The sequence below is a fragment of the Phycicoccus sp. Soil802 genome (genome assembly GCF_001429605.1).
Classification (GTDB): domain Bacteria; phylum Actinomycetota; class Actinomycetes; order Actinomycetales; family Dermatophilaceae; genus Pedococcus.
This window is the reverse complement of record NZ_LMSS01000001.1, coordinates 452711-566370: the sequence shown is the minus strand read 5'-3', so window position 1 is coordinate 566370 and position 113660 is coordinate 452711. Positions and strand designations below refer to the sequence as shown.

At 71.3% G+C, this 113660-nt stretch carries 108 protein-coding genes, 1 tRNA gene and 1 riboswitch (2 of these 110 running past the window's edge); of the genes, 57 read left to right on the top strand and 52 right to left on the bottom strand.

Going from position 1 to position 113660, the window contains the following annotated elements; translation table 11 throughout:
- Nucleotides 1-2934 carry the 5' portion of a methionine synthase gene (gene metH / locus ASG91_RS02635; protein WP_235545367.1) on the bottom strand. The gene continues 789 nt to the left of window position 1, outside the view, so only the first 2934 of its 3723 coding nucleotides appear in the window; its start codon is at nt 2932-2934; its stop codon lies beyond the left edge, outside the window.
- A gap of 134 nt (nt 2935-3068) precedes the next feature.
- On the opposite strand from metH, the gene ASG91_RS02630 reads away from it, so the two are divergent.
- From ASG91_RS02630 to ASG91_RS02615, 4 genes are all read left to right on the top strand, one after another.
- Nucleotides 3069-4169: a site-2 protease family protein gene (locus ASG91_RS02630; protein ID WP_157605949.1), complete on the top strand. Its 1101-nt coding sequence runs from the start codon at nt 3069-3071 to the stop codon at nt 4167-4169.
- Nucleotides 4170-4180: 11 nt separating this feature from the next.
- Nucleotides 4181-5230, top strand: a complete 1050-nt coding sequence (locus tag ASG91_RS02625; protein ID WP_056921023.1) for a tRNA (adenine-N1)-methyltransferase — start codon at nt 4181-4183, stop codon at nt 5228-5230.
- A gap of 83 nt (nt 5231-5313) precedes the next feature.
- On the top strand, nt 5314-7053 hold the full coding sequence (arc, locus tag ASG91_RS02620) for a proteasome ATPase (RefSeq protein ID WP_056921022.1): 1740 nt from the start codon (nt 5314-5316) through the stop codon (nt 7051-7053).
- A 30-nt stretch (nt 7054-7083) separates the two neighbouring features.
- The gene (locus ASG91_RS02615; RefSeq protein WP_235545347.1) at nt 7084-7932 is read left to right on the top strand and encodes a sterol desaturase family protein; all 849 of its coding nucleotides are present in this window, start codon (nt 7084-7086) and stop codon (nt 7930-7932) included.
- Between the two features lies 1 nt (nt 7933).
- Here the strand turns inward: ASG91_RS02615 and ASG91_RS02610 are convergent, their stop codons facing one another.
- From ASG91_RS02610 to ASG91_RS02600, 3 genes are all read right to left on the bottom strand, one after another.
- Nucleotides 7934-8353 (bottom strand): DUF3054 domain-containing protein, encoded by a 420-nt coding sequence (locus ASG91_RS02610; RefSeq protein WP_056921021.1) that lies wholly within the window; start codon nt 8351-8353, stop codon nt 7934-7936.
- Nucleotides 8346-9335, bottom strand: coding sequence for a ribose-phosphate pyrophosphokinase (locus ASG91_RS02605; RefSeq protein ID WP_056921020.1), 990 nt, complete (start codon nt 9333-9335; stop codon nt 8346-8348). Before ASG91_RS02605 ends, ASG91_RS02610 begins: the two co-directional genes overlap by 8 nt.
- 66 nt (nt 9336-9401) lie before the next feature.
- Nucleotides 9402-10412 carry an alpha/beta hydrolase gene (locus ASG91_RS02600; protein ID WP_056921019.1) on the bottom strand — a complete coding sequence of 337 codons (1011 nt, stop codon included), beginning with the start codon at nt 10410-10412 and terminating at the stop codon, nt 9402-9404.
- Between the two features lie 48 nt (nt 10413-10460).
- On the opposite strand from ASG91_RS02600, the gene dop reads away from it, so the two are divergent.
- Genes dop through prcA form a run of 4 tightly spaced genes read left to right on the top strand, consistent with a single transcriptional unit; the run spans nt 10461 to nt 13896 of the window.
- On the top strand, nt 10461-11978 hold the full coding sequence (gene dop / locus ASG91_RS02595; RefSeq protein ID WP_056921018.1) for a depupylase/deamidase Dop: 1518 nt from the start codon (nt 10461-10463) through the stop codon (nt 11976-11978).
- Between the two features lie 36 nt (nt 11979-12014).
- Complete coding sequence (locus ASG91_RS02590; protein ID WP_056914404.1) at nt 12015-12221, top strand: ubiquitin-like protein Pup; 207 nt, start codon at nt 12015-12017, stop codon at nt 12219-12221.
- The gene (prcB, locus tag ASG91_RS02585; protein WP_056921017.1) at nt 12218-13045 is read left to right on the top strand and encodes a proteasome subunit beta; all 828 of its coding nucleotides are present in this window, start codon (nt 12218-12220) and stop codon (nt 13043-13045) included. The genes ASG91_RS02590 and prcB overlap by 4 nt, the downstream gene beginning before the upstream one ends.
- On the top strand, nt 13042-13896 hold the full coding sequence (gene prcA / locus ASG91_RS02580) for a proteasome subunit alpha (protein ID WP_056921016.1): 855 nt from the start codon (nt 13042-13044) through the stop codon (nt 13894-13896). The genes prcB and prcA overlap by 4 nt, the downstream gene beginning before the upstream one ends.
- Here the strand turns inward: prcA and ASG91_RS02575 are convergent.
- From ASG91_RS02575 to ASG91_RS02555, 5 genes are all read right to left on the bottom strand, one after another.
- Nucleotides 13885-14610, bottom strand: a complete 726-nt coding sequence (locus ASG91_RS02575) for a dienelactone hydrolase family protein (RefSeq protein WP_056921015.1) — start codon at nt 14608-14610, stop codon at nt 13885-13887. The genes prcA and ASG91_RS02575 overlap by 12 nt on opposite strands.
- A 25-nt stretch (nt 14611-14635) precedes the next feature.
- Nucleotides 14636-15271, bottom strand: coding sequence for a peroxiredoxin (locus ASG91_RS02570; protein ID WP_056921014.1), 636 nt, complete (start codon nt 15269-15271; stop codon nt 14636-14638).
- Nucleotides 15272-15401: 130 nt separating this feature from the next.
- Entirely contained in the window at nt 15402-16394 is a 993-nt protein-coding gene (locus tag ASG91_RS02565) for an NAD-dependent epimerase/dehydratase family protein (protein WP_056921013.1), read from the bottom strand.
- 6 nt (nt 16395-16400) lie between these two features.
- Nucleotides 16401-17558, bottom strand: a complete 1158-nt coding sequence (locus tag ASG91_RS02560; RefSeq protein WP_056921012.1) for a hypothetical protein — start codon at nt 17556-17558, stop codon at nt 16401-16403.
- Nucleotides 17551-19050 (bottom strand): hypothetical protein, encoded by a 1500-nt coding sequence (locus tag ASG91_RS02555; protein ID WP_157605946.1) that lies wholly within the window; start codon nt 19048-19050, stop codon nt 17551-17553. Before ASG91_RS02555 ends, ASG91_RS02560 begins: the two co-directional genes overlap by 8 nt.
- A 57-nt stretch (nt 19051-19107) precedes the next feature.
- Between ASG91_RS02555 and pafA the strand changes: the two genes are divergently transcribed.
- From pafA to ASG91_RS02540, 3 genes are all read left to right on the top strand, one after another.
- Nucleotides 19108-20475: a Pup--protein ligase gene (pafA, locus tag ASG91_RS02550; protein ID WP_056921010.1), complete on the top strand. Its 1368-nt coding sequence runs from the start codon at nt 19108-19110 to the stop codon at nt 20473-20475.
- A 111-nt stretch (nt 20476-20586) separates the two neighbouring features.
- Complete coding sequence (locus ASG91_RS02545) at nt 20587-21534, top strand: FKBP-type peptidyl-prolyl cis-trans isomerase (protein ID WP_056921009.1); 948 nt, start codon at nt 20587-20589, stop codon at nt 21532-21534.
- A 64-nt stretch (nt 21535-21598) separates the two neighbouring features.
- A complete protein-coding gene (locus ASG91_RS02540) occupies nt 21599-21985 on the top strand; it encodes an FKBP-type peptidyl-prolyl cis-trans isomerase (protein WP_056921008.1) in 387 nt (128 codons plus the stop codon).
- 24 nt (nt 21986-22009) lie between these two features.
- On the opposite strand, the gene ASG91_RS02535 is transcribed toward ASG91_RS02540, so the two are convergent.
- The gene (locus ASG91_RS02535; RefSeq protein WP_056921007.1) at nt 22010-23116 is read right to left on the bottom strand and encodes a DUF3866 family protein; all 1107 of its coding nucleotides are present in this window, start codon (nt 23114-23116) and stop codon (nt 22010-22012) included.
- Between the two features lie 52 nt (nt 23117-23168).
- On the opposite strand from ASG91_RS02535, the gene ASG91_RS02530 reads away from it, so the two are divergent.
- The 7 genes from ASG91_RS02530 to ASG91_RS02500 all read left to right on the top strand — a co-directional run bounded on the left by ASG91_RS02530 (nt 23169) and on the right by ASG91_RS02500 (nt 30394).
- Nucleotides 23169-24158, top strand: coding sequence for a YafY family protein (locus tag ASG91_RS02530; RefSeq protein WP_056921006.1), 990 nt, complete (start codon nt 23169-23171; stop codon nt 24156-24158).
- The gene (locus ASG91_RS02525) at nt 24155-25138 is read left to right on the top strand and encodes a YafY family protein (RefSeq protein ID WP_235545345.1); all 984 of its coding nucleotides are present in this window, start codon (nt 24155-24157) and stop codon (nt 25136-25138) included. Before ASG91_RS02530 ends, ASG91_RS02525 begins: the two co-directional genes overlap by 4 nt.
- A 9-nt stretch (nt 25139-25147) precedes the next feature.
- A complete protein-coding gene (locus tag ASG91_RS02520) occupies nt 25148-25459 on the top strand; it encodes a hypothetical protein (protein WP_056921005.1) in 312 nt (103 codons plus the stop codon).
- A gap of 67 nt (nt 25460-25526) precedes the next feature.
- On the top strand, nt 25527-25814 hold the full coding sequence (tatA, locus tag ASG91_RS02515) for a Sec-independent protein translocase subunit TatA (protein WP_056921004.1): 288 nt from the start codon (nt 25527-25529) through the stop codon (nt 25812-25814).
- 65 nt (nt 25815-25879) lie between these two features.
- Nucleotides 25880-26650 carry a twin-arginine translocase subunit TatC gene (tatC, locus tag ASG91_RS02510; protein ID WP_056921244.1) on the top strand — a complete coding sequence of 257 codons (771 nt, stop codon included), beginning with the start codon at nt 25880-25882 and terminating at the stop codon, nt 26648-26650.
- Nucleotides 26647-27546: a YegS/Rv2252/BmrU family lipid kinase gene (locus tag ASG91_RS02505; protein ID WP_056921003.1), complete on the top strand. Its 900-nt coding sequence runs from the start codon at nt 26647-26649 to the stop codon at nt 27544-27546. Before tatC ends, ASG91_RS02505 begins: the two co-directional genes overlap by 4 nt.
- 10 nt (nt 27547-27556) lie before the next feature.
- Complete coding sequence (locus tag ASG91_RS02500; RefSeq protein ID WP_056921002.1) at nt 27557-30394, top strand: RNA helicase; 2838 nt, start codon at nt 27557-27559, stop codon at nt 30392-30394.
- Nucleotides 30395-30545: 151 nt separating this feature from the next.
- On the opposite strand, the gene ASG91_RS02495 is transcribed toward ASG91_RS02500, so the two are convergent.
- The gene (locus ASG91_RS02495) at nt 30546-31541 is read right to left on the bottom strand and encodes a 5'-3' exonuclease (RefSeq protein WP_056921243.1); all 996 of its coding nucleotides are present in this window, start codon (nt 31539-31541) and stop codon (nt 30546-30548) included.
- Nucleotides 31542-31589: 48 nt separating this feature from the next.
- On the opposite strand from ASG91_RS02495, the gene ASG91_RS02490 reads away from it, so the two are divergent.
- A complete protein-coding gene (locus ASG91_RS02490) occupies nt 31590-32012 on the top strand; it encodes an Lrp/AsnC family transcriptional regulator (RefSeq protein ID WP_056921001.1) in 423 nt (140 codons plus the stop codon).
- Between the two features lie 5 nt (nt 32013-32017).
- On the opposite strand, the gene ybaK is transcribed toward ASG91_RS02490, so the two are convergent.
- From ybaK to ASG91_RS02475, 3 genes are all read right to left on the bottom strand, one after another.
- A complete protein-coding gene (gene ybaK / locus ASG91_RS02485) occupies nt 32018-32491 on the bottom strand; it encodes a Cys-tRNA(Pro) deacylase (RefSeq protein WP_235545343.1) in 474 nt (157 codons plus the stop codon).
- 2 nt (nt 32492-32493) lie between these two features.
- Complete coding sequence (locus ASG91_RS02480; protein WP_056920999.1) at nt 32494-33105, bottom strand: biotin transporter BioY; 612 nt, start codon at nt 33103-33105, stop codon at nt 32494-32496.
- A 98-nt stretch (nt 33106-33203) separates the two neighbouring features.
- Complete coding sequence (locus tag ASG91_RS02475) at nt 33204-34649, bottom strand: KamA family radical SAM protein (RefSeq protein ID WP_056920998.1); 1446 nt, start codon at nt 34647-34649, stop codon at nt 33204-33206.
- A gap of 86 nt (nt 34650-34735) precedes the next feature.
- Between ASG91_RS02475 and ASG91_RS02470 the strand changes: the two genes are divergently transcribed.
- From ASG91_RS02470 to ASG91_RS02420, 11 genes are all read left to right on the top strand, one after another.
- The gene (locus ASG91_RS02470; protein ID WP_235545333.1) at nt 34736-35806 is read left to right on the top strand and encodes an L-erythro-3,5-diaminohexanoate dehydrogenase; all 1071 of its coding nucleotides are present in this window, start codon (nt 34736-34738) and stop codon (nt 35804-35806) included.
- Between the two features lie 50 nt (nt 35807-35856).
- Nucleotides 35857-38304: a phosphoketolase gene (locus tag ASG91_RS02465; protein ID WP_056920996.1), complete on the top strand. Its 2448-nt coding sequence runs from the start codon at nt 35857-35859 to the stop codon at nt 38302-38304.
- A gap of 10 nt (nt 38305-38314) precedes the next feature.
- Nucleotides 38315-40375, top strand: coding sequence for a phosphate acetyltransferase (gene pta / locus ASG91_RS02460; protein WP_235545331.1), 2061 nt, complete (start codon nt 38315-38317; stop codon nt 40373-40375).
- Nucleotides 40375-41577: an acetate/propionate family kinase gene (locus tag ASG91_RS02455; RefSeq protein ID WP_056920995.1), complete on the top strand. Its 1203-nt coding sequence runs from the start codon at nt 40375-40377 to the stop codon at nt 41575-41577. Before pta ends, ASG91_RS02455 begins: the two co-directional genes overlap by 1 nt.
- Before the next feature lie 10 nt (nt 41578-41587).
- A complete protein-coding gene (locus ASG91_RS02450; protein ID WP_371262020.1) occupies nt 41588-43219 on the top strand; it encodes an amidohydrolase in 1632 nt (543 codons plus the stop codon).
- Between the two features lie 58 nt (nt 43220-43277).
- Nucleotides 43278-44867: a lysine 5,6-aminomutase subunit alpha gene (locus ASG91_RS02445; RefSeq protein ID WP_235545329.1), complete on the top strand. Its 1590-nt coding sequence runs from the start codon at nt 43278-43280 to the stop codon at nt 44865-44867.
- Nucleotides 44864-45715 carry an OAM dimerization domain-containing protein gene (locus tag ASG91_RS02440; RefSeq protein ID WP_082593841.1) on the top strand — a complete coding sequence of 284 codons (852 nt, stop codon included), beginning with the start codon at nt 44864-44866 and terminating at the stop codon, nt 45713-45715. Before ASG91_RS02445 ends, ASG91_RS02440 begins: the two co-directional genes overlap by 4 nt.
- Nucleotides 45715-46125: a hotdog domain-containing protein gene (locus tag ASG91_RS02435; RefSeq protein ID WP_056920992.1), complete on the top strand. Its 411-nt coding sequence runs from the start codon at nt 45715-45717 to the stop codon at nt 46123-46125. Before ASG91_RS02440 ends, ASG91_RS02435 begins: the two co-directional genes overlap by 1 nt.
- A gap of 417 nt (nt 46126-46542) precedes the next feature.
- Nucleotides 46543-48198 (top strand): apolipoprotein N-acyltransferase, encoded by a 1656-nt coding sequence (gene lnt / locus ASG91_RS02430; protein WP_235545327.1) that lies wholly within the window; start codon nt 46543-46545, stop codon nt 48196-48198.
- Nucleotides 48191-48958, top strand: coding sequence for a polyprenol monophosphomannose synthase (locus tag ASG91_RS02425; RefSeq protein WP_056920991.1), 768 nt, complete (start codon nt 48191-48193; stop codon nt 48956-48958). Before lnt ends, ASG91_RS02425 begins: the two co-directional genes overlap by 8 nt.
- A complete protein-coding gene (locus ASG91_RS02420) occupies nt 48943-49440 on the top strand; it encodes an FxsA family protein (RefSeq protein WP_056920990.1) in 498 nt (165 codons plus the stop codon). Before ASG91_RS02425 ends, ASG91_RS02420 begins: the two co-directional genes overlap by 16 nt.
- 83 nt (nt 49441-49523) lie before the next feature.
- On the opposite strand, the gene ASG91_RS02415 is transcribed toward ASG91_RS02420, so the two are convergent.
- The 4 genes from ASG91_RS02415 to ASG91_RS02400 all read right to left on the bottom strand — a co-directional run bounded on the left by ASG91_RS02415 (nt 49524) and on the right by ASG91_RS02400 (nt 53648).
- Entirely contained in the window at nt 49524-49883 is a 360-nt protein-coding gene (locus ASG91_RS02415; RefSeq protein ID WP_056920989.1) for an RNA polymerase-binding protein RbpA, read from the bottom strand.
- Between the two features lie 169 nt (nt 49884-50052).
- The gene (locus ASG91_RS02410; RefSeq protein WP_056920988.1) at nt 50053-51615 is read right to left on the bottom strand and encodes an MFS transporter; all 1563 of its coding nucleotides are present in this window, start codon (nt 51613-51615) and stop codon (nt 50053-50055) included.
- Between the two features lie 81 nt (nt 51616-51696).
- Nucleotides 51697-52884 (bottom strand): D-alanyl-D-alanine carboxypeptidase family protein, encoded by a 1188-nt coding sequence (locus ASG91_RS02405; RefSeq protein WP_056920987.1) that lies wholly within the window; start codon nt 52882-52884, stop codon nt 51697-51699.
- Between the two features lie 251 nt (nt 52885-53135).
- On the bottom strand, nt 53136-53648 hold the full coding sequence (locus ASG91_RS02400) for a GNAT family N-acetyltransferase (protein WP_056920986.1): 513 nt from the start codon (nt 53646-53648) through the stop codon (nt 53136-53138).
- A gap of 152 nt (nt 53649-53800) precedes the next feature.
- Here ASG91_RS02400 and ASG91_RS02395 point away from each other — a divergent pair, with 152 nt between their 5' ends.
- The 3 genes from ASG91_RS02395 (at nt 53801) to ASG91_RS20035 (ending at nt 57052) form a co-directional block, all read left to right on the top strand.
- Nucleotides 53801-55453 carry an HAD family acid phosphatase gene (locus ASG91_RS02395; protein ID WP_056920985.1) on the top strand — a complete coding sequence of 551 codons (1653 nt, stop codon included), beginning with the start codon at nt 53801-53803 and terminating at the stop codon, nt 55451-55453.
- Nucleotides 55454-55467: 14 nt separating this feature from the next.
- Entirely contained in the window at nt 55468-56568 is a 1101-nt protein-coding gene (gene cax, locus ASG91_RS02390; protein WP_082593838.1) for a calcium/proton exchanger, read from the top strand.
- Between the two features lie 124 nt (nt 56569-56692).
- Nucleotides 56693-57052 (top strand): single-stranded DNA-binding protein, encoded by a 360-nt coding sequence (locus ASG91_RS20035; protein WP_082593837.1) that lies wholly within the window; start codon nt 56693-56695, stop codon nt 57050-57052.
- On the opposite strand, the gene ASG91_RS02385 is transcribed toward ASG91_RS20035, so the two are convergent.
- Nucleotides 56970-57509 carry a hypothetical protein gene (locus ASG91_RS02385; protein WP_235545326.1) on the bottom strand — a complete coding sequence of 180 codons (540 nt, stop codon included), beginning with the start codon at nt 57507-57509 and terminating at the stop codon, nt 56970-56972. The two genes, ASG91_RS20035 and ASG91_RS02385, sit on opposite strands and share 83 nt — an antisense overlap.
- Nucleotides 57510-57543: 34 nt before the next feature.
- On the opposite strand from ASG91_RS02385, the gene ASG91_RS02380 reads away from it, so the two are divergent.
- Both ASG91_RS02380 and ASG91_RS02375 read left to right on the top strand, forming a co-directional pair.
- Nucleotides 57544-58005 (top strand): helix-turn-helix transcriptional regulator, encoded by a 462-nt coding sequence (locus tag ASG91_RS02380; RefSeq protein ID WP_056920983.1) that lies wholly within the window; start codon nt 57544-57546, stop codon nt 58003-58005.
- A 5-nt stretch (nt 58006-58010) separates the two neighbouring features.
- A complete protein-coding gene (locus ASG91_RS02375; protein ID WP_056921238.1) occupies nt 58011-58421 on the top strand; it encodes a VOC family protein in 411 nt (136 codons plus the stop codon).
- Between the two features lie 157 nt (nt 58422-58578).
- On the opposite strand, the gene ASG91_RS02370 is transcribed toward ASG91_RS02375, so the two are convergent.
- Nucleotides 58579-60045: an MFS transporter gene (locus tag ASG91_RS02370; protein WP_056920982.1), complete on the bottom strand. Its 1467-nt coding sequence runs from the start codon at nt 60043-60045 to the stop codon at nt 58579-58581.
- A 147-nt stretch (nt 60046-60192) separates the two neighbouring features.
- On the opposite strand from ASG91_RS02370, the gene ASG91_RS02365 reads away from it, so the two are divergent.
- On the top strand, nt 60193-60792 hold the full coding sequence (locus tag ASG91_RS02365; protein WP_162257491.1) for a TetR/AcrR family transcriptional regulator: 600 nt from the start codon (nt 60193-60195) through the stop codon (nt 60790-60792).
- A 2-nt stretch (nt 60793-60794) separates the two neighbouring features.
- Entirely contained in the window at nt 60795-61640 is an 846-nt protein-coding gene (locus ASG91_RS02360; RefSeq protein ID WP_056920980.1) for an aldo/keto reductase, read from the top strand.
- A 3-nt stretch (nt 61641-61643) separates the two neighbouring features.
- On the opposite strand, the gene ASG91_RS02355 is transcribed toward ASG91_RS02360, so the two are convergent.
- Nucleotides 61644-62264: an L-threonylcarbamoyladenylate synthase gene (locus ASG91_RS02355; protein ID WP_056920979.1), complete on the bottom strand. Its 621-nt coding sequence runs from the start codon at nt 62262-62264 to the stop codon at nt 61644-61646.
- Between the two features lie 104 nt (nt 62265-62368).
- Between ASG91_RS02355 and tdh the strand changes: the two genes are divergently transcribed.
- Genes tdh through ASG91_RS02340 form a run of 3 tightly spaced genes read left to right on the top strand, consistent with a single transcriptional unit; the run spans nt 62369 to nt 65191 of the window.
- A complete protein-coding gene (tdh, locus tag ASG91_RS02350) occupies nt 62369-63406 on the top strand; it encodes an L-threonine 3-dehydrogenase (protein ID WP_056921237.1) in 1038 nt (345 codons plus the stop codon).
- A 3-nt stretch (nt 63407-63409) separates the two neighbouring features.
- Nucleotides 63410-64618, top strand: coding sequence for a glycine C-acetyltransferase (locus ASG91_RS02345; RefSeq protein WP_056920978.1), 1209 nt, complete (start codon nt 63410-63412; stop codon nt 64616-64618).
- A gap of 9 nt (nt 64619-64627) precedes the next feature.
- Nucleotides 64628-65191, top strand: a complete 564-nt coding sequence (locus ASG91_RS02340; protein ID WP_056920977.1) for a dihydrofolate reductase family protein — start codon at nt 64628-64630, stop codon at nt 65189-65191.
- Here ASG91_RS02340 and ASG91_RS02335 read toward each other — a convergent pair.
- Genes ASG91_RS02335 through ASG91_RS02325 form a run of 3 tightly spaced genes read right to left on the bottom strand, consistent with a single transcriptional unit; the run spans nt 65188 to nt 67021 of the window.
- Nucleotides 65188-65637, bottom strand: a complete 450-nt coding sequence (locus tag ASG91_RS02335; protein ID WP_056920976.1) for an OsmC family protein — start codon at nt 65635-65637, stop codon at nt 65188-65190. The two genes, ASG91_RS02340 and ASG91_RS02335, sit on opposite strands and share 4 nt — an antisense overlap.
- Entirely contained in the window at nt 65637-66176 is a 540-nt protein-coding gene (locus tag ASG91_RS02330; protein ID WP_056920975.1) for a DUF1697 domain-containing protein, read from the bottom strand. The genes ASG91_RS02335 and ASG91_RS02330 overlap by 1 nt, the downstream gene beginning before the upstream one ends.
- Complete coding sequence (locus ASG91_RS02325; protein ID WP_056920974.1) at nt 66176-67021, bottom strand: PhzF family phenazine biosynthesis protein; 846 nt, start codon at nt 67019-67021, stop codon at nt 66176-66178. The genes ASG91_RS02330 and ASG91_RS02325 overlap by 1 nt, the downstream gene beginning before the upstream one ends.
- A 25-nt stretch (nt 67022-67046) precedes the next feature.
- Here ASG91_RS02325 and ASG91_RS02320 point away from each other — a divergent pair, with 25 nt between their 5' ends.
- A complete protein-coding gene (locus ASG91_RS02320) occupies nt 67047-67667 on the top strand; it encodes a histidine phosphatase family protein (RefSeq protein ID WP_235545325.1) in 621 nt (206 codons plus the stop codon).
- An 11-nt stretch (nt 67668-67678) separates the two neighbouring features.
- Here the strand turns inward: ASG91_RS02320 and ASG91_RS02315 are convergent, their stop codons facing one another.
- Entirely contained in the window at nt 67679-69160 is a 1482-nt protein-coding gene (locus ASG91_RS02315; RefSeq protein WP_056920972.1) for a CdaR family transcriptional regulator, read from the bottom strand.
- 101 nt (nt 69161-69261) lie between these two features.
- Between ASG91_RS02315 and ASG91_RS02310 the strand changes: the two genes are divergently transcribed.
- The 7 genes from ASG91_RS02310 to ASG91_RS02280 all read left to right on the top strand — a co-directional run bounded on the left by ASG91_RS02310 (nt 69262) and on the right by ASG91_RS02280 (nt 77178).
- Nucleotides 69262-70335 (top strand): DUF917 domain-containing protein, encoded by a 1074-nt coding sequence (locus tag ASG91_RS02310; protein WP_200961204.1) that lies wholly within the window; start codon nt 69262-69264, stop codon nt 70333-70335.
- Nucleotides 70319-71881 carry a hydantoinase/oxoprolinase N-terminal domain-containing protein gene (locus tag ASG91_RS02305; protein ID WP_056920971.1) on the top strand — a complete coding sequence of 521 codons (1563 nt, stop codon included), beginning with the start codon at nt 70319-70321 and terminating at the stop codon, nt 71879-71881. The genes ASG91_RS02310 and ASG91_RS02305 overlap by 17 nt, the downstream gene beginning before the upstream one ends.
- 77 nt (nt 71882-71958) lie before the next feature.
- Nucleotides 71959-73536 (top strand): ABC transporter substrate-binding protein, encoded by a 1578-nt coding sequence (locus ASG91_RS02300; RefSeq protein ID WP_056920970.1) that lies wholly within the window; start codon nt 71959-71961, stop codon nt 73534-73536.
- Nucleotides 73537-73551: 15 nt separating this feature from the next.
- Entirely contained in the window at nt 73552-74565 is a 1014-nt protein-coding gene (locus tag ASG91_RS02295) for an ABC transporter permease (RefSeq protein WP_056920969.1), read from the top strand.
- Complete coding sequence (locus tag ASG91_RS02290; RefSeq protein ID WP_056920968.1) at nt 74562-75443, top strand: ABC transporter permease; 882 nt, start codon at nt 74562-74564, stop codon at nt 75441-75443. The genes ASG91_RS02295 and ASG91_RS02290 overlap by 4 nt, the downstream gene beginning before the upstream one ends.
- Entirely contained in the window at nt 75440-76213 is a 774-nt protein-coding gene (locus ASG91_RS02285; RefSeq protein ID WP_056920967.1) for an ABC transporter ATP-binding protein, read from the top strand. Before ASG91_RS02290 ends, ASG91_RS02285 begins: the two co-directional genes overlap by 4 nt.
- Nucleotides 76210-77178 carry an ABC transporter ATP-binding protein gene (locus tag ASG91_RS02280; RefSeq protein WP_056920966.1) on the top strand — a complete coding sequence of 323 codons (969 nt, stop codon included), beginning with the start codon at nt 76210-76212 and terminating at the stop codon, nt 77176-77178. The genes ASG91_RS02285 and ASG91_RS02280 overlap by 4 nt, the downstream gene beginning before the upstream one ends.
- Here the strand turns inward: ASG91_RS02280 and ASG91_RS02275 are convergent.
- The 3 genes from ASG91_RS02275 to ASG91_RS02265 all read right to left on the bottom strand — a co-directional run bounded on the left by ASG91_RS02275 (nt 77175) and on the right by ASG91_RS02265 (nt 79963).
- Nucleotides 77175-77816: an RES family NAD+ phosphorylase gene (locus ASG91_RS02275; RefSeq protein ID WP_162257490.1), complete on the bottom strand. Its 642-nt coding sequence runs from the start codon at nt 77814-77816 to the stop codon at nt 77175-77177. The genes ASG91_RS02280 and ASG91_RS02275 overlap by 4 nt on opposite strands.
- Nucleotides 77813-78358: a hypothetical protein gene (locus tag ASG91_RS20850; protein WP_056920964.1), complete on the bottom strand. Its 546-nt coding sequence runs from the start codon at nt 78356-78358 to the stop codon at nt 77813-77815. The genes ASG91_RS02275 and ASG91_RS20850 overlap by 4 nt, the downstream gene beginning before the upstream one ends.
- Nucleotides 78359-78481: 123 nt before the next feature.
- Nucleotides 78482-79963: a glutamate-cysteine ligase family protein gene (locus ASG91_RS02265; RefSeq protein WP_056920963.1), complete on the bottom strand. Its 1482-nt coding sequence runs from the start codon at nt 79961-79963 to the stop codon at nt 78482-78484.
- A gap of 136 nt (nt 79964-80099) precedes the next feature.
- Between ASG91_RS02265 and ASG91_RS02260 the strand changes: the two genes are divergently transcribed.
- Complete coding sequence (locus tag ASG91_RS02260; protein WP_056920962.1) at nt 80100-81284, top strand: exonuclease SbcCD subunit D; 1185 nt, start codon at nt 80100-80102, stop codon at nt 81282-81284.
- On the top strand, nt 81281-84382 hold the full coding sequence (locus ASG91_RS02255) for an AAA family ATPase (RefSeq protein WP_056920961.1): 3102 nt from the start codon (nt 81281-81283) through the stop codon (nt 84380-84382). The genes ASG91_RS02260 and ASG91_RS02255 overlap by 4 nt, the downstream gene beginning before the upstream one ends.
- A gap of 2 nt (nt 84383-84384) precedes the next feature.
- On the opposite strand, the gene gcvP is transcribed toward ASG91_RS02255, so the two are convergent.
- The 10 genes from gcvP to ASG91_RS02205 form a co-directional block, all read right to left on the bottom strand.
- Entirely contained in the window at nt 84385-87267 is a 2883-nt protein-coding gene (gene gcvP / locus ASG91_RS02250) for an aminomethyl-transferring glycine dehydrogenase (protein ID WP_056920960.1), read from the bottom strand.
- A gap of 72 nt (nt 87268-87339) precedes the next feature.
- Nucleotides 87340-87447, bottom strand: a riboswitch (glycine riboswitch).
- Nucleotides 87448-87524: 77 nt separating this feature from the next.
- On the bottom strand, nt 87525-88115 hold the full coding sequence (locus ASG91_RS02245) for a MerR family transcriptional regulator (RefSeq protein ID WP_157605939.1): 591 nt from the start codon (nt 88113-88115) through the stop codon (nt 87525-87527).
- A gap of 214 nt (nt 88116-88329) precedes the next feature.
- Entirely contained in the window at nt 88330-88827 is a 498-nt protein-coding gene (locus ASG91_RS02240; protein WP_056921235.1) for a bifunctional nuclease family protein, read from the bottom strand.
- A 19-nt stretch (nt 88828-88846) separates the two neighbouring features.
- A complete protein-coding gene (locus ASG91_RS02235) occupies nt 88847-89575 on the bottom strand; it encodes a MerR family transcriptional regulator (protein WP_235545324.1) in 729 nt (242 codons plus the stop codon).
- Between the two features lie 14 nt (nt 89576-89589).
- A complete protein-coding gene (locus ASG91_RS02230) occupies nt 89590-90045 on the bottom strand; it encodes an FHA domain-containing protein (RefSeq protein WP_056920957.1) in 456 nt (151 codons plus the stop codon).
- 108 nt (nt 90046-90153) lie between these two features.
- Nucleotides 90154-90543, bottom strand: coding sequence for a glycine cleavage system protein GcvH (gene gcvH, locus ASG91_RS02225; protein WP_056920956.1), 390 nt, complete (start codon nt 90541-90543; stop codon nt 90154-90156).
- 72 nt (nt 90544-90615) lie between these two features.
- Nucleotides 90616-91365 (bottom strand): DUF881 domain-containing protein, encoded by a 750-nt coding sequence (locus tag ASG91_RS02220; RefSeq protein ID WP_056920955.1) that lies wholly within the window; start codon nt 91363-91365, stop codon nt 90616-90618.
- A 25-nt stretch (nt 91366-91390) separates the two neighbouring features.
- Nucleotides 91391-91723 (bottom strand): small basic family protein, encoded by a 333-nt coding sequence (locus ASG91_RS02215; RefSeq protein ID WP_056920954.1) that lies wholly within the window; start codon nt 91721-91723, stop codon nt 91391-91393.
- Entirely contained in the window at nt 91720-92703 is a 984-nt protein-coding gene (locus ASG91_RS02210) for a DUF881 domain-containing protein (RefSeq protein WP_056920953.1), read from the bottom strand. Before ASG91_RS02210 ends, ASG91_RS02215 begins: the two co-directional genes overlap by 4 nt.
- The gene (locus tag ASG91_RS02205) at nt 92700-93314 is read right to left on the bottom strand and encodes a CDP-alcohol phosphatidyltransferase family protein (protein WP_056920952.1); all 615 of its coding nucleotides are present in this window, start codon (nt 93312-93314) and stop codon (nt 92700-92702) included. Before ASG91_RS02205 ends, ASG91_RS02210 begins: the two co-directional genes overlap by 4 nt.
- A gap of 41 nt (nt 93315-93355) precedes the next feature.
- Here ASG91_RS02205 and ASG91_RS02200 point away from each other — a divergent pair, with 41 nt between their 5' ends.
- Entirely contained in the window at nt 93356-94498 is a 1143-nt protein-coding gene (locus ASG91_RS02200; protein WP_056920951.1) for a MalY/PatB family protein, read from the top strand.
- On the opposite strand, the gene ASG91_RS02195 is transcribed toward ASG91_RS02200, so the two are convergent.
- Complete coding sequence (locus ASG91_RS02195) at nt 94495-94944, bottom strand: YdeI/OmpD-associated family protein (protein WP_056920950.1); 450 nt, start codon at nt 94942-94944, stop codon at nt 94495-94497. The genes ASG91_RS02200 and ASG91_RS02195 overlap by 4 nt on opposite strands.
- A 34-nt stretch (nt 94945-94978) precedes the next feature.
- Between ASG91_RS02195 and ASG91_RS02190 the strand changes: the two genes are divergently transcribed.
- Together ASG91_RS02190 and ASG91_RS02185 are read left to right on the top strand one after the other, a co-directional pair.
- Nucleotides 94979-95623, top strand: a complete 645-nt coding sequence (locus tag ASG91_RS02190) for a DUF2461 domain-containing protein (RefSeq protein ID WP_056920949.1) — start codon at nt 94979-94981, stop codon at nt 95621-95623.
- Between the two features lie 9 nt (nt 95624-95632).
- Complete coding sequence (locus ASG91_RS02185; RefSeq protein WP_056920948.1) at nt 95633-96394, top strand: class I SAM-dependent methyltransferase; 762 nt, start codon at nt 95633-95635, stop codon at nt 96392-96394.
- A 135-nt stretch (nt 96395-96529) separates the two neighbouring features.
- Here ASG91_RS02185 and ASG91_RS02180 read toward each other — a convergent pair.
- The 9 genes from ASG91_RS02180 to xerD all read right to left on the bottom strand — a co-directional run bounded on the left by ASG91_RS02180 (nt 96530) and on the right by xerD (nt 104859).
- A tRNA-Pro gene (locus tag ASG91_RS02180) sits at nt 96530-96603 on the bottom strand.
- Nucleotides 96604-96705: 102 nt separating this feature from the next.
- Complete coding sequence (gene der / locus ASG91_RS02175; protein WP_056920947.1) at nt 96706-98163, bottom strand: ribosome biogenesis GTPase Der; 1458 nt, start codon at nt 98161-98163, stop codon at nt 96706-96708.
- A 285-nt stretch (nt 98164-98448) separates the two neighbouring features.
- Nucleotides 98449-99153: a (d)CMP kinase gene (gene cmk, locus ASG91_RS02165; protein WP_056920945.1), complete on the bottom strand. Its 705-nt coding sequence runs from the start codon at nt 99151-99153 to the stop codon at nt 98449-98451.
- A gap of 28 nt (nt 99154-99181) precedes the next feature.
- Complete coding sequence (locus ASG91_RS02160; protein ID WP_056920944.1) at nt 99182-100264, bottom strand: prephenate dehydrogenase; 1083 nt, start codon at nt 100262-100264, stop codon at nt 99182-99184.
- Between the two features lie 36 nt (nt 100265-100300).
- The gene (locus ASG91_RS02155) at nt 100301-101263 is read right to left on the bottom strand and encodes a pseudouridine synthase (protein WP_056920943.1); all 963 of its coding nucleotides are present in this window, start codon (nt 101261-101263) and stop codon (nt 100301-100303) included.
- Nucleotides 101260-101904, bottom strand: coding sequence for an SMC-Scp complex subunit ScpB (gene scpB / locus ASG91_RS02150; RefSeq protein WP_056920942.1), 645 nt, complete (start codon nt 101902-101904; stop codon nt 101260-101262). Before scpB ends, ASG91_RS02155 begins: the two co-directional genes overlap by 4 nt.
- Nucleotides 101897-102805, bottom strand: a complete 909-nt coding sequence (locus ASG91_RS02145; RefSeq protein ID WP_056921234.1) for a ScpA family protein — start codon at nt 102803-102805, stop codon at nt 101897-101899. The genes scpB and ASG91_RS02145 overlap by 8 nt, the downstream gene beginning before the upstream one ends.
- Before the next feature lie 70 nt (nt 102806-102875).
- Nucleotides 102876-103691, bottom strand: coding sequence for a ParA family protein (locus tag ASG91_RS02140; protein WP_056921233.1), 816 nt, complete (start codon nt 103689-103691; stop codon nt 102876-102878).
- A 217-nt stretch (nt 103692-103908) separates the two neighbouring features.
- Nucleotides 103909-104859 (bottom strand): site-specific tyrosine recombinase XerD, encoded by a 951-nt coding sequence (xerD, locus tag ASG91_RS02135; protein WP_056920941.1) that lies wholly within the window; start codon nt 104857-104859, stop codon nt 103909-103911.
- Here xerD and ASG91_RS02130 point away from each other — a divergent pair.
- Complete coding sequence (locus tag ASG91_RS02130) at nt 104858-105481, top strand: hypothetical protein (RefSeq protein WP_056920940.1); 624 nt, start codon at nt 104858-104860, stop codon at nt 105479-105481. The genes xerD and ASG91_RS02130 overlap by 2 nt on opposite strands.
- On the opposite strand, the gene ASG91_RS02125 is transcribed toward ASG91_RS02130, so the two are convergent.
- The 3 genes from ASG91_RS02125 to ASG91_RS02115 are packed head-to-tail and all read right to left on the bottom strand — an operon-like array spanning nt 105461 to nt 108780.
- Nucleotides 105461-106708 carry a 4-alpha-glucanotransferase gene (locus ASG91_RS02125; RefSeq protein WP_056920939.1) on the bottom strand — a complete coding sequence of 416 codons (1248 nt, stop codon included), beginning with the start codon at nt 106706-106708 and terminating at the stop codon, nt 105461-105463. The genes ASG91_RS02130 and ASG91_RS02125 overlap by 21 nt on opposite strands.
- Before the next feature lie 6 nt (nt 106709-106714).
- Complete coding sequence (hisS, locus tag ASG91_RS02120; RefSeq protein ID WP_056920938.1) at nt 106715-108082, bottom strand: histidine--tRNA ligase; 1368 nt, start codon at nt 108080-108082, stop codon at nt 106715-106717.
- Complete coding sequence (locus ASG91_RS02115; protein WP_056920937.1) at nt 108079-108780, bottom strand: MBL fold metallo-hydrolase; 702 nt, start codon at nt 108778-108780, stop codon at nt 108079-108081. Before ASG91_RS02115 ends, hisS begins: the two co-directional genes overlap by 4 nt.
- Before the next feature lie 63 nt (nt 108781-108843).
- Here ASG91_RS02115 and ASG91_RS02110 point away from each other — a divergent pair, with 63 nt between their 5' ends.
- The 3 genes from ASG91_RS02110 to ASG91_RS02100 are packed head-to-tail and all read left to right on the top strand — an operon-like array spanning nt 108844 to nt 113509.
- Complete coding sequence (locus tag ASG91_RS02110) at nt 108844-110910, top strand: penicillin acylase family protein (RefSeq protein ID WP_056920936.1); 2067 nt, start codon at nt 108844-108846, stop codon at nt 110908-110910.
- 5 nt (nt 110911-110915) lie between these two features.
- Nucleotides 110916-111728 carry a peptidylprolyl isomerase gene (locus ASG91_RS02105; protein ID WP_056920935.1) on the top strand — a complete coding sequence of 271 codons (813 nt, stop codon included), beginning with the start codon at nt 110916-110918 and terminating at the stop codon, nt 111726-111728.
- A gap of 2 nt (nt 111729-111730) precedes the next feature.
- Nucleotides 111731-113509, top strand: a complete 1779-nt coding sequence (locus tag ASG91_RS02100; protein ID WP_235545323.1) for a DUF349 domain-containing protein — start codon at nt 111731-111733, stop codon at nt 113507-113509.
- Nucleotides 113510-113554: 45 nt separating this feature from the next.
- Here ASG91_RS02100 and ASG91_RS02095 read toward each other — a convergent pair whose 3' ends face one another.
- Nucleotides 113555-113660 carry the end of a bifunctional (p)ppGpp synthetase/guanosine-3',5'-bis(diphosphate) 3'-pyrophosphohydrolase gene (locus ASG91_RS02095; RefSeq protein WP_056920934.1) on the bottom strand. Its footprint extends 2204 nt past the window's final position, so the window shows 106 of its 2310 coding nt (coding positions 2205-2310); the start codon falls outside the window, past its right edge; it ends in the stop codon at nt 113555-113557.

Sequence of the window (113660 nt, the reverse complement as noted above, 5' to 3'; positions counted from 1 at the left end):
CGGGTTGTTGAGGATGTCCGGGAACCGACCCTTCATCTCCCAGGCCAGGAAGAAGGGACCCCAGTCGATGTAGTCGCGCAGCTCGGCGATCGGGTAGTCCTTGAAGGTGCGCACGAACTGCGTCAGGGTGCGGCGGTCGGTGCCCGACTGGCGCCTGAGCAGCTCCTTCTCCTGCGCGGCTACGAGGTGCGGCACGGGCGGGCGGTAGCCGCTCCAGTCGATCGGCGTGGCCATCTCGCGGGCCTTCTCGATCGACACCAACGGTCGCTCGGTGGTCTTGGCCGCGTGCCGCGCGCGCAGCGAGTCGAAGTCGGCCTTGACCTCGGCCATCAGCTTGGGGCGCAGCTCGTCGGACAGCAGCTGGGCGACCACCGGCACGGAGCGCGAGGCGTCCTTCACCCACACGACCGGGCCGTGGTACTTCTGGTCGACCTTGACGGCGGTGTGGGCCCTTGAGGTGGTGGCGCCGCCGATGAGCAGGGGCAGGTCGAAGCCCTGGCGCTCCATCTCGGTGGCGAAGTTCACCATCTCGTCGAGGCTCGGGGTGATCAGCCCGGACAGCCCGATGACGTCGGCCTTCTCGGCCCTGGCGGCGTCGAGGATCTTCTGCGCCGGCACCATCACCCCGAGGTCGACGACGTCGTAGTTGTTGCACTGGAGGACGACGCCGACGATGTTCTTGCCGATGTCGTGCACGTCGCCCTTGACGGTGGCCATGACGACCTTGCCCTTGGCCCGGTTCTCGGCGACCTCGGCCTCGGTCTTCTCGGCCTCGATGAAGGGGATCAGGTAGGCGACGGCCTTCTTCATGACCCGCGCCGACTTCACCACCTGCGGGAGGAACATCTTGCCGGCGCCGAAGAGGTCGCCGACGACGTTCATGCCGTCCATCAGCGGGCCCTCGATGACCTCGATCGGGCGACCGCCCCGCGCCGAGATCTCCTGGCGGAGCTCCTCGGTGTCGGTCTCGGCGTGCTCGTCCAGACCCTTGACCAGCGCGTAGGTGATGCGTTCGCCGACCGGCAGGGAGCGCCACTCCTCGGCGATCGCCTCCTGCTTGGTGTCGCCGGTGTTGAACGAGTCGGCGATCTCGAGCAGCCGCTCGGTGGAGTCGGGTCGCCGGTTGAGCACGACGTCCTCGATGCGTTCGCGCAGCTCGGGGTCGACCTGGTCGTAGACGACCAGGGCGCCGGCGTTGACGATGCCCATGTCCATCCCGGCCTGGATGGCGTGGTAGAGGAACACGGCGTGGATCGCCTCGCGGACGGCGTTGTTGCCGCGGAACGAGAACGAGACGTTGGAGACGCCTCCAGAGACGAGGGCACCCGGCAGGTTCTCCTTGATCCAGCGGGTCGCGTCGATGAAGTCGGTGCCGTAGGCCGCGTGCTCCTCGATGCCCGTCGCCACCGCGAAGATGTTGGGGTCGAAGATGATGTCCTCGGCCGGGAACCCGACCTCCTGGGTGAGGATGTCGTAGGCCCGCTGGCAGATCTCCTTGCGCCGCTGGAGCGAGTCGGCCTGGCCGTCCTCGTCGAAGGCCATCACGACGACCGCGGCGCCGTACTTGCGGCAGAGCCGGGCGTGCTCGATGAACGGCTCGACGCCCTCCTTCATCGAGATGGAGTTGACGATCGACTTGCCCTGGACGCACTTGAGCCCGGCCTCGATGACGTCCCACTTCGAGGAGTCGACCATCAGGGGGACCCGCGAGATGTCGGGCTCCGTGGCGACCAGCTTGACGAAGCGGTCCATCGCGGCGACGCCGTCGATCATCCCCTCGTCCATGTTGATGTCGATGACCTGCGCGCCCGACTCGACCTGCTGGCGCGCGACGTTGAGCGCGGTGCCGTAGTCCTCGGCCTGGATGAGCTTGCGGAACCGCGCCGACCCGGTGATGTTGGTCCGCTCGCCGACGTTGACGAACAACGACTCCTCGGTGACGGTCAGCGGCTCCAGGCCGGAGAGCCGCAGCGCCGGGGCCACCTCGGCCGGCACGCGGGGCTTCTGGCCCGCGGCGGCCTTGGCGATCGCCGCGATGTGGTCGGGCGTGGTGCCGCAGCAGCCTCCGAGCAGGTTGACCAGCCCGGATTCCGCGAACTCGCCCACGACACCCGCCATCGCGTCCGGGGTCTCGTCGTACTCACCGAACGCGTTGGGCAGGCCGGCGTTGGGGTAGCACGAGACGAAGGTGTCGGCCACGCGGGCCAGCTCCGCGGCATACGGACGCATCTCGGCGGCGCCGAGGGCGCAGTTGAGGCCCACGGCGAGGGGCCGGGCGTGCCGCACCGAGTTCCAGAACGCCTCGGTGACCTGACCAGAGAGGGTGCGCCCCGACGCGTCGGTGATGGTGCCCGAGATGATCACGGGCCAGCGGCGCTCGTGCTCCTCGAACAGGGTCTCGAGGGCGAAGATCGCGGCCTTGGCGTTGAGCGTGTCGAAGATCGTCTCGACGATGAGCAGGTCGGCGCCCCCGTCGACGAGGCCACGGGCCTGCTCGACGTAGGCCTCGACCAGCTCGTCGAAGGTGACGTTGCGCTTGCCGGGGTCGTTGACGTCGGGCGAGATCGAGGCGGTGCGGTTGGTCGGGCCGAGGGCGCCGAGCACCCACCGCGGCCGGTCCGGGGTCTGCTCGGTCATCGCGTCGCAGGCCTGGCGGGCCAGCCGCGCGGACTCGAGGTTGAACTCGTAGGCGAGGTCCTCCATGCCGTAGTCGGCGAGGGAGATCCGCTGCGCGTTGAACGTGTTGGTCTCGATCAGGTCGGCGCCCGCTTCGAGGTATGCCGTGTGGATGCCGCGGATGATCTCCGGCTGGGTGAGGCTCAGCAGGTCGTTGTTGCCCTTGAGGTCGCTCTCCCAGTCGGCGAACCGCTCGCCCCGGTAGTCGTCCTCGCCCAGCCCCTCACGCTGGATCATCGTGCCCATGGCGCCGTCCATCACGAGGATCCGCTCGGTCAGAGCGGTCTTCAGCTGGTCGGTGGCGTCGGGCTGCAGCGTGGGGGAGTCGGGCACCGCACAAGTATGGCCTAGTGGCGCCCGGAGGGTCGTGGCCGGTCACGTAGGGTCTGCGCATGACGACGCGGGCTCCTGAGCACCAACCGGAGGAGTCCGGCCACGGGGTGCGCATCGCCCGGGTGGGCGGGGTGCCCGTCTACCTGGCCCCCAGCTGGTTCCTCATCGCCGCCGTGATCGTGGCGATCGTGGCCCCTCCCTACTTCCCGGAGCGGCCCGGCGCCGGGATCGCCATCGGCGTCACCCAGGCGCTCCTGCTGCTCGTCAGCGTGCTGGTCCACGAGGCCGCCCACGCCGTGACCGCGCGGGCGTTCAGGATGCCGGTGATCCGCATCGTCGCCAACGTGTGGGGTGGCCACACGTCGTTCGAGGCCGGACGCAGCACCCCCGGGCGGCTGGCGGCGATCGCGGCTGCCGGCCCCGCGGCGAACGCCGCACTGGCCGTGGCGGCCTGGCTGTTCCTGCTGGGCGCGTCCGGTCACCTCACGAGCGCGCTGCTGTCGGGCCTCGTGATCATCAACGGCTCCCTCGCGGTGCTGAACTTCCTCCCGGGCCTGCCGCTGGACGGCGGCCAGGTCGTCGAGAGCCTGGTCTGGAAGGCCACCGGCAACCGCAACCGGGGCTCCGTCGTCGCCGGGTGGTGCGGGCGGGTCCTGACCGTGCTCCTGGTGCTCTGGTTCTGCGTCCGGCCGCTCGCCCAGGGGCAGCAGCTCGGGTTCGACACCATCTGGGTGCTGCTCATCGGGTCGGTGCTGTGGACCGGCGCAACGCAGTCGATCCGCCGCGGCCAGGCGCTGTCGACGATCCAACGCGTCCGGCTGGGGTCGGTGGCCAAGCCGCTGACCGTGCTTCCCGGCGCGACGCCGGTCCAGGTGGCCATCGACCTCGAGACCCACGTCGTCACCCTGGACGACCGCGGCGTGCCCTGCCTCATGCTCCTCGACACCGGGCAGGAGCTTCCTGCGTGGGCGCCGCTGAGCTCGGTCGTCACCCGGCTGCCGGACCAGAACGTCGTCGAGGCGTCGCCGGACGACGACGTCGAGGCGGTCGTGGTCGCCATGCAGGAGACCGGTGTCGGCACCGTGGTCCTGACGAATGGGGGGCGGGCCTACGCCTTCGTCGACGGTCCGGCGCTCAGCGCGGCCTTCGGCCACAACTAGACTCGCCGGTCATGAGCGACGCCCCCGACCTGAGCCCTGACGACAGCCCTGTCACCGCCGTCGGAGCCGACCTGCGGCGGGGACCGTTCGCCGTCGGGGAGCGGGTCCAGCTGACCGATCCCAAGGGTCGCCTGCACACGATCAGCCTCGAGGCCGGGCGCGAGTTCCACACCCACCGTGGGCGGCTCGCCCACGACGACCTCATCGGGGCACCGGACGGGTCGGTGGTGAAGAACACTGCTGGGGTCGAGTACCTCGCACTGCGGCCGTTGCTGTCCGACTACGTCATGTCGATGCCCCGCGGTGCGGCGGTCGTCTACCCCAAGGACGCCGGCCAGATCATCACCATGGCCGACGTCTTCCCGGGCGCGCGGGTGGTGGAGGCCGGCGTGGGCTCGGGCGCCCTGTCGATGTCGCTGCTGCGCGCGGTGGGGGAGCACGGCCACGTGCACTCGTTCGAGCGCCGCGAGGACTTCGCCGCCATCGCCAAGGGCAACGCCCGCACCTTCTTCGGACAGGACCACCCGGCCTGGCAGGTGACCGTCGGCGACCTCGTCGAGTCGCTGCCCACGGCCGAGCAGCCCGGGTCGGTCGACCGCGTCGTGCTCGACATGCTGGCCCCCTGGGAGTGCCTCGACGTCGTGGCCGACGCCCTCGCTCCCGGTGGCGTCATCATCTGCTACGTCGCCACCGCCACCCAGCTCTCGCGGGTGGCCGAGGCGCTGCGCGACCACGGCGGCTACACCGAGCCGGAGGCCTGGGAGTCGATGGTCCGGGGCTGGCACCTGGAGGGTCTGGCGGTCCGGCCGCAGCACCGCATGCACGGGCACACCGGGTTCCTCATCACCAGCCGCCGGCTGGCTCCCGGCGTCACCCCTCCGCTGCGCAAGCGCCGCCCGGCGAAGGGCTCCACCGACGAGGAGGGCGCTCTCGAGAGCGGCCTGGCCTTCGGGGCCGAGAGCGACTTCACTGCCGAGGAGATGGGCGAGCGCGTCCCATCAGACAAGAAGATCCGTCGGCTTCGCCGTTCTGTGACGCAAACCTCCCCGACAGCGGAGTAGATCGGGGTTAGGTTGGGTCATCGGCCGGGCAGTCGACGGTCGGTAGCAGTCGTTAGCCACTCTGAGGTCTTGAGGGAGCCGACATGACCGATCACGCCACCCCGGGTGACCACTCCGAGGAGCGCCGCCAGGCAGAGCTCCTCGCCGAGGAGGTCGCCGCCCTGCGCCAGCGCCTCGCCGACGCCCCCGTCCGGTCGCGCGAGCTCGAGACCAAGGTGCTCCAGCTCCAGTCCAACCTGGCCACCGTCTCGTCACAGAACGAGCGGCTCGTGCGCACCCTCAAGGAGGCCCGCGAGCAGATCGTCACCCTGAAGTCCGAGGTCGACCGGCTGGCCCAGCCGCCGGCCGCCTACGGCGTGATCCTCGAGTCCTACGACGACGCCACCGTCGACATCCTCACCGGCGGACGCAAGATGCACGTGGCCGTCAGCCCGGCCGTCGACCCCGCCGAGCTGTCCAGCGGGCGCGAGGTGCGGCTCAACGAGGCGATGAACGTCGTGGCGACCTGCGGCTACGAGCGCATCGGCGAGGTGGTGATGATCAAGGAGCTGCTCGGCGAGGGCCGGGTGCTCGTGGTCGCGCACGCCGACGAGGAGCGCGTCGTGCGGATGGCCGAGTCGCTCGAGGGCGAGCCGATCCGCGTGGGCGACGCCCTCATGCTCGAGTCGCGCTCGGGGTTCGTCTACGAGCGGATCCCCAAGGCCGAGGTCTCCGAGCTCGTCCTCGAAGAGGTCCCCGACATCGACTACGAGGACATCGGCGGGCTGGCCGGCCAGATCGAGGCGATCCGCGACGCCGTGGAGCTGCCCTACCTGCACCCCGACCTGTTCACCGAGCACAAGCTCAAGCCGCCCAAGGGTGTGCTGCTCTACGGCCCGCCCGGATGTGGCAAGACGCTGATCGCCAAGGCCGTGGCCGCGTCGCTGGCCAGGAAGGTCGCCGAGAAGGAGGGCAAGCCGGTCGGCAAGTCGTTCTTCCTCAACATCAAGGGCCCCGAGCTGCTCAACAAGTACGTCGGCGAGACCGAGCGGCACATCCGGCTGATCTTCCAGCGGGCCCGTGAGAAGGCGTCCGACGGCACGCCCGTGGTGGTGTTCTTCGACGAGATGGACAGCCTGTTCCGCACCCGCGGCTCGGGCGTCTCCAGCGACGTCGAGACCACCATCGTGCCCCAGCTGCTGTCCGAGATCGACGGCGTCGAACGGCTCGAGAACGTCATCGTGATCGGCGCGTCCAACCGCGAGGACATGATCGACCCGGCGATCCTGCGCCCGGGCCGACTCGACGTGAAGATCAAGATCGAGCGCCCCGACGCCGAGAGCGCCCGCGACATCTTCACCAAGTACCTCGTCGCCGACCTGCCTCTGCACGAGCACGACCTGGCCGAGCACGGCGGGTCGCCGCAGGCCACCGTCGACGCCATGATCACCGCGACGGTCGAGCGGATGTACTCCGAGATCGAGGAGAACCGCTTCCTCGAGGTGACCTACGGCAACGGCGACAAGGAGGTCCTCTACTTCAAGGACTTCAACAGCGGCGCCATGATCCAGAACATCGTCGACCGGGCCAAGAAGATGGCGATCAAGGACTTCCTCACCATCGGGGCCAAGGGCATCCGGGTCGACCACCTGCTGGCCTCCTGTGTCGACGAGTTCAAGGAGAACGAGGACCTCCCCAACACCACCAACCCGGACGACTGGGCCCGCATCTCCGGCAAGAAGGGCGAGCGGATCGTCTACATCCGCACGCTGGTCACCGGCAAGAGCGGCACCGAGCCGGGCCGGTCGATCGACAACGTCGCGAACACGGGGCAGTACTTGTAGCGCTAACTTACTCTCGGTAAGGTAGCGGGCGTGGACCACCTGATGCGCGACCCTGCGCTCCTGGCCGTGCCGTTCTTCGTCCTGTTCATCGCGCTGGAGCTGGTGGCCCTGCGCGTGCTGGAGACAGATGAGGGCGCGCCCCTGGCCGGCTACACCCGTCAGGACTCGGCGGCCAGCCTGTCGATGGGGGTGGGCTCCGTCGTGGTGAACCTCGGGGCCCGAGCGCTGGCGCTGCTCGGCTACGCCGCGCTGTATGCCGTGACGCCCCTTCGCCTCGACCCGCACGACTGGTGGACGTGGGTGATCGCGCTGCTCCTCGTCGACCTGCTCTGGTACGCCTACCACCGCAGCAGCCACCGGATCCGGCTGCTGTGGGCGATGCACCAGGCCCACCACAGCAGCGTGCACTTCAACTACACGACGGCGCTGCGGCAGAAGTGGAACCCTTGGGGTGAGCTGCTCTTCTGGGTGCCCCTGCCCCTGGTCGGCCTGCCGCCGTGGATGATCTTCTTCGTCTTCTCCCTCAACCTGACCTACCAGTTCTGGGTGCACACCGAGACGATCCCCAAGCTCTGGCGACCGGTCGAGCTGGTCTTCAACACGCCGTCCCACCACCGCGTGCACCACGCCAGCGACGCCGAGTACCTCGACCGCAACTACGGCGGCATCCTGATCGTCTGGGACCGGCTGTTCGGCACCTTCCGCGAGGAGCAGCAGCGGCCGACCTACGGCCTGACCCATCCCGTGACGACCTTCAACCCGTTCCGGTTGCAGTACGCCGAGTTCGCCCTCATGGTCCGACAGGTCCGACATGCGCGGCACTGGCGGGACCGGCTCGGCTACCTCTTCGCGCCACCCGGCTGGTCACCCGAGCCCTGACTCAGCGGCGGGACGCCGCCCGGTCGGCCCAGCGGGCCAGACCCGTACCCGCGAAGCGCAGCACCTCGACGGCGCAGCGCCAGCCGACGAGGAACAGCCCCAGCACGACCAGGGTGACCACCCCGAAGCTCCAGGCGAAGCCGCCACCGGTGGCGACGCGGAGCACCAGGCCCAGCACCGCGGTCACCAGCCACACGGTCGCCGAGCCGGGTATCCGCACCGGCCAGCCCAAGCGACGGTGGGCCACCAGCCAGCCGACCAGCAGGGCCACCGCGAAGGGCCAGGCGACGCTGAGGACGCCGGCGACCGAGGCGCCTTCCTCGTGGCTGAGACGTCCGATCGTCGCGAAGAGCAGCACGAAGGCGAGGTCGACCACGAGGGCGACGATGACGACGGGTCGCGGTCCGGTCGGCTCAGACATGGACCTTGTCGAACAGGCTGGCCTGGGGCGGGGCATGGGTCGGGTCGACGCCGTCGAACAGGCTGCTCACCGACTCGCCCGCGTGGATCCGCTTGATCGCCTCGGCGAAGAGCTGCGCCACCGACCGGACCCGCAGCTCGGGCCAGTGTCCCGGCGCCGGCACGGTGTCGGTCGTGATGACCTCGCCGATCATCGGGTGGTCCCGGAGCCGTTCGACGGCCTTGCCGGCGAAGAGCCCGTGCGTGCACGCGACGTCGGCGCGGGTGCAGCCGAGGTCGGCGAGCCGGTCGAGCAGCTCGACGATCGACCCGCCGGTGGCGATCTCGTCGTCGAGGATGATGGCGCGCTTGCCGGTCACGTCACCGACGATCGAGTCGATGATGACCTGGTCGTCGGCCAGTCGCTGCTTCGAGCCGGCGGCCACGGGCAGACCCAGCAGCCGGGCGAACTGGGTGGCGGTCTTGGCGTTGCCCAGGTCGGGGGAGACCACCACCGAGTTCTGGAGGTCACCGCCGCGGAAGTGGTCGGCCAGCACGCCGATCGCGGTCAGGTGGTCGACCGGCACCGAGAAGAACCCGTGGACCTGCGGGGCGTGCAGGGTCATGGTCAGCACCCGGTCCACCCCGGCTGCCACGAGCATGTCGGCGACCAGCCGGCCACCCAGCGAGATCCGCGAGGCGTCCTTCTTGTCGGAGCGGGCATAGGCGTAGTGGGGGATGACCGCGGTGATCTGGGCGGCCGAGGCACCCCGCGCCGCGTCGATCATGAGGAGCAGCTCCATCAGGTGCTCCTGGGTCGGGGGCACGAGGGGCTGCACGATGTAGACGTCGCGCTGGCGGCAGTTCGCCAGCAGCTGGGCCTGCAGGCAGTCGTTGCTGAAGCGTTTGATCTCGGCGGGGGACAGGTCCACCCCGAGCGCCTCACAGATGCGACGGGCCAGGGCGCGGTGCGCGCTCCCGCTGAAGACCACGATGTCCCGCAATGGCACTCCTGGTGGGTGGGTGGCCGGACTGGTTGGTTGCTCACCGACCGAACGTCTGGGACGAGCCTAACCCGCCGGCCCGCGCTCTGGCGCGCCGGCGGCATACAGGTGCCTGCGGAGCTCGCCGACGAGCTCGGCGCGGTGCTGGGCCGAGGTGGGGACCATCCCGGGGATCGACACGAACCCGTGCGGCACCCGGACGTAGTTGGTCAGCCGGACCGGCACCCCCGCGACCTCCAGGGCCTCGGCGTAGCGGACCCCGTCATCACGGAGCGGGTCGAGGTCGGCGGTCTGGACCAGCGCCGGCGGCAGACCCGCGAGGTCGCCGAACAGCGGCGACAGGAGGGGGTCCCGCCAGTCCGACCCGGTCGGCGCGTAGAGCTCGCGGAAGGCCACGATGCTGGCCCGGGTGAGCAGGGGCGCGTCGGCGTTCGCGGCGATGGACGGCGACGCCAGGGTCATGTCGGTCGCGGGGTACAGCAGCGCTTGGTGCACCACCGGAGAGTCGCCGCGGTCGCGCAGCAGCTGGGCAGCCACGGCGGAGAGGTTGCCGCCGGCGCTGTCGCCGCAGAGCGCGATCCTGCGGGTGTCGGCGCGCAGCTCGGCACCGTGGTCGGCCACCCACGCGATGGCATCGGTCACGTCGAAGGCCGCGGTGGGTCCCCGGTGCTCCGGTGCGAGCCGGTAGTCAACGCTCACCACCACGGCCCGCACGCGGGCCGCCAGCAGCGTGCAGAGCGGGTCGTACATCACCACGTTGCCCCGCACGAAGCCACCGCCATGGACGAAGACCACGACCGGCACGTCCACGTCGGTGTCGCGGACGCCTCGGGGACGGTAGATCCGCAACGGGAGCTCGTAGCCGTCGCGGGTCTGCGCGGTGCCGTAGGTGATGCCGACCGACCGGTCGACCCGACCCGTCACCCACGAGAACGGCGGGCGGTCCGGAGTGACCGTCCCGCGGTCGGCCTGGATCTCCTCGAGGGACTGCCGCTCGATCGGCTTGCGCAGCCCGTGGTCCAGGACGGCGCTGATCAGGGCGGTCCGTGGATAGAGGGCGAAGGGGGAGTACCGCATGGTCTGTCACTCTCTCACCTAGGGTGAGCCCATGAGCGCGGGAGTGGCATGACCGTCCGCAGGGTGATGGGCATCGAGACCGAGTACGGCATCTCTGTGCCGGGCGACCCCGCAGCCAACCCCATGATCCTGTCGGGACAGGTGGTCAACGCCTATGCGTCGGCGCAGGGCATCCGGGCCGCCCACGCCTCCTGGGACTACGCCGACGAGGCGCCCCTGCGCGACGCCCGCGGGTTTGAGATGGGCCGCAGCCTCGCCGACCCGAGCCAGCTGACCGACGAGGAGGACCCGACCCTCGCCAACGTCGTCCTCACCAACGGCGCCCGCCTCTACGTCGACCACGCGCACCCCGAGTACTCCTCTCCGGAGGTGACCTCGCCGCGCGCCGCCCTCGCCTTCGACCGGGCCGGTGAGGCGATCATGGCCGAGTCGGTCCGACGCCTCTCCCAGGTCCCGCCCGGGGTCAACCTCTACAAGAACAACACCGACGGCAAGGGCCAGTCCTACGGCACGCACGAGAACTACCTGATGCGCCGCGAGACGCCGTTCACCGACATCGTGCGCCACCTGGTGCCGTTCTTCGTCGCCCGGCAGGTCGTCACCGGGTCGGGCCGGGTGGGCATCGGGATGGACTCCCGCACCGCCGGCTACCAACTGAGCCAGCGCAGCGACTTCTTCGAGGTCGAGGTGGGTCTCGAGACGACGCTCAAACGCCCGATCATCAACACCCGCGACGAGCCGCACGCGGTGGCCGACCTCTACCGGCGGCTGCACGTCATCATCGGTGACGCCAACCACTGCGACGTCGCCAACCTGCTCAAGCTCGGCATGACGTCGTTGGTGCTGGCCATGATCGAGGACCGCGCCATCGACGTCGACCTGACCGTGGCCCGCCCGGTCGCCACGCTCCAGGCGGTCAGCCACGACCCCACCTGCCGCGCCCTGCTCGAGCTGCGCGACGGCACGAAGCTCACGGCGGTGCAGCTGTTGTGGCGCTACCACGGCCTGGCCGAGCGCTACCTGACGAGGCGGTATGCCGGTGAGCTCGACGACGACACGGCCGAGGTGATGCGCTGGTGGGCGGTCATCCTCGACCGGCTCGAGCGCGACCCGATGGAGGCGTCCCGTGAGCTGGACTGGGTGGCCAAGCAGCAGGTGATGCAGGGCTACATCGAGCGCGACGGGCTCGACTGGTCCGACTCGCGGCTGCGGGCGATCGACATCCAGTGGTCCGACGTGCGTCCCGACCGCGGCATCTTCCACAAGCTCCGGGCGGCCGGGCGGTTCGAGGAGCTGGTCACCGAGGAGACCGTCCTCGAGGCCGTCCACGAGCCACCCGCCGACACCAGGGCCTACTTCCGGGGCAAGTGCCTGGAGAAGTACCCCGACCAGATCGCGGCCGCGTCCTGGGACTCGGTCATCTTCGACATCCCCGGACAGCCGTCCCTGCAGCGCGTGCCGATGCTCGAACCGTTGCGCGGCACCAAGGCGACGGTCGGACCCCTGCTCGACCGCAGTCCGGACGCAGCCACGTTGTTGCGTGAGTTGGCGTCCGCATCGGGATAGGTTGAGGGCAAGCCCCGCGAGTGAGAGGTCCCACCAATGCCCAGCCAAGAGCAGAGCCGGCCACAACGTCGCGACGACGCCCCCGACGAGGCGCCCGAGCCCACTCCCGCGGCGCCGGAGGCCACGGCCCGCAAGGAGAACCTCGACTCCGACATCGACAGCGTCCTCGACGAGATCGACGGCGTGCTCGAGTCCAACGCGGAGGAGTTCGTCCGCGGCTTCGTCCAGAAGGGCGGCCAGTGACCACTGGAGCCGACGCGGGCAAGCTCCCCGCGGCATACCTCTCGGCTGGGTCGTCCTCGTTCACCGAGTTCGTCGGCGCCCACGCCCCCTCCCTGCTGCCGTCCCGGCGGGTGCTGCCCCCGGGCAGCATGCTCGAGGCGCCGCACGGCACGACGATCGTCACCGCGACCTTCACCGGCGGGGTGGTGATGGCCGGTGACCGCCGCGCCACGATGGGCAACATCATCGCCAACCGCGACATGGAGAAGGTCTTCGCGGGCGACGAGTACTCCGCCGTAGGGATCGCCGGCACCGCCGGGATCGCCATCGAGCTCGTCAAGCTGTTCCAGGTCGAGCTCGAGCACTACGAGAAGATCGAGGGCACGCTGCTTTCGTTGGAGGGCAAGGCGAACCGGCTCGCCTCGATGATCAGGTCGAACCTCGGGATGGCCATGCAGGGCCTGTCGGTCGTGCCGCTCTTCGCCGGCTACGACCTCGACCGCCAGCTCGGCCGGATCTTCTCCTACGACGTCACCGGCGGGTGCTACGAGGAGCACGACCACCACAGCGTCGGCTCCGGCTCGCTGTTCGCGCGGGGTGCGCTCAAGAAGGTCTGGCGTCCCGGCCTGACCGCCGACGAGGTCGTCAGCGTCGTCGTGGAGGCCCTCTACGACGCGGCCGACGACGACTCCGCCACCGGCGGCCCCGACGTGGGACGCCGGATCTGGCCCACCGTCGCCGTGGTCGGCGTCGACGGCGTGCGCTTCGTGTCCGACGACGAGCTGCGCGAGGTGGTCGAGGCCGTCATCGCCGCACGACAGGGCAACCCGGGAGGTGCGCGATGACGAGCATGCCGTTCTACGTCTCGCCCGAGCAGCTCATGAAGGACCGGGCCGACTACGCCCGCAAGGGAATTGCCCGCGGCCGCTCCGTGGTGGTGCTGGGCTACGACAAGGGCATCGCCTTCGTCGCCGAGAACCCCTCGCGGGCGCTGCACAAGGTCTCCGAGATCTACGACCGCATCGCGTTCGCGGCAGTCGGCAAGTACAACGAGTTCGAGAACCTGCGGGTCGCGGGCGTCCGGTATGCCGACCTGCGCGGCTACTCCTACGACCGCACCGACGTGACCGCGCGCGGTCTGGCCAACGCCTACGCCCAGACGCTCGGGACCGTCTTCACGCAGGAGTCCAAGCCCTACGAGGTCGAGATCGTCGTCGCCGAGGTCGGCTTCACGGCCGATGAGGACCAGATCTACCGCCTCACCTATGACGGCTCGGTGGCCGACGAGCTGGGCTTCGTGGCGATGGGCGGTGCCGCCGAGACGATCGAGACCGGGCTGAAGGACCGCTGGAGCCCGGGTCTCAGCCTCGGCGACGCGCTCAGCCTCGCCGTGGGGTTGCTGGGTCAGGACCCAGCCGCAGCCGCCGGCAGTGCTCCGCGCACGCTCACGGCTGCCCAGCTCGAGGTGGCCGTGCTCGACCGCGAACGCCCGCGCCGGACCTTCCGACGCATCGGCGGCGGCCTGCTCGACGCGCTGCTCAGCACCGACGACCCGACCAGCGACGCCCCCGCCGAGGACGACCCGACCCCGGGTCGGCACGACACCCTCACCGGCGAGGGGTCGCCCCGCGACGAGGCGAGCAACCCGCAGACCCAGCGTCAGGAGCAGGGTCCGGCGAGCGACTCAGACGGGTAGCTTCTCGGACAGCCAGGCCGTGGTGGCCGCCCAGGCCTCCTGCGACGCGCCGTCGTGGTGGAACACCGGCGACGGGTTGTCGAACGCGTGGCCGGCACCGGGGTAGGTCAGGAACGTCACGTCGTCGTTGCCGGCCGTGACCACGGCCTCGATCTCGCGCACGGTGTCCACCGGGATGTAGTCGTCGTCGAGCCCGAAGTGGTGCAGGCTGGGCGCGCTCACCTGCGGGGCGAGGCCGAGCAGGTCGGGCAGGGCCGAGCCGTAGTAGCTGACCAGCGCATCGGGGCCGGCTCCCGCGGCGCCGGTGACCGCCGCGACGTTGAAGGCCAGCCCGCCGCCGAAGCAGAACCCGAGCACGCCGACCGGCCCGTCGACCGACGGGAGGTCCTGCAGCGCGTCGAGGGTGGCGGCACCGTCGCCGACGGCGGCGTCCCAGTCGAGCTTGCCGACCAGCTCCATCGCGCGGGGGAGCCCCTCGGCGGCCTCGCTGACCACCTCGTCACCGATCCGCCAGTAGAGGTGCGGCACCAGCACGACGTAACCGAGGTCGGCGAGGTCCTGGGCCCGGCTTCGGACGTAGTCGGTGACGCCGAAGATCTCCTGGAAGAGCACGACGCCAGGGCCCGTGCCGGCCTCGGGCAGGTAGAGGTCCGCGGGGACCTCACCGTCGGTGACGGAGACGGGGTGGCTGGCGAAGGCGCTGGCTGGGGTCATGCCCCCAACGTAGGCCGCGCGGCGGTCAGGCGCTCGGGGCGTCGGCGAAGCGCAGGTACGGCTTGACCACCTCGACGCCCTTGAACCGGGCCTGGGCGTCCTCGGTGGTGACGGTCGGGGCGACGATGATCCGCTCGCCCGCCTTCCAGTCGGCCGGGGTCGAGAACGGGCCGGAGTCGTTGACCTGCAACGCGTCCAGGGCCCGCAGGATCTCGTCGAAGTTGCGGCCGGCGCTCTTGGGGTAGGTCAGGGACAGGCGCACCTTGCCGGCCGGGTCGATGAGGAAGACCGAGCGGACGGGCGACGTGTCGCCGGCGCCGGGGTGGATCATGTCGTAGAGCTCGGCGACCTCGCGGTCCTTGTCGGCGACGATCGGGTAGGTCACGGCGGCGCCGGACACCTCCTCGATGTCGGACTTCCATGCGGTGTGGTCCTCGAGCGCGTCCACGGAGACGGCGAGCACCTTGGTGTTGCGCGCGGCCCACTCGTCCTTGAGCTGCGCGACCCGCCCGAGCTCGGTGGTGCAGACCGGCGTGAAGTCGGCGGGGTGGCTGAACAGCACGGCCCAGCCGTCGCCCTTCCAGTCGTGGAAGGTCAGCTCGCCCTCGGTCGTCTGGGCGGTGAAGTCGGGGGCGTCGTCGCCCAGTCGCAGGGTGGCCATGACGGTCCTCTCGAAGGTAACGCGATGTTTGTCGTGACCAAACATGCCGTTATCTGCCCGAGGAGTGGATGACCTGTCCGGATGTTGGTACGTCGGCAGCCGCGGCGATGCCGCCGGGTGTGGCGCCGACCTAGCTCCGGGCGGCGGCGATCAGCGCGAGCTCGTCGGAGGGGGACAGGCCGGCCTTGCGGGCCCGGCCCGGCCCGGCCGACACCTCCCACGCGAGGGTGTCGGCCAGGGTCTGCTCGAGCGGTCGGGCGACGAGCCCGAGCGCCTCGGCCGCGGCGGTGCTGCGGGCCATGAACCCGGCGTACTCCGGCAGCGGCAGCCACAGCGGGAGGCTGCGCTCGCCGGACCACGGGGCGACCTCGTGGGCAGCCAGCCAGTCCTGGTCGACGGGCACGACCGGCCCGCTGTGGCCGGCGACCGACCGGGCCGCCGCGAGGTGGTCGGCCAAGGGGATCGTCGGACCGCTCGCGTTGACCACCCCACCGGCCCGGGAGAGGCCAGCCGAGACCAGCCACTGCGCGAGGTCCCGCACGTCGAGCACCTGGGTCAGCAGGGGACTGTCGGGCACGAGCACCGCGTCGTCAGGGCTGGCCGGGTGGGCAAAGCGCAGCGGCCAGTAGCCGGTGCGGTCGGTGTGGTCGCCGGGCCCGGCGATCAGCCCGGAGCGAGCCACCAGGGCACGCTCGCCCACGGCGTCGAGGACGAGACGCTCACCCGCCACCTTGCGGGCGCCGTAGGTCTCCCAGCCCTCGTCGTCGGCCTCGTGGGCGGGCAGCAGCGCTGCGGTCTCGTCCGCGCCCGGGACCTCTCCGGCGGCGTAGACCGAGGCGGAGGAGACGAAGACCCAGGACGCGGCGCGATCGCCCACCGCCTCCAGCGCCCCGGCCACGTGGCTCGGCTGACGGGCGACGTCGATGACGACGTCCCAGTCCCGGTCGCGCACCACGTCGTAGGCGCCGGGTGCACCGCGGTCCGCGCGGACCACCTCGACGTCGTCCGGGGGTGCACCGGACTGGCCCCGGGCCAGGATCGTGACCTCCTGGCCCAGCGCCACGCCGGCGGCAGCGACCGCACGGCCGAGCCAGGCGGTCCCGCCGAGGACGAGCAGCGACACGGGGACTCAGGCCCGCGTGCCGGCCTTCTCGTCGACCTCGGCCTCGTCGTCCTCGTCGTCCTCGAGCTCGTCGTCGTCCGCGTCGTCATCCTCGTCGTCCGCGACGTCGTCGAGGTCGTCGGAGGTGGCTCCGTCGACCGGGACCGCCTCGTCCTCGACGTCGGAGTCGGTGTCGGTCTCCTCGACCGGCTCCGCTGCCGCAGCCGCAGCCGCAGCCGGCTCGGCCGGGGCGTCCTCGTGGTCGTCGAGGCCGTCGACCATGGCGGCACCGCCGAGGGTCGCGAGCATCTGCCGGACGTTGCTCAGCTGCGCGGTGATGCTGTCACGGCGCTGCGTCGCCGCGGACAGCTCACGCTCGGAGTCGCGGCGGATCCGCTCGGCCTGCTCGCGCGCGGCGGTGACCAGCTGCTCGGCCTCTGCCTTGGCGGCCTCGAGCGCGCGCTGGGCCTCGGCGTGCGCCTCCGCGTGGGCTCGCTCGCTGTCGGCCGACAGCGTGGAGGCGCGCTCCTGCGCCTGGGTGAGGGCGTCCTCGTGGGCGGCCATCTGCGCGGAGAACTCGGCGGCGGCCTTGTCGCGTCGCTGACCGAGGGTGGCCTCGAAGTCGGCAGCAGCCGAGGCGGCCCGGGCCCGCTGGTGCTCGTAGAAGGCCTCGGCCTCCTCGCGGCGGGCGGAGGCCTCACGGTCGGCGTCGTCGAGGATCGCGTCAGCCTGCTGCTTGGCCTTCTCGACGACCTGGGTCGCCTGGGCGTCGGCCTTGGTGCGGACGTCCTCGGCGTAGCGGTCGGCCTCCGCGCGGAGCCGGTCGGCCTCCAGCGTGGTGGTGCCCTTCAGGGTCTCGGCGTCGGCTCGCGCGTTGGTCCTGATCTCGTCGGCCTCCTCGTCGGCGAGGCCGAGGATGGTGCCGATCCGCTCGCCGAGGTTGGCGTAGGTGGGGGCGGCGGCCTTGCTCTGCTCCTCGCGCAGGCTGGCGAGCGCCTGGGCGGTGCCGGTCTGCTCGTCCTGGGCCCGGGCCAGCGCGGCGCGCAGCTCGCTGACCTCGACAGTGCGTTCAGCTGCCTCCTGGCGCGCCTGCTCGAGGGCACCCGCGTGCTCCGCACGCCACTGGTCGACCTGCGCCGGGTCGTAGCCGCGCAGGACGCTGCGGAAGGAGGTCGTGTCACTCATGGTCGTTCCGTTCTTCATGGGGGATGGGGTCGGGGGTGTCGGGGGTGTCGTCGGTCGGGGTCACGGCCGCCTTGTCGGGCACGGCGAGCGCGTTGATCACGCCCGAGAGGTGGCCCAGCTGGGTGGTGATGTCCTCGCGCCGCGAGGCGAGGGCGGCCACCTCGGACCGTGCGCGTTCGAGCATGGCACGCGCCTCGTCGCGGACCCGGTCGGCATCCGCACGGGCCTGGGCGGTCGTGGTGACCAGCTCCTCGCGGGCCTGGCGGTGCGACTCGTGGGTCTCGCGCTGGAGGCGTTCGATCTCCTGGGCGGTCCGCTCCCGCACCAGACGGGCAGCCTTCTCGGCTTCCTCGAGCCGCCGGGCGGCGCGTTCGTCCGCTGCCCGCTCGGTCTCGGCAGCGGTCCAGCGCACCCGCTCGGCCTCGGCTGCCGCGGCGGCGGTGGTGCGCTCGGCCTGGGCCTGCGCGGCGGCCATCACGGCCTCGGCCTGGGCCCTGAGCCGGTCGGACTCCAGTCGGGCCGACTCGCGGTCCGAGCGGGCCCGGTGCGCCGTCTGGGCGAGCGCGGTCTGGATCAGCTGGCGGCGCGAGCGCACCCTGGCCGACAGCTCCCGGTGGGTCTCCTTGCGCATCCGGCGCACCTCGGCGTCACCCTCGTCGAGGATGCGGCGCACGGTGTCCTGGCCCCACTTCAGGTGCTCCTCGGCCTGCGTCATGATCTCGCCGGCTTCCGCGTGGGCCCGGTCGATGCGCTCCTGGGCATCGGTCCGCGCCTGCTCCAGCAGGGCTGCCGCCTTCGCGGCCGTCTCCTGCTCGTGGATCGCGGCCGCACCGATCATCCGCTCGGCCTCGATCTGCGCCTCCTCGCGGTGCTTGGCAGCCGCGGCGGTGGCTTCCTCCAGCAGGGCGGCCCGCGCGGCCTGCTCCTGCTCGTCGCGCTCGGCGAAGTGGAGGTCCATCTTCTCGACACCGGCACGGAAGTCGGCGTCGCGCTCGGCCTCGTGCGCGGCATACCGGGCCATCGCGGCGTCGTAGTCGCTCTGGGCAGCGGCGCGCAGGGACTCGGCCCGGGCGCTCGCCTCGTCGACGAGGGCGGTTGCCTCTGCGCGCGCGGCGGTGACCGCCTCCTCGCTCGTGCGGCTCGCCGACTCGTTGAGCATCGAGGCCTGCTCGGCAGCGTCGGAGACGAGCGACTCCGCCTCACGGGTCGCCTCCTCCAGTGCCCGCCCGGCCTGCTCGCGATCGCGGACCGCGTCGGCGTGCTGGCGCTGGGCGTCGTCGAGCAGCGTCTGGACCTCCTCCCGGATGCGGGAGGCGTCCGCGCGCGCCGAGGCCAGGACCTGGTCGGTCTCGGCGCGCATGGCATCGGCGTAGGCCTGTGCGCGTTCGAGGATGGACTGGGTGTGCCGCGTCAGGTCGCCCACCTGGGTGGTGGTCGAGCCTGGGCTACGGCTTCCCCCGTCCGCTGCGTGGGCGTCGGGCATGCCGCCCATGATTCCACGGTGCGTCAACCTCGCGGACCAAAGGCACGTAAAGCCTAGAGTGTGAGCATGGACCGGCGGATCTTCGGGATCGAGAACGAGTACGGCATCACGTGCACGTTCGAGGGGCAGCGACGGCTGACCCCCGACGAGGTGGCCCGCTACCTCTTCCGCAAGGTGGTCTCGTGGGGCCGCTCATCCAACGTGTTCCTCTCCAACGGCAGCCGGCTCTACCTCGATGTCGGCTCCCACCCCGAGTACGCCACGCCTGAGTGCGACCACGTCCGCCAGCTCGTGGTCCACGACAAGGCGGGGGAGCGGATCATCGAGGGCCTCGTGGCCGATGCCCAGGAGCGCCTCGCCGAGGAGGGCATCGAGGGCGAGATCTACGTCTTCAAGAACAACACCGACTCGGCCGGCAACTCCTACGGCTGCCACGAGAACTTCCTGGTGGGCCGCGCGGGGGAGTTCCAGCAGCTGTCCGACGTGCTCATCCCCTTCCTGGTCAGCCGCCAGATCACCTGCGGCGCGGGCAAGGTCGTCACCACCTCCAAGGGCGCCACCTACTGCGTGAGCCAGCGGGCCGACCACATCTGGGAGGGCGTCTCGTCCGCGACCACCCGCAGCCGCCCGATCATCAACACCCGCGACGAGCCCCACGCGGATGCCGAGCGCTACCGGCGGCTGCACGTGATCGTCGGCGACTCGAACATGAGCGAGACGACCACGATGCTCAAGGTCGGGTCGGCCGACCTCGTGCTCCGGATGATCGAGGCCGGCATGGTCGTGCGCGACCTGACGCTGGAGAACCCGATCCGGGCGATCCGCGAGATGAGCCACGACATGACCGGCCGCAAGACGGTCCGGCTCAGCAACGGGCGCGAGCTGTCCGCGCTGCAGATCCAGTCGGAGTACCTGGAGCGCGCCCAGGCCTTCGCCGACCGCGAGGGTCTCGAGGACCCGATCCACAAGCAGGTCCTCGACCTGTGGGAGCGCACCATCCACGCGGTCGACACCGGCGACCTGTCGCTGGTCGACACCGAGATCGACTGGGTCATCAAGCACAAGCTGATCACCGGCTACATGGCCAAGCACGACCTGCCGATGGAGCACGCCCGGATCGCCCAGCTCGACCTCGCGTACCACGACGTCAACCGCGAGCGCGGGGTGTTCTACCTGCTCCAGAAGCACGGGCGGGCGGCCCGCATCACCACCGATCCCGAGGTGTTCGAGGCCAAGACGGTGCCGCCGCAGACCACCCGGGCCAAGCTGCGCGGTGACTTCATCAAGGCCGCCCAGGAGCACCGTCGTGACTTCACCGTCGACTGGGTGCACCTCAAGCTCAACGACCAGGCGCAGCGCACAGTGCTGTGCAAGGACCCGTTCGCCGCCGTGGACGCCCGCGTGGACCGCCTCATCGAGGGCATGCGCGGCTGAGTCGCCGGATCGGTATGCCGCGTGGCCGCGATACCGGGACGAATCGGGCTTTGCCAGCCGTGAAGGTTATGGTGGGCGCTGGTTCCCCACCCCCAGCGAAGGTCCTTCACCGTGCATCTGCGACGTTTTCCTGCCCTCACTGCCGCCGCTCTGGCGGCAGCCCTGGCGCTCACCGGCTGCGGTGACACCAAGGAGACCAAGGGCTCCGCGCTCGACAAGATCACCGTGACCGGGGGCAGCGACACCACCGCCCCGACCGTGACGGTCAACCCCAAGCCGCTCACCGTGACCGAGACGACGACCAAGGTCGTCAAGGCCGGCACCGGCGCGACGGTCACGGGTGACGAGATCGTCAGCCTCAAGTACGTCCTGGTCAACGGCAAGGACTCCTCGGTCCTCGACAGCAACTTCGGCAAGCAGAACCTCGGCCTGAACCTCGGCGCCAGCGACCTGCTCCCCGGACTCAAGAAGGGCCTGCTGAACCAGAAGATCGGCTCGCGCGTGCTGGTGGCCATGCCGCCCAAGGACGCCTTCGGCACCCAGGGCAACGCCGAGATCAAGGTCGCCGGCACCGACACGGTCGTGTTCCTCATGGACGTGCTGGGGGCGACCAAGCCGCTGGCCTCGGCCGAGGGCAAGGAGGTCGCGCCGGCCAAGGGCCTGCCCGCAGTGAAGGTGGAGACCGGCAAGGCCGCCACCATCACCATCCCCAAGGGCGCCAAGCCGCCGACCAAGACCGTCGGCCAGGCCCTGATCGAGGGCGCCGGCGCGAAGGTCGAGGCCGGGCAGACCATCCGGGTCACCTACACCGGTGCGCTCTGGAAGGACGGGTCGATCTTCGACTCCTCCGCCAACAGCCCCGACAAGTACTTCGAGACCGTGATCGGCAAGCAGCAGGTCATCAAGGCCTGGGACGCCCAGCTGGTCGGCAAGACCGTCGGCAGCCGGGTCCTCATGGTGGTCCCGCCGGCCGACGGCTACGGCGCCGCCGGCAGTCCCCCGAAGATCAAGGGCACGGACACCCTGGTGTTCGTCGTCGACATCCTCGCGGCCTACTGACCCCGCCCCAGCTCCACCCCCTCACACCCCATCCCGACCATTCCCCCCTGCGAAGGAGCACCCCATGGGTTTCGACCCCAACACCACCAAGCCCGAGATCGACTTCCCCGGCGACGCGGCGCCCGCGGAGCTGGTCATCGAGGACCTCACCGAGGGTGACGGCCAGGAGGCCGGAGCCGGTGACACCATCTCGGCGCACTACGTCGGGGTCGCCCACTCCACCGGCGAGGAGTTCGACGCCTCGTGGAACCGCGGTGCGCCCCTCGACTTCCGGCTCGGCGTCGGCCAGGTCATCCGCGGCTGGGATGACGGCATCGTCGGCATGAAGGTCGGCGGCCGGCGCAAGCTGGTCATCCCCCCGCACCTGGGCTACGGCGACCGTGGCGCCGGTGGCGCGATCAAGCCGGGCGAGACCCTGATCTTCGTGGTCGACCTCGTGGACGTGCGCTGACCACCAGCAGCACGACCTGAGCGGTCAGCTCTCCAGCAGCCGGGCGGCATACCGCCCGGCTGCTGCGCTGTAGAGGAAGGCCGCGTGGTCCTCGTCGAGGGAGCGACCCATGGTCGACAGTCGGACCGGCACGGCGCGCAGGGCCGGGTCGAGCCCATCGGCGTCGACCTCGCGCACCCGCAGCGCTCCCTGGGCGCTGCGCACCATGGCGTGCGCCTGCTCGGCGACCAGCAGCCCGAACTCCGACCGGTCCGCGGGCAGCGGGACGTCCGCTGACACCAGGCAGATCCGGCCGTAGGCGGTGGTGCTGTGGTGGGAGATCCCGCGGTGCCGCTCACGTGCGTCGGCGTCCGACACCCGCAGCGCCGCGATGCCTCGACCACCCAGCGTGCCGACCGCGTTGAGCGCCTCGCCGGCGGCGACGCCGGTGTAGCCCCAGGCGGTGCCGGTGCCGACGTTGCCCGGTCCCTGGATGACGATGGCGATGTCTGCTGCGAGGACGTGTCGGGCGGCCAGCAGACCGGAGTGCAGGGTGACCGCCTCGTGCTGGCCGCCGTAGGCCTGCCCCACGGTGACGGTGCCGGCTAGCCAGCCCTGTTCGGCGAGGGTCGCCACGTTGCGCGAGAACGCCAGGGGCAGGGCGCCACCGTCCGTCATGAGGTAGACCACCCGCGCCTGCGGTCGGTCCAGCCGGATCCCGGCGAGCACTGCGGGCAGGGCGGAGTGCAGGTCGGCCACGACGACCGGCATGCCCTGCAGGTCACCGGAGGCGGCCAGCGGTCCGGTCATGACGTCGTGGTGGGGGCTGTCCTGCTCGTCCACGGCCATGAACATCTGCTGCTGCGGCGTGTACCGCGCCTTGACGATGTGCCCCTCGGGCGCCTCGGGGTCGGCCGGCAGCCGGTCGGGCGCGGCCACGATGAAGGCCAGCCCACCGGTGCCGAGACCACGGAGCAGGGCGGAGGCGTTGAGCAGCACCCGGTCACCGACCTGTGGCTCACCGACAAGGGCGGTGTAGGCGAGCGCCCGGACCAGCTCGGCTCCGTCGGGAGCCAGCCGCACGGCATACTCCACGGCGCCCGGCCACCGGCCCCGCACCTGCTCGACCGTTCCCTCGCGCCACTGCATCACGACACGCAGACTAGCCACGAGGGGCGGGTCCCACTCGGGTAGCGTCGGGCGGGTGAGTTCCCCCACCGGGCCGGCGGCCAAGACCGAGCGCCTGCTCAACCTCGTGCTCTGCCTGCTCTACACCCGCCGCCCCCTGCCCAAGTCGCGGATCCGTGCCGTCGTCCCGCAGTACGGCGACGCCACGAGCGACGAGGCCTTCGACCGGATGTTCGAGCGCGACAAGGACGAGCTCCGCGAGCTCGGCATCCCCCTCGTGACCGAGGACATCGGCGGGGCGTGGGACGACGAGGTGGGCTACCGGATCGACCAGCGCGAGTACGCCCTCCCGGACATCTCCTTCGAGGCCGACGAGCTGGCCGTGCTGGGCCTGGCCAGCCGCACCTGGGCGCACGCCTCACTCGCCGGTCCCGCGGCGCAGGCGCTGCGCAAGCTCAAGGCGGCCGGCATCGAACGCGACGGTGACTCGCTGATCGGCATCGAGCCGCGCCTCGGCACCAGCGAGCCGGCCTTCGAGCCGGTCAAGAACGCCGTCGTCGGTCAGCGCACGATCTCCTTCGGCTACCGCACGGGTGGCGAGGGCGAGGTGATGACCCGCGTCGTGCAGCCCTGGGGCCTCGCGTCGTGGCACGGTCGCTGGTACCTCACGGGTTTCGACCTGGACCGGGATGCGGCGCGGGTCTTCCGGCTCTCGCGCATCGACGGCGACGTCACCGAGGTCAAGAACGCGGAGCCGTATGCCGTGCCCGCCGACCACCGCGCGCAGGAGATGATCAGCACCACAGTGGGGGAGCAGCGGACCCGTGATGCGGTCGTCCGGGTCCGGGCCGACCGGGGCAACACCCTGCGTCGCCGGGCCACGAGCACGACCGACCTGGGGGAGTGGAGCGAGCTGGTGGTGCCCTTCGGCGACGACGACGCGCTGGCCGACGAGGTGTGCGGCTACGGCGCCGATGTCGTCGTCACGTCTCCGCCGGAGGTGCGCGAGTTGGTGGTCCAGCGACTGCGCGGGGCGCTGGCTGCGCACTCGGGCGGTGCGGCGTGACTCCGCCGCCGAAGAAGGCCAGGACCGTCCAGGAGACGGCCACCGACCGGCTGGCCCGGCTCCTGACCATGGTGCCGTGGCTGGTCGCCCGACAGGGGATCGACCTCGACCAGGCGGCCGCCGAGCTCGGCATCACGGTCGAGCAGCTCGAGACCGACCTGCGCCTGCTCTACCTCTGTGGCTACGGACAGATGCCCGACGAGCTGATCGACGCCCAGTGGGAGAACGGCCGGGTCTTCGTGACCAACGCCGACACCATCGCGCGGCCGTTGCGGCTCGGTCGTGACGAGGCCCTGACCCTCATGGTCGGGCTGCGGGCGCTGGCCTCCGTGCCCGGCCTGGGGGAGCGGGACGCCATCGAGCGGGCGATGGCCAAGCTGGAGCAGGCCACCGGGGCGAGCGCAGCGGCCGCGGCCCGGGTCGAGGTCGCGATCAGCGAGGGGGTCGAGGCAGGCCTGCTGTCCGACGCCCGCCGCGCCGTCGAGGGCCACCGCCGGGTGCATCTGCGCTATCTGGTGCCGAGCCGTGACGAGGCCACCGAGCGCGACGTCGACCCCATGCGCGTGGTCAACCTCGACTCCCGGTGGTACCTCGAGGGCTGGTGCCACCTGGCTCAGGACACCCGCACCTTCCGGATGGACCGGATCGCCCGCCTCGACGTGCTGGACGAGGACGGCACGCCACCGCCGGATGCGCAGCTGCGGGACCTCGACCTCGGTGCCTTCACCCCGCGCCCCGACGACACCCCCGTCACACTGCGCCTGCAGCCGGGGGCCACCTGGGTCAGCGACTACTACCCGGTCGACTCGGTGCAGACCGACCCTGACGGGTCGCAGACCGTCACCCTGCGCACGGCCGACACACTCTGGCTGCGCCGGCTGGTCTGGCGGCTCGGGGGCCGCGGGACCGTCCTCGCACCGGCCGAGGTTGCGGCCTCGGTGCGCGAGGGTGCACAGGAGGCCCTGCAGGCCTACGAGTAGGGTCGTCCCGTGTGGTGGTGGATCCTGATCTGGGCGCTGCTGGTGCTGATCGCGCTGGCCTACCTGGCGACCCGCGCCTGGGGCGTCTGGGGCCAGTTCAAGGAGCTCACGGCCGAGGTCAGCCGCTCGTCCCAGACGGTCGCCGCGCTGCAGGCCGAGACCGACCGCCTCGGTGAGCGACCGCCGCCGCCCCAGCCCGACATCTTCGGTGACCCCCGTCAGCTGCGCCGGGAACGCGACGCCACCCGCGCCTCGTTGAAGCAGCAGCGGCGCGCCCGACTGGCCGCGCGGCGTCCCAGCTGGGCCCGACACCTAGACTGACTGCAGTGCCGCACCCACGGCACGATCGACATCATGGTCACCTGGTGACCGAGAGGAATTGAGTACCATGCGCGGACTGTTCGAGGGCTGGCACCTCATCATCTTGCTCGTCCTCCTGGTCGTGCTCTTCGGCTTCAAGCGCCTTCCGGATGCCGCGCGCTCCATCGGTCGGTCGATGCGCATCTTCAAGTCCGAGGTCGACGAGATGAAGAACGACGGCAAGTCGGCGGCGAGCGCTGACACCGTCAAGGGCGAGACCGTCAAGGACGCCGGCGCGAGCCCCGGCACCGAGGGCACCAACCCGATCCGCGAGGACAACACCCCGCGCACGGACAACAGCTCCGGCGCCTCCTAGAGTCGCCAGCTCCTTTCCCACCCACGACCATGGCCTTCCGGCGTGCCCGCAACCCTGAGGGGCGGATGTCCCTCGGTGACCACCTGCGCGAGCTCCGCCGACGGTTCCTGATCTCGGCGATCACCCTCCTCGCGGGTGCGGTGCTCGGCTGGATCTTCTACGAGCGGGTCTACGACCAGCTGGCGGCACCGTTCAACGAGTACAAGGACCAGAACCCCACGAGCGTCATCAGCCTGAACTTCGGCAACGCCACGGCGGCGTTCTCGCAGCAGGTCAGCCTGTCGATCTTCGTCGGGGTGCTGCTCTCCAGCCCGGTGTGGCTCTACCAGCTGTGGGCGTTCATCGTGCCGGGCCTCACGAAGAAGGAGCGGCGGGTCTCGCTGGCGTTCATCGCGGCCACCGTCCCGCTGTTCCTGGCCGGCTGCGCCCTGGCGTACTACGTGCTGCCCAAGGTGCTGGAGGTGCTCTACGGCTTCACGCCGGCGGGCGCGTCGAACATCCAGCAGGTCAGCGACTACTTCTCGTTCGTCACCCGGTTCATCCTGGCCTTCGGCTGCGCGTTCCTGATGCCGGTCTTCCTGGTGGCGCTCAACGCCATCGGCATCCTGCCCGCCTCGGCGATGATCAAGGCCTGGCGCCCGGCGATCTTCGGGATCTTCGTGATCTCGGCCATCGCCACGCCGACTCCCGACGCGTTCACGATGTTCCTGCTCGCCGTCCCGCTGTGCATCCTCTACGTCGCAGCCATCCTCGTCAGCAAGCTCATCGAGCGGGGGCGGCGCAAGAACCGTCCCGCCTGGGTCGAGGTGCCCGACGACGAGGCATCGTCGTTGTGAGCAAGCGGGTCGGGCTCGTCGTGAATCCCACGTCGGGCAAGAACCGCGGCATGTCGCTCGGCATCGAGGTGGCCCAGCGGATGCGGGCGGCCGGGCACGACGTCGTCGACCTCTCCGACGAGACGTATGCCGCCGCTCGCGACCGCGCGCTCGGCGCCATCGCGCAGGGTCTGGACGTGCTGGCGGTGGTGGGTGGCGACGGCATGGTGCACCTCGGAGTCGACCTCGCGGCGGAGACCGGGACGACGCTGGCCATCATCGCCGCCGGCACCGGGAACGACGTCGCCCGCGGCCTGGGCCTGCCGGTCCACGACCCGGTGCGGGCGGCCGACCTCGTGACCACCGGCGTGCCGCGCACCATCGACGCAGTGCAGCACGTCGACGCCCACGGGGTCCGGCACTGGTACGTCGGGGTGCTCGGCGCCGGCTTCGACTCACTCGTCAACGAGCGCGCCAACACCTGGCCGTGGCCCAAGGGGCAGATGCGCTACAACCTCGCCATCCTGCGCGAGCTCCCGCTCTTCAAGGCGATTCCCTACGTCGTGACCGTCGACGGGATCCGGCACGAGACCAAGGCGATGCTGGTCGTGGTCGGCAACGGACCCAGCTACGGGGGAGGCATGCAGGTGCTCCCGGACGCGCAGTTCGACGACGGCCTGCTCGACGTGCTCCTGCTCCACGAGATCAGCACGGTGGAGTTCCTCAAGGTCTTCCCCAAGGTGTTCAAGGGTGCCCACGTGGGTCACCCTGCCGTCGAGATCATCCGTGGACGGTCGGTCACGCTCGAGGCCGCGGGCATCGTGGCCTACGCCGACGGGGAGCGGTTCGCCCCGCTCCCGCTGACCGTCGAGGTGGTCCCCGGCGCGGTGACGGTGCTGGCGCCTGCCGCACCGTAGGCTCGGGAGCATGTCGACGCCCGCTGAGCGATTCGCCGCAAGCGCCAGCCGCGCGGCATACGAGAAGTCGCAGCTGGCCGCCTTCGCGGCCACGGTCGGGTTCCCCCTCGACGACTTCCAGGTGCAGGCCTGCCAGGCCGTGGAGGCCGGTCGGGGTGTCCTCGTCGCGGCTCCGACCGGTGCGGGCAAGACCATCGTCGGCGAGTTCGCGGTGCACCTGGCCCTGGCCAGCGGCCGCAAGGCGTTCTACACCACCCCGATCAAGGCGCTCTCGAACCAGAAGTACAACGACCTCGTACGCCGCCACGGCGCGAAGAACGTCGGGCTGCTCACCGGTGACTCCTCGATCAACGGTGAGGCACCCGTCGTCGTCATGACGACCGAGGTGCTCCGCAACATGATGTATGCCGGGTCGTCCACCCTGCACGGGCTCGGCTTCGTGGTGATGGACGAGGTGCACTACCTCGCCGACCGGTTCCGCGGCGCGGTGTGGGAAGAGGTCATCATCCACCTCCCGCAGGACGTGCAGGTCGTGTCGCTGTCGGCCACGGTCAGCAACGCGGAGGAGTTCGGGGCGTGGCTCTCCGAGGTGCGCGGCGGGGTCGACATCATCGTCTCCGAGCACCGGCCGGTGCCGCTGTGGCAGCACATGATGGTCTCGCAGTCGATGTACGACCTGTTCGTCGACGAGGCGTCCGCTCCCGTCACCGGCATCGACGCCACGCGGGTGAACCCCGAGCTGCTGCAGGCGATCCGCCAGTCGGAACAGCGCGGCCGGTGGGACGAGGGCGCCCGCCACGGCTCGCACTCCGACCGGCACAGCCGCGGTGGCCGGGGCAAGGGTCCGCGTGGGCCGGGCGGTGGTCACGGCGGCCGGGGCATGGCCCGCACCTCTGGGGGGCGTCCCGGCGGGGGAGCGACCCGCTCGGAGGTCGTCCAGCGGCTCGAGCGCGAAGGGCTCCTGCCCGCCATCACCTTCATCTTCAGCCGGGTCGGCTGCGAGGCGGCCGTGGGTCAGCTGTTGCGCGACGGCCTGCGGCTGATCCCCGAGGCCGAGGGCGACAAGATCCGGCGCACCGTCGAGGAGCGGGTCTCGTCGCTGGCCGACGAGGACCTCGGTGTGCTCGGCTACTGGGACTTCGTCGACGGCCTGACCCGGGGGTTCGCCGCCCACCACGCCGGCATGCTGCCGACCTTCCGCGAGATCGTCGAGGAGCTGTTCACCGCCGGGCGGATCCGCGCGGTGTTCGCCACCGAGACGCTGGCCCTCGGCATCAACATGCCGGCGCGCACCGTGGTCATCGAGAAGCTCGTGAAGTTCAACGGCGAGACCCACGCCGACATCACCCCCGCCGAGTACACCCAGCTGACCGGTCGGGCCGGCCGTCGCGGCATCGACATCGAGGGCCACGCCCTGGTGCAGTGGAACCGCGGCATGGACCCGCTCGCCGTCGCCGGCCTTGCCTCCACGCGCACCTACCCCCTCCGCTCGTCGTTCCGCCCGACCTACAACATGGCGGTCAACCTCGTGGCCCAGGTGGGCCGCGAGACGTCCCGCGAGATCCTCGAGACGTCGTTCGCCCAGTTCCAGGCCGACCGGGCCGTCGTCGGCATGGCCCGCGCCGTGCGCAAGAACGAGGAGGGCCTCGAGGGGTACGCCGAGGGGATGGCGTGCCACCTCGGCGACTTCGCGGAGTATGCCGCGCTGCGCCACGAGATCGCGCGGCTCGAGAAGGACGGGGCGCGGGAGCGGTCGGCCAGCCGGCGCGCCGAGGCCGCGGTCTCGCTGGAGACGTTGCGGATCGGTGACGTCATCAAGATCCCGTCGGGTCGTCGCGCCGGCTACGCGGTCGTCGTGCAGCCGTCCAAGTCCTACCGGGGCGAGACGCCGGCGCCGACCGTGGTCACCGAGGACAAGCAGCTGCTCAAGCTGACCCTCGTCGACGTCCCCACCCCGGTCGAGGCGATCGGGCACGTCAAGGTGCCGCCACACTTCAACGCCAAGAGCCCCAAGGCCCGGCGTGACCTCGCCACGTCGTTGCGCATCGCGGTGCCCCACGACCCGCCGCCGTCCCGCTCACGCGGCTCCGCGGCATACGCGGGCAGCGCCGAGGACGGACGCATCGCCGAGCTGCGCCGCCAGCTCAAGGCACACCCGTGCCACCAGTGCCCCGACCGCGAGGACCACGCTCGCTGGGCCGAGCGGTGGTGGCGGCTCAAGCGCGAGACCGTCGGGCTCCAGCGCAAGGTGGAGGGTCGGACCAACTCGGTCGCCAGGACCTTCGACCGGATCTGCACGCTGCTCGGCGAGATGGGCTACCTGTCCGACAGCGGTGACCTCGTCACCCCCCAGGGCGAGAACCTGCGCCGGCTCTACACCGAGAAGGACCTGCTCGCCGCCGAGTGCCTGCGGCTGGGGGTCTGGAAGCGGCTCGACCCGGCCGGGCTCGCCTCGGTCGTGTCGGCCCTCATCCACGAGCCCCGCAGGGACGAGACCGACCCGTCGCCGCGGATGCCGAACGAGGACGTGGCCGAGGCGGTTCGCGAGATGAACCGGCTGTGGTCGGTGCTCGAGGACCGGGAGCGCGAGCTGGGCCTGCCGCTCACCGGCGACCCCGACGCCGGGATGGCCTGGATGATGCACCGCTGGGCGAGTGGGCGCCAGCTCGAGGAGGTGCTGCGGGGGTCCGACATGGCGGCCGGCGACTTCGTGCGGCGGTGCAAGCAGGTGGTGGACCTGCTCGGCCAGATCGGTGACGCGGCGCCCGAGCCGACGCTGCGCGCCACGTCGCGCAAGGCCATCGACGCCGTGATGCGTGGCGTGGTCGCCGCCGACCGCCTCGACTGAGGGCACCAGCCAAGCTGTTCTCGGCCAATGGGCCGACTTCCTCGCTCTGGCGCGCGCCCCAGGCCAGATTGTCGGGCAATTGGCCGACTTCCTGAGGGATTCGCCCTCTGCCGCACGGGATCTCGGGCAATTGGCCGATTTCCTCGCCCCGCTACTCGATGCGCAGGGCGGAGAGCACGCGGTTGAACGAGCTCGTCACGCCGAACTCACTGGCGATCTTGCTCATCAGCGCGGCATCGGCGACCTCGCGCGGCAGCGCCATGTCCACCTCGTCGACGGGCGCATCGCGGGTCACCCGCACCACCGTGGGGGCCACGTCGAGGTACGCCGCTGCCGCCTCGAGGTTGACCCGCCGGGCTCCCTTGATCGCCGGGGCCCCACCATCCACCGCCGCACGGAGGCCGGCCAGCGAGCCGTACTCGGCGATGAGCTGGGCCGCCGTCTTGTCGCCGATTCCCTTGACTCCGGGAAGGCCGTCGCTGGTGTCGCCGCGGAGGACCGACATGTCCAGGTAGGCGTCACCAGTGTCCACCGCATACTTCGCCCGCAGGTAGTCCTGGGTGGCGAGGTCGGGCTCACGCACCCCGCCCTTCCCGGTGTAGAGGACGCGCACACGTCGGGCGTCGTCGACGAGCTGCAGGAGGTCGCGATCCCCCGTGACGATGTCGACCTCCATCGTGCCGCCCCAGCGGGTGGCCAGCGTGCCGATCACGTCGTCGGCCTCGAAGCCGTCCGCCCCCAGCCGGGCGATCCCCAGCGCTGCCAGCGCGTCGACGATCACCGGCACCTGGGGGGCCAGGTCGTCCGGGACCTCTTCGGCCACGGTGTCGTCCGAAGCCGGGTGGGCCTGGTCCGGCACGTCGCTCGGCGCCGGCGCGGGCGACTCCTGGGTCACCCGGTGTGCCTTGTAGCTGGGCAGCAGGTCCACCCGCCACTGCGGCCGCCAGTCGTTGTCCCAGCACGCCACGAGGTGCGTCGGCTGGTGGGTGGTGACCAGCGAGGCGATCATGTCGAGGAACCCTCGGATCGCGTTGGTAGGGGGCTGCGAGGCGTCGCTGCGCTGGTCGGGCACGCCGAAGAACGCCCGGAAGTAGAGGGAAGCGCTGTCGAGCAGCATGAGACGGCCGGTGCCGGCGGGCGAGGTCATGGCGGACATGCTCCCACCTGACGGCCGCGACCTCAGTAGGGTGTGGGCGTGGAAGACCTCGATCGACGCATCGTCGACCTGCTTCGCGCCGACGGCCGGATGAGCTACACCGACCTGGGCAAGGCCATGGGCCTGTCCACGTCGGCGGTGCACCAGCGGGTCCGCCGCCTCGAGGAGCGGGGCGTCGTCAAGGGGTATGCCGCGCTCGTGGACTTCACCGCCCTCGACCTGCCGCTCACGGCCTTCATCTCCATCTCGCCGCTGGACCCCGCTGCGCCAGACGACATCCCGGACCGGCTGCGCGACATCACCGAGCTCGAGGCCTGCCACTCCGTGGCGGGGGAGGAGAACTACATCCTCAAGGCCAGGGTGCACACGCCGGGAGACCTCGAGACCTTGCTGGCCAGGATCCGGGCTGCTGCGAACGTGGCGACGCGCACCACCGTGGTGCTCTCAACGCCCTGGGAGTAGACCCCTCAGCGGGCGATCGACGCCACCGTGGCCTTCGTCGCGGCGACCAGATCGGCCGGTGCCAACGAGATGTCCAGGCCACGGCGCCCACCCGAGACGTAGACCCGCGCGAAACCCAAGGCCGACTCGTCCACGACGGTCGGCAGTACCTTGCGCTGGCCGATGGGGGAGATGCCACCGACGACGTAGCCGGTGGAGCGCTCGGCATCGGCGGGCTGGGCCATGGTCACCTTCTTCAGGCTGAGGGCCGCGGCGACCGCCTTGAGGTCGAGCTGCCGGTCGACCGGCACGACACCGACGGCGAGTCCCGAGTCCCCGACGACGAGGAGCGTCTTGAAGACCTGGGCCGGCGGCACCGACAACGCCGCCGCGGCTTCCAGTCCGTAGGAAGCCGCCGCGGGGTCGTGGTCGTAGGGGTGCAGCTCGAAGGCCAGCCCGAGTCGGGTCAGGGCCGTCGTGGCAGGAGTGCCTGAGGCCAACCTCAGCGCTTCTCGACGCGCTTGACCAGCGACCAGGCGGCCGGGAGCAGACCGGCTGCCGCCGCGATCTTGATGGCGTCACCGATGAGGAACGGGGTCATGCCCGCCTTGAGTCCGGCCGACAGGTCCATGCCGGTGGAGTTCATCAGCCAGGACACACCCACCGCGTAGATGATGAGGTTGCCCACGGCCATGGTGACGACCGTCTTGGCGACCGTCCGGTCACCGCCACGCTGGGCGAGCCAGCCCACGAGCGTCGCCGCGATGACGTAGCCGATGATGTAACCGAAGGTGACGCCGCCCCAGCCGTCCCGGTGACCGGCGAACCAGTTCACCCCGAGGCCGCCGGCCACGAGGTAGGTGCCGACACTCAGCAGGGCCCGGAGGCCACCGAGCGAGGCACCGGTCAGGAGGACGGCGAACGTGCCGAGCGTCAGGGGCACCGGCGTGCCGGGCAGGGGGATGCTCCACTGGGAGAGCAGACCGATGAAACCGGCTCCTGCGGCGACGAGGGCGAGGTCGCGGACCCGGGCACCGACCGAGGCCGGGACACCGGCGACGGCAGGGACGTAGTCGGCGAGGACGCGCTTGTGGGGGAGGGCGATAGCAGTCACGGGAGCAACCTAGCGAAAGCCGACCACGCGGCACACGCAGGTCCCACGTCGGCCACGTCACACCGTCCGCGCCACCAGCTCAGACCAGCGCCACCAGCTCAGACCAGCGACGCCTCACGGCTGGCGGCGGCCCGCTCGACGGCCACGGCGTGGGCGGCCTCGTGGTCGCCCTCCTCGCGCCACCACTGCTGACCGGCCTCCGGGAGGGTGTAGATCGGGTCGTAGTAGACGTAGTCACGGGACAGCGCGTCGGTGTCCGCACCCTCGATCGAGGTGCGGTAGTTCTTGCGCCAGAACGACATCCCGCGCTCGGTGTCGTAGCTGTCGACCTGGTGCACCCAGCGCTTGCCGACGAAGGGCACGTCGCAGACGATGCGCGGAGTGGCGAAGCCCGGCAGGTAGCCCATCATCGAGTGCTGCAGGTGCTGAGCCTCGGCGAGCGAGAGCCGCCAGTGCTCGGAGAACGGGATCATGTCGCACATGTAGAAGTAGTACGGCGTGATCATCGCGTCGTCCTGGAGGGCGAAGCAGAGGTCGAGCAGCTGCTCGGTGGTGTCGTTGACCCCGCGCATGAGGACGCCCTGGTTGCGCACGTCGCGGACGCCGGCCTCGAGCATCGCCTTGCTGGCGTCGGCCACGAGCGGCGTCACGGACTGGGCGTTGTTGACGTGGGTGTGGATCGCGATGGAGACACCACGCGAGCGCGCCTTGGCGGAGACCCGGGCAACGCCCTCGACGACGTCAGGCTGGAGCCAGTGCTGCGGCAGACCCATCAGCGCCTTCGTGGCGAGCCGGATGTCGCGGATGTTGTCGACGTCGAGCAGCTTGTCGAGGAAGCCCTCGAGGTTCTTCCACGGCATGTTGGCCACGTCGCCGCCGGACACCACGACGTCGCGCACCTGGGGCGTGCGCTGCAGGTAGTCGAGCATCGCGGCATACCGGTCGACCGGCTTGCCGGTCAGCTTGAGCTTGTCGATGACCGCGGTGGAGTTGCCGACCAGGTCCATCCGGGTGCAGTGGCCGCAGTACTGCGGGCAGGTCGGCAGCATCTCCGCCAGCACCTTGGTCGGGTAACGGTGGGTGAGGCCCTCGACGGCCCACATGTCGTGCTCGTGCAGGCTGTCGCGGGTGGCGTGCGGGTGCGAGGGCCAGTCAGTGCGACGGTCGGAGAACACCGGGAGCATGTAGCGCCGGATCGGGTCGGCGTAGAACGCTCGGGTGAACTCGGCGCCCGCGGCGGGCATCGTGCCGTCGGCCCAGGTCAGCTCGCTGACCATGGTGTTCATCATCTGCGGCGGGACGAGCATCGACATCGTGGCCCGCTCGGCCTGGTCGCGCTCGAGGTCGGCATAGAAGGTGTCGGTGAGCAGGTCGCCCATGAGCTCGCGCAGCTGCTTGATGTTCTTGACGCAGTGCGCCCGCTGCCACTGGGCGCTGGCCCAGTCGGTGGCGGTCACGTCGCGCCAGCCGGGGAAACGGGTCCAGTCGGGCTCGACCAGCTCGCGGTGCCGGTAGACGTAGGGCTGCTCGATCGCGGTGCTCATACATGGCAGGATACGGGACAGGTTCCGATGAAATCGACCAACCACCGCAACTTTTGCGGTGAGTGTCGCTATTGAGGGGAGATTCTGTGTCTGCGTCGATCGAAAGCCGATCCACGCCGTCCTCGCCGGTGGGTCTGCACCGCGTGGTCGAGCCGGCCGGTGCCTGCCTGCCGCAGGCCGCAACCCGGTTGGATGCCTCACCCGAGCTGTGGCCCGACGAGGTGCGCATCGCGATCGAGACGCTCAACCTCGACGCCGCGTCGTTCCGCCAGCTCACCGAGAAGCACGGGGGAGACGGCGCCGCGGTCCGAGCCGAGGTGCTCGACATCGTCGCCACCCGCGGCAAGATGCAGAACCCCGTGACCGGCTCGGGCGGCATGCTCATCGGCACCGTCGAGGAGGTCGGACCGAAGTCCACCCTCGGGCTGTCCGTCGGAGACCGGGTCGCCACCCTCGTCTCGCTGTCCCTGACGCCACTGGTCATCACCGACGAGCTGGCCGGCTGGGACGGACGCTCCGAACGGGTCCCGGCACAGGGCCACGCCATCCTCTTCGGGCGCTCGATCGCTGCGCAGCTGCCCGAGGACCTCGACCCCGACCTCGCGCTGATGGTCATGGACGTGTGCGGCGCACCTGCGCTCGTGGCCAGGGTGGTGCGGGAGTATGCCGAGCGCGGCCTCGCGCCGACCGTGGCAGTCCTCGGCGGGGCCGGGAAGTCCGGCTCCCTCTCGCTGGCGGCTGCGGCCGACGCCGGTGCGGGCCGACGCATCGCGGTGGTGCCGTTCCAGCGCGAGGCCGACCTGCTGGCCGGCACCGGGCTGGCCGACGAGGTCGTCATCGCCGACGCACGCAGCCCGCTGGGCCTCTCGGAGGCCGTGACGGCAGCCGGCGGTCCGGCCGACGTCACCGTCGTCTGCGTCGACGTGCCCGGGTGTGAGCAGCCCGCGATCCTGTCGACCGCACAGGGCGGCACGATCATCTACTTCTCCATGGCGACGCACTTCGCGGCCGCCGCCCTCGGCGCCGAAGGCGTGGCGGCCGACGTGCGGATGCTGGTGGGCAACGGCTACGTCCCCGGCCACGCGGCATACGCGCTCGAGCTGATCCGGCGCAACGCCGCGGTCCGCGGCCTGTTCGAGGGACGCCTGCAGGAGTAGCAGGACCAAGGGCCTATCGCTCCCGCAGGGCAGCGTGGTGGGGTGGGCCCATGCCCGAGAGAACCGCTGTGCCCGAAACCCTGGCCTACGCCGCGGAGGACCTCGAGCTCGACCTGCGGTGGTGGGCTGCGGCCAACTACCTGACCGTCGGGCAGATCTACCTGAGGGACAACGCGTTGCTGCGCGAGCCCCTGACCCTGGCGCACACCAAGCCGCGGCTGCTCGGCCACTGGGGTACCAGCCCGGGCCTGTCGATGATCTACGCGCTGCTCAACCGGCGGATCCGCGAGACCGACACGGACTGGCTCTACGTGACCGGGCCCGGGCACGGTGGCCCCGCCCTCGTGGCGGCGGCCTGGCTCGAGGGGACGTACACCGAGGTCTATCCCCAGGTCGGCGACGACGCCGAGGGGGTGCTGAGGCTGTTCCGCCAGTTCTCGTCACCAGGGGGAGTGCCCAGCCACGTCAGCGTGCAGACCCCGGGCTCGATCCACGAAGGAGGCGAGCTCGGCTACGCGTTGGTGCACGCCGCCGGTGCAGCGTTCGACCACCCCGACCTCGTCGTCGCCTGCGTGGTCGGCGACGGGGAAGCCGAGACCGGTCCGTTGGCCGCGTCGTGGCGCCTGCCGAACTTCCTCAACCCCCGGCGCGACGGAGCCGTCCTGCCGATCCTGCACCTCAACGGCTACAAGATCGCCGGCCCGACCGTGCTCGGGCGCACCTCCGACGAGGACGTGGAGGCCTACCTGCGCAGCCAGGGGTGGGAGCCCGTGACCGTCAGCGGCGACGACCCGCGGGCGGTGTTCCCGGCCCTCCGCTCGGCCCTGGCCGCCGCCCACGACCGGATCCGCGCCATCCAGGCCGAGGCTCGCGACGGCGCCGGACCGGCCGCGAGCGTGCGGCACGCGTGGCCGGCCATCGTGCTCCGCACCCCCAAGGGCTGGACCGGGCCGGACGTGGTGGACGGCAAGCAGGTCGAGGGCACGAACCTGGCCCACCAGGTGCCGTTGTCCGGGCTCTCGAAGGACCCCGCGCACCTGAGGATGCTCGAGGAGTGGCTGCGGACCTACCGACCCGAGGACCTCTTCGACGCCGACGGGCGGCTCGTGCCCGAGCTGCGGGCCCTCGCCCCGGAGGGCGACCGGCGGATGTCGGCGACTCCCTATGCGAACGGCGGGCGCCTGCGGGAGGACCTGCCCACGGTGGACCTCTCCGCCCACGAGTTCACGGTCACGCCGGCCACCCGGGGTCAGCTCTCGCTCGAGAACACCATCACCTCGGGTCGCCTCATGCGTGACCTGTATGCCGCGACGGCCCGTCCCGACGGTGGCGGCACCTTCCGGCTGTTCTCCCCGGACGAAACGGCAAGCAACCGGCTGCAGCCGGTGTTCGAGGTGACCGACCGCTGCTTCCTCGGTCCACTGCGGGACACGGACGAGCAGCTGGGGCCGGATGGCCGGGTCATGGAGGTGCTGAGCGAGCACCTCTGCCAGGGCTGGCTCGAGGGCTACCTGCTCAGCGGCCGACACGGGGTCTTCGCGACGTACGAGGCGTTCGCGATGGTGTCGGCGTCGATGGCGGTCCAGCACGTGAAGTGGCTCCAGCACGCCCAGGAGCTGCCGTGGCGCGCAGACGTGTCGTCGCTCAACGTGCTGCTCACGTCGACCTGCTGGCGCAACGACCACAACGGCTTCTCCCACCAGGGCCCGGGCCTGATCGACTGCCTGATCCCGCTGTCCCCGGAGGTGGTGCGGGTCTTCCTCCCGCCGGACGCCAACACCACCCTGTCGATCACCGACCACTGCCTGCGCAGCACGAACCACGTCAACCTCATCGTCGTGGACAAGCAGAAGCACCTGCAGTACCTCACCCTCGACGAGGCCCACGCGCACTGCGCGGCGGGCGCGGGCGTGTGGGACTGGGCCAGCACCTGTGGTCCGGACGACGAGCCCGACATCGTGCTGGCCTGTGCAGGGGACGTCCCGACCCAGGAGGCCCTCGCGGCCGTCGAGCTGCTCGCCGAGCACGTGCCCGACCTCCGAGTGCGGTTCGTCAACGTGGTCGACCTGATGGCCCTCCTGCCCGAGAACGACCATCCCCACGGTTACCCGGACGCCACGTTCGACGGGTTGTTCACCCCCGACAAGCACGTGGTCTTCGCGTTCCACGGCTACCCCCGCGCCGTCCACCAGCTCATCCACGGGCGCAGTGAGCCCGGGCGCTTCCACGTCCGGGGGTTCAACGAGCAGGGCACCACGACGACGCCGTTCGACATGGTCGTGCTGAACCGGATGAGCCGGTTCCACCTCGCCCTGGAGGTGCTCCGCAGGGTCGAGCGGCAGGTGGCCGGCTCGGACGCCCTGACGGAGCTCTGCGAGCGCAGGCTGTCCGAGCACCGCCCCTACATCGAAGAGCACCTCGAGGACCTGCCCGACGTCGCCGAGTGGACCTGGCGTGGCCTCGCTGGCCACGCGGCGACGGATGGGCCGGGCCGGTAGTTTCGACCCCGTGGCCACCACCAGCATCTACATCGCCGGCACCGAGGCGCAGTCCGGCAAGTCGGCGGTGGCCGTCGGGCTGCTCGACCAGCTGTCCCGGCGCGCGGGACGGGTGGGGGTCTACCGGCCCATCGTGCGCGCCGGGGTGCCCGACGAGCTGGTCCGCACGCTGCTGTCGCAGCTGCCCGGCGACCTGACCGTCGACCAGGCGTGCGGCGTCACCTACGACGACCTGCACGCGGACCCCGAGCGGGCGATGGGGTCGATCGTGGATCGGTTCCACGAGGTCGCGCGGGCCCACGACGTGGTCCTCGTGGTGGGATCGGACTTCACCGACGTCGCGGCCCCCACGGAGTTCTCGGTCAACGCCGCCGTGGCCGCCAACCTGGGGTCGCGTCTCCTGCTCGTCGTCCCGGCCCAGGGCCGCGACCCGGTCGACGTGGCCACGACCGCCGAGATGGCCGTGCAGGCGGCGCGGGAGGCCCACGCCCACGTCACGGGGGTGGTGGCCAACCAGGTGTCCCCGGACCGGCTCACCCAGACCCAGCAGGCCGTGTCCGGCCGGGTGCAGGTGCCCGTGCAGGCCCTGCCCGAGACACCCCTGCTCAGGGCGCCGACCATCCAGGACCTCCTCGACGCGTGTGGCGGTCGGCTCGTCCACGGCGACCCCGCCTGGCTCGACCGCGAGTGCATGGGCCTGGTCGTTGCCGCCATGACGATGCCGCACGTCCTCGACCGGCTGATCGACGGCGGGGTGGTGATCGTGCCCGGCGACCGGGAGGACGTCGTGCTGGGGGTGCTGCTGGCCCACCGCTCCAAGACCTTCCCGAACCTCGCGGGGATCGTCCTCAACGGCGGGTTCCCCCTGCCGCCGCAGGTGGAGCGGCTGATCGAGGGACTCGACGTCGTGCTGCCGGTGATCGCCACGGACAGCGGCACCATGACCACCGCGTCGCGGCTCGGGGCGGCCCGGGGCCGGCTCACCCCCGACTCGACCCGCAAGCTCGAAGCCGCCGTCGCCATGGTCGAGCGCGGGCTGGACGCCGAGGCCCTGCTGGGTCCGGTCGCGGCGGCCGGCGGGGGCGCGGTCACGCCCCTGATGTTCGAGCACCGCCTCGTCGAGGACGCCCGCGCGTCCGGTGCCCACGTCGTGCTGCCCGAGGGTGCGGAGGACCGCATCCTGCTCGCGGCCGACACGGTCCTGGCCAGGGGCATCGCCAGGCTCACCCTCCTGGGCCCGGAGGAGACGATCCGCGCGAACGCCGCGCGCCTGGGTGTGGACATCTCCGCGGCCGCAGTCGTCGACCCGGCCACCAGCGCGCTGCGCGAGACCTTTGCCAGCGACTACGCCGCCCTGCGCGCCCACAAGGGCGTCACCCTCGACCAGGCCCGCGACCGGGTGGTCGACCCGTCGTACTTCGGCACGATGATGGTGCACCAGGGACTGGCCGACGGCATGGTCTCGGGGTGCATCACCACGACGGCCCACACCATCCGGCCGGCCCTCGAGATCGTGCGCACCGCGCCGGACGTCTCCGTGGTCTCCAGTGTCTTCCTGATGTGCCTCGCCGACCGGGTCCTCGTCTACGGCGACTGCGCCGTCAACCCCGACCCCACCGCCGAGCAGCTGGCCGACATCGCGATCTCCTCGGCGCGCACGGCCCAGCAGTTCGGCATCGAGCCGCGCGTGGCGATGCTGTCCTACTCGACGGGGGAGTCGGGCAGTGGCGCCGACGTCGACAAGGTGCGCACGGCCACCGCGCTGGTCCACCAGCGGGCTCCCGAGCTGCTCGTCGAGGGCCCCATCCAGTACGACGCCGCCGTCGACCCGCACGTGGCGGCGACCAAGCTCAAGGACAGCCCGGTCGCCGGGCGCGCCACGGTGCTGGTGTTCCCCGACCTCAACACCGGCAACAACACCTACAAGGCGGTGCAGCGCAGCGCCTCGGCGGTGGCCATCGGCCCCGTCCTCCAGGGGCTCAACCGACCCGTCAACGACCTGTCCCGCGGGGCGCTGGTCCGCGACATCGTCAACACCATCGCGATCACCGCCGTCCAGGCCGGCGCCTGATGGCCGCGCGGACGGTGCTGGTCGTCAACGCGGGCTCGTCGTCGCTGAAGTACCAGGTCCTCGACACGACGACCGGTGCGACCGCGGCGACCGGCATCGTCGAGCAGATCGGTGGCGCCGGCCACCTGCGCCACACCAGCCAGGGCCGCACGCACGAGGTCGACGTGAGCTGCCCGGACCACCGCGCCGCGCTCGAGGCGGCCCGCTCGGCACTGCGCGAGCACGGACCAGACCTGGTGGCGAGCCCGCCCTTCGCGGTGGGTCACCGCGTGGTCCACGGCGGACCCCGCTTCACCGAACCCGTGGTCGTCGACGACGGTGTCATCGCGGCGATCCGCGAGCTCGTGCCGCTGGCGCCGCTGCACAACCCCGCCAACCTCGAGGGGATCCTCAGCGCCCGGGTGTCCTTTCCTGACGTACCGCAGGTGGCGGTCTTCGACACCGCCTTCCACCAGAGCCTCCCCGCACACGCCCACACGTATGCCGTGCCGCTGGAGTGGCGGGAGCGTCACCAGGTGCGGCGCTACGGCTTCCACGGCACCTCGCACCGCTTCGTGTCCCGACGCACGGCGGAGCTGCTCGGCCGCGACCCGGGCGACAGCAACGTCATCGTGCTCCACCTCGGCAACGGCGCCAGCGCCTGTGCCGTGCAGGGTGGGCGGAGCATCGACACCTCGATGGGGCTGTCGCCGCTCGAGGGCCTCGTCATGGGCACCCGCTCGGGTGACGTCGACCCGGCTTTGGGCGCCTACCTGGCCCGGGTCGCCGACCTGGACGCCACGGCATACGACGAGGCGCTCAACAAGGCCAGCGGCCTCCTCGGCCTCGCGGGCGTCTCCGACCTGCGCGAGCTCGAAGGCCGGCGCGCCGATGGCGACGCCGACGCAGCGCTGGCGTTCGACGTGATGGTCTACCGGCTGCGCAAGTACGTCGGGGCGTATGCCGTGGCGCTGGGACGCGTGGACGCCATCGCGTTCACGGGGGGCATCGGCGAGAACAGCACCGAGGTCAGGCACGCCGTCCTCAGCGGGTTGGCCGCACTCGGAGTCGAGGTGGACCCGCTCGCCAACGTCGCCGGCGACCCGGAACGGCTGGTCACGGCACCGGACAGCCGGATCCCCGCGTACGTCGTGCCCACCAACGAGGAGCTGGAGATCGCGCGGGCCTGCCTCGCCGTCCTGGGGGAGGACGCCCCCGTCTAGGGTGCTGGACGTGAGCACCCTCTACCGCGGCGGCTTCGTCTACACCCCGATCGACCCGTTCGCGAACGCCATGGTCGTCGACGAGGCAACCGGCACGATCGCGTGGATCGGCGGCGACGACGCTGCCGCCGTGCACGTCGATGCCGTGGACGAGGTGGTCGAGCTCGACGGCGCCCTGGTCACCCCGGCCTTCGTCGACGCGCACGCGCACGTGTCACAGACCGGCGCCGGGCTGCGCGGCGTGGACCTGGGCACGACCCGTTCCGTGGCCGAGGCGCTGAGCCGCATCGAGGACGCCGCCCGTCGCAGCCAGGGACGACCGGTCTACGCCCCGAACTGGGACCAGGACCACTGGGCCGAGCACCGACCGCACACCGGGGCCGAGCTCGACCGGGCCACCTACGGCGGGGTCGTCTACTCGCCCCGTGTGGACGGTCACTCCGCCGTCATCTCCTCTGCCCTGGCCGCCGCTTCGGGAGCCCGTGGGCTGCCCGGCTGGGAAGGTGACGGCCTGGTGACGCGCGACGCCCACCACGCCGCCCGCGAGGCCTTCAACGGCGCCGTCACCCCGGCCCAGCGGCAGGCCGACATCGACTTCGCCCTCCAGTCGGCCGCCGCCGCGGGGATCGGGCTGGTGCAGGAGAACGGCGGCCGGACGCTCTCGGGCACCGACGACTTCGCCGAGGTGCTGGCAGCGGGGGAGCGGGGCGACGGCCCCCAGACCCTCGGCTACTGGGCCCAGCTGGTCGCCGACGAGGCGGAGGCCCGCGACGTGGCCACCTTGCGCGGCGCCCGGGGACTGGCGGGAGACCTCAACATCGACGGCTCGGTGGGCTCCCGCACCGCCCACCTGCGGGCGCCGTACGCCGACGCCGCGGGGCACACCGGCAACGCCTACCTCACCGTCGAGCAGGTCCGCGACCACGTCGCGGCGTGCTCCCTGGCCGGGCTGCAGGCGGGGTTCCACGTCATCGGCGACGCCGGGGTCGACACCGCCGTGGCCGGCTTCGAGGCCGCCGCCGAGCTGGTGGGCGCCCCGGTCGTCACCCGGTCGCGGCACCGGCTGGAGCACCTCGAGATGGTCTCCCGCGACGGGATCGAGCGGCTGGTGCGCCTCGGCGTCGGCGCCAGCGTGCAGCCGGCCTTCGACGCGTTCTGGGGCGGCGACCAGGGCATGTATGCCGCGCGGCTGGGTGCCGACCGCGTGCACGGTCGCGCCGGTGGCGACAGCGCGCCGATGAACGCGTTCGCGTCGATGATGGCGGCGGGGATGACGGTCGCCTTCGGGTCCGACTCCCCGGTGACCCCGTTCGCCCCGTGGGAAGCCGTCCGGGCCGCGGCGTTCCACCACGACGAGAGCCAGCGGGTGTCCGCCCGGTCGGCCTTCCTCGCCCACACCCGCGGGGGCTGGCGGGCCGCAGGGTTCGACGACCGGGGCTACCTCGACCTCGGGCTGCCCGCCACGTTCGCCGTCTGGGAGGTGGGCGACCTCGTGGTGCAGGCGCCGGACGACCGGATCCAGACCTGGTCGACCGACCCCCGCTCGGGGACGCCGGGGCTGCCGGACCTGTCCCCGGGGGAGCCGGCCCCGACCTGCCTGCGCACCGTGGTGCGAGGTCGCCCCGTGTTCGAGGCCGGATGATTTGCGGCCCACTCCACCCTTGACCGCAAATCCTCTCTCCCACTGCTAGATTTGCCGCGTGTCTTCGCGTGTGAAACCTCTCCTCGACCTCGACCCGGCCGATGTCCGCCGGGCCCGCACCCTGGCCCGCAAGGCCGGCCGGCCCGTGGTGAAGCTGGCCCAGAGCCACACCACCGTGAGCGTCGAGCGGGCCACCCTGCGCCTCGCCGGACTCGGCGGCGCCGACCACGAGCGGGTGCCGTGGGTCAACCACCTCGTCGACGCCGTCCGCGCGGAGGTGGGGCTCGAGCACGGCATCACCAACCCGGTCTTCGACGCGCTGCGCAGGGGAGAGGCCCCCGACCTGCTGACCCTGGCGCAGAAGGCCGCCAGCGGCTCGGTCCAGTTCCGGCTCCCGGAGGGCAGGGCCGCCACCGCAGCGGCCAAGGACGCGCGTCGCGAGGTGAGCCGGGGCATCCGGACCATCGACAAGCAGCGGGCCGCCCGCGACCGCCTCATCAAGCGGCACGGTGACCCGGAGCAGCGCCCCTGGATCTACCTCATCGTCGCCACCGGCGACATCTACGAGGACATCCCGCAGGCGCAGAACGCCGCCCGCGAGGGCGCCGACATCATCGCCGTGATCCGCTCCACCGGTCAGTCGCTGCTCGACTACGTGCCCGAGGGCGCCACCCGGGAGGGGTATGCCGGCACGTACGCCACGAAGGAGAACTTCCGCCTGATGCGTGCGGCCCTGGACGAGACGTCCAAGGAGCTGGGTCGCTACATCCGGCTGACCAACTACGCATCCGGCCTGTGCATGCCCGAGATCGCCACCCTGGCCGGACTCGAGCGGCTCGACATGATGCTCAACGACTCGATGTACGGGATCCTCTTCCGCGACATCAACCCGATCCGGACGTTCGTCGACCAGCGGTTCAGCCGCCAGATCCACGCCCGCGCCGGGATCATCATCAACACCGGCGAGGACAACTACCTCACCACCGCCGACGCCGTCGAGGCAGCGCACACGGTCACGGTGAGCCAGCTGCTCAACGAGTACTTCGCCAAGGAGGCCGGGCTGGAGGACTGGCAGCTCGGCCTGGGCCACGCCTTCGAGATCAACCCCGAGATCCCCGACTCGTTCCGGATGGAGCTGGCCCACGCCCTGCTGGCCCGGCAGCTCTTCCCCGACGCGCCGCTGAAGTGGATGCCGCCGACCAAGCACATGACCGGCGACGTCTTCCGCGGCTACCTCCTCGACGGGTTCTTCAACCTGGTCGGAGCCATGACCGGTCAGGGGATCCTCCTGGTCGGCATGATGACCGAGGCGGTCGTGACGCCGTTCCTGTCCGACCGCGACCTGGCCCTGCAGAACGTGCGGTACGTGCTCAACGCCGCCGGCGGCCTCACCGAGGACTTCCACCCGCCCCGCGACGGGTTCATCCAGACCCGGGCCAGGGGAGTGCTGTCCGAGGCCATCGACCTGCTGACGACCATCACCGAGGAGCCCGGGAAGGCGCCGCTGCTCGAGGCGATCGCCGATGGCACCTTCGGCCTGATGAAGCGCCCCGCGAACGCCGGCAAGGGACTCGACGGTGTGGTGGTCCGCGCCGAGGGCTACGACAACCCCGCGACGACCCTCCTCGAGACGGGGGAGACCCGATGACCCCGGCCCAGGACCCGCGCACCACCGACAAGGCGATGCCGCTCGACCCGATGCCCGCCAAGGCCACCACCAAGGGGGCCAAGGCCGCGCGCAAGACGCCCGACATCGTCCGGCCCTACGGCGACACCACCGGCGACGGCATGGTGCAGGTGTCGTTCACGCTGCCCGTCCCGCACGACAAGCGGGCCGAGGGTGCCGCCCTCCAGCTCGCCGCCAAGATGGGCCTCGAGCCGGCGCTGCTCGTGCACGCCAAGCCGATGGGGCCCGACTTCACCTTCTTCGTCGTCTACGGCAGCGCGACCCACCTGGTCGACCTCCGGGAGGTCACCGTCGTGGAGCGGGAGTTCCCGCTGCTCAGCCCGACGGAGGTCAACAAGGCGATCAAGGGCCGGCTGCGGCGCAAGCTCGTCGTGGTCGGCGCCTGCATCGGCACCGACGCCCACACGGTCGGGATCGACGCGATCCTCAACATCAAGGGGTTCGCGGGGGAGAAGGGCCTGGAGTACTACCGCGAGATCAAGGTCGTGAACCTCGGCGCCCAGGTGCTGGTGCCCGAGCTCGTCGCCCGGGCCCGGGCCGAGAAGGCCGACGCCGTGATGGTCAGCCAGGTCGTCACCCAGCGCGACGCCCACATCCACAACACCACCACCATGAGTGCGGCCTTCCGCGAGGCCTACCCTGCCGGTCAGGTGCCGCTGCTCGTCGTCGGCGGTCCACGGTTCGAGGAGGGGTCGGCCCCCAAGCTCGGGGTCGACCGGATCTTCGGACGTGGCACCACCCCCGGCGAGGTGGCCAGCTACCTCGTGCACGCGCTCGCCCCCTCGGACCCCCGCTCGAAGGAGAAGTGATGACCGCCCCCACCGGAGCGACCGTCGGCCTCACCGTCACGCATCGCCGCTACGTCCCGTACAGCCACGCGCACTACGCCGGCAACCTCGTCGACGGCGCCTACTCGCTCGCGGCCTTCGGTGACGTGGCCACCGAGATGTGCATCCGCACCGACGGCGACGAGGGCCTGTTCGCGTCCTACTCCGACGTCCAGTTCAAGGCGCCCGTCCGGGCCGGTGACGTCATCGAGATCGAGGCCCGGCTCGTGCGGGCAGGGACCCGCAGCCGCGAGATGGAGTTCGAGGTCCGAGTGGTGGGACGGGGCGCGCCCGATCGCGGCGAGTCCGCGGCCGATCTCCTGGACCCTCCCGTCGTGGCCACGACAGCCCGCGGTGTTGTCGTGGTTCCGCCACCGACGCCGACTCCCTGAGGCGGATCCCGGCGTGTCGCACGCGACACGCCGACCGTTCGTCGATTGCCCACAGATTCCTTGCAGCACAACGGTTTTGGACGGCCCGCATGACCTGCGCAAATGCGCGTTCCCCTGGGTGAGCTCCGGGTTGACACCCGCCGTCGCGGCGGTAAGTTGGCCCACGGTTGTTCACTGATGGACCGTCGACCAGGGGGAAGCCAGACCGGAGAAGCATGCATTGCCCGGTGGCTAGCGCGCGCAGCCACCGCCCTGCCAGCAGTGACGTGTGACCCCGAACTGGTGCCCCGCTCGAGGCGGTGGTGGACGACGGTACGGCCCGCGCGCTCAGTAGACAACAGCAGGATGTCGGCACCCAGTCGGCCCCTTGCTGGTCCCAACGGCAGCGCGGGCCGTTCCGTGTCCTACCGTGGTCCCGTGCCCCTGTCGACCCAAACCCCGTCGACCCTGAGCCTGCGAGCGGGGACCCGCCTCGTCGTCGCCACGGCTTCCGGACTCCTGACCGCGCAGGCCTTCCCCCAGCACGACGTCTGGTGGCTCGCGCCCGTCGGCGTCGGCCTGCTCTCCGCCGCCGCGCTCGGCGCCCGGTGGCGGTTCGCGCTCCTGCTCGGCCTCGCCCACGGTCTCGGCTTCTTCCTGCCGACCCTGTCGTGGTCAGGCGTCTACGTGGGCAACCTCCCGTGGATCGCCCTGTGCACCCTCGAGGCGCTGTACATCGCGGTGATGTGCGCCGTCACCGCCGCCGTCCAGCGTCCCCTCCTCGGCTCGCGGCTCCGACCCCTCGCATATGCCGCGGTGCCGCTGGCGTGGGTGCTGCAGGAGTGGGCGCGTGGCACGACACCGTTCGGGGGCTTCCCGTGGGCCCGGCTCGCGTTCAGCCAGGCCGACAGCCCGCTGGCACCACTGGCGCGCTTTGCCGGCGCGCCCGGCCTGACCTTCGCGGTCGCGGCGCTCGGGGTGCTGTTCCACGTCGTGGGGCGTGAGCTGACGCACCGCGTCGGGCGTCCGCGCCGCAGCCTCCCCGCGGCATACCGGTCCCTGGGTGCCGCGCTGGTCGTCCTCGCGCTGGCACCACTCGGGCTCGCCGTGGCCACGACCCCGCCCACGGACGGGCGGGCGGTGTCGGTGCTCTTCGTGCAGGGCAACGTGCCCAAGCCGGGCCTGGACTTCAACGCCGAACGCCGCAAGGTCCTCGACAACCACGTCCAGGGGACCCTCCAGGCGGTCTCGACGGGCCACCCCGCGCCCACGCTCGTCGTGTGGCCGGAGAACTCGTCCGACATCGACCCGCTGCTCAACGACGACGCGGCCGCCGACATCCAGCTCGCGCTGCAGACGGTCAAGGCGCCACTGCTGGTCGGAGCGGTCCTGCAGGGACCGGATCCCTACATCTCGAACGCCAGCCTGTTCTACCGGCCGGGTGGGGGCGCCCCGCAGCCGTACGTCAAGCAGCACCCCGTGCCGTTCGCCGAGTACATCCCGTACCGCAGCTTCTTCCGGAACTTCAGCGACAAGGTCGACCTGGTCACCAAGGACTTCACCCGCGGTGACCGGCCCGGTGGGTTCGAGGTGCCGGTGGCGGGGGAGCGGCCCTACTGGATCATCCCCACCATCTGCTTCGAGGTGGCCTACGACGGCTTGATGCGCGACTCCACCCTCCAACCGGGGCGCGACGCCAGCATCCTCGCGGTGCAGACCAACAACGCGACGTTCGGCTACACGGCCGAGTCCGAGCAGCAGTTCGCGATCAGCCGGCTGCGCGCCATCGAGCACGGACGCTCGGTCGTGCACGTCTCGACGGTCGGCGTCAGCGGCTTCATCAACCCCGACGGAACGTACGTGGACAAGACGTCGTTGTTCACCGCAGCAGCCCGCTACGGGTCGCCGGTGGTCCGCACCGAGGTCACCCCGTCCGACCGGCTGGGCCCCCTGCCGGAGTATGCCGCGGGCTTGGCCTTCGTCGGACTCCTGGCACTCGGCCTGTGGCTGCGGCGCAGGACCGCTAGGGTCGAGCGCGCCGCTGACGGACCGTCCGCACCGGCTCACCAACGAAGGGACCGCGTCGTTGTCTGACCAGATCGACCGGGTGCTCGTCTGCATCCCGACCTACAACGAGCGCGAGAACCTGCCCCGCATCGTCGAACGGGTGCGTGCGGCAGTGCCCTCCGCGGACGTCCTCGTCCTCGACGACAACTCGCCGGACGGCACGGGTGCCGTGGCCGACGAGCTGGTCGCCGCGGACCCGCAGGTGCACGTGCTGCACCGGCCGGGCAAGCAGGGGCTGGGCAACGCCTACCTGGCGGGCTTCGCGTGGGGTCTGGACCAGGGCTACGGCGCCATCGTGGAGATGGACGCCGACGGCTCCCACCAGCCCGAGCAGCTCCCGGCCCTCCTCGCTGCGCTGCCCGATGCCGACCTCGTCATCGGCGCCCGTTGGGTGCGCGGCGGCAGCGTCGTCAACTGGCCGCTGCACCGCAAGGCGCTCAGCGTCGGGGCCAACATCTACACGCGGGCCCTCCTGGGGATGCCGGTGCACGACGCGACGGCCGGTTACCGCGTCTACCGCGCGAGCGCGCTCGAGACCATCGGGCTCGACCACGTGGCGTCGCAGGGCTACTGCTTCCAGGTCGACCTCACGCAGCGGGCCGTGCGGCTCGGGCTCCGGGTCGTCGAGGTGCCGATCACCTTCGTCGAGCGCGAGATCGGTGACTCCAAGATGAGCGGCGACATCATGCGCGAGTCACTCCAGCGGATCACCGCATGGGGCCTGTCGCACCGCGCCGACCAGGTGCGGCGACTGGGCCGTCGGGAGCCCACATGGCACCGGCTGTAGGTCGCACCCCCTTCGCCCGCCGACGCCGGCCGCGCTGGCTGGCGGTGGTGTTCGTCCTGCTGCTCGTCGTCCCGGTCCTGGAGATCGCCGCCATCATCGCCGTCGGCAAGGCGATCGGCGGCTGGCAGACCCTGGTGCTGCTGCTCGTCGAGTCCGCGCTGGGAGCCTGGCTGGTCCGGCGCGAGGGTGCGCGGGCCTGGAAGGCGCTGACCACCGCCCTCAACACGGGGCAGATGCCCAGCCGTCAGCTCGCGGACGCCGCCCTGGTCCTCGTCGGCGGCACGCTGCTGCTCGCTCCGGGTTTCCTGACCGACATCGTCGGCTTCTTCTTCATCCTGCCGCTGACCCGCCCGATCGCCCGGACCGCGCTCGAGGCCGTCGTGGCCAAGCGGCTCCTCGGGGGGATCTTCGGCACCGGGCGTGGGGGAGCCGGCGGCCAGCCGCCGTCGGGACCGGACATCATCGAGGGCGAGGTCCTCTAGCCGGCCACGCGGCATACCGGAATGACGAAGGCCACGCCCTGGTGGGCGTGGCCTTCGTCGTGCTCATGGGTGGTCGCGGTGAGTCAGGCGGTGCGCTTGCGGCGCGGCTTCTCGCCCCGCGACTCCCGCAGGAGGGTCAGGCGCTCCTCGAGCAGCTCCTCCAGCTCCGGGATGGAGCGACGCTCGAGCAGCATGTCCCAGTGGGTGCGGACGTGCTTGACCTGCTTGGCCACGGGCTCGGGCCCGTCGACCAGCCGGGCCTCTTCGCCGCAGCGGCATTCCCATGTGGGCGGGATCTCGGCCTCGATGGAGAAGGGCAGCTCGGTGCGGTGGCCCAGGGGGCACACGTACGCGGTGATCTGGCGCTCGCTCGGAACGACGTGGTCGTCGGTCTCCAAGCTGTGCGAAACCATTCGGCTGCCCCGGAGGGTGCGTTCTGCCATGACGGGGTTCTCCCAACGTGCTTGGTACCCTGCCCGCTCGGGTGGGGGCGAAAGGGATTCGTTACTGCCAACGCCGCGGATGGGTTCAATGTTCCGAATCCGCGAGGTATGTACCCGTGATGACGAACCAACACGCCCCAGCGTTGGCCGATGTGACGCAAGTCACACCTCAGACCACGGCGGGCACCTCGTTGCCGGCGTCGACGATGCCTTGGCGCACGTCGACCTTGCGGAGCAGGAGGAAGCCCAGCACGAAGAAGACGATGAGCGCCACGATGGCCGGGCGGTAGGAGTCGGTCAGCTGGTGGACCAGTCCGAAGAGCAGCGTGCCGAACCACGACGTGCCGCGCTCCATGGCCTGGTAGAAGGCGAAGAACTCTGCCTCGCGGCTCTTGGGGACGAGCTGGCTGAACAGCGAGCGGCTGAGTGCCTGGCTGCCACCCAGGACGATGCCGATGAGCACGCCGAGGGCGACGAAGGGGATGAACGCCTTCTCCGGCACGAAGAACGCCGCGATGACGATGCCGGACCACGCGACGAGGGACCCGAGGATCGTGCGCCACGCGCCGTACCGCCGGGCGAACCGGCCGAACAGCAGGGCTCCTCCGAAGGCCACGAACTGCACCAGCAGGATGAGCGCGATGAGCTGCTCCTGGGCGAACTTGAGCTCCTCGGCGCCGTAGAGGCTGCTCGAGGAGATGACGGTCTGGATGCCGTCGTTGAAGAACAGGTAGGCGAGCAGGAACATCAGGGTGTGGGGGTAGGTCCGCAGGTCGCGGAACGTGTGGCCGAGCTGGGCATAGCTGCCCCGCACGATCCCGGCGGAGGGTTCCTCGACCCGGGCGATCTCGCCGCCACGCAGGTTCCACAGGCCACGCACCGGGATGAGCGTGAACAGGCCCCACCACAGGCCGGCTGACAGCATGCTGATCCGGACGGCCATGCCCTTGTCGACCCCGACCAGGTCGGGCTTGGAGACGATGACGAGGTTGATCGCGAGGAGCAGGCCACCTCCGAGGTAGCCCAGCGCCCAGCCCCGCGACGAGACGTCGTCACGCTCGTCGGGGGAGGCGATCCGGCAGAGGATCGCGTCGTAGACGACCAGCGACGAACCGAGCGCGATGGTGGCCAGGATCATCATCACCGACCCGAAGCGCCAGTTCTCGCCGCGGAGGAAGAACAGGAGCGAGGCGGCCACGGCCCCGGCCCAGGCGAAGCCCCCGAGCAGCCGCGCCGGACGCGGGGTGCGGTCGGCGATGGCCCCGACGAAGACGAGCAGGACCGCGCTGATGATCGTCGACAGCGTCACGGTGTAGGAGGCGACCGAACCCGGGTCGAGGGGTGCGGTCAGGACGAGCAGGAGACCACCCGCCCCGGCGACGGCCAACGGGATACCGGTCGGCAGCAGGGTCGGCCGGTTGCGGATCATCTGGACCACGGTGAGCACGAGGGCGGCGAGCCCCAGGAGCGTCAGCGCCAGCCCGACCTGCCAGACCCCGCTGGGCAGGTCGGCCGCGGCCGGGATGACGTGGAGGTCGACGTGGCAGGCCGCGTCGCTGTCCTGGCCCGGGCAGGCGGCCTCCTTGGCGACGGTGGTCAGGTAGGGCGCGAAGAGGACGGTCCCCACCGTCGTGACGAAGGCGGAGTTGGCCCAGTCGTACCAGTACCAGGCCCTGCGGTGAGCCTGGTGCTCGGACGTCGTCGACCGTGACGGTGCCGCCTCTGTTGTCATGCGTGAAGGGTGGCACAGCGGCCGGTCCGCCAGATGGGTATTCGTACCCAGAAGCGACGGCGAGTCGGGGTGGTGCGGTGACTAGCCGGCATACTCCCAGTGCCACGGCTCGGGCAGCGAGCCGGACGGCTCGGCCCAGTCAGGGTGGAACCACCCGTAGAGCGGGGCGTTCTGCTTCATCCAGAGGTGGGCGGGGGTGCCGAAGTTGTTGATCCCGCCGCACAGGTCCACGGCGCGACCCATGCCGTGCTCGCTGCGCCCGGGGGTGGCAGCCCACTTGCCCTTGACTGCCTTGACGGACACCTGCTCGGCGTAGGAGCGGTAGGAGTCGGTGACGCAGATGGGGGAGCCGGTGTCCTTCTGGTAGGCGATGCTCATGGCGTTGAACGCCGCTGCGGCGCCCGGGCGGAGGCTCTGGCCGGCGGCTCCGAACAGCGGGCACAGGGCGGCCACGGGGATCTTGCCGTTGGGGTACTCGCCCTCGTTGGTGCTGCACGCCTTCACCGAGCCGTCGGCGAGCACGCCGGGGACGACCAGCGCGGCGCGCAGTCGCTTCGTGGCCTCGATCGCGGCCGGGTCGCCGCTGCCCAGGAGCAGCCCGGCGACCGGTCCGGCCTTGGCGACCTGCTCGGCGTGCAGCTGCCGGGTGGCGTCGAGCTGGGCCTTCTGCTCCTTGACGACCACGTCGAGCTTCTTCTTCGCGTCGGCGGCTGCGGTGGCGGCCTCCGTCGCACGGGTGCTCGCCTCGACCGCCTTGAGCGCGATGGCGCGCTGCAGCTGGGTCTGGTTCTGGACGCGCTCGATCTGCCAGCTGCGCTGGTCACTGAGGTAGGAGAGCTGGGCGGCGGTGTCGCTCGCCTCCGCCGCCGGCTTGGCCAGCGTGTCGAGCAGCGTGCCCATGTCACTGATGCTGCCGCCCGTGCCGGCGTAGGCGAGGTAGGCCCACTGGCCCAGGGCCCGGCGGTCCTCGCCCAGTCGGGTGCTCAGCTGCTGGTAGAGCAGGACGTTGCGGTTGGCCTCCTCGCGGGCAGCGCGTTCGGCGTCCCGCGCGGCGGCGTACTTCTGCAGGAGCTCGTTGGCCTCGAGGGCGAGCCGGTCGAGCTTGGTGGCGGCCGCGGCGATCCCAGCGTTGGAGGCGGTCAGGTCCTCGGTGAGGGCGTCCGCCGCGGCGATCTGCGCGGCCAGCTCCGCCGGGCTGAGGGTGTTCTCGCCACCGGCGCCCGGGGTGGCCGTCGCGCCTGCGGAGGTGGTGCCGCTCCCGGTGGTCACGCTGCCGGTCGCGGGTGTGTGGCTTGCGACGGTGGACGCAGGGGGCGGGGTCGTTGTGGTGCTTGTGGACGATGTGACGGGTGGGGTCGTGTTCGAGGCGTAGGTCGGGGAGAAACCTGCCAGCGTCACCACAGCAAAAGCGCCTGCGACCACACTGGCTCGCATTCCGAGCCCGACCACGATTGCCACTCCCTCGTCCGCCACCCCCCTCGGGCGGCTCTGCTACCTCAACGCAGGGTAACCCCGGAAGGTCACGGTCCGTCTCCTGCTTTCGGCGGAGAACTCCTGGCCATCAGGCTGACCCGGTGCCCGGCAGGACCGAGCTGACCGACCTCCACGAACCCCCGTCGCCGGTGGAAGGCCAGGGAGGGCTCGTTCGGGGGGTCGACGTTGACCTCGAGGACCAAGCGGCCCCTGGGCTCCCCAGCCGCCTCGACCGCGTCGTAGACCGCGGAGGCCAGGCCCCGGCGCCGGAACCGGTCGTCGATGACGATCCGGTCGAGGTAGTCGAAGCGGTCACCGAACCGCTCCGTGAACCAGCGGTAGTTGTCGGAGTCGTAGTCGGTGCCCGGGCCGAACACGAGGACGAACCCCGCCGTCTCGCCGTCGCACTGGATGAGGTCTGCGCGGGTGGCCCAGCCACGCAGCCGCGCGAGGCGTGCGCCGTCCATGGGGGAGAGGAGCTCCACGTGGTCGGCGTTGAGCTGCAGCACGTCGGGTACGTCGGCGTCGGTCATCGGACGCAGCACGTCGTGGGCCTCCATGATCCGAGTCTGCCACCCATGACGTATGTCACTTCCGCGCAGGTCAGCCCCTGCATAGCCTCCGGGCGTCAGCGCGGTGACATTCCGGTCATCCCCGGCCACCGCGGTCTCCCCACCCCAACGCCAACCACAAGTTCCAGGAGCGTGCGTCCATGCCCATTTCCTCCCACAGCAGGCGGACGGGGGTGCTGGCCGGCTCCGCCGTGGTCGCGCTCGCCGCTGCCACGGTCGCCGGTGCCGGTGCGGCGAGTGCGCACGGGTCGCCCGGCCCCGACCACCGCCTGACCCCGCGCACCCACTTCACGATGGCGGCCGACGGGTCGAGCGGGACGCGGGTCGGGGGAGAGGGGATCCCCAACATCGACTCGGTCAAGAAGACGATCTACGCCTACTACGGCGACCCCACCGGCACCGGTCAGGCCAACCCCACCGACTCGCCCTACATCCGTGAGCTGAGCGCGATCATCGCCAAGGAGCGCCGTGCGCTGCCTCGGTTGCTGGCCGACGCCAAGCGTCACCACCAGCAGCCCGCGATCGTCTTCGACGCCGACGACACCACCCTCTGGACCTACCAGATGGAGGTCGGCGACATGAAGTTCGTCTTCACCCCCGCCGCCCAGGCGCCGTGGGTCGACGGCGAGCGCTTCCCGGCCACCCCGGGCATGGTCGACTTCGTCAACGACGCCCAGGCGATGGGCTTCACGATCTTCGGGCTGACCGGACGCAGCGACAGCCAGAAGACCCACACGGTCAACAACCTGGCCAAGGTCGGCTACACGGCCTTCACGTCCGACCACTACTTCACCAAGTACAACTCGGGCACCACGCCGCCGGCCTACCTCACCTGCGTCGCCGCCCCGACCTGCACCACCGTGGAGTACAAGGCCGGCACCCGCAAGCACATCGAGCAGGACCTCGGGTACGACATCGTCCTCAACGTCGGCGACCAGTTCTCCGACCTGCGGGGCGGGTATGCCGACCACAGCCTCAAGCTGCCCAACCCCACCTACTACCTGCCGTCGCCGGACCTGCCCGGGGTCGACGAGCCCTGGCTGGCTCCCCGGACCCACTTCACGATGGCTCCGGACGGGTCGAGCGGGCTGACCGCCGGGGGAGAGGGCATCCCCAACATCGACTCGGTGAAGAAGACGATCTACGCCTACTACGGCGACCCGACGGGCTCCGGCGCCGCCAACACCACCTCGTCGCCGTACATCTCGGAGCTGACCAAGATCGTGGGGCAGCAGCGCAGCCGGCTGCTGCAGACCTGCGCCACCGAGGCTCGTCGGGGTCAGCACCCGGCGGTCGTGCTCGACGCCGACGACACCACCCTGTGGGGCTACGAGATGGAAGTCGGGGCGATGAAGTTCGTCTTCAACCCGACCGTCCAGGACACCCAGTGGGTCCAGCCCCAGAGGTTCCTCGCCACGCCGGGGATGGTCTCGCTCGCCAACGATGCGTCGGCGGCCGGCTGCACCCTGGTCGGCCTGACCGGGCGCAACGACAACCAGAAGGCGGCGACGCTCGGCAACCTCGCCAAGGTCGGCTACACCGGGTTCACCTCCGACAACTACTTCACCAAGTGGGTCACCGGCACGACGCCGCCGGCGTACGTAACCCCGGCCGACTGCGTGAAGTACCCGACGTGCAGCACGGTCGAGTACAAGTCCACGGTGCGCAAGCACGTGGAGCGTGACCTCGGGTACGACGTGGTGGCCAACTTCGGCGACCAGTACAGCGACCTGGTCGGCGGCAGTGCCGACCGCGTGGTCAAGCTGCCGAACCCGATGTACTACCTGCCCTGAGCACGTCCACCGCCGTGCCCACCTCGACCGACCGGACGACCACCCAGCCCACCTTCGTCCGCTCCGACCACGTCATCCTCGGCGCCGGCGGGCTGGCCGTGCTCGCCGCGGCCGTGACGCGGTTCGCCGGCGGGGGAGCGGTGCTGCCCTTCGTGGCCTCAGCGGTCGCGGTGACCCTCCTGGCCTCGCTGGTGGGACGGTCGGTGGAGCAGCTCGGCGACCGGTTCGGCCCGGGGGCCACCGGCGTGCTGCAGTCGGCGCTGGGCAACCTGCCCGAGCTGTTCATCGCGTTGTTCGCGCTCAAGGCCGGGCTGGTCGGGGTGGTGCAGGCAGCCCTGATCGGCTCGATCCTGGCCAACCTGCTCCTCGTGCTCGGGCTGGCCTTCCTCGTCGGCGGGCTGAAGCACGGCACCCAGCAGCTCAACTCCGAGCGGGCTCGCAGCATCATCGTCCTGATGGTGCTCTCGGTGGCGGCGATGGTCGTGCCATCGCTGGCCCACTACGTCCACACCCCGGCCGCGGCGCACGAGAAGACGCTCTCCCTGATCGTGTCGGTCGTGCTGCTCGTGCTCTTCGCCCTCACCCTCCCCGCGTCGCTGCGGAAGCAGTCGGGTGGCGAGGCGGACCCGGGCGCTGGGCACGCCGAGGCGCCGCGGTGGCCGGTGTGGCTCGCGGTCGGCCTGCTCGCCGCCGCTGCGGCCGCCGCTGCCTTCGTCTCCGACTGGTTCGTCGTGGCGCTCGAGCCGGCCATGGACGCGCTCAACATCTCGGACGCCTTCGCAGGCCTGGTCATCGTCGCGATCGCCGGCAACGCGATCGAGAACGTCGTGGGGGTGCAGCTGGCTGCCCAGAACCGGTCCGAGTACGCGTTCTCGATCGTCATCAACTCCCCGATCCAGATCGCCCTCGTCCTCGCGCCGCTCCTCGTGGTCCTCTCCGCGGTCTTCGGGTTCGCGTCCCTCACCCTGGTCTTCGCGCCGATGCTGGTGGTGTCGGTCGTGATCGCCGTGATCCTCACGGCGTTCATCACCTTCGACGGTGAGTCCACCTGGATCGAGGGTGCCGCCCTGATCGCGGTGTATGCCGTGATCGCCACCTCGTTCTGGTGGGGCTGAGCTGCCCACAGGCCGAGTCGTCCACGGACCACGTTGTCCACAGACCGCGGGTAGCGACGGACTTGTCCCCAGGTCTTGGCTGTGGCGCTGGGAGAAGCGGGGGAGGGGCAGCACGGTTGACCCCATGGATGACTCCGGGGAGTGGACGAACGAGGTCAGGCTGGTCGGTCGGATCAGCGTGGACGTGCAGGAGCGCGAGCTGCCGAGCGGGGACCGGGTGGCCCAGCTGCGGGTGGTGGTACCGCGCTCGACGGACACCGGCGCCGGGCGCGTCGACGCCATCGACGTGGCGTGCTGGTCGGCGCGCACCCGGCGCAGCGCCCGCGGCCTGAAGGCGCAGGACCTCGTCGAGGTGGTCGGTGCCCTGCGGCGGCGGTTCTTCCGCACGGGCACGGTGACGGTCAGTCGCTACGAGGTGGAAGCGCTGTCGCTGAAGCGGATTCGTCCTGCGTCAGGAACTCCCAGGTCAGCCCGTGGGCGATGACGACCAGGCAGATGAGGGCGATGGCCGCGAGCTGGATCGGCGTCAGCCCGATCGAGCCAGCCAGCGACGGCACCAGCCCCAGCACGAGGATCGCGGTGTAGAGGACGACCACGACCCACCGGTGACGGCGGAACGGCCCCGGGTGGGGGACCCGACCGTCGAGCTGGATCAGGCGCCAGGTCGAGACGATCCCGACGACGGACACCAGCCCGAACGTGGTGCGCCACATGAACGGTCGGTCCGGAGCGACCTGGGCGAAGAGGCCCATCAGGGCCGGCAGGAGGAACGACAGGTAGATGCCACCGGCGAGCTTGCGCACCTCGGGCGTGGACAACAGCTGGGGCCGTCGCTCGAGCACGTTCCACCACAGTCCGACCAGCGTGAAGCAGCTGGCGGACAGGAAGGCATAGAAGCTCGACAGGTCCATGACGTCCTCTTGGCCAGACAGTCCGCCCATGGTCCCACCCGGCACCTCGTGGCACGATCGGTGTGTGACGACCCGTGTGCCCGCCGATGCCCCACGCCCCCAGCAGCTGCGTGACCTGGCGGTGCTGCGGCGGGTCCGCGACCGGATCGACCGGGAGTACGCGCAGCCGCTCGACGTCGAGGCCCTGGCCAGGGGTGCGCACATGTCGGCCGGACACCTGAGTCGTGAGTTCCGCAAGGCCTACGGCGAGTCGCCCTACGGCTATGTCATGACCCGGCGGATCGAGCGCGCGATGGCCCTGCTTCGTCGCGGCGACCTGAGCGTCACCGACGTGTGTTTCGCGGTCGGCTGCCAGTCGCTCGGCACCTTCAGCACCCGCTTCACGGAGCTGGTCGGGATGCCGCCGAGCACCTACCGACGCGAGGCGGCTGAGTCGGTCGCGGGGATCCCGTCCTGCGTGGCCAAACAGGTCACCCGACCGGTCAGGAATCGAGAAGCGCCAGCCGTCGAGCCACAGCTAGCGTGACCGCCATGGACATCACCATTCACTCGAGCTTCCTGCCGCACGACGACCCGGAGGCCGCGCTCGGCTTCTATCGCGACATCCTCGGGTTCGAGGTCCGCGGTGACGTCGGTTACCAGGGCATGCGGTGGATCACGGTCGGCCCGACCGGCCAGCCCGGCACGTCCATCGTGCTGCACCCGCCAGCCGTGGACCCCGGCATCACCGACGAGGAACGCCGGACGATCGTCGAGATGATGGCCAAGGGCACCTACGGCGGGATCCTGTTGGCCACGGCTGACCTGGACGACACGTTCGAGCGCGTCCAGGCCAGCGGCACCGAGGTCGTCCAGGAACCGACCGAACAGCCCTACGGGGTGCGCGACTGTGCGATCCGGGACCCCGCAGGCAACCTGATCCGGATCCAGGAGCGGCGCTGACGGCACGGCGGTTGCTGCGCTGTCTTGGGTTCACAGTAGAACGCCGATAATCGACATTATGTCAAGTAACTCCATCTTGCCCCTCCCCGCACACCCAGAGACGTGACGGTGCGCCCACCCCGGTCGAGCTGGGGTGGGCGCACCGACGGTCTGCTGGTCAGGCCGCAGGCTCCAGCGCCAGTGCCTCATTCGGCGCGACCACCCGCGTGCGGCGCCGTGGCCGTGTGACGGCCAGCACTAGGACCACCGCCACGGCGATCAGCGCCGCGGCGACGCCGAACCCTCGGTCAGCGCCGAGGACGAACAGGTCCTTGGCGTGGGCACTGGCCGACGGACCTGAGGCGGCTCCGGGGCCGGCAGTGGCGAACACCGTGACCAGGATCGCCAGGCCGACCGCTCCCCCGACCTGCTGGGTCACGTTGACCAGCCCAGAGGCCACCCCGGCTTCCTGGGGCGCCACGCGGGCCATCCCCGCGGCGGTGAGCGGCACGAAGGCCGTCCCGTTGCCGACGGCGAAGACCACCATGGAGCCGATCAGCTGCGGGTAGGTGGTGTCGACACCCAGGCGCGTGAGCATGACCAGGCCGATGGCCGACAGGACCATCCCCACGAGTATCACGCTCCGGCCCCCGAACCTCGGGACGAACACCCGGGTGGCCAGCTGGGAGCTCACGAAGACCGAGACCGGGAAGGGCACGAACGCCAGCCCGGTGCGCACCGGCGACCAACCCAGGACGAGCTGGAAGTACTGGCTGAGGAAGAAGAACGCGCCCATGCTCCCTGCCACCAACAACATCCGGGCCACGTAGGCGCTGGCCCGCTCGCGGTCGGCGAACAGGTGGAGCGGCGTGATGGGGTGCTCCACGGCGCGCTCGACGGCGACGAAGCCGGCCAGGAGGGCAACGGCGACGGCGAACGAGGCAAGCGCAGTGGCACTCCCCCAGCCGTCGGCGGCCGCCCGGATGAAGCCGTAGACCAACGCGGTCATCCCGGCCGTGGAGAGCAGGCTGCCGGCGTAGTCGATCCGGCCGTGGTGGGCGCGGGTGTTCGGCAGGGCGGTGCGGGACAGCGCGAGCACCACGAGGCCGATCGGGACGTTGACGAACATCACCCAGCGCCACGAGGCGTAGTTGGTGAGCAGTCCCCCGGCGATGAGGCCGATGGCTGCACCGCTCGCCGACACGATCGTGTAGTACCCGATCGCGCGGGTGCGGTCCTCGACGCGCGGGTAGAGACCCATCAGGATCGCCAGGGCGGACGGTGCCGCGAGGGCGGCGCCGACCCCTTGGGCGGCGCGGGCCAGGAACAGGTGGGCTCCCGCGTCGGCGAAACCGCCGATTAGTGAGGCGACGGTGAACAGCGCCATGCCGACGGCGAACACGGCACGGCGACCGAACAGGTCACCCGCGCGGGCGCCGAGCAGGAGCAGTCCCCCGAAGGCGAGGGTGTAGGCGTTGACGACCCAGGACAGGTTGGCCGGCTCGATGTGCAGCGCCTGCTGCATGTCGGGCAACGCGATGTTCACGATGGCTGCGTCGAGCACGATCATCATCTGGGTCGTCAGCACGACGGTGAGAGTGAGCCAGGTCCGGGCGGACGTGGCCGGGGCAACAGTGGAGCTCATGGATGGAGGTCCTTCCAGGCAGCGCGAGCTATGATGGCCTTGAAGCGGAGGATCCCTCCGCGTCGTTGCGAAGGATGGAAGCGGAGATTCACTCCGCTTCTGAAACTATACGGAGGATCCCTCCGGTTATGCAAGGTGGTGGCCTGGATGTCCCCTGACGAGGGCAAAGCGATGCGCGCGGACGCCGCCCGCAACCGGTCGCGACTCCTCGACGCCGCCACGGCCGCCTTTGCCGACCGCGGCGCGGACGCCTCGCTCGACGACATCGCCAAGGCCGCCGGCCTGGGCATCGGCACGCTCTACCGCCACTTCCCCACCCGCGAGGACCTCGTGCTCGCGGTCTACGGCGCGCAGATCGACGCCCTCGACCAGCGGTCGCGGGAGCTGGCCACCAGCGACGACCCCGGCGAGGCGCTGCGCGAGTGGATGCGCGGCTTCGTCGACTTCTACGCCGTCAAGCAGGGCATGGTGACGCTGCTGCGCACCATGATGAACGGCAGCCGGGCCGGCCAGTTCGAGCAGACCCGGGCCACCATGCGCGCGGCGGCCGAGCGGGTGCTGGTTCCCGCGACCGAGGCCGGCGTCATCCGCCAGGACGTCGCGGCTCCGGAGCTGATCCGGGCCCTGGGTGGCATCTGCCTCACCAGCGACCCCAAGAGCACGCCGCCGTCGTCCACCCTGGCCCTGGTCGACCTCGTCTATGACGGACTGCGGTTCGGCGCACCGGTCCCGGCCGTGTCCCGCTGACCATGGGCAGCGCCGACACCACGGCATACCAGCTGAACGACGGCACCACGCTGCCGGCGATCGGCTTCGGCACCTACCCGCTCACGGGCGAGGACGGCATCGTGGCGCTGGTCTCCGCGCTGCAGGCGGGCTACCGACTGCTCGACACGGCCGTCAACTACGGCAACGAGACCGAGGTCGGCGAGGCGCTGCGCCGCTCCGGCCTCCCGCGCGACGAGGTGGCCCTGACCACCAAGATCCCGGGTCGCTTCCACGCGAAAGAGCTGGCGCTGCAGTCACTTCGTGACTCGGCCGGTCGTTTCCAGGTGGAGCAGCTCGACGTGGCCCTGATCCACTGGCCCAACCCGAGCCAGGACCGCTACCCGCAGGCGTGGCAGGCCCTGGTCGAGGCCCAGCGCGACGGGCTGGTGCGCACCATCGGGGTCAGCAACTTCACGCCAGCGCACCTGCGGCGGATCATCGACGAGTCGGGCGTGACCCCGGCCGTCAACCAGATCGAGCTGCACCCCTACTTCCCGCAGCCCGAGATGCGAGCGGTCCACGAGGAGCTGGGGATCCGCACCCAGGCCTGGAGTCCCATGGGCAAGCGACAGGCGCCCTTCGACGAGCCCGCGGTGGCCGAGGCTGCCGCCGCCCACCAGGTCACGCCCGGGCAGGTCATCCTGCGCTGGCACGTCCAGCTCGGCTCCCTCGCCCTGCCCAAGTCGGCGACCCCAGAGCGTCAGCGGCAGAACCTCGACGTCTTCGGGTTCGAGCTGACCGAGCCCGAGATGGCGGCGATCACCGCGCTCGGTCGCCCCGACGGGCGGTTGTTCGGGGGCGACCCCGACACCCACGAGGAGATGTAGCCCTCACTCGAACGGCGACGGGTCTCCCGCACCGACTCGGGTGACCTCCGGAGTGCCGTCGGAGTAGTCGACCACCGTCGTGGGATCGGTGCCACACTCCCCCGCGTCGATGACCGCGTCGACCTGGTGGTCCAGCTCCTCCTTGACCAACCAGCCCTCGGTCATCGGCGCCGTCTCCTCGGGCAGGATCAGCGTGCTCGACAGCATCGGCTCCCCGAGCTCGGCCAGCAGCGCCTGCACCACGCGGTTGTCGGGGATCCTGACACCCACGGTCTTCTTCTTCGGGTGCAGCAGCCGGCGGGGCACGTCCTTGGTGGCCGGCAGGATGAACGTGTACGGACCCGGCGTGGCCGCCTTGATCGCGCGGAACACCCGGTTGTCGATGTGCACCAGCTGGCCGAGCTGGGCGAAGTCGGCACAGACGAGCGTGAAGTGGTGCTTGTCGTCGAGGTGCCGGATCCGCACGATCCGCTCCTTGCCCTCCTGGTTGCCCAGGGCGCAGCCCAGCGCGTAGCCGGAGTCGGTCGGGTACGCGACCAGCCCCCCGTCGCGGATCAGCTGGACCGCCTGGCCGATCGCCCGCGGCTGCGGGTCCACCGGGTGCACGTCGAGATAGCGGGCCATGCAGTGACTGTATGCCGCGTGGTCACGGCAGGTGCGCATGGCTGGGCCGCGGTGGTGACCCCACGGCATACGCGGGCCGGGAACGGACGGCTATGTTGTTCGGCGTGCGAGCACTCGTGAAGACCCACGCCGGCCCCGGACTGGAGATGGTGGACGTCCCCGAACCGCAACCCGGCCCCAACGACGTCAAGATCCGCGTCCTGCGGGCCGGCCTCTGCGGCACCGACCTCCACCTCGAGCAGTGGGACGACTGGGCGGCCTCGACCGTCAAGGCGCCGATGACCATCGGCCACGAGTTCTACGGCGAGGTGGTCGAGGTGGGCGAGGACGTCGACTCGGTGAAGGTCGGCCAGCGCGCCTCCGGCGAGGGGCACATCGTCTGCGGGACGTGTCGCAACTGCCGGGCCGGCCGACGTCACATGTGCATCCACACCAAGGGGATCGGGGTGAACCGGGACGGAGCCTTCGCCGACTTCGTCGTGATCCCTGCCTCGAACGTCTGGGTCCAGCCCGACGACCTCGACCCCGACCTCGGTGCGGTCTTCGACCCCCTGGGCAACGCCACCCACACGGCACTCTCGTTCCCGATGGCGGGCGAGGACGTCGTCATCACCGGAGCAGGACCGATCGGCGTGATGGCCGCCGCGCTGGCCCGCCACGTCGGGGCCCGGCACGTCGTCGTCACCGACCTCAGCGACTACCGCCTGGCGCTGGCCAAGGACGCCGGCGCGGACCTCGTCGTCAACGTGCGCACCTCAGACCTCGGAGAGGCGATGCAGACCCTAGGCATGAAGGAGGGCTTCGACGTCGGCCTGGAGATGTCCGGGGTGCCCAGCGCCGTGGAGGACATGCTCGCCCACATGAACCACGGCGGGCGGGTCGCCATGCTCGGCCTGCCCAAGGACCCCTTCCCCATCGACTGGGGCCGGGTCATCACGCACATGATCACGATCAAGGGCATCTACGGCCGCGAGATGTACGACACCTGGTACGCGATGAGCTCGATGCTCGGGAACTCACCCGTCCTGCGCGACCGGATCGCGTCGGTCATCACCCACCGCCTCCCTGCCGAGCAGTGGCCGGACGCCTTCGCCGCGGCCCGGTCAGGGCAGTGCGGCAAGGTCATCATGGATTGGAGCTGAGCGATGTACGGCACCGTCAAGGACGAGCTGGCCGCGACCCTGCGTGAGATCGAGGAAGCCGGCCTCTACAAGCGTGAGCGCGAGCTGTCCTCGCCGCAGTCGTCCCACATCACCACCGCCCGCGCCGATGGCGTCCGGGCGGAGGCGCTCAACTTCTGCGCCAACAACTACCTGGGTCTGGCCGACCACCCGGACGTCGAGGCCGCCGCGGCAAAGGCGTTGCAGGACTGGGGGTTCGGCATGGCGAGCGTGCGCTTCATCTGTGGCACGCAGGAGCTGCACAAGCAGCTGGAGGGGGCGCTGTCCGACTTCCTGCAGATGGAGGACACCATCCTCTACTCGTCCTGCTTCGACGCCAACGGTGGTGTGTTCGAGGTGCTGTTCGGGGCGGAGGACGCGATCATCTCGGACGAGCTGAACCACGCCTCGATCATCGACGGCATCCGGCTGTCCAAGGCCAGGCGGTTCCGCTACAAGAACGCGGACATGGCCGACCTGCGCACGCAGCTCGAGGCAGCCACGGAGGGCGGCGCGCGACGCAAGGTAGTCGTGACCGACGGGGTGTTCTCGATGGATGGGTTCCTGGCCCCGCTCGACCAGATCTGCGACCTCGCCGACGAGTTCGGGGCGATGGTGCTCGTCGACGACAGCCATGCCGTCGGGTTCGTGGGTGCTGGCGGTCGCGGGACCCCCGAACGGTTCGGGGTCATGGATCGGGTCGACATCGTCACCGGCACCCTGGGCAAGGCCCTCGGAGGCGCCTCCGGAGGCTATGTCAGTGCGCACCGCGAGATCGTCGACCTGCTCCGGCAGCGGTCCCGTCCCTACCTCTTCTCCAACGCGGTCGCCCCGAGCGTGGCAGCCGGCTCCCTCAAGGCCCTCGAGATCGCCGCCGGCTCGCAGGACGCGCGGGCCCGGCTGCAGGCCAACTCGGTGCTGTTCCGCGAGCTGATGACCGATGCCGGCTTCACGCTCCTGCCCGGCGAGCACGCCATCACCCCGGTCATGTTCCCCGGCGACGACGGCGCGCGGCTGGCCGCCCAGGTCGCCGACGCGATGCTCGAGCAGGGCGTCTACGTCATCGCGTTCTCGTATCCCGTGGTGCCCCAGGGCAAGGCGCGCATCCGCGTGCAGCTGTCCGCGGGCCACTCCGAGGACGACGTGCGGGCCTGCGTCGCCGCCTTCGTGGCCGCTCGCGACCGGGTCGCCTGAGGCGGGACCGTGGCCCGGCTCCTCTACTCCGCGATCGCCTCGCTCGATGGCTACACCGTCGATGCCTCAGGGAGCTTCGCCTGGGCAGTGCCGAGCGAGGAGGTGCACGCCTTCGTCAACGACCGTGAGCGCACCGTCGGCACCTATGTCTACGGCCGTCGCATGTGGGAGGTGATGCGCTACTGGGCGAGCGACGACAATGGGTCGGACCGATCCTCGGTGTCTGCCGACTACCGGCGGATCTGGCAGGCCGCCGACAAGGTCGTCGTCTCCAGCACCCTGACGGAGGTGGACAGCCCACGGACCGAGCTCGTGCACGACCTCGGCGCCGCCGGCCTCGCGCAGCGCAAGGCCACGTCGCCGGCCGACCTCGGCATCGGTGGCCCGACCCTGGCGGCCGAGGCCTTCCGGGCCGGCCTGGTCGACGAGGTCTCCCTCTACCTGCACCCGGTCTCGGTCGGTGGTGGAACTCCAGCCCTGCCCCGTGACGCCACCGTCGCCCTGCGGCTGGCCGAGCAGCACACCTTCGGCGACGGAGTGGTGTTCCTGCGCTACCTGGTCGACCGCCCCTAGTCCTGCGCCATCCCACTGACGATGGGGGTGCCCAGCACCACCGTGCGGGTGACCGTGCAGAGCCGGTCGTGGGACATCGCGATCGCCTTGGGCAGCATCTCCCGGGCTCGGTCACCGTCAGCGCCCTCGGGGTAGGTCACCGAGAACTCCACCCGGAGGTCGCCCATCCGGTTGCCGTCGTCGTCCCGCAGCTTCTCCCCCGCCCCCGTCACCGTGAATGACGTCGGCTGGACCCGCTTGGTCGTGATGAAGTCGACGTCGGTGGCACTGCAGCCGGCGATCGCGGCGAGCAACAGCTCCACGGGGGTGAAGTCGGTGGAGTCCCCTCCCCCGCCCAGGAGCATCGTGCCGCCCCTGGCGTTGGTGACCTCGTACAGCCCCTTCTCGACCCGGGTCATGCTGATCGAGCGGTGGCCGGTACCCGTGCCGCCGGTCTCTTCTGCCATCAGGCACCCCACTTCTGCGCCAGCGCGCGGACGACGGTGATGTTCCGGGCCGTCCCCGGGACACCAAGGATCTTCTCGATGCGCGCGCCGGTGAGCTTGGCCTCGTTGAACGGCACCGCGAACTCCATGAGGACATCCTTCCCGATGACGGTGGCGCGCTCGCGCGCGGCCTCCTGCGCGTGCAGCTCCTTGGTCGCGGCCGCGGACGGTGCGGTCGTGCAGAAGCTGACGTAGCGACTCGTCTCCCCCTTCACCTGCTCCGGTATGCCGTCCACCTCCTTGAGCAGGGCCGGCAGCTCGGCGGGCTTGCGGGCGATGGCCACGATGTCGAAGCCGGCATGGGCACTGAGGACCCGACCCACCTCGGTCTCGAGCTTCGGCACACTGCGCAGCGGCGAGGACACGAAGAAGTTGCCGGTCTGGATGTGGGACTCGACGTCACCGAAACCGTTGTCCGACAGGACTTCTCGCGCGTCGGCCATCTTCAGCTGGCGCTTCCCGACGTTGACCGCCCGCAGGAACACGATGTAGCCCGCCATCAGAGCACGACCTCTCCGGACCCCACGACGCGGACCAGCCCGCCGACCGTGACCGTCCCCTCCTCGGTCACGCCGAGCTCGAGGGACGAGGGCCGCGAGACCTGCTCCCCCTGGCTGACCGTCCAGCGACCCGACCGGCCCTGGGCCACCAACCACGCACCGAGGTTCGAGCATGCCGATCCCGTGGCAGGGTCCTCCGACACGGCCTGGCCGTCGCTGACCAGGGCCCTCGCCTCGATCCGCCCCTCCCCCGAGGGTGACCACACGTAGACGAGCGTCTCGCCACCTCTGGCGCCCATGCCGGCATACCCGCCGAGCAGCTCGGGCCTGGCTCGGGCGCGCCGCACTGCCTCGACGGAGGCGGCCTGGGCGATGACCTGGGAGGTGCCCACGCTGACCTGCTGCACGGGACCGACGAGGTCCTCGGGGTCCAGCCCGAGGGCCGCCGCGGCGTCGTCGACGGCCAGGTCTGCTTCCACGTGGCCGGAGTTGGCGGTGAGGGTCCACCGGTCTCCCTGCGCCGCCACGGGGACCACGCCGGCCGGCATCGACAGGCCGAGCCGGTCACCCAGCCCGTGGAGCTCGCGGGCGACGTGGGCGGTGCCGAGCGTCGGGTGCCCGGCGAAGGGCATCTCGAAGGACGTCGTGAAGATCCGGACCCCCGCGTCGGCGCCCGCTGCCGGGGCCACGAGGAACGTCGTCTCGGAGAGGTTGAACTGCCGTGCCAGCGCGAGCATCTGGCCGTCGGAGAGTGCCGAGCCGTCCTCGAAGACGCACAGTGGGTTCCCCGAGAACGGGTCGTCCGCGTGCGCGAAGACGTTGAGCAGCCGGTACCTCAAGCGCATGCGCCCACTCTGTCAGACTGGCGCCGTGACCTCGCCGCCCGCGACACCAGATGGCCGACTCGTGCTGCTGCGCCACGGCGAGACGGAGTGGTCGAGGTCGGGGAGGCACACCGGGCGCACCGACGTCCCGCTGACCGAGCACGGTGAGGAGCTCGCCCGTCAGGCCGGTCGGCTGGTCGCCGACTACGACTTCGTCCTCACCCTCAGCTCCTCGCTGCAGCGCGCGCGACGGACCGCTGAGCTCGCGGGACTGACGCCCGAGGTCGACGACGACCTCCTCGAGTGGGACTACGGCGGCTACGAAGGCCTGACCACGCCGCAGATCCGGGACGAGCTCGGCTACGACTGGACCGTGTTCCGTGACGGCGTGCCGCCGGGCGACACCCCCGGCGAGACCGTGGAGGAGGTGGCGGCCCGCGCCTCGCGCGTCGTCAAGCGCGCCCTCGCCGCGATGGCCGAAGGGGACGTCGCACTGGTCGGGCACGGCCACTGCCTGCGGGTCCTCACCAGCGTCTTCCTGCGCCAGGAGCCGCGCCTGGGCGCCCAGCTGCTGCTCGACGCGGGGTCGGTCAGCGTGCTGCAGTTCGAGCGCGAGCAGCCCGCGATCCGGGTCTGGAACCACGGGCCGGCCGTCACCGGCCACTGACCTGTGCCGGTCTAGGGCTTGGCCGTCATGAGCCTCGCCCGGCAGGCCAGCTGCAGGGTGAAGCGGTCGTCGGCGTCCGTCAGGTCGTAGGGCAGGCAGTCGGCAATCTGCCCCATCCGGTAGACCACTGCGTTGCGGTGCACGTTGAGTCGTGCGGCGGCACGCTTGAGGGAACCCCGCTCGTCGAGGTAGGCGTGCAGCGTCTCGACCGCCAGGGCGGACTTCTCAGGGCCCAGCGCGTCGAGCGGCGCCAGCAGGTCGCGCACCGTGTCGCGTGCGGTGTCGGTGGCCAGCCACTCCGCCAGCATCCGCCGCAGCCCCAGCGCGTCGAAGGTCGCGATGCTGACGGCGTCGTCCTTCAGCTGGGCGGACGCGAGGGCGATCCGCGCCTCCTCCACCGAGATCCGCAGGCCGCTGGCGCCGTCATGGGGGGTGCCGACCCCGACCCGGAACCGGTCGTCCGGAGCCCGGTCAAACACCTCGCGCAGCACCTCGTCGACCATGACCCGGCCGAGCGGCTCGCTGCGACGCCGAGGGTCCGCCCGAGTGGTCCGCACGAGGACCACCGAGACGTCGGGCCGGGCGACCGTCCAGGAGACGCGGGGGTCGCGGCCACGGCGGGCGATCACCTGGGCCACCTGCTGCTCCAAGGCGGCGAGGACCGCCTCGTCGGGCTCGCCGGAGGCGCCGTCCACAGTGACCCGCACGGCACAGTGCCACCCGTCCACCGCCAGCCCGGCGTCGACCGCGCGGCCGGCCACCGTCGCGAGGCTGGCCTGCGAGCACAGCAGCAGCTGGCCAAGGGCACTCGAGGCGGAGCGCACTGGCCGCATCACCGTGTGCTCGCGCTCGGTCAGCGCGGCGGACAGCGTGGCGGCGGCCAACCGGCAGGCCACCGTCGCCCGGGGGCTGTCCTCCGTCGAGACCACCGTGCCGGACGCGACGCCGTCGACGACGATCTCCGCTCCGACGCCCGTGACACCGAGGTCCTCGGACCCGAGCGCGAGAGTCACCCCTGTCAGCCGGGTCAGCTCCTCGATGATGGCGTCGACGGGCTGCGACTCGTCCGGCTCGAATGCTGCCGCGGCGGCGAGCCTGGCGAGGTCGGCCCGGGAGTCCCCGCTGACCACGGCGCCGATCCAGTCGAGCACCTGGAGCGGGTCGGCGGTGTCGGCCACTTCCAGCAGGGCCACCCGGCCACGCAACGCCAGGCTCTCGGCCGTGACCGACCGGCGGGTGGACGCCCGGACCACGAGCGCCGCCACCTCCATGGCGACCGCGTCGCGGACGAGCACGTCGAACCGGTAGCCGCTGGCCCCGCGTTCAGCGGCCCGGCTCAACACTGCCACGGCACCAGGGCGGAGCGCATCGCTGAAGGAGACGTCTTCGAGCAGGGTGGCCTGGTCGATCCCGCGAGGGCTGTCGGGCACCACCCGCGGGCTGAGCCAGGCTCCGGCGGGGCCTCGGAGCAGGTCCTCGACGCTCACGTCCACCTGCGACTCCTCGGTAATCTGTACTGCGGATCCAATGGCGTTCAAGACTCTGTATCCCTGGACCAAGAGTAACGCCGTCAACGTCACTAGCGTCGGGCACCATGATGATCGAGGCAACGGATGTAGAGGCCCTGGCCCGAGGGTGTGCGGTGCTGGGCACCGGCGGTGGCGGGGAGGTCGCGACGGACGCCCTCATCGCGCGGCAGGCGTTGCGCGACTTCGGCCCCGTCCGGCTGGTCACCCTGGACGACCTGCCCGACGACGGCATCCTCATGCCGGTCGGCGGCATCGGTGCGCCGTCGGTGGGAGCGGAGAAGCTCGGGTCCGGCCAAGAGGTGACCTACCTTCGGGACGCGGTGGAGCAGGCGCTGGGTGCGCCGGTGGTCGCGCTGATGGCCAGCGAGATCGGCGGCGGCAACGGCCTCTTCCCCTTGGCCGCCGCGGCCCGGACCGGTCTACCCGTGGTCGACGCCGACGCGATCGGCCGTGCCTTCCCCGAGGTGCACATGGTGTCGATGAACGTCGCGGGGCTGCAGCCGGAGCTCATCGTCGTGGCCGACGAGCGCCGCAACGTCGTGTTGCTGCGTCCCGTCGACGGGCGCTGGGCCGAACGGCTGGCGCGCGCGGCGGCGGAGGTCTTCGGCGGGGCAGCGGCAATGGCCGACTACGTCATGACGGTCGGGCAGGCCCGAGGCGCGGTCATCGAGGGGAGCGTGACGCGAGCCCTGCAGATCGGGCGCGCGGTGGACGGTGCGGCCGATCCGGTGGCAGCTCTGGTCGACGTCGTCGGCGCCATCCGGCTCGTGGAGGGAAAGGTGGTCGACGTCGAGCGGCACACCGCCGGTGGGTTCGTGCGCGGAAGCATCGTCGTGGAGGGCTACGGCGCCGACGCCGGCCGCTACGTGCGGGTCGAGGTGCAGAACGAGAACCTGGTGGCCCTCGAGGACGGCACCGTGCTCGCGATCGTGCCCGACCTGATCACGCTCGTGGACAGCCAGACCGCCGACGCGATCGCCACCGAGCGGGTGCGCTACGGCCAGCGGGTCGTGGTCATCGCCTTTCCCTCGGCGCCGATCTGGCGCACGGCGGCCGGGATCGAGATCGCCGGTCCGCGGGCCTTCGGCTACGACATCGACTTCGTCCCTGTGGAGGGTTCCCATGCCGCACACGCTTGATCTCCGCCTCGGTATCGACGTGGGCGGGACCCACACCGACGCCGTGGTCCTCGACCGTGACGACCAGGTCGTCGCGAAGACGAAACAGCCGACGTCGAAGGACGTCACCGCCGGCATCCGCGCCGCCATCGCAGCGGTGACTGCGCAGCCCGGGGTCGACCCACAGCGGATCAGCCACGTGATGCTCGGCACGACCCACGCCACCAACGCCGTCCTCGAGCGGCGCCGGTTGCACAGCGTCGCCGTGCTCCGGGTGGGCGCGCCGTCCACGCTGGGCGCACCGCCGTTCCTCGGCTGGCCCGAGGACCTCGTCCGCGCCGTGGGCGGCCACGCCGTCGTGGTCGAGGGGGGCTTCGAGTACGACGGCCGCGAGATCGTCCCGTTCGACGCGGGCACCACCAGGGTGTTCTTCGAGTCCGTGCGCGGTCTGGTCGACGCGGTGGCCATCTCTGCGGTCTTCTCCCCGATGTCGGCCCAGCACGAGCTCGCGGCCGCAGACATCGCCCGCGAGGTCCTCGGGGACGAGGTGGTGGTGTCCCTGTCCCACGAGATCGGCACGCTGGGACTGCTGCCCCGCGAGAACGCCACGGTGCTCAACGCAGCGCTGACGCGGGTGGCCCGCGAGGTGGCGAGCGCCCTGACCACGGCCCTGGCTGAGCACGAGATCGACGCCTCGGTGCTGTTCGCCCAGAACGACGGGACCTTGATGGGTCTCGAGTACGCCGTGCGTTTCCCCATCCTGACCATCGGCTCGGGCCCGGCCAACTCCATTCGTGGGGCGGCCTTCCTCACCGGGCTGACCGACGCCCTGGTCGCCGATGTCGGCGGCACCTCGACCGACTTCGGCATGCTCGTCAACGGCTTCCCCCGTGAGTCGGCGGCGAGCGTCGACATCGGAGGCGTGAGCACCAACTTCCGGATGCCGGATGTCCTGGCGATCGCGCTCGGCGGCGGAACGGTCGTGCACAGCAACTCCGACGGTGTGGGGATCGGCCCGGACAGCGTCGGCTACCGGCTGCCGCAGGAGGGGCTGGCGTTCGGGGGCGACACGCCCACGATGAGCGACGCGGCGGTGCTCGGCGGACGGGCCGCCTTCGGAACCACCACGGTCCCTGACGAGCACCGACCAACCCTGGCGGCCGCCCTCGCGGCCGCCGACGAGATGCTCGCGGACGCGGTCGACCGGATGAAGCTCGGCCGCGGCGACACCCCCCTCGTGGTGGTGGGCGGTGGCTCCGTGCTCATCCCGGAGTCGCTGGAGGGAGTGTCACGAATCCATCGTCCGGAGCACTACGACGTCGCCAACGCGATCGGCGCCGCCATCGCCCAGGTGAGTGGACGCTGGGACGAGGTGGTGTCGCTCTCGAACGGCCGGGCCGAGGCGATCTCCGCGGCGTCCGCGCAGGCGACCGCCCGCGCCATCCACGCCGGCGCCGACCCCGAGTTCGTCGAGGTGGTCGAGATCGACGAGATCCCCCTGGCCTACCTCACGGAGCCGGTTGCCCGGATCAGCGTCAAGGCCGTCGGTCCCCTGGGGCGGCAGTGATGACGACACCGAATCCCTCCCCACCCGTCTCACCACCACGGGGGCCCCACCCTCATCGAGCGTCAGGAGCAGCTGTCATGCGTACCGTCCTCACTGCGACCGCCTCTGCGGCGGTCCTGCTCCTCGCCGCGTGCACCGGCACTCCACCCCAGGGGCAGGCCAGCGGAAGCACCACGTTCACCTATGCCAACAACCTCGAGGTGATGACCGGCTGGGATCCAGCGACGGCCTACTCCAACGAGGTCATCGCGATGAACAACATCTACGAGCAGCTCACGAGGTACGACAGTGCATCGCGCACGGTCAAGCCCCTGCTCGCCGACTCGTGGACCTCCTCGCGGGATGGGCTGACCTGGACGTTCACGCTCCACCCCGGCGTCACGTTCAGCACCGGCAGACCGGCTGACGCGCGCGCGGCGAAGACCGCGATCGAGCGCACCATCAAGCTCGCCGGCGGCGCGTCCTACGAGTGGGACCCGGTCAAGACGGTCACGGCACCGAACGCCACCACGCTGGAGCTCCAGCTGAAGTACGCAGCCCCCATGGACCTCATCGCCTCCTCCGCCTACGGCGCGTTCATCTACGACACGGCGGCAGCGGCTCCCGCAGACCTGGCGGCCTGGTTCGAGGCCGGGCACACGGCAGGCACTGGACCCTACGTCGTCGAGGACTACCACAAGGGCCAGGAGAACGAGCTGGCCCTCAAGGCCAACCCCACGTACTGGCGAGGCTGGCAGGGTGAGCACTACGAGCAGCTGCGCTTCCGGGTCGTTCCCCAGGAGACCACCGCAGCACAGCTGCTCCAGAGCGGTCAGGTGAGCTTCGTCGGGCGCCTGTCGCCACCGCTGTTCCAGTCCCTGAAGTCGACCACGGGGGTCCACACGTCGATGCAGCCCTCGTTCGAGAACATGATCGCCATGTTCAACACCGCCAGCGGTCCCCTGGCGGACGTGCGGGTGCGTCGAGCGGTCGCCAAGGCCATCGACTACGAGGGCATCGTCACCGCGCTCAAGGGCAGCGTGGCCCCGGCGCAGGGGGTCGTCCCCGAGGGGTTGCTCGGCCACAGCCCAGAGGTCCGCCAGGTGACGGACCCGGCCGGCGCCAAGGAGCTGCTCCAGCAGGCCGGCTACGGCCCCGGGACCCGGCCCCTGTCCCTCGACCTCACCTATGCCTCGGGCACGCCTGAGCTGGCCACGACGGTGTCCCTCATCAAGTCGGACCTGGCGAAGGTCGGGATCACCCTGCGGGCACGCGGCCTGGCGTGGGAGACGCAGTGGGCCCTGGGCAAGTCCGCCGACCGGGCGAAGCGCCAGGACATCTTCCTCTTCTACTGGTACCCCGACTACGCGGACCCGTTCTCCTGGTTCGTCAACCTCTACCGGTCCGCACCTGCGGTGAGCTTCAACCTGGCGTACTGGAAGGACCCCGCGGCGGACGCCGCGATCGACCGCCTCCAGGCGCTGACGGCCACCGACCGCGACAAGGCGCAGGAGGAGTACCTGCGCCTGCAGAAGACGCTGCTCGACCAGGCCGTCTCCCCGGTCCTCGGAGTCGAGACCTACCACCGGGCGTACTCCTCGTCCGTCGGCGGCTACGTGGACAACCCGTCGTACGCCAACGTGGTGTTCGTCCACGACCTGGTCCCCCAGTCATGACGAGGGGGTGACGACATGGTCAAGTTCCTGGTCGGGCGGCTGGCCCAGGCGGTGGCGGTCGTCTTCGGGGTCATGGTCCTGACCTTCCTCATCGCCAGGCTGGTGCCGGGCGACCCGGCGATCGCCTACGCGGGACCGAAGGCGACGCCGGCCGAGCTCGCCGCTGCGCGTCGGCAGTTCGGCCTGGACGACCCACCGCCCCAACAGCTCCTGCGCTACCTCGGTGGAGTCCTGCGGGGCGACTGGGGCACGTCCCTCCACACGAAGGCGCCGGTCCTGGACGACCTGGTCCGGGTGGTCCCGACCACCCTGGTCCTCGTCACCGCCGCGATCGTCGTGGCAGTGCTCGTCGGGGTCCCGCTGGGCATCTTCGCGGCGCGGTCCCAGGGTCGGCTCGGCGACGTCGTCGCCAAGGTCGTGGCCATCCTCTCGGTCTCCTTCCCGGTGTTCTGGCTGGCCCTGCTGCTCCAGCTGCTCTTCTTCTCGCGGCTCGGCTGGTTCCCGGTCGCCGGTCAGTACGACCCAGCGCTGGATGCGACCAGCCCGCTGTTCACGGTGGTCAAGGTCCCGCTGGTGGACGCCCTCCTGACCGGCAACTGGCCGGTGCTCCTCAGCGGGCTGCACCACCTCGCGCTGCCGGTGGCCACGCTCGCGGCCTATCCGGTCGGTGCGTGCGCCATGGTGACCCGGGCCGCCATGCTGGACAACCTCGCGGAGGAGCACGTCCGGATGGTGCGGGCGCTGGGCTTCTCCGAGCGGTCGGTGCTCACTCGGTTCGCGCTGCGCCCCTCCCTGAGCCCCATCCTGTCCATCGTCGCGCTCGTGTTCGCCTACTCCCTGACGAACAGCTTCATCGTCGAGTCCGTCTTCAACTGGCCCGGCCTCGGCAGCTACGCCATCGACTCCATCCAGTCGCTGGACGTCCCCGCCATCCTCGGCGTGACCCTCTTCGTCGCTCTCATCTACGTCGCCCTCAACCTCCTGGTCGACCTGTGCCAGGCCTACGTCGACCCCCGGGTGCGGTCATGAGCCGGCCCACCGCCTCCCGCCCGGCTCGGGGCCGCCTCACCGCGAGGCTGCACCGCCTCCAGCGGCAGCCCCTGCTGACCATCGGCCTCGTGATGGCGACGATCATGGTTGCCACAGGCCTGCTGGCCCCCTGGTTGGCGCCCTTCCCCGCCGACGCGATCTCGGCGACCCACCCCTCCGCCGCCTTGCTGCCCCCGAGCTCGGAGCACTGGTTCGGCACCGATGGGATCGGTCGAGACATCCTCAGCCGGGTCCTCTACGGAAGTCGCATCTCGCTCGCGATCGCGCTCTTCGTCGTGACGGTCGCCGGCGTGGTCGGCCTGACCGTGGGCCTCGTCGCCGGGTACGTCGGGGGCAAGGCAGACGCGTTGCTCATGCGGGTCACCGACGTCTTCCTGGCGTTCCCGGCCCTTCTCCTGGCTGTCGCGCTGGCCGCCGTGCTGACCCCGAGTGCCTCGCACGCCGCGGTCGCCATCTCCGTGACGTGGTGGCCCTGGTACGCCCGGCTTGCGCGAGCCCAGGCAGCGTCGATCAGGACCCAGGGTTACGCGGATGCAGCCCGCGTCATCGGGGCCGGCTGGGTCCGCCAGCTGGCCCGGCACGTGCTGCCCAACGCCGCGACGTCGGTGTTCGTGCAGATGTCGCTCGACGCGGCAGGCATCATCCTCACGGCCGCCACCCTGTCCTACCTCGGGCTCGGAGCCCAGGACCCGAGCCCGGAGTGGGGGCTGATGGTGAGCCAGGGCCAAGGGATGGCCACCACCGCATGGTGGGTCGTGACCTTTCCCGGTCTGGCCATCCTCCTGCTGGCAGCAGCCTTCAACTTCATCGGCGACGGCCTCCAGACCGTGCTGGACCCGAAACGAGGACACCGATGATCCGGATCAGGGACCTGCGGGTCGAGTACGGCGACCGCACCGTCGCCCACGTCCCCGAGCTCGACCTGGAGCCCGGCTCGGTGACCGGTGTCGCGGGCGAGAGCGGGTCGGGCAAGTCGCAGACCGCGCTGGCCGTCATGGGCCTGAGCCGGTATGCCGGTGCCACGGTCAGCGGCAGCATCACGCTGGACGGCGAGGAGCTGCTCGGGAAGTCGGAACGGCAGTGGCGGCAGATCCGCGGTCGCAGGGTCGCCATGATCATGCAGAGCCCCCGGGCCGCACTCAACCCCACGATGCGGCTGGGCACGGTGTTCGCCCGGACGCTGCGCCTGCACGGCGTGCCGCGCCGCGAGGTGGCGGCACGCATGAGCGCCGCGCTGGAGGAGGTGGTGCTCAGCCCCGCGATCCTGGGCCGCTACCCCCACCAGGTGTCCGGTGGGCAGGCGCAGCGCTTCGCCATCGCCATCGTGTCGGCCCTTCGCGCGAAGGTCGTCATCGCGGACGAGCCGACCAGCGCCCTGGACGTCACCGTCCAGGCGGAGGTCATCGAGGTGCTGCGTCGGCTCAGGGACGTGCACGGAACTGCCCTGATGTTCATCTCGCACGACCTGGCCGTGATCGGCGAGCTCGCCGACGCCGTGATCGTGATGCGGCGGGGACAGGTCGTGGAGAGCGGCCCCACGGCCCAGGTGCTGCACGATCCGCAGGCTGCCTACACCGCCGAGCTGTTGGCGGCAGTCCCGGTCATCGGTGGACGGAGGACGACATGAGCGCGCTGCTGTCCGTGGAGGGGCTCCGGATCGCGTACGGGCAGACCCCCGTGGTCCACGGCGTCGACCTCGACGTGCCGGTCGGTCCCTACGGCGTCGGGCTGATCGGCGAGTCCGGGTCGGGGAAGACCACCATCGCCCGCACCCTCGTCCGGCTCCACCGGGCCAGCGCAGGCTCGGTGACGTTCGACGGCCGCGACGTCCTCGCCCTCCGAGGACGTGACCTCGCCAGGTATCGCCGTGAGGTGCAGATCGTCTTCCAGGACGGTGACGGCGCCCTCGACCCGCGGATGCCGGTGCTCGCGCAGGTCGTGGAGCCGCTGGCCGTGCACCGCAGCGTCCCACGCAGCGCGCGACAGGAGCGAGCAGCCTCCCTGCTTGCCGAGGTGGGTCTTCCCGAGGAGGTCATGACGCACTACCGGCACCAGCTCTCCGGAGGGCAGCGCCAGCGGGTGCTCATCGCTCGCGCACTGGCTCTCGAGCCACGGCTCCTCATCCTGGACGAGCCGACCAGCGCCCTCGACGTGACCGTTCAGGACCGGGTGCTCGCCCTGGTCGAGCGGCTGCGTGAGCAGCGGGGGCTGGCGTACCTGCTGATCTCGCACAACCTCGCGGTGGTGGACCGGCTGTGCGAGACCAGCGTGGTGCTCTACGGCGGGGTCGTCATGGAGCGCGGTCCCACGGCCAGGGTGCTCACGAGTCCGCGACACCCGTACACCCGCGCCCTGCGGGCCGCGGTCCCCGAGCTGGGCGTCCAGCGCATCCCCCTGACCCGCGTCAGCTCGGGGGCCCCCGAGCGAGCCCGCGCGGCGTCGGCCTGCGCTTACGTCGACCGCTGCCCCCTGGCGGTGGCCCGGTGCCGGACCGAGGCGCCGGTGCTGCGCCCCTACGACGGTCGCGAGGTCGCCTGTCACCGGGCCGAGGAGGCCGACAACCTTGCCGTCGACGGCCTTGCCACCGGCTAGCTGCCCTCGCGGACGGCGCGCGTGCGCGGCGGTCGCACCACGGTGAGGTCGCTGCGTCGAGGGTTCGGCAGGGCCGCGGGAGCGCCCGGAACCTGCTGCGCCGGAACGGGATCGGGGTCGACCGGCCAGTCCGCAGCTCCCTCGGCGTCGAACAGCGCCAGTGCGCTCGAGTCGCCCGGCGTGAACCGCGGGCCGTAGCGCACTCCCCCGAACCCCGCCTCGTCGAAGGCGCGCGCCCAGGCCTGCGGCACGGCATACGGCACGGTCGACTCGAGCTCGCGGGTCACCCCGAACACTGCCGCACCGCGGTCCTGGGTGTTGGCGACGTCGCGCGCCGCGGACAGCCGCAAGCGCGAGACCACCGACTCCTCGAGCAGGCTCTCGGGGACCGCCTGCGAGCCGCCGAGGACCGGGCCCAGCCTCTCGCGCAACGCACTCAACGGGTCGAGCGCGAAGTAGCAGGTGCCCCGCGGCGTCCGGAGGTCGAACCGACCGGTCCCGTCGTTCCCGAACCACCACGGGCCCAGGCCGCGCCCGTGGGCGCGGAACAGGTCGGTGCCCTCGTCGACGGAGTATGCCGGGAAGCCGGCCACGGAGGCGGGCGGCGGACCGAGGGCGGTCCGCTCGCGGCCCGTCACGCGGCCCACTGGCTGGCGTCCGCGGCAGCGGCTGCCGTGACCCGCGCCACCGAGGTCGGGGACGAACGGTGCACCACGAGGTAGTCGACGGCACTGTGGCCGTCGAACACCGCGGACGGCGTCGTGAGCCAGGCACCGATGGACCAGCCGTCGGCCCCCTTGCGGACGAAGGCACCCACCGCCTCCTGCACACCCGGGCGGACCGCACCGTTGCGGCCGAACTGAAGCGACGGGTAGAGCAGGTGCCCGTCGGCGGTGCGACAGGCCAGCACGGTGCCTCGGCGCACCCGGTCGAAGAGCGCCTGACGGGAGATGCCCAACCAGGCGACCAGGCCGGCCGTGTCGTAGAACGGGCCGAGCGGCTGGTCAAGGGGGTGCACCGTCGGCAGGGCGGCGACCATGCGGTCGGCGATCGCCTCGACGTCACCGAGGTCGAGCCGACGTCCCTGGGCCGCCAGCTCGGCGGCACGCTGCTCCACCCGGGTGCGCACCGCCTCGGTGAGCGCGTCGACCGCCGTGGTGGTGCGGATCCGTGCCGTCATCAGTCCTCCTGCCGGTCCGCCTCGCGCCCCGCTGCTCGCGGCCACTGCGACCTCGGGGGCGTCAAGGGCGTCAAGGTGTACTGACAGGGTAGCGCGCCGCGCCGACACGACCGACGGCCGGTGTCAGGGCAGTGGCCAGGTGTGCACCGGTTCGTTGCTGTGCATGTGCTGGGCGTAGAGCCTGAGCATCTCGGCCAGCGCCTTCTGGCGGTCCAGACCCCCGGCCTCGAGCCGGTCGACCGTGTCGGTCTGCCAGGTCGCGCCGTTCGTGGTGGTCTTGCAGCGGCCCTCGATGACGGACAGGTAGCGGTCTCGCACGGCCTCCGAGACGCCCCAGTCGGCCAGGCCTTCGTGAGCCATCGGCAGGAGGTGGCGGAGCACGAGCTCCTCGGCCCGCACCTCGCCGAACCCCGGCCAGTAGAGCCGCGACTCGATGCCGTCGCGGGCGGCGTTGTGGAAGTTCTGCTCCGCGGCGGCGAAGCTCATCTTCGTCCACAGCGGACGGTCGTCGGACGCGAGCTTGCGGATCACGCCGTAGTAGAAGGCCGCGTTGGCGAGCACGTCGACGAGCGTCGGGCCGGCCGGCAGGACGCGGTTCTCGACGCGCAGGTGGGGCGTGCCGCCGACGATGTCGTAGATCGGCCGGTTCCAGCGGTAGACGGTGCCGTTGTGCAGCCGCAGCTCGGGCAGCGAGGGAGCCTCACCGGCGTCGAGCATGGCCACCGGGTCCTCGTCGCTGACCTCGGCCAGCAGGGCCGGGAAGTAGCGGACGTTCTCCTCGAACAGGTCGAAGATCGAGGTGATCCAGCGCTCCCCGAAGAACACGCGGGGACGGACGCCCTGGTTCTTCAGCTCGATGCTGCGGGTGTCGGTGGCCTGGCTGAACAGCTCGATCCGCGTCTCGGCATGCAGCCGCTTGCCGAAGAAGTAGGGCGAGTTGGCCGCCAGGGCGATCTGCGGCGCGACCAGCGCCTGCGCGGCGTTCCAGTGTGCGGCGAAGTCCTGCGGCGCGACCTGGAGGTGCAGCTGGACGCTGGTGCAGGCGGACTCTGGGGCGATCGAGTCGCAGTAGGTCGCGATGCGCTCCCCCGTCGGCCCTTCGATGTCGAGGTAGATGTCCTCGCCACGCGCGTAGAAGATCGAGTCGTTGAGCGCGGTGTAGCGGTTGTTCGCGCTGATCCAGTCACCCTCGAAGTGCTCGGGCATGATCGTCGGCAGGATCCCGACCGCGACGATGTGGGCGCCCCGCTTCTCGGCGGCTGCGCTGGCGGCGTTGAGCGAGGCGCGCATCTCGTCCTCGAGCTCGATCGCCGAGTCGCCCGGGAGCGGGCGGGGCGGGACGTTGAGCTCGATGTTGTACTGGGCGAGCTCGGTCTGGTAGCCGGGGTCGGCAATGGCCTCGAGGACCTCGGCGTTGGCGAACTTGGGCTGGTAGGCGTCGTCGACCAGGTTGAGCTCGATCTCCATGCCGGTCATCGGCCGGTCGAACTCGAACTGGCTCTGGGCCAGCATCCGCTCGAAGACGTCGAGGTTCTGCCGGACCTTCTCGCGGTACCGCTGGCGTTGCTCGCGCGTATAGCTCTGCGCGTTGACCTCTTCGCCCACGGAACCTCCTCCGGTTGAGCCCTGGTCGTGACACCGGTGTGGCGCCTTGCCTCGGGATGTGTCGATGTGTGACGACCTAACCATGCGCAGGGCGCGCCTGCCAACGGCTGTCGGTCCGCTCTCCTAGCCTGCAGGCGTGCGGTTCCTCCACACCTCCGACTGGCACCTGGGGCGTTCCTTCCACCAGGTGGGGCTGCTCGGCGCCCAGGCGGCGTTCGTCGACCACCTCGTGGAGACGGTCAGGGCGGAGGGTGTGGACGCCGTCCTCGTCTCGGGTGATGTCTACGATCGCGCCCTGCCCTCCCCCGACACCGTCGAGCTGCTCTCCATCGCCGTCACGCGCCTGATCGACGCCGGGGCTGCGGTGGTCCTGTCGAGCGGCAACCACGACTCGGCGATCCGCCTCGGGTTCGCCAGCGAGCTGCTGTCCCGCGCCGGACTGCACATCCGCACCTCGACCGAGTCCATCGGTGTGCCCGTCGTCGTCGACGGTGTCGCCGTCTACCCCCTGCCCTACCTGGAGCCGGCGGTCGCGGCCGACCCCCTCGAGGCCTCCGAGCGTTCGCACGCCGGGGTGTTGCGCGCCGCGATGGCCAGGGTCGACGCGGACCGCGCCGCCCGGGGCGGGCCCTCCGTCGTCATGGCGCACGCCTTCGTCACCGGCGGGGCGACCAGCGACTCCGAACGGGACATCTCCGTGGGTGGTGTCTCCGCGGTGCACCCAAAGGTCTTCGCCGGCGCCGACTACGTGGCGCTCGGCCACCTGCACGGACGCCAACGGGTCGGGGAGGCCGTGCGCTACAGCGGGTCACCGGTGCCGCTCTCCTTCAGCGAGGCCGGTCACACCAAGGGGTCCTGGCTCGTCGACGTCACTGGGTCCGGGGTGAGCGTCGAGGCCGTGGACGCCCCGGTCGAGCGCCCGCTGGCCGTCCTGCGCGGCGACATCGACCTGCTGCTCACCGACCCTGCGCTGACCCCCGCCGAACGCGCCTGGTGCCAAGTGACCCTGACCGACCCGGTGCGTCCGCTGGGGGCGATGGAGCAGCTCAGACGGCGCTTCCCCCACACCCTGGTGCTGCAGTTCGACCCGCAGGGCGCCCCGGTGCCCGTGCGCAGCTACACCCAGCGCACCGCCGCGGAGTCCGACCTCGACGTGTGCTGCTCGTTCCTCGGCCACGTCCGTGCTGGCCACGGACCCTCCGAGGAGGAGCGCGCCGTGCTCGCCGCCGGCGTGGAGGCCGTGCGGGTGCAGCGTGCCGGTGCCGACGACGAGGGCCAGCTGCCGCTGACGCTGCCCGCCCAGCAACGGGGCGTGGCGTGAGGCTCCACCGGCTCCAGGTGACCGCCTTCGGTCCGTTCGCGGCCACCGTCGAGGTCGACCTCGACGCTGCCTCGGCCGGCGGACTCTTCCTGATCCGCGGCGCGACCGGCGCCGGCAAGACCAGCCTGCTCGACGCCGTGGCGTTCGCCCTGTATGCCGACGTCCCCGGCGCTCGCTCGAAGAAGCAGCTGCACAGCGACCACGCAGAGCGAGGGGCCGTCCCGTCGGTGAGCCTCGAGTTCACCGCCAGTGGGCGCCGCCTGAAGATCGAGCGTTCGCCGGAGTTCCTGCGTCCCAGGGCCCGGGGCAAGGGAGAGACCAAGGTGCATGCCAGGGCGGTGCTCTGGGAGCGACGTGGCACCGAGTGGGCGGCCCTGAGCACCCGTCACGACGAGATCGCCGAGGTCGTCAAGGACGTGCTCGGCATGGGTCTCGAGCAGTTCAGCAAGGTCGTGCTCCTCCCCCAGGGCGACTTCGCCGCCTTCCTGCGTGCCACCCCCGAGGAGCGCCGGTCGCTGCTTGAACGGCTGTTCGACGTGTCGTCGTTCGCGGGTCTCGAGGACTGGTTTGCCTTGCAGCGCAAGGAAACTGCCGCCCTCGTGGCTGACGAGCGCGCCTCCCTCAACGCCGAGCTGGCGGTCCTCGCCGACGTGCTGGCCGATGCCCCCGACCTCGGCGACGGGTCCCGCGACTGGTCCGACCTGCCGCTCGACGAGCTCCCGGCGGCCCTCGATGCGGCCCGGCAGGCGCTCGACGAGGGATCCACCGCTCGGCTGGCCGCGGTCGACGCGACGCGCCTGGCTGACGAAGCCGCCTCGACGGCCCATGCCCTGGCCCAGGAGACCGTCGCCCGGCGGTCGCGCGGACTCGCCGCACGGGCAGCCGTGTCTGCCCTCGAGGCCGGGGCCGAGCGCCGCGACGCCGCCGCGGCCCGGATCGAGCTGGCCGAGCGCGCGGCCTCGGTCGCAGGTGACCTCAAGGCCCTCGACCGGGTGACCACAGCCCTGCAGACGGCACGGGGCCGGATGGACGCGACCCGGCCCGACGTTGCCCGGTGGGCCCTCGACGGGCGCGGCTCGACCGCCGTCGAAGCGGTCATCGGGCGGCTCGACGCCGGCGCCGAGGCGTTGGCGACCGCGCAGCGCACCCAGTCAGCGGTGCACGAGCGGGAGCAGGTTGCCAGGCTGCTCGAGGGCGAGCTGGCCACCGCGACCCGCAGCGTCGCACAGTCCACCGAGCGTCTGGCCGTGGTGCGGACGGAGCTGGTCGAGGCGACGACCGCCTTGACCGCCGCAGAGCAGGGCGCGGCGCAGCTGGAGTCCTCGACGACCCGACTGGAGCGCGCCGGTGCGCTGCTCGCTGCCCGCCGCAGCCTCGACCAGGCACTCGACCGCGAGACGGCCTGCCACACCGCGCTGGCCGCGCAACGCACCACGACCCAGGACCTGCGCGACCTCTACCAGGACCGCCGCCAGGCTCGACTCGACGCCATGGCCGGCGAGCTGGCCAGCCGGCTCGAGGACGACCAGCCGTGCCCGGTCTGCGGCGCCCAGGACCACCCCCACCTCGCCTCCTCGACCGACCTGGTCACGGCGGAGCAGGTCTCCGAGGCGGAGGCCGCGTGGCAGCGGGCCGCGGAGGAGCTGGCGGCGATCGAACGCTCCGCAGCGGCCCTCGCGGCCACCCTGGTCCAGCTCCGCGAGCAGCTCGGCGACGAGTCGGGCGACCAGGTCGCCCTCGAAGCGGCCGTCGCGCAGGCCCGCCAGCGCCTCGACGAGGCCACCGCGGGCGCGCGCGGCGTGGACCGGGCGCGCCGCCGGGTGACCACCCTGACTGCGTCCGTCGAGGCACTGACGACCACGCTCGTGGAGGACCGCCAGACCTGCGCGACGCTCGCCTCGCGGGTCGAGGACGTCGGTCGCCAGCTGGAGATCGACCGCGCCGACCTGACCGAGGCGCTCGGCGAGCACGCTGAGCACTGTCCGTGCGCCGAGACCGGCATCCGCGACGCGCCGGACAGCTCGGACGCGGTGCAGCTCCGAGATCCCGACCGGTTGTCCGCCACCAGCGCCCGCCACGCCCAGGCTGTCATGGCCGCCGCGGCCCACGCCGCCGCGGTCGGTGAGCTCGAGCGCGCCGAGCGTGACGCGACCACGGTGGTCGCCGCGACCGACGACTCCTTCCGCACCGCAGGCTTTCCGGGCCCCGCGGAGGCCAGGGCCGGACAGCTCCCGCTCGCCGAGGTGGCCCGGCTCCGTGCGGCCGTCGCGGCCCACGACGAAGCGGCCGTGGTGGCCCGCACCACGCTGGCCGAGCCCGAGGTCCAGAAGGCGCTCGAGTCCGCCGACGTGGACCTCGCGGGCCTGGCCGCCGCCCGCGAGGCCGCCCACGTCGCCCACACGGCTGCCGTGGCCGCTGACACCCTGGTGCGCCGCACGATCAGCGGCCTCGACCGCGTCCGCGGCAGCATCAGTGCCCGGTGCGGGCGCATCACCGAAGCAGAGGCGCACCACCGGGTCATCCGCGAGCTCGCCGACACGGTCGCCGGCACGAGCCCGAGCAACGAGCTGCGGATGCGCCTGTCCGCGTTCGTGCTGGCCGCGCGGCTCGAGAAGGTCGCGACGTTGGCCAACGAGCGGCTCTCCCACATGGGTGAGGGTCGCTACCAGCTCCGCCACACCGACGGGCTGGCCGCCCGCGGCGCCCGCAGCGGTCTGGGCCTCGAGGTCATCGACCTGTGGACCGGTCAGGCGAGGGCGACGACGTCCTTGTCCGGCGGCGAGTCGTTCATGGCCTCGCTCGCCCTCGCGCTGGGGCTCGCCGACGCCGTCCGCGAGGAGGCCGGTGGCTTCGACCTGCAGACCCTGTTCGTCGACGAGGGTTTCGGCACCCTCGACGACGAGAGCCTCGAGCAGGTCATGGCCGTGCTCGACGACCTCCGCGAGGGCGGACGGGCCGTCGGGGTGGTCAGCCACGTCGCCGAGCTGCGCACCCGGATCCCGAGCCAGGTCGTGGTCCGCAAGACCGAGCGCGGCTCGTCGGTGCAGGTGACCAGCACCTTCGAGACCAGCATCGGCGAGTCCGCCCCCGCGGCCTGACCTCAGCTCTCGAACGCCTCCGGCGGCGGGCAGCTGCAGACCAGGTTGCGGTCGCCGTAGGCGCCGTCGATGCGACCCACCGGCGGCCAGTACTTGTCCGCGGCCTCGACGCCGACCGGGAAGGCCGCGGCCGAGCGCTCGTAGGGGTACTCCCACTTGCCGGCCAGGGCCTTGGCGGTGTGGGGCGCGTTGCGCAGCATGCTGTCGGCGACCGCGACCTCACCAGCCTCGACCTCGGCGATCTCGTGCCGGATGGCGATCATGGCATCGCAGAACCGGTCGATCTCGTAGCGGTCCTCGCTCTCGGTCGGTTCGACCATCAGCGTCCCCGCCACCGGGAAGGACATGGTGGGGGCGTGGAAGCCGTAGTCGATGAGCCGCTTGGCCACGTCGTCGACGGTCACGCCACTGCGCCGGGTGAGGTCGCGCAGGTCGAGGATGCACTCGTGCGCGACCACGCCGTCGTGTCCGGAGTACAGCACCGGGTAGTGCTCGCGCAGCCGGGTGGCGATGTAGTTGGCGTTGAGGACCGCCACCTGGGTGGCCCGGGTCAGGCCGGCGCCGCCCATCAGCCGCACATAGGCCCACGAGATCGGCAGGATGCTGGCCGAGCCGTAGGGGGCGGCGGAGATGGGTCCGACACCGCCCTCGGGACCGGACTCCGCGGCGAGCGGGTGGTTGGGCAGGTGCGGGGCCAGGTGCGACCGCACTGCGACCGGGCCGACCCCGGGGCCACCGCCGCCGTGCGGGATGCAGAAGGTCTTGTGCAGGTTCAGGTGCGAGACGTCCGCCCCGAACTTGCCCGGACGCGCCAACCCGACGAGGGCGTTGAGGTTGGCCCCGTCGACGTAGACCTGCCCACCGGCGTCGTGCACGAGGGCGCACAGCTCGGTGATGGTGTCCTCGAAGACGCCGTGCGTGGACGGGTAGGTGACCATGATCGCGGCGAGGTCGTCGCGGTGCTGCTCGATCTTGGCCCGGAGGTCGTCCATGTCGACGTCGCCACCGGCGGCGGTCTTCACGACCACCACCTTCATGCCCGCCATCACGGCGGACGCGGCGTTGGTGCCGTGGGCACTGGCCGGGATCAGGCAGATGTTGCGCTGCGACTGGCCGTTCGCCTCGTGGTAGGCGTGGATGGCGAGCAGGCCCGCGAACTCACCCTGCGAACCCGCGTTCGGCTGGAGGGACACGGCGTCGTAGCCGGTGATCTCGCAGAGCCAGTCGGACAGCTCGCCGATGAGTCCGCGGATGCCCTCGGTCTGGTGGGCCGGTGCGAACGGGTGCAGCTCGGCGAACTCGGGCCAGGTCACCGCGACCATCTCGGTGGTCGCGTTGAGCTTCATGGTGCACGACCCCAGCGGGATCATGCCGCGGTCCAGCGCGAAGTCGCGGTCGGAGAGCCGGCGCAGGTAGCGCAGCATCGACGTCTCGCTGTGGTGGCTGCTGAACACCGGGTGGGTGAGGTAGTCGCTGGTGCGGACCAGCTCCGACGGCCACTGGAGGTCACCGATCGTGACCTCGCTCGGGCCGGTCGCCCCGAACGCGCTCCAGACGGCTTCGAGGTCGCGCAGGTCGGTGGTCTCGTCGACGCTGATCGAGACGCGGTCGGCGTCCACGCGCCAGACGTTGACCCCGCGCTGCGCCGCCTGGCTGAGGACCTCGTCGGCCCGTCCCGGCACCGACACCGTCACCGTGTCGAAGTACACCGACGTCTGCACGTCGGCTCCCGCGGCGGTGAGGCCGTCGGCGAGGGTGACGGCGTGGCCGTGGACCCGCCGCGCGATCGCGGCGAGGCCGCTCGGGCCGTGGTAGACGGCATACATCGAGGCCATCACGGCGAGGAGCACCTGGGCGGTGCAGATGTTCGACGTCGCCTTCTCCCGACGGATGTGCTGCTCTCGCGTCTGGAGGGCGAGGCGGTAGGCCGGGGCTCCCTCGGTGTCGACGCTGACGCCGACGAGGCGACCGGGCAGGGAACGCTCCAGGCCCTGGCGCACGCTCATGTAGCCCGCGTGCGGCCCACCGAAGCCCATCGGCACGCCGAAGCGCTGGGTGGTGCCGACCGCGACGTCCGCTCCCCACTCCCCCGGCGCCGTGGCCAGGGTCAGGGCCAGCAGGTCGGCCGCCGCGGTGACGAGGGCGCCCGCGTCGTGGGCAGCAGCGGCCAGCGCGCGCCAGTCGCGCAGCTCGCCGTCGGCCCCCGGGTACTGCACGAGCACGCCGAACACCGGGCGGTCGCCGGCCGCGGCGCGCAGGGCGTCGGCGGAGTCGACTCCGTCGAGGTCGGCCACCACGACCGGCAGGCCGAGCGGCTTGGCCCGCGTCTGCATCACGGCCAGGGTCTGGGGGAAGACGTGCCGGTCGACCAGCAGGACGGCCTCGGCCGCGGCCTTGCTGGAGCGGCGCATCAGGGTCATCGCCTCGGCGGCCGCGGTCCCCTCGTCGAGGAGCGAGGCCCCCGAGGTGGTCAGGCCGGTCAGGTCGCTGACCACGGTCTGGAAGTTGAGCAGCGCCTCGAGCCGGCCCTGCGAGATCTCCGGCTGGTAGGGCGTGTAGGCGGTGTACCAGGCGGGGTTCTCGAGCACGTTGCGCTGGATCACCGCGGGCGTGATGGTGCCGTAGTAGCCCAGCCCGATCATCGAGGTCATCACGTGGTTGCGCCGGGCGATCCCGCGCAGCTCCTCGACGACGGCCGCCTCGGAGTCCGCGGGGTCGACCCGCAGCGGACCGTCGGTGCGGATGGCGCCCGGGAGGGCGTGGTCGACCAAGGCCTCGAGCGACGAGTGCTTGACTGCGGCGAGCATCGCGTCGACGTCGGAGTCGGACGGACCGATGTGGCGCCCGGCGAACTCGGGCAGGTCGGTGGTGAACTGGGCGGACATGAGGCTCCTGAACGTCGGATTGCTCGGATCGCCTCCCCTTCTGTCACGCCGCACTGGCCGCTCCAGAGGTGCCTGTCCCACGCAGTCCTGGCGCCTGAGAGGTTCCGGGGAGTTTGCCCCTTCGGCGCCCCGCCGTGCGACCCGTCCGGGTGCACGCGGGGACTCTCCCGCGCGGGATGTTCAGCGGTGCCAATCTACAACACGACCCGCCGTCCTCGAGAGGACGACGGGCCGGATGGGACGAATCGGGCGTGCGGTCAGGCCAACCTGGCCGCGCGACGCTCGCGGAGCTCGTCGCCGGGGTGCTCAGCGGGCACCTCGTCGTCGGTGCGCTCGCTGGGTAGCTGGGCCAGCTCGCCCTCGACCTCGCGCCAGACGCGACCGACGGCGATGCCGAAGACTCCCTGGCCGCCCTGGACCAGGTCGATGACCTCGTCGGCCGAGGTGCACTCGTAGACCGAGGCACCGTCGCTCATCAGGGTGATCTGGGCCAGGTCCTCGACGCCGCGCTCGCGCAGGTGGGTGATGGCCACCCGGATCTGCTGCAGCGAGACCCCGGTGTCGAGGAGGCGCTTGACGACCTTGAGGACGAGGATGTCGCGGAAGCCGTAGAGCCGCTGCGTGCCGGAGCCTGTGGCGCCGCGCACCGACGGCTCGACCAGGCCGGTCCGGGCCCAGTAGTCGAGCTGGCGGTAGGTGATGCCGGCCGCCTTGCACGCCGTGGGTCCGCGGTAGCCGATGTCGTCGCTCAGCTCCGGGAGGTCGTCCGTGAACAACAGCCCCTGTGCCGCAACCGGCACGCTCGTGTGGCCGTGCGGAGCCTCGTTGCTCGGGTTCACAGCGCTCACCTCCTGAAGACTTCTGCTTGGTCGTGCTCGGGTCGTGGTCTCTGCGCAACGTGGCACGGTGTAACTACACCGGTCGCATTACGGGTCTGTGCCGAAGGTACGGTGGCGCAGAACCGGAGGTCAACTACCACTCGACCTTTGCGCTTCGGCGTGTCGCGCCGTGGAGACCAACCCTCGATGTTCAGTTGAGGTTCACGCTTTTGTGCACGAACCGCTAGCCGGATGTCCCGGTTTCGTCGGGTTTGGTCTCGAAGTCCTCGGCCGAGACGTGGTCCAGGAACTCCCGGAACTTCTCCACCTCGTCGTCCTTGTCCTCCTCGCCGGACATGGCGACACCGGCCTCCTCGAGCAACGACTCCCCCGCGACGATGGTCGTGCCGGTGCGCAGGGCGAGGGCGATCGCGTCCGACGAGCGCGACGAGATCTCGGTCGTGCCGTCGAGGATCAGGGCGGCGTGGAAGACGCCGTCGCGCAGCTCGACGATCCGCACCTCGGTGAGCCGGTGGCCCAGGCCCTCGATGACGTTCTTCATCAGGTCGTGGGTCAGCGGCCGGGGCGGTTCGATGCCCTGCTGGGCGTACGCGATCGCCGTCGCCTCCGCGGCGCCGATCCAGATCGGCAGGTAGCGGTCACCGTCTCGCTCGCGGAGCAGGACGATGGGGTGGTTGGTGGGCATCTCGACGCGGACACCGAGGACCTCGAGGACCTTCACCATCCCACCTTAACGCGGTTCAGCCGCGCTGGAGCCCGTCCCTCACGAGGGCGGTGTGCAACGCGATGCACAGCCGCAGCACGTCACCGGTCGGATCCTTCGGCTGACCTGCGCGGGCGCCCTTGCCAGACGTCGGGCGGTGCGGCGTGACGACCTGCTGGACGAGGCCGATCTCGCGGTCTGCCGCGGTGCGGAACGGCCGCAGGTGTCGCGGCTCGAGCCCGTATGCCGCGAGCTCGGCGGCGGTGTGCGCCACCGTCAGCGCGGCGTCACCGAAGTGCCCGGTGGCGTCGGCGTGCAGGAGCCCGAAGGTCTCCAGGGCGTCCACCGTGCCGGCGTCGAGGCCGGCCGAAGCGGCCAGCTCGGCCTTGGTCAGCCGCAACGTCCCGCCGCGGGTGACCTCGGCAGCGGTGGGCACCTCGGGGTCGGTGACCGGCGCCGGGACCGACGGCCGCGGCATACCGGACTCGTGGCGCTCGGGGGTCAGCCCACGGTCCATGGCGTCGAGGGCCGACGCGATCACCTTGAGCGGCCAGAAGTGGTCGCGCTGGGCGGTGAGGATGTAGCGGAGCCGGTCGAGGTCAGCGCCGGAGTAGGTGCGGTAGCCCGAGCCGGTGCGGGCCGGCGTCACCAGTCCCTCCGCCTCGAGGAAGCGGATCTTGGAGATGGTGACGTCCGGGAAGTCCGTCGTCAGGGCAGCGAGCACCGCACCGATCGTCATGGACTGCGGCGTCGTGCGAGGGCTCACCAGCGGTGGGTGACTCAGGCCCTGCCGGCGTAGAACACCAGGCGGAACTTGCCGATCTGGACCTCGTCGCCGGTCTGGAGCGTGACCTCGTCGATCCGCTCGCGGTTGACGTAGGTGCCGTTGAGCGAACCCACGTCACGCACCACGAAGGTGTCGCCGACCCGACGGAAGGTCGCGTGCTTGCGGGAGACGGTGACGTCGTCCAGGAAGATGTCGCTGTCGGGGTGGCGCCCCGAGTTGACCTCGTCGTCGTCGAGCAGGAACCGCGCGCCGGTGTTGGGTCCGCGCAGGACCACCAGGAGTGCCGTGCCCGGACGCAGCGCGTCGACCGTGGCCTGGTCGGCCTTGCTGAGGGCGACCTCGGCCTCGGCGCTGGTGTCGACCTGCTCGAGGTCGTTGATCCCGGGCAGCCGCATCGTCGTCGGCTCGTGGGGCCGGGACGTGTGCTCGTCGTTCTCGCTGCCGTTCATGGGTCCGCACTCCCTCGTGGTGGTTCTGTCCGCCCCCCTAGCAAAGCACAAACCTAAAGGGACGCCGGTCCCGTCCGCAGCGAATTGTGCGAACGAGCGACGCGCAGGTCAGCCGAGCTGGGCCTGGTATGCCGCCGGGTCGAGCAGGGCCTCGACGGCCGCGGCGTCAGCGGGACGCAGCTCGTACATCCAGCCCTCGCCGTACGGGTCGGTGTTGACGAGCTCGGGAGTGGCGTCGAGCGACTCGTTGACGGCCGTCACCTCGCCGGAGAGGGGGGCGTAGAGGTCGCTCACGGACTTGGTCGACTCGACCTCGCCGCAGGCGTCGCCCGCGGACACGGTGTCGCCAACCGCGGGGAGGCTGACGTAGACGACGTCGCCCAGGGAGTCCTGGGCGAACGAGGTGATCCCGATCCGCACCGTGCCGTCGTCACCGGACCGGACCCACTCGTGCTCGGCCGTGTAACGCAGGTCCTGCGGGTAGTCCAGCTCGCTCATGCTGCTCCTCGGTGGATGGGGTGGGGCTGCCTTCGAACAACTGCACGCCGCTGCCGTCGCGGCGATGGCGGGTCAGGGCGATGGTGCCGGGACGGGGCGAGCGTAACGAGGCTCGCTCAGACTGTGCAACGCGGTGATCGCGAGGTCGTCGGACTGCCGCACGGAGGGCAGCGCGCCGTCACCCCTGACCGACTCGCTGACGCCACCGGGGATCTCCATCGCGGATGCCATCGTGGCGCTGTCGCCGATGGCGGTGATGACGTAGGGGGGTTCGACGCGTTCGCCGCCGATCTCGATCGCGCCGTCGACGTCGGCGAACCAGGTGTCCGACACGACACGCACGTCACCGATCTGCACGGCCTCCGCGCCGGCGTCGCGCAGCTCCTGGAGCGCGTCGAGCAGACGGGCTGCCGTGACCTTGTGGTCGGGGTCGTTGATGTTGATCACGATGCCCGGTCCGGTGGCCGGCGAGGTGCCGGTGAGGATCCCCAGGGTGTCGAGCCGCTCCTGGGCGGACTTGAGGGCCTCGGCACTGGAGTCGACACCGGACACCAGCCGGTCGCGGCTGGTCTCCAGCTCGCGCGAGTCGGACGCGAGCCGGTCCTGCTCCTGGCTGACGTCGTCGAGGATGCGGACGAGCTCGTCCTCGCGCAGCTGCTCCAGCCCGCTCTGGTTGGTCTGCTGCACCTGGGTCGCGATGGCGAAGCCGAGCACGATGGCCAGCAGGGCCGCGAACGCGTTCGCCCGCGTCGCACGGGGCCGCGCCATGCGCAGCAACCTGCCCCACGAGCCCGAGGTGTCCTCGGGGCCGTCGGTGCTCACGCGTCCTCGCCCATGGCTGCCCCGCTCATGCCTTGAACAGGTGCCGGCGGATCGAGGCCACGTTGGAGAAGATCCGCACGCCGAGGACGACCACGACACCGGTGCTCAGCTGCGACCCGACACCGAGCTGGTCGCCGAGGAAGACGATGAAGGCCGCCACCACGACGTTCGCGAGGAACGACACGACGAAGACCTTGTCGTTGAAGATCCCGTCGAGCACGGCCCGGACGGCGCCGAACACCGCGTCGAGGGCGGCGATGACGGCGATGGGCAGGTAGGGCTGCAGCGCAACGGGCACGTCGGGACCCCAGAGGAGTCCCACCAGCACGCCGCCGATCAGGCCGAGCAGGGGTATCACGGTGAACTCTCCGACGTGGACGATGTGGTGGACGGGGTGGTGGACGGGGTGGTGGTGCCGGTGGTGGCCGGCGCGCTGGTCTTCGGCTTGGGCACCATGGCCTCGCGGACCGTGAGCGAGGTCGCCGCGGGCAGCGACAGGCTCTTGGCCGCGTCAATGGAAACACGGATGCCGTAGTTGTCCTGCAGGGCACGTGCGTAGGCGCCCCCGTCGTTGGCGGCGAACTCGACCTGCAGGTCCTCGGGGTCGCCGATGACGCTGATCCGGTAGGGCCTGGCCAGCGGTCGGTAGTTGACGAGGATGGCCTCACCCGCGAACCGGATGGCCGACCTCGACGTCAGGCGCTGGCCGTTCACCGCGATCGCCTCGGCACCGGCCTCCCAGAGCCCGTTGACGACGACCTGCAGGTCCTTGGAGAAGACCTTGCCCTCGTCCTTGTCCGCGTCGGTGCGCGGGTTGCCGTCGGCGCTGGTGCCGTCGCTGCCGGGGGCGTTGTCGAGCACGACCGTGATGCCGGGACCGGACACCTTCTCGGCTCCGGAGGCGAGGGTGAGCGCCGCGAGCCGGGTCTGGAGCGACGTCTCGTCCTGGCCCAGCGCCTGCGCCTGCAGGCGGTCCACCTCGGCCTGCACCGCACGCAGCTGCGCCTCCTGCCGGTCCACCGCGGCCCGGCGACTCTCGATCTGGCTGACCAGGTTGGCCTTCGCCCGGATGGCCGAGGTCGAGGGGGTGCGCAGGGCGAGCGCCCCGAGGGTGAGCAGGAGGCCCGCGACGACGGCTGCCACGGCGACGGTCACGGTGCGGGTGCCGGTGCTGGGCGGCAGGCCGGCGGCTTCGCGCTCGGCTGCGGCCGCGGCATACCCCGGGTCCAGGGGGCGCTCCATCATCGAGATGAGCAGCGTCATCGACTCGTCGGGCCGGCGGCCCGGCGGGGTGGACGGCGGGCCGGCGTCGCGGTGTGAGGTGTGTGGCGTGGTCATGTCGCCGGCACCGTGTGTGCGGCCACCACCTGGCGGGCCTGCACGATGTACATGACCCCGGCGACCCAGTAGAGGACGGTCCCCCACCACGCGAACGCCCAGCCGATCGGCAGGGCCCAGGCGGCGAAGGTGCTCGAGCCCTCACCGAGCAGCAGGAGGGGGAAGGCGTAGAGGAGGTTGAAGGTGGCGGCCTTGCCGACGAAGTGCACGGGGAGCCCGGTCTGGCCGTAACGCTTGATCCACCAGAGCACGCCCGCGAGCAGCACCTCGCGCCCCACGAGGGCGATGACGAGCCACCACGGGATGATGTCGCGCCACGCGAGGCCGAACAGCGTCGTCGCGATGTAGAGGCGGTCGGCGAACGGGTCCAGCAGCTGGCCGAGCCGGGACTCCATGCCGAACCGTCGGGCGATCTTGCCGTCGAGGTAGTCGCTGACCCCGGAGAGCATGAGCACGACCAGCGCGAGCACGTCGTGCTCGGACAGGATCGCCCAGAGGAAGATCGGCACGCCGACCAGCCGCAGCACCGACAGCACGTTGGGCAGCGTCAGCACCCGGTCGGTCACAGCGGGCTCGCCGACGACCCTCCCCCGTTCTCCTGGTGCTGACACGCTGGCAGCCTAACGGCCAGTCCCCCGTAGAGTTCGCAGGCATGGACAACCCGCTGGTCGGCCCCGGTCTGGAGCGGCTGCGCGAGCGCCGCAGCGTCAAGTGGCGGCTCTACGACCCGGACATCCTGCCGCTCTGGGTCGCCGAGATGGACGTCGTGCCGGCCGAGCCCATCCAGCAGGCGGTGGCGGATGCCATGACGCGCGGCGACACCGGCTACCCGTGGGCGGCGGACTACGCGGAGGCTCTGTCGACGTTCGCGGCGAAGCGATGGGGCTGGGAGCCCGACCCCGCCACGATGGAGATCGTCCCCGACGTGATGCTCGGGGTGGTCGAGGTCCTCAAGCTCGTCGCCGACCCCGGTGCCGCGGTGGTCGTCAACTCCCCGGTCTACCCGCCCTTCTTCCAGTTCGTGAGCCACCTCGGTCACCGGGTCGTCGAGGCACCGCTGGGTGAGGACGGTCGGCTCGACCTCGCCGCGCTGGAGCGGGCCTTCGCCGACGCGACCAGCGACGGCGCCCGCGCGGCATACCTGCTGTGCAACCCGCAGAACCCGACGGGGGCGGTGCACACGCCCGAGGAGCTCACGGCGGCACTGGGGCTCGCGCACTCGTCCGGCGTGCGGGTGGTGGCCGACGAGATCCATGCACCAGTCGTCCACGCCCCGGCGACCTTCACGTCGGTGGCCTCGCTGCCCGCGGGGTCCCGGGCCATCGCGCTCATGTCGGCGTCGAAGGCCTTCAACCTCGCCGGCCTCAAGGCGGCCATGGCGGTGCCCGGCCCGGAGGCGGTCGCCGACCTGGCCCGCATGCCGGAGGAGGTGTCGCACGGCGCGAGCCACCTCGGCGTCATCGCGCACCGGGCGGCCTACCTCGACGGCGGGCCCTGGCTCGACGCACTCCTCGCGGGGCTGGACTCGAACCGGCAGCTCCTCGGGACCCTCTTGGCGGAGCAGCTGCCCGAAGTGGGCTACCGCGTGCCGGACGGCACGTTCCTCGCGTGGCTCGACTTCACGGCGCTCGACCTCGGTGACGACCCGGCGGCGGTGCTGCGTGAGCGCGCCCGCGTGGCGCTCCACCCCGGGCCGGGCTTCGGGCAGGGTGGCAAGGGCCACGCCCGGCTGAACTTCGGGACCTCACCCGACATCGTGCGCGAGGCGGTCGGCCGGATCGCCGCGGCGCTCTAGCTGTCGGCCTGCGCCTGCAGCATCTCGATGGCCTTGTCGATCCGTCGACGGCGGGTCTCAGGAGCCTTGGCACCGTTGATCGCGTCGACGTGGGCGCGCTGGTGGCTGTAGGACTGTCGCGCGAAGACCGCCTTGGCATCGGGCACGACCTCGAGCGCCGCAGCGAAGTCCGGAGGCACCTCCACCTCACGCGGCGCCGTGTCGAGCTCGAGCGTGACCTCAACGACCTCGCCGCCGGACACCCCGGTGAGTGCACGGTTCTCGGCGCTGACGCCGACCAGGTAGCGCCCACCCATCGACGCCACGCTGCTGCGGTAGGTCTTGCCTTTGATGGTCACCGCGACCTTCGGCCGCTTGCCGCCGCCGAGCGCCTCGACGACCTCGTCCGGCACGACCAGGCCGGTGGTCATCTTCCCCGTCTGCAGCACCTCGGTGGTGAACTTCATGCGCCCGAGTATGCCGCGTGCCACAGTGTGGGGCATGGCTGACAGCAGCGCGTTTGGCGGCTTCCCGGCGTGGGGCGTGACGTTCTACCAGGAGCTCGAGGACACCAACACCAAGGAGTTCTGGGCCCGGCACAAGGTGCAGTGGGAGCGCGACGTCCGGGAGCCGATGCTGGCGCTGGCCGACGCGCTGGAGGACGAGTTTGGGCCGGCGCGACTGTTCCGCCCGAACCGCGACATCCGGTTCAGCCACGACAAGTCGCCGTACAAGACCCACCAGGGCGCGTTCGTCGGCGTGGCCACCGGGATCGGCTACTACGTCCAGGTCAGTGGTGACGGCCTGGCCGTGGGTGGCGGCTTCCGCGCCCACTCCCCCGCCGAGACCGGCCGCTACCGTGCCGCGGTGGACGCTCCCGCGTCCGGGGCCCGGCTCGAGCAGGTGGCCACGGACCTGGCCACGGCCGGCTTCGCCCTCGAGGGCGAGGCACTCAAGACGCGGCCGAAGGGTTTCGCAGCCGACCACCCTCGGCTGGAGCTCCTGCGGCGCAAGGAGATGATGGCCATCCAGCGGGTCGGCACCCCGTCCTGGCTGACCACGCCCCAGGCGGTCGACCACGTGCGGGCCGAGTGGCGGCGGGTTCGTCCGCTCGTGGAGTGGATGACCGAGCACGTGCACGAGTAGCGTCGGACAATGGGCTTCGAGGTGACGGCCGCGGCGTACGGCAGCTTCATGGGGCGCTTCTCCGAGCCACTCGCGCCTGCCTTCGTCAAGGCGTCCGGGGTGTCGGCGGGTCAGCGCGTCCTCGACGTGGGCGCCGGCCCCGGAGCGCTGACCGCGGTCCTCGTCGAGGTGGCGGGCTCCGACCGGGTGGCCGCCATCGACCCGTCGCAGTCGTTCGTCGCAGCACTCCATGACCGCCTGCCCGGGGTCGACGCCCGTGCAGGCAACGCCGAGGACCTGCCGTGGGATGACGCGTCGTTCGATGCCGCGCTGGCCCAGCTCGTCGTGCACTTCATGCGCGACCCGGTCGCCGGCCTGCGGGAGATGGGTCGGGTGACCCGGCCGGGCGGCACCGTGTCCGCGTGCGTCTGGGACCACGCGGGCGGGGGCGGCCCGCTCTCGCTGTTCTGGGACGCCGTGCACGAGCTCGATCCGCTGGCCGGAGGAGAGCGGGGACTGGCCGGCGCCCGCGAGGGCCACCTGGCGGAGCTGTTCACCGAGGCCGGTCTGGCCGACGTCGGCTCGGGGATGCTGTCGGTGGAGGTGGGCTTCGCCAGTGTCGACGAGTGGTGGGAGCCGTTCACGTATGGCGTGGGGCCGGCCGGCGCCTACGTCGCCGACCTCGACGATGCGGGCCGGGAGGCCCTCAAGGCAGAGTGCGCGAGCCGGCTCCCGGACGGTCCGTTCACCCTGACCGCCTCCGCCTGGCTCGCCACTGGACACGCCTCGTGAGCGACCTCTGACCCTCCGAGATCCCAGCTCTCGGACCTTCGAGGGCCCTTGAGGCCCGAGAGGTGGGATCTCGGGCGCCTTGGTCAGGGCATGAAAACGGGGCCCGAAGTGTGTGGACAAGTCGGACCCCGCTAGTCGGGCTGACAGGATTTGAACCTGCGACCCCTTGACCCCCAGTCAAGTGCGCTACCAAGCTGCGCCACAGCCCGTGGCTTGCCCACGCGAAATCCAGCCGAAGCAGGACCGCGGGAGCGAACGAAACCTTAGCGCACGGCATACCTCCGCTTGAAATCGGTATGCCGTGCTGCCGGCTAGCGGCGCTTGCGCTTCTCGCGCACCCGGACGGACACCTCGATCGGCGTCCCTTCGAAGCCGAACTCCTCGCGCAACCGGCGCTCGAGGAAGCGGCGGTAACCGGCCTCGATGAAGCCGGAGGCGAAGATCACGAACCGCGGCGGGCGGGTTGAGGCCTGCGTCGCGAAGAGGATGCGGGGCTGCTTGCCACCGCGCACCGGGTGCGGGTGGGCGGCGACGATCTCGCCGAAGAAGGCGTTGAGCCGACCGGTGGGGACGCGGTAGTCCCACGAGTCGAGGGCCCGCTCCAGGGCGGGGACGAGCTTCTCGACCGAGCGACCGGTGCGGGCCGAGATGTTGACGCGCGGCGCCCACGGCACTTGCACGAGCTCGCGCTCGATCTCGCGCTCGAGGTAGTGGCGCCGCTCCTCATCGAGCAGGTCCCACTTGTTGTAGGCGATGACGAGGGCGCGGCCGGCGTCGATGACGTGCTGCACGACGCGGACGTCCTGCTCGGCGATGGACTGCTCGGCGTCGATGAGGACGACGGCGACCTCGGCCTTCTCCAGCGCGGTCTGGGTGCGCAGCGAGGCGTAGAAGTCGGCGCCGCGGGCCTGGTGGACCCGGCGGCGGATGCCGGCCGTGTCGACGAAGCGCCAGGTCTTGCCACCCAGCTCGATGAACTCGTCGACCGGGTCACGGGTGGTGCCTGCGACGTTGTCGACGACGACGCGGTCCTCACCGGCGAGCTTGTTCAGCAGGGAGGACTTGCCGACGTTGGGACGACCCACGAGGGCGACCCGGCGCGGGCCACCACGCTGGTAGGCGTCGGCGTTGGCGGAGATCGACGGCATGACGTCGAGGACGGCGTCGAGCACGTCACCGCTCCCCCGGCCGTGGAGGGCAGAGACCGGCCAGGGCTGCCCGAGGCCGAGGTTCCAGAGCGCTGCCGCATCCGCCTCGGTGCGCTGGTCGTCGACCTTGTTGGCGACGAGGATGACGGGCTTGCCCGAGCGACGCAGCAGCTTGACGACGGCTTCGTCGTCGTCGGTGGCGCCGACCGTGGCGTCGACGACGAACATCACGACGTCGGCGAGGTCAACGGCCACCTCGGCCTGCTCGGCGACGCGCAGGTGGATGCCAGTCGCGTCGATCTCCCAGCCGCCGGTGTCGACGAGGGTGAACCGGCGACCGGTCCACTCACCGTCGTAGGCGACCCGGTCGCGGGTGACCCCGGGCACGTCCTCGACGACGGCCTCGCGGCGGCCGAGGATGCGGTTGACGAGGGTGGACTTGCCGACGTTGGGACGCCCGACGACGGCGACGACGGGCAGCGGCCCGTCGGTGATCGCGTAGCCGTCCTCGTCGTACTCGCCGTCGATGAGGGAGCGGTCCTCCTCACTGAGGTCGAACTCCTCCAGCCCAACGCGCAGGGCGCGCTCGACAGTCGAGTCGTCGGTCAGGTTCTCACTCACGGGGTTTCCTTGCGTGGTTCGGGGGTGGTCGCGGACAGGTGTGCCGCGGGGCCGCCCACCATTGTCGCGCACATTTGAGGGTGGCCATGACAACGACGGAGGGAGGCCGACTCAGGAAGCCGGCGTGGTTCGCGACGAAGACCACCGGCCCGGTCCGCGGCACCCGGCTGCCACCGATGACCTCGACCCGGTAGAGCGTGCCGAACAGGATCCGGCCGACGACCGTGTTGATCCGGACCCGCCAGACGGGGGTCAGGCCGCCCGGACCGGTCGCCGAGGCGTCCGTCACGCAGGGACCTTGTGCGGCACCTCACGTCGGACGACGTCGAGGAGGGCGTCGATGCTCTGCTCGAAGTCGAGGTCCGAGGTGTCGACCAGGTGCACACCTTCGGCGGCCTCGGTGAACTCCGAGACGGTCGAGTCGTCCGCGTCGCGCCGCACGATCTGGTCACGGGTCGCCTCGACCGCGTGGTCGGCGTCGTGGCCGTGCAGCTCCTTGGACCGGCGCCGCAGCCGGGCCTCGACGCTGGCGGTCAGCAGCACCCGAACGTCGGCATCGGGGGCGACGACGGTGGTGATGTCCCGGCCCTCGGCCACCACTCCCCCGGTCTCGGTGGCGATCCGGTCGATGAGCTCGCGCTGGAGCTGCTGGAGGATCGGGCGCACGAGCGTGTTGGTCGCGACCTTCGAGACGACCTCGCTCACCCGCGTGGTGCGGATGTCGTCCTCGATCTCGCGACCGCCGACTCGCACGCTCGGGGTGGTCGGCTCGGTGCCCATCTCGAGCGGGATGTCACGGGTGGCCTGCGCGACCGCCCCCTGGTCGTCAAGGTCCACACCCTGCTCGAGGCACCACCACGTCACGGCGCGGTACATCGCGCCGGTGTCGAGGTAGCCGATGCCGAGCGCCGAGGCGGCCGCGCGCGAGACGCTGGACTTGCCCGAGCCGGATGGTCCGTCGACAGCCACGACGAGGTGCTTGCTCTCCATGGCAGGCAAGACTAACGGCGGGTGGAGCTCAGCCGTGAAGTCGCCAACCGCGGGCGGTCAGCTCGTCGCCCAGGCGCTCCGCGACGGCCGGGAGCACGGAGACCTCGGCCAGGCCGAACGGCTGCCCGAGGCCGTGCTCCAGGTGCAGGTCCTCGAGGTTGACGCCGGCGTCGCCGACGTCGTGCAGCAACCGCGCCAGCTCGCCCGGCCGGTCGGGCACGAGCACCACGACGACGCTGTATGCCGTGGGGGCGGCACCGTGCTTGCCCGGGATCCGCGCGTGACCGGCGTTGCCCTGCGCGACGATCCGCGCGAGCACCTCACGGGCTCCCACCCCGTCACCATCGGTCAGGACGTCGAGCGCACCGATCACCTCGGTCAGCTCGGCGTGCACGTGGGCGAGGACCTCGCGGACGGCCGAGGCGTTGCCGGCCAGGATCTGGGTCCACAGCTGGGGGTCGCTCGCGGCGACCCGGGTGACGTCGCGGATCCCCTGACCGGACAACGCCACTGCCGGGTCGGTGAGGTCGCGCAGTCGCCCGGCCACGAGCGACGAGGCCAGCTGCGGCACGTGCGAGACGACCGCGACGGCAGCGTCGTGCTCGGCCGGGTCCATCGTGGAGACCGTGCCGCCGGCCGCCGTCGCGAGAGCGGTCACGGCCTCGACCGAGGACGGCGACGACTGCTCGTTCGGCACGACCACCCAGGCCCGGCCGTCGAAGAGGTCACCGCGGGCGGCGACCGCACCGGAGCGCTCGCGGCCCGCCATCGGGTGCGACCCGGCATACCGGGTGAGGTCGCCACCGCGACGCCGCACGTCCTCGAGCACCGCGACCTTGACCGAGGCGACGTCGGTGACGACGGCCTCCGGCCACGCGGCCAGCTCGTCGGCCACGACGGACCCCGCGACGTCGGGCGGCGCGGCCACCACGACGATGTCGGGCGCCGTGTCGCCGTCGGAGGCGACGGCGCCGGCCCCCAGGTCGCGCGCCAGCGACACCGCGGTCGGCGACGGGTCGGCGAGCACGACGGCATACCCGGCCCGCGACAGGGCGATGCCCAGGCTGGTGCCGATGAGGCCGGTGCCGACGATGCGGACGCTGGTGGTCACGACGCGAAGGCTACCGACGGGCGGCAGGACGTGCGCTCACATTCCAGCGGCGGTGTAGAGGCGGCCGACCTCTTCCTTGGTGAGCTTGCGCATCTTGCCCGGCTTGGTGTCGCCGAGGCTGATCGGACCGACCTGCACGCGGACCAGGCTGAGGACGGGGTGACCCACCGCGTCGAGGAGGCGCCGCACGATGTGCTTGCGTCCCTCGTGGAGGATCACCTCGACCAGCGCCTTCCCCGGCTGGGAGTCGACGACCCGGAACGAGTCGACCGAAGCCGGACCGTCCTCGAGCTGGACGCCCTCGCGCAGCTGCTTGCCGATGTCCCGCGGCACCGGTCCACGGATCTGGGCGAGGTAGGTCTTGAGGACGCCGTACTGCGGGTGCTGCAGCCGGTGGGCCAGCTCCCCGTCGTTGGTGAGGATCAGCAGGCCCTCGGTGTCGGCGTCGAGGCGGCCGACGTGGAACAGCCGCTCGTGGCGGTCACCCACGTAGTCGCCGATGCTGATCCGGCCGAGCTCGTCATTCATCGTCGTGACGACGTTGAGCGGCTTGTTGAACGCGAAGTAGACCCGGGTCTCGTCCAGCTGCACCTTGACCCCGTCGACGTGGACGGTCTGGTCGGGTCGGATGCGCACGCCGAGCTCGGTCACGACGTGACCGTCGACCTCCACGCGACCGTCGGAGATGAGGTTCTCGCAGACCCGGCGGGAGCCCACCCCGGCGGCGGCCAGCAGCTTCTGCAGGCGGATGCCGTCGGGGTCGTGCACGTCCACCTCGGGGGTGGCCCGCTCCCGGGGCACCCGGGTCGGCTGGCTCTTCTTGGTCGTGCCGGAGCTCCCGCGCTGCGGCCGCTCGGGGCGACCTCCTTCGGAGGCCGTCGGGCCACCGCCTCGTGGTCCGCCGGTACGACCGCCTGAGCGACCGCCGTGGCCCTGGCTGCCGCCGGGCCGGCCGGTATTGCTTCTGCCGGCGCTGTCTCTGCTGCGTGGGGGTGTCATCCGCGTCCTTGTTCTGCGATCTCGTCGAGCACGTCGACTTCGGGGAGGTAGGGCGCCAGGGCGGGCAGCTCCTCGAGGCTGCCGAGACCCAGGCGCTGGAGGAAGTAGTCGGTGGTGCCGTAGAGGATCGCCCCGCCGTCACCGTCGGAGCCGAGCTCCTCGATCAGGCCGCGGTTCAGGAGGGTCCGGACGACGCCGTCGACGTTGACGCCGCGGACCGCGCTGACCCGCGAGCGGGAGATCGGCTGTCGGTAGGCGATCACGGCCAGGGTCTCGAGCGACGCCTGGGTGAGCTTGGCCTGCTGGCCGTCGAGGAGGAACTTCTCGACCACAGGCGCGTAGTCGGATCGGCTGTAGACCCGCCAGCCACCGGCCACCGAGCGCAGCGTGAAGCCACGCTGCTGCGCGGCATACTCCTCCTCCAGTGCCGTGAGGTGCGCCCGCACGTCGTCGACCGGGAGCTCGAGCGCGGAGGCCAGCGAGATCTCGGTGATCGGCTGGTCGACGACCATCAGGACGGCCTCGATGGCGCTGCGGGCACCGCCCGGGAAGTCGCTGACGTCGAACGCGAACTGCTCGTCGGCGGGCGCCTCGACGCCTTCGTCGGGCCCGTGGTCCGGCACGACCTCAAGGTCACTCATCGTTCTCTCCGTCGTCCTCGGTGGTGCCTGGTGGTGTGTCCGCGCCCGGCTGGTCCGGTTCGTCGGACTCGTCAGGCTCGTCAGGCTCGTCGAACTCGTCGCTGACCTCGATCTCGCCATCGTCGGCGCCGGTCCAGCGCACGGTGAGCTCGCCGAGCGCCTCGGCCTGCTCGAACGCGATCGCGGCCTCGCGGAACAGCTCGAGCAGGGCCAGGAAGCGCGCCACGATGACCAGCGTGGAGTCCGCGTCGGCCACCAGCGCCCGGAACGAGCAGACCCGCTCCGACCGCAGTCGCGCACCGAGGATGCCCGCCTGTTCGCGCACGCTCACCTGCGGGGCGTGGAGGTGGTCGAGACCGACGCTCGGGGCGATCTTCGGCACCATCGCCCGGGCCGCGATCATCGCGAGCTGCTCGGGCGTGATGCCCATGACCAGCTCGGGCAGCAGCTTGGCGAACTGCGGCTCGAGCCCGGCCTGGCGCGGGGTCATCCGGCCGGCCGTGGCCATCCGCTCGCCGAAGGTGAAGGCGATGTCCTTGAACGCGCGGTACTGCAGCAGCCGGGCGAACAGCAGGTCGCGGGCCTCGATCAGGGCGAGGTCCTCCTCGTCCTGCGGGCCGGTCTGCGGGAGCAGCCGCGCGGACTTCAGGTCGAGCAGGGTCGCGGCGATCAGCAGGAACTCCGACGCCTGCCCGAGGTCCCACTCGGTGTCGGACTTCTGGGCGGCCTTGATGTGGGCGATGAACTCGTCGGTCACCTGCGCCAGGGCGATCTCGGTGATGTCGAGCTTGTGCTTGCTGATCAGGCCGAGGAGCAGGTCGAACGGGCCCGAGAAGTTGGTCAGGTGCACCTCGAACGGCGTGGACCCACCGCGACGGTGGATGACTCCACCGGGGGTCATTCCCGCCTGGGCGTCACTGGGCTGCACCGCGCCTCCCGGCGCAGCGGCGATGACCTCCTGACTCACCTCGTCAGGCCGCCCCACCACGGGCGATCAGCTCTCGGGCGAGTTGTCGGTAGGACGCGGCGGAGCCGTGCGTCGAGGCGTAGGTCGTGATCGGCTCGGCCGCCAGGGTGGCGTCGGGGAACTTCACCGTGCGGCTGATCACCGTGTGGAACACCTGGTCACCGAAGTGGTCCACGACGCTGCGCACGACCTCCTTGCTGTGCAGGGTGCGCGAGTCGTACATCGTGGCGAGGATGCCGTCGACCTGGAGCCGCGGGTTGAGCCGGTCGGTGATCTTGTCGATGGTCTCGACCAGCAGGGCGACCCCGCGCATCGCGAAGAACTCGCACTCGAGCGGGATCACGACGCCGTGGGCCGCGGTGAGGGCGTTGACGGTGAGCAGCCCCAGCGAGGGCTGGCAGTCGATCATGATGACGTCGTAGTCGTCCATGACCGGGCGCAGCACGCGGGCCAGGATCTGTTCGCGGGCGACCTCGCCGACGAGCTGGACCTCCGCGGCCGACAGGTCGATGTTGGCCGGGATGACGTCGAGGTTCTCGGTCGAGGTCTGCTGGATGACCTCACGGACGTCGTGACCGCGCTCGACCAGCAGGTTGTAGATCGTCACGTCGAGCTCGTTGGCCCGCACCCCGAGACCGACGGACAGGGCGCCCTGCGGGTCGAAGTCGACGAGCAGGACCCGGCGCCCCACCTCGGCCAGCGCGGCACCGAGGTTGATGGTCGTCGTCGTCTTGCCGACGCCACCCTTCTGGTTGCACATGGCGATGATCCGCGCCGGGCCGTGGGCGGCCAGCGGCGCGGGATCGGGGAAGACGGGCATCGGTCGACCGGTCGGACCCAGCTGTCCGGCGCCGGCGGCTTCGGTGCCGGGCAGGTGCACGTGGTCACGACCATCGCCGTCGGGGGCCGACTCGGAGGTGGCGCCCGAAAGGGTGGGCGGCGACTGCTCCTGGGTGGTCACCTCAGATTCCACAGGCGTTTCACTCCCGGTGAGTTGGCGTTCGTCGGTCAGCCTCGCGCTGATCGGCACGACCCTATCAGCGGGCACGGGGGTGGCTCTGGGCATAGACCTCACGCAGTCTCTGCACCGTGACGAGCGTGTAGATCTGGGTGGTGGTCACGGACGCGTGGCCCAGCAGCTCCTGCACGACCCGCACGTCTGCCCCGCCGTCGAGCAGATGGGTCGCGAACGAGTGCCGCAGCGTGTGGGGTGACAGGTGCCCGCCGAGGTCGGCGCGCTCCGCTGCTCCCCGCAGCACGGCCCACGCGGACTGGCGCGACAGCCGCCCGCCCCGCTGGTTGAGGAACACCGCGGGCGTCCCCTTGCCCTTCCCCGCGAAGGTCGGTCTCCCGCGGACGAGGTACGCGCCGAGGGCGTCCGCGGCATACGAGCCGAGCGGGACGATCCGCTCCTTGCTGCCCTTGCCGAAGAGCCGCACCACTCCCTCGCGCGGGTCGATGTCGTCGACGTCGAGCCCGACCGCCTCGGAGATGCGCGCCCCCGCGCCGTAGAGCACCTCCAGCAGCGCGCGGTCGCGCAGCGAGGCGGGCGTGTCCCCGACGCTGGCCGCCTGGAGCAGCCGCTCGACGTCCTCGATGCTGATCGCCTTGGGCAACCTGGCCGGTGGCCGCGGCGGGCTCACCGCGCCGGCCGCGTCGGTGTCGACGTCGCCCTCGAGGGCCAGGAACCGGTGGAAGCCGCGCACCGCGACGAGCGTGCGCGCCGCGGACGACGCCGCCAGCGGTGGGTGCTCGGCGCTGCCCTCACGCAGCGTGGCGAGGAAGTCGCTCACGTGCGCCTCGGTGATGCCGGTGGGGTCGTGGACCCCCTTCGAGGCGAGGTATGCCGCGTAGCGGGCCAGGTCGCGCCGGTAGGACTTCAGCGTGTTCGCGGCCACGCCGCGCTCGACGTCGAGATGGTTCAGCCAGCCGCGGGCCGCGCGTTCGACCGCGCTCGAGGGTGGCACGGATGGGAGTCTAGGCGGCATGAAGCTCTATGCAGACCTGCCGGGCCGCCGCACGCTCCAGATCCTCGCCGACGTCGGAATCGTCGCCTGGGTGTGCCTGTGGGCATGGGTCGGACGACTCGTCCATGACACGACGATGGAGCTCGCTGCGCCGGGGCGACAGCTGCAGAGCGCCGGGTCCGGGTTCCGCGACCAGATGACCAGCGCCGGCGACTCCATGCGGGACCTGCCGCTCGTCGGCGACCGGATCGCCGCGCCGTTCCGCCAGGTCAGCGGCGCCGGCACGACCATCGAACAGGCCGGCACGGACCTCGTCGACGCCGTGACCCGGCTCGCGAACATCCTCGGCTGGGTGACGGCCCTGGTGCCGATCCTCATCGTGGGCCTGGTCTGGCTCGTGCTGCGTGGCCGGTTCGTCCGCCGGGCGAGCGCCGCGCAGCGGTTCATCGACAACGCCGCCGACCTCGACCTCTTCGCCCTGCGGGCGATGGCGGGTCAGCCGATGCGCAAGCTGGCCGCGATCTCGGCCGACCCGACCGGCGCCTGGCGTCGCGGCGACGAGGAGACGATCAGGTCACTGGCGCTGCTCGAGCTGCGCGACACCGGGCTGCGCCCGCCCGCCTCAGCCGGGAAGGCGGCCTGACTCCTCGGTGAGCGACCGGAGCCGGGCGGCGTGCTCGGCCGTGAGTGCTCCGGGAGCCATCTGCCAGGACCAGCCGCCCTCGATGCCCGGCGCGTTCATCCGGGCCTGCGACCCGAGGGCGAGAACGTCCTGCGCCTGCATCATCGACAACCCACACGGCCCGCGCTGGGCGAGCTCGATGAACCCCCAGGACGGCTCGGCGTCGACGTCGGCGCCGACCCCCGCCTGACGACAGGCCTCGCGGGCCAGCTGTCGACGGTGGTCGGGCAGGTCCCACCACCAGCCGCAGACCGTGTCGTTGTCGTGCGTGCCGGTGTACACGACCTGGTTGGGCTCGTGGTTCTGCGGGTCGTGGGCGTTGTACTGGTAGGCCGGCTCGAAGGCGAACTGCAGCACCGCCATCCCCGGGAAGCCGAGCGCCTTGCGCAGGTCGATCACCGGCTGGTCGATGTCGCCGAGGTCCTCGGCGAGGACGGGCAGCGGGCCGAGCGCACCGAGCGCCGCGTCGAAGACCTCCCGGCCCGGACCCTGCTCCCACTGGCCGTTGAGTGCCGTGTCGTCACCTGCCGGGATCGCCCAGTAGGCCGCGAAGCCCCGGAAGTGGTCGACGCGGACCAGGTCGAAGAGCGCGAACGTCCGCCGCAGCCGCTCGATCCACCAGCGGTAGCCGTCGTCGCGCAGGACGTCCCAGCGGTAGAGCGGGTTGCCCCAGAGCTGGCCGGTCGCGGCATACGCATCGGGCGGGCAGCCGGCCACGGCGTCGGAGCGGAAGAACTGCGGCCAGGCCCGTTCGTCGGCGGCATCGGGGGCGACGTAGATCGGCACGTCACCGAGGATGCGGATCCCGCGCTCGTGCGCGTAGTCGCGCAGCGCCGACCACTCGCGGTCGAACCGCACCTGGTCGGCGAGGTCACCGCCGAAGGCCGTCCACGAGTCGACCCAGTAGGCCTCTCGCTCGGCGAAGTCGGAAAGCTCCTGCTCGGTGACCGGGGCGTCCGGGTGCTCCAGCAGCGCTGGAGAGGCGGCGAACGCCGACGGCGACTTGTAGGGCGAGCGATGCTGGTCGGGGATCGACACGGGCAGCACCTGCCACACCGACTGCCCCGCCTCGACCAGCCAGTCCACGAAGTCACGGGCCGGCTGGCCGAGCCGCCCACCGGGCAGCGAGGTGACGTGCAGCTGCACCCCGCTCGTGCGGGACTCGGTCAGGGGCCGGGTGGCGTCCATGGCGGCTCAGCTCTGGTCGGTGGTGGTCTCGACGCGCAGGATCTGCGGTCGGAGGTCCTGCTCCGGAGGCTCCCACGTGGTGGCTGCGGCGTCGACCTGGTCGCCGGAGCGGATGTCCTTGACCTGGTCGCCCCCCTCGCCGTCGTCGCCGGCTGCGCCGGGGAACCAGACGTACGGGATGCCGCGCCGCTCGGCATACCTGATCTGCTTGCCGAACTTGGCGGGCTTGGGCGCCACCTCGCACGGTATGCCGCGGGCGCGCAGCTCGGTCGCGACGCGCGTGGAGAGGGCCCGGCTCTCCTCGTCGTTGACCGCGACGAGGACGCACGCCGGCGTGGACCGGCTCGCCGTCAGCAGCCCCTTGCCGATGAGCAGGCCGAGCAGCCGCGAGACCCCGATCGAGATCCCCACACCCGGGTAGGTCGTCTTCCCGTCGGAGGCGAGCGAGTCGTAGCGGCCACCGGAGCAGAACGAGCCCCACGACTCGAAGCCGACCAGCTGGGTCTCGTAGACGGTGCCGGTGTAGTAGTCGAGACCGCGGGCGATCTTCAGGTCGGCAACCAGGGCGCCCGGGGCGTTGTCCAGACCTGCCCGGATGACCGCGGCCAGGGCGTCGAGCCCGTCGTCGAGGGTCGGGTGCTGGACCCCGAGTGCCCGAACCCGGTCGACGAAGGACAGGTCCTCGGACCGGATCGCCGCGAGCGCCAGGCACTGGTCGGCCTGCTCGGCGGTCTGCCCTGCCTCGACCAGCTGGGCCTTGACCTTGGCGGGGCCGATCTTGTCGAGCTTGTCGACGATCCGCAGGGTGCCGGCCACGTCCTCGATGCCGATGCCGAGGTAGAAGCCTTCGGGGATCTTGCGGTTGTTGACCTGGATGACCATCCGGCCGACGGGCAGCTTGCGGAAGACCTCGGCGATGACCAGCGGCATCTCGGCCTCGAAGTGCGGGGCGAGCTCGCCGACGTCGACCACGTCGATGTCGGCCTGGGTGAACTCGCGGTAGCGACCCTCCTGGGGTCGCTCGCCGCGCCACACCTTCTGGATCTGATGGCGCCGGAACGGGAACGACAGGTGGCCGGCGTTCTCCAGCACGTAGCGGGCGAACGGCACGGTGAGGTCGAAGTGCAGGCCGAGCTCACCGGAGCGGTCCTCCGGACCGTCGTCGTCCCGCGCCAGCCGGTGGATCCCGTAGATCTCCTTGTCGGCGTCGCCACCCTTGCCGACCAACCGGTCCACCGGCTCGACGGCCCGGGTCTCGATCGACGGGAACCCGTGCAGCTCGAACGTCTCGCGGATGACGTCGAGGAAGTGCTGCTCGACGATCCGCTGGGCCGGGAGGAACTCGGGGAAGCCGCTGATCGGGGTGATCTTCACGGGGCCAATCCTTGCAAATACGGGTTGGTCGCCCGCTCGCGGTCCATCGTGGTCGCCTGGTAGTGACCGGGCAGGACCAGCGTGGAGTCCGGGAGAGGCAGGACGACCTCGCGCAGCGACCGGTCCATCGCCGCCGGGTCACCACCCGGCAGGTCGGTGCGGCCGATCGAGCCGGCGAACAGCACGTCGCCGCTGAGGAGGGTGCGGTCGACGTCGACCTGGTCGGCGATCCCGTCGGGCACCTCGTCGACGGTGAACATCACCGAGCCCTCCGTGTGTCCGGGGGCGTGCAGCACCTCGAAGCCCAGCCCGGCGAGGTCGAGCGTCGCGCGGTCGGTCACCTCGACGACGTTCGTGGGCTCGGTCCACGTCGCCCGCTGGCCGAACTGCTGCTCGAGCATGCCGAGCAGCCCGGGGGCGACGTTCGAGAGCAGGTCCTTGAGCCGGTAGCGGTCGTCGCCGTGGATGTACGCGGCGGTGTCGGCGCCGCACACCGGCGTCACCGAGTAGACGTGGTCGACGTGGCCGTGGGTGAGCAGGACGGCAGCCGGCCGGAGCCGGTGCTGGGCCAGCACCTCCCGCAGGGTCTCCTCGACGCCGATGCCCGGGTCGACGATGACGCACTCCTCCCCCGCGGCCGGAGCAAGGACGTAGCAGTTCGTGTCGAAGGCGGCGGCAGGAAAGGCGACGGTGAGCACGGCCGCACTGTATCCGCGATCCCCCACCACCGCGGTGGGCCCGGTCGGTTAGCGTCGGCTGGCATGAGCGAGAGCACGGTCAGGCGGGACGCGTGGGGAGTGCCCCAGCTGTGGGCCCCGGACGTCGTCGCCCTGTCCCGGGTGCAGGGCAAGGTCTGCGCGACCGACCGGGCCTGGCAGCTCGAGGTGCAGCGGCGGCGCTCGGAGGGTCGGTTGGCCGAGCACCTCGGCGCCGCCTGGGTCGAGTGGGACGTGTTCGCCCGCCGGGCGCGGATCACGGACACGGCGCGCAGGTGCTTCGACCGCCTCGACGAGGAGACCGCCGCGTGGGTCGCCGCCTATGCCGAGGGCGTCAACGACGGCCTGGGCGACGCCCTGGCGCGCCGCGCCGCGCCGGAGCTCGGCGCCCTCGAGCCCGGGCACTGGGACCCTTGGACCCCCATCGGCGTCCTGCTCACCCAGCACCTCCTCTTCGGGACGCTGGGCGACAAGCTCTGGCGCGACCGGGTGCGTCGAGAGGCGCCGGGTGCCTGGGAGCTGCTGTGCGGACCACGGCACCCGTCCGTCGCGGACTGGGACGGGGTGGCGGCCAGCGGCAGCAATGCCTGGGCCGTCGCGGGCGCCCGTTCTGCAACGTCCCGGCCCTTCGTCGCCGGTGACCCGCACCGGTCGCTCGAGCTGCCCGGGGTCTACCAGCAGGTCCGGCTCGCCTGTCCCGAGTTCGACGTCGTCGGGATCGCCTTCGTCGGTGTGCCCGGAACGCCGCACTTCGCGCACGCCGGGCCGGTGGCATGGGGCATCACCAACGCCATGTCCGACTGCCACGACGTCTTCGAGGAGGAGCTGCGACGGTCCGCCGACGGCGTCGAGTCGCGTGAGGCGGACGGCTGGGCCCCGGTGACCGCACACCACGAGGTGGTGTCCGTGCTGGGTGGCGATCCCGTCGACGTGGAGGTCGTGGAGACCGGGCGCGGACCAGTGGTCGTCGGGGAGGTCGGCGCGCGGTGCCTGTCGGTGCGGATGGTCCCGCGGGTGGAGGGCGATGCCGGACTCGCCGCGTCGCTCGCGCTCCTGCGGGCGCGCTCCGCGCAGGACGTCCGGGAGGCCTGGCGCGGCTGGGTCGAGCCGGTCAACGCCGTCCTCACCGCCGACCGGGACGGCACGGTGCTGGAGTTCACCGCCGGCCTGGTCCCGGACCGCGCCGCCGCGAACCGCGAGGGGCCGGTGCCCGGATGGGAGCCCCGGCACGCATGGACCGGCTACCTCGACCACGCCGAGGCCGCCGTCACCGACGTCGCGGTGCACGCGAACCACGCCACGCGGCACACCGCGCCGTTGGGGCGTGACTTCGCGAGCCCGGACCGCGCCCACCGCATCGCCGACCTGCTGGCCGCGACCCCGCGTCTCGACGCGGACGCCCTCCAGCACATCCACACCGACACCCTCCACGCGCCCGCGCGGCGCATCCTGCCGAGGCTGGCCGGGCTGACGGGGCTCACCGAAGCGGCCGCCGCGCTGCGCGACGAGCTGCTGGCGTGGGACTGCCGGATGGACGCCGACAGCGCACTGGCGCACCGGTATGCCGTGCTGCGGGCCGCGCTGGTCGGTCGCCTGTGTCGACTCGACGTCTTCGACGGCCTGGCGACAGGGTCCGGGTTGCCGCGCATCTTCGACCCGTGGATGTCGCTGGCGCTGCGGGTGTCGGTGCGGCTGGAGGCGTTCCTGGCCCAGCCGCCCGAGGGTTTCGACGCCGCCGCCGAGCTGGCCGCGGCCCTCGAGGAGGCGGCGGCAGCTCCTGAAGCCCGGTGGGGCGAGCGCCACCGGCTGGCGCCGATCCGGATCGGCCCACCGGGAGAGCAGCCGCCGGACCGGGTCGGTGCCTCCGGCGACCGGGACTGCGTGTTCGCGACATCGAGCCTTCCCGACTCGGACGACCTGTTCGTCCAGGCACCCGCCGCGCGCTACGTCTGGGACCTCGCCGACCGCTCGCGGAGCCGCTGGGTCGTGCCCCACGGCACGGCCGGCTCGGCCGGGTCGCCGCACGTCGACGACCAGCAACCCCTGTGGCTGCAGGGACTCCTCTTGCCCGTGCCCAACGACGACCTCGCCGAGGGTCCCTGCCTAGACTGACGGCCGTGACCAGGGAACAGGAGCGCGCCAGGGCGCGCCGCCGTGCGGAGAAGTTCGAAGCCAAGCAGGCCCTCAAGGAGCGCGAGGCGGCTCGCAACCGCCAGGTGGCCGTCGTCGTGGCGGCCGTGCTCGTGGTCGTGGCCGCGTTCGTCTTCCTGACCACCCAGCTCGGTGACGACACCAAGACCCCCAAGGCGGCCCCCACGACCCCCAGCGCGACCAGCGCCACCACCGCCGCCGTCGAGGGCTGCACCGCAGCGCCCGCTCCCCCGTCCGAGGTGCCCAAGGCCGCCAAGCCCGACAAGGCGACCGCTGCGGGCAAGACGTTCACCGCCGTCGTCACCACCAACTGCGGCGACATCACGCTCCAGCTCGACGGCGCGAAGGCACCGCAGACGGTCGCCTCGTTCGTCGCGCTCGCCAAGGCCAACTACTTCGCCGACTCGCCCTGCCACCGCGTCACCACCGAGGGCATCTTCGTGCTCCAGTGCGGTGACCCGCTCGGGGGCACCGGCTCCGGTCCCGGGTACTCCTACGGCATCGAGAATGCACCCAAGGACGGCACCTACCCCAAGGGCACGCTGGCCATGGCCCGCACCAGCGACCCGAACAGCAACGCCGACCAGTTCTTCCTGGTCTACAAGGACACCAAGCTCCCGACCGAGGGTGGCGGCTACTCCATCTTCGGCACGGTGACCGGCGGTATGGATATTGTCGAGAAGATCGCCGCAGCAGGCGTGAGTGGAGGCGCCACCGATGGTGCCCCTGCCGCGCCCATCAGCATCCTCAAGGTTGCTGTGACCGAGAAGAAGGCCTGACCGTGACCGAGCAGACTCCCCCGGCCGACACCACCTCGAACAGCAGCACGCCCGAGCCCGACGACAGCCAGGCCCCCGACACCGCAGCACCGCAGCCCGAGTCGGCGGTGGAGCCCGCAGCCGAGGCGGCACCCGAGCCCGAGTCGGCGGTGGAGCCCGCAGCCGAGGCGGCACCCGAGCCCGAGTCGGCGGTGGAGCCCGTAGCCGAGGCGGCACCCGAGCCCGAGTCGGCGGTGGAGCCCGCAGCCGAGGCAGCACCCGAGCCCGAGCAAGCACCCGAGCCCGAGGCTGCACCCGAGCCCGAGGCTGCACCTGAGGTCGAGGTCGCCCCGGAGGTGACGCCCGAACCCGTCGTGGCCGAGCCTGCTGCCGAGGCCGTCCCGGAGCCCGCCGCCCCGGCAGCAGCGCCCGCTGCCAAGCCGGTGCCTCGCCCCACTCCGAAGCCGGGCCCCGTGCCGACCCCGGCCGCGGTCCGCAAGGTCGCCCACGCGCAGCCTGCGGCGCTGACCGTCGCGGCTCCGCCCGGGCCGCCGTCGGAGACGTTCGGTCGGGTCGCCGAGGACGGGACCGTCTTCGTGCAGACCGGCGACGGTGAGCGCGAGGTCGGCGCCTACCCCGGCGCGACCTCCGAGGAGGCGCTGCACTACTTCGCCCGCAAGTACGACGAGCTCTACGCCTCGGCGGAGCTGCTGCACCAGCGGCTGACGACCACCGAGCTCTCGTCCAAGGACGCGACCGAGGGCCTGGCCAAGCTGCGCGAGCACTGCGCCGAGGCCAACGTCGTGGGCGACCTCGCCATCCTCGACGCCAAGGTTGCCGAGATCGAGACCCTGGTGAAGGCGCGCAAGGAGACCGAGGCCGCCGAACGCAGCGCCGCCCGGGCTGCAGCCGCCGTCGAGCGCGAGGCGATCGTCGCCGAGGCCGAGCAGATCGCCGGCCAGCCCGAGAACAAGATCCAGTGGAAGAGCAGCGGCGCGCGGATGCGTGAGCTGCTCGACGAGTGGAAGAAGCACCAGCGTGGCGGCGCTCGCCTCGACCGCGAGACCGAGGGTGCGCTCTGGCAGCGGTTCAGCCAGGCCCGCAACTCCTTCGACAAGGCCCGCCGGGTGCACTTCGCCCAGCTCGAGGGCACCCAGGCCGAGGCCAAGGCTGCCAAGCAGGAGCTGGTCAAGGAGGCCGAGGCGCTGTCCGCCAGCACCGACTGGGGCCAGACCGCCGGCGCCTTCAAGCGACTGATGGACCGCTGGCGCCAGGCCGGTCGCGCCTCCCGCGCCGACGACGACGCGCTGTGGGAGCGGTTCAAGGCGGCCCAGGACGCGTTTTTCACGGCCAAGGACGAGATCTCGGCCAAGGAGGACGAGGAGTTCCGCGGCAACCTCGCCGTCAAGGAGGAGCTGCTCAAGGAGGGCCAGGCCATCCTGCCGGTCACCGACCTCGAGACGGCCAAGGCCGCGCTGCGCGCCCTGCAGGACAAGTGGGACGCGGCCGGCAAGGTGCCTCGTGGGGACGTGGACCGCATGGAGAAGGGGATGCGCCGCATCGAGCAGGCCGTTCGCGACGCCGACGACCAGCGCTGGAAGCAGTCCAACCCCGAGGTCGCGGCTCGCGCCCAGAGCATGGTCGACCAGCTCGAGGCCTCGGTCGCCTCGCTCAAGGACGACCTGGCCAAGGCGCAGGCCTCCGGCAACGAGAAGAAGGTCAAGGACGCCCAGGCCAAGCTCGAGGCGCAGGAGCAGTGGCTGGCCCAGGCTCGCGGGAACGTCGACGAGTTCGGTTCCTAGACAACGGCTTTCGTATGCCGCGTCGAGGCGGGGTATGCCGTTCGGCTAGGCCTTCGCGGCCGTGGCCTTGGTGCCGGTGATCCGGTAGACGTCGAAGACGCCGTCGATCTTGCGGACCGCCTTCATGACGTGCTCGAGGTGGCTGGGGTCG

Excerpts from the sequence above, each read along its gene's own strand:
- ASG91_RS02125 (WP_056920939.1), bottom strand. The coding sequence starts at position 106,708 with ATGGACGCCACCCGGCCCCTGACCGAGTCCCGCACGAGCGGGGTGCAG.
- ASG91_RS02325 (WP_056920974.1), bottom strand. The coding sequence starts at position 67,021 with ATGCGCTTGAGGTACCGGCTGCTCAACGTCTTCGCGCACGCGGACGAC.
- ASG91_RS02285 (WP_056920967.1), top strand. The coding sequence starts at position 75,440 with ATGATCCGGATCAGGGACCTGCGGGTCGAGTACGGCGACCGCACCGTC.
- ASG91_RS02465 (WP_056920996.1), top strand. The coding sequence starts at position 35,857 with ATGCCCGAGAGAACCGCTGTGCCCGAAACCCTGGCCTACGCCGCGGAG.
- arc (WP_056921022.1), top strand. The coding sequence starts at position 5,314 with ATGACCGATCACGCCACCCCGGGTGACCACTCCGAGGAGCGCCGCCAG.
- ASG91_RS02155 (WP_056920943.1), bottom strand. The coding sequence starts at position 101,263 with ATGACACCCCCACGCAGCAGAGACAGCGCCGGCAGAAGCAATACCGGC.
- ASG91_RS20850 (WP_056920964.1), bottom strand. The coding sequence starts at position 78,358 with ATGACGGCACGGATCCGCACCACCACGGCGGTCGACGCGCTCACCGAG.
- ASG91_RS02575 (WP_056921015.1), bottom strand. The coding sequence starts at position 14,610 with ATGACCCCAGCCAGCGCCTTCGCCAGCCACCCCGTCTCCGTCACCGAC.
- ASG91_RS02400 (WP_056920986.1), bottom strand. The coding sequence starts at position 53,648 with ATGGAGGCCCACGACGTGCTGCGTCCGATGACCGACGCCGACGTACCC.
- ASG91_RS02370 (WP_056920982.1), bottom strand. The coding sequence starts at position 60,045 with ATGAGCTCCACTGTTGCCCCGGCCACGTCCGCCCGGACCTGGCTCACT.
- ASG91_RS02335 (WP_056920976.1), bottom strand. The coding sequence starts at position 65,637 with ATGGCAGAAGAGACCGGCGGCACGGGTACCGGCCACCGCTCGATCAGC.
- ASG91_RS02280 (WP_056920966.1), top strand. The coding sequence starts at position 76,210 with ATGAGCGCGCTGCTGTCCGTGGAGGGGCTCCGGATCGCGTACGGGCAG.
- ASG91_RS02415 (WP_056920989.1), bottom strand. The coding sequence starts at position 49,883 with ATGGCAGAACGCACCCTCCGGGGCAGCCGAATGGTTTCGCACAGCTTG.
- ASG91_RS02345 (WP_056920978.1), top strand. The coding sequence starts at position 63,410 with ATGTACGGCACCGTCAAGGACGAGCTGGCCGCGACCCTGCGTGAGATC.
- ASG91_RS02300 (WP_056920970.1), top strand. The coding sequence starts at position 71,959 with ATGCGTACCGTCCTCACTGCGACCGCCTCTGCGGCGGTCCTGCTCCTC.
- pafA (WP_056921010.1), top strand. The coding sequence starts at position 19,108 with ATGGACCGGCGGATCTTCGGGATCGAGAACGAGTACGGCATCACGTGC.
- ASG91_RS02355 (WP_056920979.1), bottom strand. The coding sequence starts at position 62,264 with ATGGCCCGCTATCTCGACGTGCACCCGGTGGACCCGCAGCCGCGGGCG.
- ASG91_RS02190 (WP_056920949.1), top strand. The coding sequence starts at position 94,979 with ATGGCTGACAGCAGCGCGTTTGGCGGCTTCCCGGCGTGGGGCGTGACG.
- ASG91_RS02540 (WP_056921008.1), top strand. The coding sequence starts at position 21,599 with ATGGGTTTCGACCCCAACACCACCAAGCCCGAGATCGACTTCCCCGGC.
- ASG91_RS02385 (WP_235545326.1), bottom strand. The coding sequence starts at position 57,509 with ATGGGCGGACTGTCTGGCCAAGAGGACGTCATGGACCTGTCGAGCTTC.
- ASG91_RS02560 (WP_056921012.1), bottom strand. The coding sequence starts at position 17,558 with ATGAGTGACACGACCTCCTTCCGCAGCGTCCTGCGCGGCTACGACCCG.
- ASG91_RS02310 (WP_200961204.1), top strand. The coding sequence starts at position 69,262 with ATGATGATCGAGGCAACGGATGTAGAGGCCCTGGCCCGAGGGTGTGCG.
- ASG91_RS02305 (WP_056920971.1), top strand. The coding sequence starts at position 70,319 with ATGCCGCACACGCTTGATCTCCGCCTCGGTATCGACGTGGGCGGGACC.
- ASG91_RS02420 (WP_056920990.1), top strand. The coding sequence starts at position 48,943 with ATGGCACCGGCTGTAGGTCGCACCCCCTTCGCCCGCCGACGCCGGCCG.
- cmk (WP_056920945.1), bottom strand. The coding sequence starts at position 99,153 with ATGGAGAGCAAGCACCTCGTCGTGGCTGTCGACGGACCATCCGGCTCG.
- tatA (WP_056921004.1), top strand. The coding sequence starts at position 25,527 with ATGCGCGGACTGTTCGAGGGCTGGCACCTCATCATCTTGCTCGTCCTC.
- ASG91_RS02555 (WP_157605946.1), bottom strand. The coding sequence starts at position 19,050 with ATGGGCGGCATGCCCGACGCCCACGCAGCGGACGGGGGAAGCCGTAGC.
- ASG91_RS02435 (WP_056920992.1), top strand. The coding sequence starts at position 45,715 with ATGACCGCCCCCACCGGAGCGACCGTCGGCCTCACCGTCACGCATCGC.
- ASG91_RS02290 (WP_056920968.1), top strand. The coding sequence starts at position 74,562 with ATGAGCCGGCCCACCGCCTCCCGCCCGGCTCGGGGCCGCCTCACCGCG.
- prcA (WP_056921016.1), top strand. The coding sequence starts at position 13,042 with ATGACGAGCATGCCGTTCTACGTCTCGCCCGAGCAGCTCATGAAGGAC.
- ASG91_RS20035 (WP_082593837.1), top strand. The coding sequence starts at position 56,693 with ATGGATGACTCCGGGGAGTGGACGAACGAGGTCAGGCTGGTCGGTCGG.
- ASG91_RS02610 (WP_056921021.1), bottom strand. The coding sequence starts at position 8,353 with ATGTCTGAGCCGACCGGACCGCGACCCGTCGTCATCGTCGCCCTCGTG.
- ASG91_RS02365 (WP_162257491.1), top strand. The coding sequence starts at position 60,193 with ATGTCCCCTGACGAGGGCAAAGCGATGCGCGCGGACGCCGCCCGCAAC.
- ASG91_RS02455 (WP_056920995.1), top strand. The coding sequence starts at position 40,375 with ATGGCCGCGCGGACGGTGCTGGTCGTCAACGCGGGCTCGTCGTCGCTG.
- ASG91_RS02145 (WP_056921234.1), bottom strand. The coding sequence starts at position 102,805 with ATGACCCCCGGTGGAGTCATCCACCGTCGCGGTGGGTCCACGCCGTTC.
- ASG91_RS02475 (WP_056920998.1), bottom strand. The coding sequence starts at position 34,649 with ATGAGCACCGCGATCGAGCAGCCCTACGTCTACCGGCACCGCGAGCTG.
- ASG91_RS02110 (WP_056920936.1), top strand. The coding sequence starts at position 108,844 with ATGAGCGAGAGCACGGTCAGGCGGGACGCGTGGGGAGTGCCCCAGCTG.
- ASG91_RS02185 (WP_056920948.1), top strand. The coding sequence starts at position 95,633 with ATGGGCTTCGAGGTGACGGCCGCGGCGTACGGCAGCTTCATGGGGCGC.
- dop (WP_056921018.1), top strand. The coding sequence starts at position 10,461 with ATGACCGTCCGCAGGGTGATGGGCATCGAGACCGAGTACGGCATCTCT.
- ASG91_RS02590 (WP_056914404.1), top strand. The coding sequence starts at position 12,015 with ATGCCCAGCCAAGAGCAGAGCCGGCCACAACGTCGCGACGACGCCCCC.
- ASG91_RS02440 (WP_082593841.1), top strand. The coding sequence starts at position 44,864 with ATGACCCCGGCCCAGGACCCGCGCACCACCGACAAGGCGATGCCGCTC.
- scpB (WP_056920942.1), bottom strand. The coding sequence starts at position 101,904 with ATGAGTGACCTTGAGGTCGTGCCGGACCACGGGCCCGACGAAGGCGTC.
- ASG91_RS02625 (WP_056921023.1), top strand. The coding sequence starts at position 4,181 with ATGAGCGACGCCCCCGACCTGAGCCCTGACGACAGCCCTGTCACCGCC.
- ASG91_RS02130 (WP_056920940.1), top strand. The coding sequence starts at position 104,858 with ATGAAGCTCTATGCAGACCTGCCGGGCCGCCGCACGCTCCAGATCCTC.
- ASG91_RS02360 (WP_056920980.1), top strand. The coding sequence starts at position 60,795 with ATGGGCAGCGCCGACACCACGGCATACCAGCTGAACGACGGCACCACG.
- tatC (WP_056921244.1), top strand. The coding sequence starts at position 25,880 with ATGTCCCTCGGTGACCACCTGCGCGAGCTCCGCCGACGGTTCCTGATC.
- ASG91_RS02330 (WP_056920975.1), bottom strand. The coding sequence starts at position 66,176 with ATGGCGGGCTACATCGTGTTCCTGCGGGCGGTCAACGTCGGGAAGCGC.
- ASG91_RS02495 (WP_056921243.1), bottom strand. The coding sequence starts at position 31,541 with ATGACCTCGCCCGCCGGCACCGGCCGTCTCATGCTGCTCGACAGCGCT.
- ASG91_RS02140 (WP_056921233.1), bottom strand. The coding sequence starts at position 103,691 with ATGCCCGTCTTCCCCGATCCCGCGCCGCTGGCCGCCCACGGCCCGGCG.
- ASG91_RS02295 (WP_056920969.1), top strand. The coding sequence starts at position 73,552 with ATGGTCAAGTTCCTGGTCGGGCGGCTGGCCCAGGCGGTGGCGGTCGTC.
- gcvP (WP_056920960.1), bottom strand. The coding sequence starts at position 87,267 with ATGTCCGCCCAGTTCACCACCGACCTGCCCGAGTTCGCCGGGCGCCAC.
- ASG91_RS02375 (WP_056921238.1), top strand. The coding sequence starts at position 58,011 with ATGGACATCACCATTCACTCGAGCTTCCTGCCGCACGACGACCCGGAG.
- ASG91_RS02195 (WP_056920950.1), bottom strand. The coding sequence starts at position 94,944 with ATGAAGTTCACCACCGAGGTGCTGCAGACGGGGAAGATGACCACCGGC.
- ASG91_RS02630 (WP_157605949.1), top strand. The coding sequence starts at position 3,069 with ATGACGACGCGGGCTCCTGAGCACCAACCGGAGGAGTCCGGCCACGGG.
- ASG91_RS02410 (WP_056920988.1), bottom strand. The coding sequence starts at position 51,615 with ATGACAACAGAGGCGGCACCGTCACGGTCGACGACGTCCGAGCACCAG.
- ASG91_RS02500 (WP_056921002.1), top strand. The coding sequence starts at position 27,557 with ATGTCGACGCCCGCTGAGCGATTCGCCGCAAGCGCCAGCCGCGCGGCA.
- ASG91_RS02230 (WP_056920957.1), bottom strand. The coding sequence starts at position 90,045 with ATGAACGGCAGCGAGAACGACGAGCACACGTCCCGGCCCCACGAGCCG.
- ASG91_RS02600 (WP_056921019.1), bottom strand. The coding sequence starts at position 10,412 with ATGCGGTACTCCCCCTTCGCCCTCTATCCACGGACCGCCCTGATCAGC.
- ASG91_RS02570 (WP_056921014.1), bottom strand. The coding sequence starts at position 15,271 with ATGGCCACCCTGCGACTGGGCGACGACGCCCCCGACTTCACCGCCCAG.
- ASG91_RS02395 (WP_056920985.1), top strand. The coding sequence starts at position 53,801 with ATGCCCATTTCCTCCCACAGCAGGCGGACGGGGGTGCTGGCCGGCTCC.
- gcvH (WP_056920956.1), bottom strand. The coding sequence starts at position 90,543 with ATGAGCGAGCTGGACTACCCGCAGGACCTGCGTTACACGGCCGAGCAC.
- xerD (WP_056920941.1), bottom strand. The coding sequence starts at position 104,859 with ATGCCGCCTAGACTCCCATCCGTGCCACCCTCGAGCGCGGTCGAACGC.
- ASG91_RS02200 (WP_056920951.1), top strand. The coding sequence starts at position 93,356 with ATGGACAACCCGCTGGTCGGCCCCGGTCTGGAGCGGCTGCGCGAGCGC.
- ASG91_RS02210 (WP_056920953.1), bottom strand. The coding sequence starts at position 92,703 with ATGACCACGCCACACACCTCACACCGCGACGCCGGCCCGCCGTCCACC.